Raw genomic sequence first — 113,868 nt, 5'->3', positions numbered from 1 at the left:
CCCCGCCGGGCTCCAGGTGCTGCCGTACGGCATGGCCGAGGACTCCGACGCCTTCGTCGTCACCCGGGAGACGGCACGCAAGTACGGCCTGACCTCCCTCGCCGACCTGCGCAAGCAGAACGGCAAGCTCGTCATCGGCGCGGCGCCGGAGGTGAAGAAGCGCCAGGTGGGCGTGATCGGCCTCAAGGACGTCTACGGGGTGGAGTTCAAGGAGTTCAAGTCCCTGGACTCCTCCGGCCCCCTGGTCAAGGGCGCCCTGAAGAAGGGCGACGTGGACGTGGCGAACCTCTTCACCACGGACACCGACATCGTGGCCAACGACTGGGTGGTGCTGTCGGACCCCAAGAACCTCATCCCCGGCCAGCACATCGTCCCCCTCATCGCCGACCGCAAGGCCGACTCGGCGGTCCGCAAGGCCCTCGCCCGCCTCGGCAACGTCCTCACCACGGCCCAGCTCACCGAGCTCAACCGCCAGGTCGACAAGGACAAGAAGGACCCGGAGGACGTGGCGAACACCTACGCGACCCAGCACGGACTGAGCTGACCGCGGGGCCGAACCCGACCATCAACACGGGGGATATCCCCAGTGCGGCGGGCGTCGGCGCTGCCTAACTTGGATCCCATGAGCGGAATGGACGCGCGGGACGCCGACCTGAAGAAGGAACTCGACGCCACCCTGCAGGCCCGCAGGGAACTGGGCGAGGAGTACGAGTCCGCGCTGGTCGACTCCTTCCTCGAGAAGGTCGACCAGCGCATCGACGGCGCGGTGGAGCGCCGGGTGCGCCGGCAGATGGCCGAGCAGCAGATGGTGGTGGCCCGGGGCTCCCGGTCGCCGAAGCCGACGGACTCCTGGGGGGAGCGCTTCGGCTTCGGCATCGTCTCCATGGTCCTGGCGATCCCGCTGTCCGCGATCGGCGGCGGCATCGCCCACCTCCCGGGCCTCCTGGTCGCCTGGGCCGGCATCGTGGGCGTGAACGCCTTCCAGGCGGTCCGCACGAACCCGGAGCTGTTCCGGGGCCGCCGCCGTCACCACAAGGGCGACGACGCCTGGGAGGACTGACCGGACGGGTCACGCCTGCCGGGTCGGCAGCACCATGATCTGCCGCAGGTTGACGTGCCGGGGACGGCCGGCGACGTACGCGACGACGTCGGCGACCTCCTCGGCCGACAGCGCGCCCACCGCGTCGACCATCCCGCCGATCTGCTCCCGCAGCCCGTCGCTGTCGATGTGCGAGGCGAGCTCGGTCTGCGTCAGCCCCGGCTCGACGTTGGTGACCCGCACGTCACGCGGCCCGAACTCACCCCGCAGGGACTGCGAGAGATAGGTCAGCGCGGCCTTGGTGGCCCCGTACACCGCGTAGTTCGGGAACGTGATGTGCGCGCCGATGGACGAGATGTTCACGAGGTCCGCGGTCCGCCCCTCGGCGGCGGCGCCCACCAGATCCGCGGTGAAGGCCCGGATCATCCGCAGCACCCCGGTGACATTGGTGTCGATCATCCGCTGCCACTCGTCGACGCGCCCGTCGTCGACCGGGTTCGGCAGCATGACGCCCGCCGAGTTCACCACCAGGTCGACAGCCCCGTAGGCGCCACGGATCCGCTCGACGGCCGCGTCCACCGAACCGTCGTCGGTCACATCGGCGACCACGGCGAGCGCTTCCCCGCCATCGGCCCGGATCTTCTCGACGGCGGCGTCCAGCCGCTCCTGACGCCGCGCCAGCAGCGCGACCTTCGCACCCCGCGCCGCCAGAAGGACGGCGATGGCCTCACCGATCCCGCTCGCGGCCCCGGTGACGACGGCGGTACGGCCGGACAGATTCTCGTACGACATTGCGGTGCTCCTCAGTGACCGGAAGTCCGCCGGGCACCCCCGGCGACGACCACCACCCTGCGCCGCCCGGTCCGCCCTACCCAGGGATGCGCTTTTCCTGGGTCTGCCAGTACCAGGTTCACAGCCCGCCGCTCCCCTACGATCGAACTCATGGACGGGGACCTCGGAGACTTTCTGCGCACACGCCGTGCTCGTATCCAGCCGGAGGAAGTGGGGCTGCCCTCGCACGGGCGGCGCCGCGTACCCGGTCTGCGCCGGGAGGAGGTCGCGCAGCTGGCGGGCGTGAGCGTCGACTACTACATCCGTCTGGAACAGGGCAGAGGCCCTGGGGGCCCCTCCCGGACGAAGTCCGGGGGAGTCTCCGACGCCGTCCTGGACGCCGTCGCGCGCGTCCTGCGCCTCGACGAGACGGAACGCGCCTATCTGCACGCGGTGGCCCGCCCCCGTAAACAAGGCGCACGCCCGGCCGCGCCCCAGGTCCGCGCGGGCATCCAGCTGCTGCTCGACAGCATGGACCGCACCCCGGCCTTCGTCCTGGACCGCCGTATGACCGTCCTGGCCTGGAACGCCCTGGCCGACGCCGTCTTCGGCTACAGCGGTACGACCGCCGAGACCCGCAACATCCCCCGCCAGGTCTTCCTCGACCCCGCGGCCCACGACTTCTACCCGGAGTGGCAGGCGGTGGCCGCCCAGTCCGTGGCCCATCTGCGGGTCCAGGCCGGCCACCACCAGAACGACCGGCAGCTGACCGCACTCGTCGGCGAACTCTCCCTCAAGAGCGAGGACTTCCGCCGCCTGTGGGCCGACCACCAGGTCAGGGAGTGCGCCTACGGCGTGAAGCGCGTCCAGCACCCGGTCGCGGGCCGGCTGGTCTTCCCCTACGAGACGCTGACGCTCCCGGGAGAAGGGGACCTGACGCTGCTGGTCTACACGCCGGAGCCGGGGTCGGAGACGGCCGAGAGGCTGGCGCTGCTGGGGAGTTGGGCTTCCGCCGAGGTGCGTTGAGGGTCCCGGAAAAGGCTTTCGCGGGGACCGCCGCACCCCCGTTGCCGGGGGGCGGGACGACGGCGGTCCCCGCGAGGGACGCTGACCGGGTCAGGGCCGGGCCTCGCGTCCAAGGCGTCTGTGGAGGTCCGGGAGCCGCTCCGGAGGTCCTGTGACGCCGTTTGGGTGCCGGCCGGGGCGGGGAGCCGCTCCCGCCCTGCCGACATCCACTAATGTGCCCGACCCGTGTTAAGCGTGTGCTGCGTGGACGTGACGCGCTCGTACCACTTCCGCGAAGTCCACCACTTCGGTAGGCAAACGGAAGTCCGCCTGCCACCCCGCCGGTTCACCGGACGTTCACCGTCACTTCCCGCCCTTGGCGAGGAAGGCCAGCAGATCCTGGCGGCTGACCACCCCGGTCGGCTTGCCCTCGACGAGGACGATCGCCGCGTCCGCGGTACCGAGCACCGTCATCAGGTCGCCGACGGGCTCGCCGGAGCCGACCTGCGGCAGCGGCGCCGACATGTGCTTCTCCAGCGGGTCCTCCAGCGAGGCCCGCTGGGTGAACAGCGCGTCGAGCAGCTCCCGCTCCACGACCGACCCGACGACCTCCGCCGCCATGACGTCCGGGTGACCGGCGCCCGGCTTCACGATCGGCATCTGCGAGACGCCGTACTCGCGCAGCACGTCGATGGCCTGGCCGACGGTCTCGTCCGGGTGCATGTGGACGAGGGACGGGATGGCGCCGTGCACCTTGTCGTTGAGGACGTCGGCGACGCGGGCGCTGGGGCCCTCGTCCTCGAGGAAGCCGTAGTCGGCCATCCACTCGTCGTTGAAGATCTTGGAGAGGTACCCGCGACCGCTGTCGGGCAGCAGCACGACGACGACGTCGTCGGGACCGAGCCGCTCGGCCACCCTCAGCGCCGCCACGACAGCCATACCGCAGGACCCGCCGACCAGCAGCCCCTCCTCCTTGGCCAGGCGGCGGGTCATCTGGAAGGAGTCCTTGTCGGACACGGCGACGATCTCGTCGGCGACGGTCCGGTCGTAGGCGGTCGGCCAGAAGTCCTCACCGACGCCCTCGACGAGATACGGCCGGCCGGAGCCGCCGGAGTACACGGACCCCTCGGGGTCGGCGCCGATGACCTTGACCTTGCCGTCGCTGGCGTCCTTGAGGTAGCGGCCGGTGCCGGAGATGGTGCCGCCCGTCCCCACACCCGTGACGAAGTGGGTGATCTTCCCCTCCGTCTGCTCCCACAGCTCGGGGCCGGTGGAGTGGTAGTGGGAGAGGGGGTTGTTGGGGTTGGAGTACTGGTCGGGCTTCCACGCACCCGGCGTCTCACGGACCAGCCGGTCGGAGACGTTGTAGTACGAGTCCGGGTGCTCGGGGTCGACGGCGGTGGGGCAGACGACGACCTCGGCCCCGTAGGCCCGGAGCACGTTGATCTTGTCGGTGCTCACCTTGTCGGGGCACACGAAGATGCACTTGTACCCCTTCTGCTGGGCCACGATGGCAAGGCCGACGCCGGTGTTGCCACTGGTCGGCTCGACGATCGTCCCGCCGGGCTTGAGTGCGCCGCTCTCCTCCGCCGCCTCGATCATGCGCAGGGCGATGCGGTCCTTCACGGACCCGCCCGGGTTGAAGTACTCCACCTTGGCCAGGACGGTGGCCTGGATGCCCTTGGTGACGTTGTTGAGCCTCACCAGCGGGGTGTTGCCGACGAGACTGATCATCGAGTCGTGGAATTGCACCGTTGTCTCCGGATGCTGCAAAAGATGTGGTCTAAGTGTTCCGCCAGCCTAAAGCCCGGAGCGGTCGTTCACTCGCCGTTGAGATTGGACGACGGCCTGTACGGGGCAAGGAGTGGGTGTACGGCTAGCACGGAGGTGGCGGCGACGTATGACGAGCATGTCGAGGGCCAGGGTGGCCCGGCGGATCGCGGCCGGCGCGGCGTACGGCGGCGGCGGGATCGGTCTGGTGGGCGCGGCGGCCGTGGGGCTGCTGCTGGCGGAGGTGCGGCTGGCCAAGCGGCAGGTGGGCAACGGCAACGGTCCGTCGCCGCATGTGCCGAACGCGCAGGGCCTGTACGGCATCGGGTACGCCACACCGGGTGTACCGGCGTTGCGGCTGGCGATGCTGGGTGACTCCACGGCCGCGGGCCAGGGCGTGCACCGCTCGGGCCAGACTCCCGGGGCGCTGCTGGCGTCGGGGCTGGCGGCGGTGGCGGAGCGTCCGGTGGAGCTGCGCAATGTGGCGAACCCCGGCGCCCGCTCCGACGACCTGGACCGCCAGGTGGCGCTGATCCTCGCGGACCCCGGCCGGCTGCCGGACGTATGCGTGATCATGATCGGCGCGAATGACGTGACGCACCGCATCGCGCCGACCCAGTCGGTCCGCCATCTGGCGGCGGCGGTGCGCCGGCTGCGCACGGCGGGTGCGGAGGTGGTGGTCGGCACGTGCCCCGATCTCGGTTCGATCGAACCGGTGCAGCAGCCGCTGCGCTGGCTGGCCCGTCGGGCCTCGCGGCAGCTGGCGGCCGCCCAGACGATCGGCACGGTCGAGCAGGGTGGCCGCACGGTGTCCCTGGGCGACCTGCTCGGTCCGGAGTTCGCGGCGAACCCCCGCGAGCTCTTCGGTCCGGACAACTACCACCCCTCTGCGGAGGGCTACGCGACCGCGGCCATGGCGGTCCTTCCCACGGTCTGCGCGACCCTGGGTCTGTGGCCGGCGGAGGAGGAGCGCCCGGACGTCTCCCGCCGCGAGGGCTTCCTGCCGGTGGCCCGAGCAGCCGCGGAGGCGGTCGCGGAGCCCGGCACCGAGGTGACGGCGGCGATGCCGACGGGCCCGAAGGGACCCTGGGCCCTGCTGAAGCGCAGGAAGCGCCGCCGGGTGTCGGTGACGGAACCGGAGCGGACCCCGGCACAGCCCTGACTCCGGCCCGGCGGGGCCAAGGAAAGCAAGCGCTTAGTAAACTGCGGTCAGGGTCACACCCCCATACCCGTGACCTAGTCCATACGTACGGGTAACTTCCCAACCAGCCCTTGCCCCGAAGAACCACGTACTCCCGCCCGCCGCCCGACCACCGCCCCTCGACGAGGCGCTACGCGCCGCACCCTTTTCTGGAGCCGTCATGCCCGAAGCAGTGATCGTCTCGACCGCCCGCTCGCCCATCGGCCGCGCCTTCAAGGGCTCACTGAAGGACCTCCGCCCGGACGACCTCACCGCCACGATCATCCAGGCGGCCCTGGCCAAGGTCCCGGAGCTGGACCCGAGGGACATCGACGACCTGCACCTCGGCTGCGGTCTGCCCGGCGGCGAGCAGGGCAACAACCTCGGCCGTATCGTCGCCGTGCAGATGGGGATGGACCACCTTCCCGGCTGTACGGTCACCCGGTACTGCTCCTCCTCGCTGCAGACGAGCCGTATGGCCCTGCACGCCATCAAGGCCGGCGAGGGCGACGTCTTCATCTCGGCCGGTGTCGAGATGGTCTCCCGCTTCACCAAGGGCAACTCCGACAGCCTCCCGGACACGCACAACCCGTTCTTCGCCGAGGCCGAGGCCCGCACCGTCGAGGTCGCCCAGCAGGAGGGCACGACCTGGCACGACCCGCGCGAGGACGGCCTCGTGCCGGACGCCTACATCGGGATGGGCCAGACCGCCGAGAACCTCGCCCGCCTCAAGGGCGTGACCCGCCAGGACATGGACGAGTTCGGCGTGCGGTCGCAGAACCTCGCCGAAGAGGCCATCAAGAACGGGTTCTGGGAGCGCGAGATCACCCCGGTGACGCTTCCCGACGGCACGGTGGTCAGCAAGGACGACGGTCCGCGCGCCGGCGTCACCCTGGAGGCCGTCGGCGGCCTCAAGCCCGTCTTCCGCCCCGACGGACTCGTCACGGCCGGCAACTGCTGCCCGCTCAACGACGGCGCCGCCGCGGTCGTCATCATGTCCGACACCAAGGCCCGCGAGCTCGGCCTCACCCCGCTCGCCCGCATCGTGTCGACCGGCGTCTCGGGCCTGTCCCCCGAGATCATGGGCCTCGGCCCGGTCGAGGCGAGCACCCAGGCCCTGCGCCGCGCCGGTCTGACCATCGACGACATCGACCTGGTCGAGATCAACGAGGCGTTCGCCGCCCAGGTGATCCCCTCCTACCGCGACCTCGGCATCGACCTGGACAAGCTGAACGTCAACGGCGGCGCCATCGCCGTCGGCCACCCCTTCGGCATGACCGGCGCGCGTATCACCGGCACGCTCATCAACTCCCTCCAGTTCCACGACAAGCAGTTCGGTCTGGAGACGATGTGCGTCGGCGGCGGCCAGGGCATGGCGATGGTCATCGAGCGCCTCAGCTGACCAACTGCCCGTGATCCCACGGGCACTCCGCGTGAGGCCCGGGCCCAGAACCCTTGAACCACCAGGGTTCTGGGCCGTTTTGTGATCCAATCTCCCCCAGGATGTGACCTATCTCCCTTCGCGAAGGGATTTACGCAGGTCAGAGCCGTTCTCACACTAAACTCCGGGCCCAAAGTCCTGCCCGTTTCGTGACGTTACGCACTGACAGCGGGATAGTCCGCCCTTCAAGCTGATGTAGGAAGTCGGGGGTCGACCTTGAACCGGGAGTACGTCAGTGAGCGCCATGCCGATCGCCTTGCTGGTCACCACGGCCGCCACGGGCGCCGTGGCCGTCGCCGTCCTGCGCACCCTCTTGCAGCTGCGCCGCCAGGTCGCGGCCCTGCACACCGAGCTTGCCAGGACGAACGCGGCCGCCGCGCGCGGTCTCGTGCCCGCCGCCCGCCACTCCGCCGACGCAGCTGAGATACGGGCCGCCGTGGCCGAGGCCCTCGCCGAGGAGCGGGAGCGGGAGCTCGCCGAGGCGCGGGCGTTCTGGGCCGCCCAGGAGGCCCGTGACGCCTCCGACGCGCCGACCCTGCTCGGCCTGCCCGACAGTGAGCTGTTCCTGCCCCGCCAGGCCGATTTCGTGGGCCTGGAGCCGCTGGAGCCGGTCTCCGAGCCGACGGCCGACATCGACGAGTTCGCCGGGGACTCCCCGGAGCTGGCCGCGGCCCGCCGCCGCCACCCCTCCCACCCGGACTTCGTCCCGGTGCAGTCGCCGGTGGTGAACGACCATGAGCGCACGGTGGCCACCCTGGAGGAACTGGCCGCCGGTCGCGTGGAACTGGCCGACGTCCGCCCGGGCCCGCTCGGCACCCTCGACGTCTATGTCTTCACCGACGGCACCACGCTCTGCATGACCCCGGGCCACCGGGAGACGGCGGAGCGCCTCTCGGCGGCCCTGACGGCCGGCGAGACCCCGATACTGCTGGGCGGTTCGGGAGTGTCGGGCGCGTACACCCTGACCTTCGCGTGCGGCGAGGAGAACGTCTACATCCTGGCCGACAGGGTCATAGCGAGCCTGTAGCTCAGACCCCGGCGCGCTTCTGCGCCTCCTCCACCAACTGCACGGCCTCATCGACTTGGCCCTCGTCCGTCAGGACGAGGGCCAAGTCATGCACGGCCACGGTGATTTGGTCCGCGGCCGCGAACATCCCGGCGTCCGGCATCTCCCGGGGCTCCTTCGAGGGATCCTCGAGAAGCTGTGCCCGGCGGACCAATTCCCTGGCCAGCCCCAGTGCCTCGGTGGCGGCCCCCCGCTGCAACCGGCTCTGGGGGGCTGCCCTCAACCGGTCGGCGAAGTGATCCACGGCTTGCGTCAAACGCGCTGTATCGGCCACGGCGACACCGTACGCGCCGCACCGGGACTGTTGCCAACGGGCGAACGCTCAGGCACGGTGACCTGAAGGACCGGCTTACATCCCCTTTGCGTCCGGAGGCGCCGATGTCCCACGTCCTCTCCGAGGAGACCCACCGCAATCTGCTCGCCCGCATCCCCCATTGCACCGGTCGTGAAGTATCCGACTGGCTCCGCACCGTCGAAGACGGCCCGGCTCTCTTCCGCTTCGAGGAAAAGGTCAGCTGGCTCCGCCACGAACACAACCTCGCCTACGGCCACGCGAAAGCGCTCATCCACGAGTACGACCTGAGGAGGGCCGCGCGCAACCTCCTCTAGGCGCGCGCACGCACCCAGACGACGAAGGGGCCCCGGGAGAACCCGGGGCCCCTTCACACACGCGGGGTGCGTCAGTCGCTGCTGTTGAGGATCGCGATGAGCCTCAGGAACTCGAGGTAGATCCAGACCAGCGTCATCGTCAGACCGAACGCCGCCAGCCAGGCCTCCTCGCGCGGGGCACCGTAGGCGATGCCGTCCTCGACCTGCTTGAAGTCGAGAGCGAGGAAGCACGCACCGAGCAGGACGCCGATGATGCCGAAGACGATGCCGAGGCCGCCGCTGCGGAAGCCGAGGCCGTCACCGCCGCCGAAGGCGGCGAACAGCAGGTTCACCATCATCAGCAGGACGAAGCCGAGCGCGGCCGCCATCACGAAGCCGTAGAAGCGGCGGTTGACGCGGATCCAGCCCGCCTTGTACGCCACCAGGACCGCGGTGAAGACCGCGAGCGTGCCGATCACGGCCTGCATGGCCGCGCCGCTGGCGATGCGGTTGTCCACGACGCTGGAGACGACGCCGAGGAAGACGCCCTCGAACGCGGCGTACGAGACGATCAGCGCGGGCGAGGCCTTGCGCTTGAAGGACTGGACGAGCGCCAGAACCATGCCGATCAGGGCGGCGCCGATGGCGATGCCGTACGACCGGCCGATGTTGGCGTCGTCGACCGGCAGGGCCGCCCAGGCGACCGCGGCCGTGACGACCAGGATGCCGAGGGTGGTGCCGGTGCGCAGGACGACGTCGTCCATGGTCATCCGGCCGGTGGTGGCCGGGGCCTGCGGCGGCGCGCCGTGCTGCAGGTCCTGCTGGGCGTAGGGATTCTGCGCGTACGGGTTCTGCGCGTAGGGGTCCGCCTGCGGCTGGGCATACGGGTTGCCCTGCGCGTAGGGGTTGCCCTGCGTGCCTACAGCGGCGCCCCCGGCCTGCGGCTGGGCATTGAAGCCCGCGTAGCCGTTGTCGCGGCTGAACCCCCGTCGCGAGAAGACCGGGTTGCTGCTCCTCATTTCACTCCTCCATGGCCACTGTGGTGGGCCTTGGCCTAAGAGTAATAGGTAGGCAAAGGATTGACCCTAATGCTTGGGGAGGATCTTTCCCTTGCTGTGCTCGCCAACACGCTACGCGGCCCACTGATTCCCGGCCACGGAGGGGCAGGTTCATGACCAAGCCGGTACATCGCCGCGACCGGCCGGAGATCACTCACCCGAACGGGAACCCCGTGTACCCCTCGGCCAGATCGGTCTCGGCGGCCTCGGACGAGGCGATCCGCTCCAGCCGCGCCACCTGGAGCCGGTCCTCGAAGGGGGTGGCGTCGGGGGCCCGGTGCAGCAGCGTCGTCATGTCGTAGGAGAACCGCTCGGCCTGCCAGACGCGGCCCAGACAGGTCTCGGAGTAGGCGTCGAGGAGTTCGGTGGATCCCGTCTCCTTCTGGTGCGTCAGCGCCCGCGCGAAGGTGACGACGTCCCCTACGGCGAGATTCAGCCCCTTGGCCCCGGTCGGCGGCACGATGTGGGCGGCGTCCCCGGCGAGGAAGAGCCGGCCGTGCCGCATGGGCTCGTGGACGTACGACCGCATGGGCGTGACGGACTTCTGGGTGATGGGGCCCCTTTGGAGCCGCCAGTCGTCGTCGGTCTCGAAGCGCCGCTCCAGCTCGTCCCAGATCTCCTCGTCGCCCCAGGTCTCCGCGTCGGTTCCCTCGGGCACCTGGAGGTAGAGCCGCGAGACGGACGGCGACCGCATGGACAGCAGGGCGAAGCCGCGGTCGTGGCGGGCGTAGACCAGCTCGTCGTGGGAGGGCGGGACGTCGGCGAGGATGCCGAGCCAGCCGAAGGGGTACGTCCGCTCGAAGACCCGGGTCAGTTCTTCGGGGATCGCCTTGCGCGCGACGCCCCAGAACCCGTCGCACCCGACGACGTACTCGCACTCGAGAACGTCCTCGCGCCCTTCGTGCCGGAAGCGGATGCTCGGGCTGCCCCCGTCCGCCCCCTCCACGGCCAGCGCCTCCGCCTCGAAGAGCAGCGGTCCGCCCTCCTTGAGCTGGAGGGCGATGAGGTCCTTGCACACCTCGGTCTGCGCGTACACCATCACGGACCGCCCGCCGGTGAGGGCCGGGAAGTCGACCCGGTGGCGTTTCCTGTCGTACCGCAGCTCGATCCCGTCGTGCCGCAGCCCCTCCCGCTCCATGCGGTCCCCGGCCCCGGCCGCGCGCAGCACGTCCACGGTCCCCTGCTCCAGGATCCCGGCCCGCTGGCGCTGCTCGACGTAGGAGCGGTCGCGGCTTTCGAGGACGACCGAGTCGATGCCGGCGTGGTGAAGCAGCCGGGCGAGGAGGAGGCCGGCGGGGCCGGCTCCGATGATGCCGACGGTGGTGCGCATCGGTCGTTCCCTTCGGTGGGCGTCATTGCCGCTGTTCACGTGGCTCGCGGTGCGTGGCCCGCGGTTTCGTGATTCGTGGTTCGTGTAGTGAAATTTCCTTCACTACATTGCTCTCGCGAGTCTGCGACGGGTGGCGCCGTGTGTCAACGGTCGGTGCGGGGCAGAACGCCTGGGCGGGTCGCGAGGGTCCGGCCGCGCCATCCCGCTGTCGCGATGTGCTGAAGGAAGGACCCCACGGGAAGCGGTGTCTGCCTACGGTTCCTGAAAAGGTCGGAGGTGCCCGGAACCGGACTTGAACCGGTACGCCCGCGAGGGGCAGCGAGGTTTAAGCTCGCCGTGTCTGCATTCCACCATCCGGGCAGGCCATGGGCTCCGCGTCGAGGTTCGAGCCTATCGGGATACATCCCCCGAACAGCGGACGGGCGGACCGATGTTGTCTTATTTTATTGACGTCTGAGGGTGCATCAGCCCGTGGAACGGGCCATCCGCACTTGCCAATAGCCTTACGCGTGACGGCCGGCCGCGCATGCGGAATGACGGAATTTCACCGCCCGAACGAGGGGGCTCCACCTGTTCTCGACGCGGGCCGCCCTCAGGGGCTCCCGTCATCCCCAGGTATGACACGGCCGGGCCCGGTCAGCCGCAAGTCGCCCCCCGGAACCGGAACAGCGGCTGACTACACGGCGGCGGGGTACCGAGACGATGGATCACGTCCCCCGAACATGTCGTCGTCCCGTCAGGAGCGCCCACCCGTGACCACCACTCCCATCGCCGGCCGAGCCACCACCGTGGCCGCTCGCGCCACGGATCTGTCGAAGATCTACGGACAGGGCGAGACCCAGGTGGTCGCCCTCGACCGGGTCTCCGTCGAGTTCCGGCAGGCCGAGTTCACCGCGATCATGGGCCCGTCGGGGTCCGGCAAGTCCACGCTGATGCACTGCGTGGCCGGACTGGACACGTTCTCCTCCGGGTCCGTACGCATCGGCGACACCGAGCTGGGCTCCCTCAAGGACAAGCAGCTCACCAGGCTCCGCCGGGACAAGATCGGCTTCATCTTCCAGGCGTTCAACCTGCTGCCGACGCTGACCGCGCTGGAGAACATCACGCTCCCCATGGACATCGCGGGCCGCAAGCCCGACAAGGAGTGGCTGGACTCGGTGATCCGGATGGTGGGGCTGAAGGACCGGCTCTCCCACCGGCCCTCCCAGCTCTCCGGCGGCCAGCAGCAGCGCGTCGCCGTCGCCCGTGCCCTCGCCTCCAGGCCCGACATCATCTTCGGCGACGAGCCCACCGGAAACCTCGACTCACGCTCCGGCGCCGAGGTGCTGGGCTTTCTCCGCAACTCCGTAAGGGAGTTGGGGCAGACCGTGGTGATGGTGACCCATGACCCGGTGGCCGCCGCGTACGCGGACCGGGTCGTCTTCCTCGCCGACGGGCGGATCGTGGACGAGATGTACCGGCCCACCGCCGAGTCGGTCCTGGACTTCATGAAGCAGTTCGACGCGAAGGGCCGTACCTCCTGATGTTCCGCACCGCCCTGCGCAACGTCCTCGCGCACAAGGCCCGGCTGCTCATGACGGTGCTCGCCGTGATGCTCGGCGTGGCCTTCGTGTCCGGGACGCTGGTCTTCACCAGCACCATCTCGAACGCCTACCAGAACAGCTCGGCCAAGGGCTTCGACCAGGTTGACGTGGCCGTGCAGCCCAACTACCAGGAGAGCAAGGGTGACAGGGTCGGCAAGACGCCCGAACTCACCCAGGCACTGCTCGACAGAACCGCGAAGGTCGACGGGGCCGCCTCGGCCATCGGTGTCGTCAACGGCTTCACCGCCATCGCCGACAAGGACGGCAAACTCATCGGCGGCGGCTTCCAGTCGCAGGGCGGGAACTACTGGGGGGACAAGGACCCGCGGTACCCGCTGAAGGAAGGTGCGGCACCGCACGGCAGGAACCAGGTCGCCATCGACTCCGAGACCGCCGAGCGCGCCGGGTACAAGGTCGGCGACACGGTGCGGATCTCCGTCGACGGGCCGGTCCTCGCACCGAAGATCACCGGGATCTTCACCACCGACGACGGCAATGTCGCGGCCGGCGGCAGCCTCGCCCTGTTCGACACGGCGACCGCGCAGACGCTGTTCGGCAAGACCGGCACGTACGACCAGATCGACGTGAAGGCCGCCTCCGGCACCTCCCAGACCACGCTGAAGGCCGCCCTCGACAAGGCGCTGCCGATGAACCTCGTGGAGACCACCACGGGGCGGCAACTCGCCGACGACCAGGCCGAGATGATCTCCGCGTCGATGGCCGGGCTGAAGCAGGGTCTGCTGGTCTTCGCGGGCATCGCGCTCTTCGTGGGCACGTTCATCATCGCCAACACCTTCACCATGCTGGTCGCCCAGCGCACCAAGGAACTCGCGCTGCTGCGGGCCGTGGGCGCCTCGCGCCGGCAGGTCACGCGGTCGGTGCTGATCGAGGCGTTCGTGGTCGGCACGGTCGCCGGGGTGACCGGTCTGGTCGCGGGCATCGGCATCGGCGCCGGGCTCCGCTCGCTGATGGGCGCCCTGGGCGCCACCGTCCCCGACGGCCCGCTGATCATCTCCGGCGGCACGGTCGCCACCGCCCTCGCGGTCGGTGTCCTCATCACCATGCTGGCGGCGTGGCTGCCGGGCCGCCGGGCCGCGAAGATCCCGCCGGTCGCCGCGATGAGCAGCGTGCACGCGCAGGCCACCACCAAGTCGCTGGTGCTGCGCAACACGCTCGGCGCCCTCTTCAGCGGCGCCGGCGTCGCGGTCGTCCTGGCGGCCACCACGATGGAGGGCTCGGACGGTCAGGCCCCGATGGGCCTCGGCGCGGTCCTGCTGATCATCGGTGTGTTCATCCTGACCCCGCTGCTGTCCCGCCCGCTGATCGCGGCCGCCGCGCCCGTCCTGCGGATCTTCGGCACGGCGGGCAAGCTGGCCCGTCAGAACTCGGTCCGCAACCCGCGCCGTACCGCTGCCACCGCCTCCGCGCTGATGATCGGCCTGACCCTCATCACCGGTATGACGGTGATGGCGGGCAGCCTCCAGAAGTCGATCGACAAGATGGCGTCGTCGGCGATCCGCGCGGACTACGTCGTGTCGATGGCCAACGGCAACGAGCTCTCGCCGGACGTGGCGAAGGAGCTGACCCGGGTCGACGACGTCACCGAGATCAGCCCGATGCGCAACTCCCCCTCCCGTATCGGCGGCGAGACGGAGTACCTGACCGGCGTCAACGGAGCCTCGTTCGCCAAGCTCACCGACCTCAAGGTCGACGACGGCGCGTTCAAGGTGGGCGGCACGCGGATCGTCGTGGACGCCGATCGTGCCGAGGAGCGCGGCTGGAAGGCCGGTTCGAGCTTCACGGTCGCCTACGAGGACGGCAGGAAGCAGAAGCTGACGGTCGCCGGGGTCTACGAGGGCAACGAGTTCTTCAGCGGTGTCCTCGTCGACAACGCCACGCTCACCCCGCATCTGTCGGACACCGCCGACATGATGGTCATGGTGAAGACGTCCGACGGCGCGACGAGCACGACGAAGGACAAGCTGGAGAAGGCCCTCGGCACCAACCCGGCCATCAAGGTCCAGAGCAAGCAGGACCTGTCCGACGACATCGCGCAGATGTTCACGCTGATGCTGAACATGCTCTACGGCCTGCTCGCCATGGCGGTGATCGTCGCGGTCCTCGGGGTCATCAACACCCTGGCCATGTCGGTCTTCGAGCGTTCCCAGGAGATCGGCATGCTCCGCGCGATCGGCCTGGACCGCAAGGGCATCAAGCGGATGGTCCGCCTGGAGTCCCTGGTCATCTCCCTGTTCGGCGGGGTGCTCGGTATCGGCCTGGGCGTCTTCTTCGGCTGGGCGGCCGGCGAGCTGCTGGGCACCAAGATGGCGACCTACGAGCTGGTCCTGCCGTGGACCAGGATGGGCCTGTTCCTGCTGCTGGCGGCGGCGGTGGGTGTCCTGGCGGCCCTGTGGCCGGCGCGGCGCGCGTCCCGGCTGAACATGCTGACGGCCATCAAGTCGGAATAGCCGTACGGCGTCCGGGGCCCGTCGCGCGCGAGCGGCGGGCCCCTTTCGTCCGTTCAGTTCCAGGTGCGCGCCCGCAGCGGCAGCCCGGAGGCGCCGGACTGCGGTGGCCGGACGGCCAGGATCTGGTTGACGCCGATGCGGTTGCGTTCGAAGGCCAGGGCGCAGGCCGCCATGTAGAGGAGCCAGACCCGGGCCCGGCCGGGGCCCGCGATCCGCTGGGCACGGGGCCAGTCGGCCTCCAGGTTCGCGACCCAGCGGCGCAGGGTGAGGCCGTAGTGCTCGCGGATCGACTCGACGTCACGCACCTCGAGGCGGGCGCGCTCCAGTTGGGTGACGGTGGTGCCGAGGGGGGCGAGTTCGCCGTCGGGGAAGACGTAGGCGTCGATGAACTCGTCGACGTGGTAGGTGGTTTCCTCGCGTTCGGGGCGGCGGGCGATCTGGTGGTTGAGGAGACGTCCGCCGGGCTTCAGGAGGGCGTACAGGTCTCGGGCGTACTCCAGGTACCGGTCGGCGCCGACGTGTTCGGCCATCCCGATGGAGGCGATCGCGTCGTAGGGCCCGTCGGTGACGTCCCGGTAGTCCTGGACGCGGATCTCGACCCGGTCGGTGAGTCCCTCGTCGGCGACGCGCTTACGGGCGTAGGCGGCCTGTTCCTGGGAGAGGGTGACGCCGACGACGCTCACGCCGTGCTCGCGGGCGGCGTGGACGGCCATCGATCCCCAGCCGCAGCCGACGTCGAGGAGTCGCCGGCCGGGGGTCAGGCCGAGTTTGCGGCAGACGAGTTCGAGCTTGTCGCGCTGGGCGGCTTCGAGTGTGCTGCCGGGGGACTCCCAGTAGGCGCACGAGTAGACCATCGACGGGCCGAGGACGATCTCGTAGAAGTCGTTGCCGACGTCGTAGTGGTGGCTGACGGCCCGTCTGTCGGTGCGTCTGGTGTGGAGGTGACCGCGGCGGCGGACCTCCTCGCGGGGCGGGGCGGGCGGCAGCGGAACTCCGCCGAGCTTCACGAGGTCGCGTACGGCGGACCGTACGCGGGGGTCGCGCAGCGCCTCGGAGAGGTTCCTGGAGTCCTCGTCGCGCTCCCAGACCAGGCCCGAGATGAGGCCGAGGGCGGTGTAGAGGTCGCCGTCGATGTCCAGGTCGCCGGCGACCCAGGCGCGTGCGAGGCCGAGCTCGCCGGGCTTGAACAGCAGCCGCCGGACGGCTCGGCGGTTGCGCACGACCAGCACGGGGGCGCCCGGCGGGCCTGCCTGGGATCCGTCCCACGCGCGGATACGCACCGGGAGAGGGCTTCCCAGTAGTTGTTCCAAGACGCTCTTCAGCCGCAGGGCGGCATCGGACATGGCGCACACCTCCGTGACGAGGATCCCGGTTTTGTCCACCTGCTAAACAACGACAGGCCGGGACGCAATCCCGGGAACGCCGAAGGACCTCCCGCACCACGGATGGCGGGAGGTCCTTCGGGTGGTTCGGTGACCGGAGCGGGTCAGGAGGCCTTCGCCTCGGTCTTCTGCTCCGGCTTCGCGGCCGCCGGCACGGGCTTCGCGGCCTCGTAGAACTCCTCGCGCGGGTGCTCCATCGCGCCGAGGGAGACGACCTCGCGCTTGAGGAACATACCGAGGGTCCAGTCGGCGAAGACGCGGACCTTGCGGTTCCAGGTCGGCATCGCCAGACCGTGGTAGCCACGGTGCATGTACCAGGCGAGACGGCCCTTGACCTTGATCTTCATCTTGCCCATGACGATCATCGCGACGCCCTTGTGGAGGCCGAGACCGGCCACCGCACCCTTGTTGGAGTGCGCGTACTCCTTCTGCGGGAAGCCCCGCATGCCGGAGACCACGTTGTCGCCGAGGACCTTGGCCTGACGCAGCGCGTGCTGGGCGTTCGGCGGGCACCAGGCGTTCTCGACGCCGGCCTTGCGGGCGGCGACGTCCGGGACCTGGGCGTTGTCGCCGGCGGCCCAGATGTAGTCGGTGCCCTGGACCTGGAGGGTCGGAGCGGTGTCCACGTGGCCGCGGGGGCCGAGCGGGAGGCCGTAGCGCGACAGGACCGGGTTGGGCTTGACGCCGGCGGTCCACACGATGGTGTTGGAGTCGACCTCCAGCCCGTTCTTCAGCACGACGTGGCCGTCGACGCAGGAGTCCATCGAGGTGGAGAGGTAGATCTCCACACCGCGGCTCTCCAGGTGCTCCTTGCCGTACTGGCCGAGCTTGGGGCCGACCTCGGGCAGGATCTTGTCCGCGGCGTCGACCAGGATGAAGCGCATGTCCTCGCGGGACACGGTCTTGTAGTACTTGGCCGCGTCGCGGGCCAGGTCCTCGACCTCACCGATGGTCTCCGCACCGGCGAAGCCGCCGCCGATGAAGACGAAGGTGAGCGCCTTGCGGCGGATCTCCTCGTCGGTGGTGGAGTCGGCCTTGTCGAGCTGCTCGAGGACGTGGTTGCGCAGGCCGATGGCCTCCTCGACGCCCTTCATACCGATGCCCTGCTCGGCGAGGCCGGGGATCGGGAAGGTGCGGGAGACCGCGCCGAGCGCGATGACCAGGTAGTCGAAGGGCAGCTCGTACGCCTCGCCGACCAGCGGGGCGATCGTGGCGACCTTGCGGTCCTGATCGATGGTGGTGACCCGGCCGGTGAGCACCTCCGCCTTGGGCAGCACGCGTCGCAACGGGACGACGACATGGCGAGGGGAGATGTTGCCGGCGGCGGTTTCGGGGAGGAAGGGCTGGTAGGTCATGTACGACCGGGGGTCGACGACCGTGACGGTCGCCTCGCCGTAGCGCATCTTCTTGAGAATGCGCCGAGCTGCGTACAGGCCTACGTACCCACCGCCTACTACGAGGATCCTGGGACGCTCCGTGGTGCTCATGCCATCGAGTATCCACCCGCCCCTGGAGGGTCGCTCGTGCGCCCCTTCACAAGCTCCGACGGGGTGTGTGTTATCCTCCGCGGCTCGCGTGATCCAGGTCATGGCGCGGACCGGGAACCGGCGTGTAGGGCGGGCCGTTGTCAATGCCGCGTGAGCTGCCTCTCCGGGCTTTCGGAGGCTTCGTGAGACCTTCGAAACGATCTCGCGCGACACCCTCGCGAAGGGTCCGCGTCCGGCCGTTTTGAACGTGTTCACAGGGCCGTTGGGGCCTCGGAAGGGTCAACCGGGCCACATTCGCCGCCCAACAGGACCGATTTCCTTGTGAAGAACTTCACGAACTTTTCCGACGGCACACGACAGAGGGGCCCCGAAGGGCCCCTCAGACGTGCTCATACGTTGTTCTGCCTGCTCAGCAGAGGGCTACGTGATCGACCACGCGATGCCGTCGAGGATGTCGTGCTCGCTCACGACGACCTCCTCGGCCCCGGTCCGCTCCATGATCGAGAGCAGTACGAGAGCCCCCGCGGCGATGACGTCCACGCGCCCGGGGTGCATGGAGGGAACGGCCGCGCGCTCGGCGTGCGTGGAGCGCAGCAGCCACTCGGTGATCTCGCGGACCCGCTCGCGGGAGACCCGGGAGTGGTGGATGCGGGCCGAGTCGTACGCGGGCAGCTCCTGCGCGATCGCCGACACGGTGGTGACGGACCCGGCGAGCCCCACCAGCGTGCGCGCCTCGCGCAGCGGCACGGACTCCTCGGCGAGGTCGAGGGCGGCCTCGATGTCGGCGCGCATGGCGGCGATCTGCGCCTCGGAGGGCGGGTCGGTCACGACCCCGTCCTGGACGAGATGCCGCTCGGTCATCCGCACACAGCCGATGTCGACGGAACGGGCGGCGCGCACCCGGTCGTCCCCGACCACGAACTCCGTCGAGCCGCCGCCGATGTCCACGACGAGATACGGCTCGGCGAACCCGTCGTGGCCGGTCAGCTCCTTGGTGGCGCCCGTGAAGGAGAACTCCGCCTCCCGCTCGCCGGAGATGACCTCGGGCTCGACACCGAGGATCTCGAGGACGCCCCGGACGAACTCGTCCCGGTTCGAGGCGTCCCGGGAGGCGGAGGTGGCCACGAACCGCACCTTGCCGGCGCCCAGTCCACGGATCACGTCCGCGTACTCCCGGCAGGCCGCGAACGTCCGCTCCAGCGCCTCCGGGGCCAGCCTGCCGGTCCGGTCCACGTCCTGGCCGAGCCGCACGATCGTCATCCGCCGGTCCAGCTCCACCAGCTCACCGGTGGCGGGGTTGACGTCCGCGACGAGGAGGCGGATGGAGTTCGTACCGCAGTCGACGGCGGCGACCCGGCCGAACCCCTCGGGGGCCGGCGGGGCGTCGGCGAAGGAGCCGCCGCGGGCCTCGGCGGGACCGGAGACCACGCCCTCCTCGCCCGGCAGCTCGTCCGCCGGGTCGGGAGCCACGAGCGGCTGCACGCACGGACCCTTGCGCCACCACTCCGGCAGCATCTCGATCGCCTCGTCGCCCAGCGGGTTCACACCGGGCCCCGCGGCCAGGGAGTGCCCCACCAGCACATGCAGGCACTTCACCCGGTCCGGCATGCCACCCGCGCTCGGGAAGCCCTCCAGGACCTCGATGGCGTCACGGCGCGCGATGTAGTCCTCGTGCGCGCCGCGGTAGGCGGCGGCGAGCTCCGGGTCGCTCTGGAGCCGCTCCGTCATCTCCTTCATGACGCCGTTCGCCTCCAGCGTGCCGATCGCCGAGGCGGCGCGCGGACACGTCAGGTAGTACGTCGTCGGGAAGGGCGTGCCGTCGGGGAGCCGGGGGGCCGTCTCCACCACGTCCGGCTGGCCGCACGGACAGCGGTGCGCGATCGCGCGCAGGCCGCGCGGCGGACGCCCGAGCTGCTGCTTGAAGGCCTCGACGTCGGCGTCGGTGGGCTCGGTGCGCTCGGTGGTCGGCGGGGGCGTTTCCATGCCGTACGAAAGTCTCTCTGCTGTCTGACTGCGGAAAAGGTCGGTTCACTGGTCGGAGGCGTCGGACTTGTCGACCCCGTCCCAGACGTTGGAGTACCAGGGGCGGTCGGCCGCCCCCATGTCGGCCCGCGACTGCCGCGCCGCGCCCGGATCGACGACGATGAACCCCGTCTCCCCCGGCATCACGTAGTGGAGCCGCTCGCGGATCCGCTGCTCGGCGTACGCGTCGTCCTGCCAGCGTGCCTTCTGGTCCCGCAGCTGCTCGACCCGCTGCCGGGCCTGTTCCTGCTGCCGCTGGAGGTCCGCGATCTCGGCGCGCTGGGAGACGTACTGCCTTATCGGATAGGCGAGCGCGACGATCAGCGAGCACAGGACCAGCGCGAGCAGTGCCGCCCGGCCGGTCAGCCGGGAGCGGCGGGCCTGCCGCTTGGTCTGGGAACGGTAGACCCGGGCCGCGGTCTGCTCGCCGAGCAGCCGGATCCTGGTCGCGGTGGAGAACCGGTCCCGGTCCTTGACGGCCATGTCCCAGCCCCTCCTTCACACACGCGCGTACGTCCCCGCACACGGTACGGGACCGGTGCGGGGACGTACGTACGACTGGCTAAGCCTTAGCCCTGCCGAGATCAGCCCTTGAAGCGGGGGAACGCGGAGCGGCCGGCGTACACCGCGGCGTCGTCGAGGATCTCCTCGATGCGCAGCAGCTGGTTGTACTTGGCGACGCGGTCCGAGCGGGCCGGGGCGCCGGTCTTGATCTGACCGCAGTTCACCGCGACGGCGAGGTCGGCGATGGTGACGTCCTCGGTCTCGCCGGAGCGGTGGGACATCATGCACTTGAAGCCGTTGCGCTGGGCCATCTCGACGGCGTCCAGGGTCTCGGTCAGCGAGCCGATCTGGTTCACCTTGACGAGCAGGGCGTTCGCGGAGCCCTCCTCGATGCCGCGGGCCAGGCGCTCGGGGTTGGTGACGAACAGGTCGTCGCCGACGATCTGGACCTTGTCGCCGATCTTCTCGGTGATGGTGTTCCAGCCGGCCCAGTCGTCCTCGTACAGCGGGTCCTCGATGGAGACGAGCGGGTACGCGGAGACGAGCTCCTCGTAGTACTCGGTCATCTCGGCGGCCGAGCGGGACTTGCCCTCGAACTCGTACTTGCCGTCCTTGTAGAACTCGGACGCGGCGACGTCGAGCGCGAGCGCGATCTGCTCGCCGGGGACGTAGCCGGCCTGCTTGATGGCCTCGATGATGAGGTCCAGGGCGGCGCGGTTGGACTCCAGGTTCGGGGCGAAGCCGCCCTCGTCGCCGAGGCCGGTGGACAGGCCCTTGGTCTTCAGCACCTTCTTGAGGGTGTGGTAGACCTCGGCGCCCCAGCGCAGCGCCTCGGAGAAGGACTCCGCGCCGATCGGGGCGATCATGAACTCCTGGATGTCCACGTTGGAGTCGGCGTGCGAGCCGCCGTTCAGGATGTTCATCATCGGAACGGGCAGCAGGTGCGCGTTCGGGCCGCCCAGGTAGCGGAAGAGCGGGAGGTCGCTGGCCTCGGAGGCGGCGTGGGCGACGGCGAGGGAGACGCCGAGGATGGCGTTGGCGCCGAGCGAGCCCTTGTTGTCGGTGGCGTCCAGGTCGAACATCGCCTGGTCGATCAGGCGCTGCTCGGTGGCGTCGTAGCCGACGAGCTCCGGGCCGATCTGCTCGATGACGGCGAGGACGGCCTTCTCGACACCCTTGCCGCCGTAGCGGTTGGGGTCACCGTCGCGGAGCTCGATGGCCTCGAAGGCGCCGGTGGAAGCACCGGAGGGAACGGCGGCACGACCCGTGCTGCCGTCGTCGAGGCCGACCTCGACCTCGACCGTGGGGTTGCCTCGGGAGTCCAGGATTTCCCGGGCTACGACGACGTCGATGGACGGCACGAGCATCTCCTTCTTGGGATGTGACACGGTCCGCCGGGACCGCGGTGTGTTCTGCGAGACGAGCCTAACCGGCTCCGGGCGTTCGGCCACCGTGCGGACCGCCCCGTGGACAGAACCGAGAGTAAATTGTTTCCGAACGGAACAAAGACGGTTTCGGAAACCTGGCAGAAACCGGCGCAGAAAAAACCCCGCCCCGGTGCGTACGGGGGAACACGCACCGGAGCGGGGAGCCCGTGGGGACGGGGGGACCCTCACGAGGCCTTCAGTATGAGGACCACGGATGTGAGGGCGCTGTGGTTCAGCCGGGTCCTGCTCGAATGCGGCGGACCCTTACGCGAGGCGCAGCTACTACTTGAGGTGCAGCTGCTGACCCGGGTAGATGAAGTCGGCGTCGCTGACGATGTCCTTGTTCAGCTTGAACACCTTCTGCCAGCCGCCCTTGACGTCGTGCTCCTCGGCGATGGAGCTGAGGGTGTCACCCTTGACGACCTTGTACTCGCCGTCGCCCTTCTTGACCTTCTTGCCGGTCGGGGTGGTGACGGTCTTCTTGGCGGCCGGGCGCTCGGAGGAGCGGGAGGCCTGCTGCTCGGAGGAGCGGGTGCTGGTGCCGCTGTCGCTGGAGGAGCTCGACGAGCCGCCGCCGGTGTAGCTCGCGCTGGACAGGTTGACGCCGCAGGACGGCCAGGCACCCTTGCCCTGGCTCGCGAGGACCTTCTCGGCTATCTCGATCTGCTGACCCTTGGTGGCCTGGTTGGCCTGCGAGGCGTACGCCGTGCCGCCGTACGCGGCCCAGGTGGAGGCGGAGAACTGCAGACCGCCGTAGTAGCCGTTGCCGGTGTTGATGGTCCAGTCGCCGCCCGACTCGCACTGGGCGACGGCGTCCCACTCGGAGGCGGTGGCGGCGGAGGCGTTGCCGGCCGCCATCAGCGGGGCCGCGATGGCGACACCGGTGACGCCGGCGAGCGCGGCGGCCCGGGTGGCCTTGGAAGGACGACGGTGCTTGCCCTTGCCGGAAAACAGCATGGTGGATCCCCTCACCGACGCCTGCGAGGTGAGCTGTCGGGTTCGGGCCGGTTGAGTTGCCCGGCCGCGCATCTCGCGATGCGCGACTTCACCCCAAGCCGGTCCAGCGTGAACTGCTGGGCCCGGCACTTACCTTGGGTCCCCCGCTCCTGCCTACGGCGCTTGACGCGACGACTGTTCCCGTACGGCCGCTGGCAGGATTCGGCGTTGCGGCAGCCGGGGCTCGCGGTGACGAGCGGTGTTGACCGTAGACAGGGAATCCGGCGAATTTCAAAGACGATCAGGGCTTCTGAGACTCATCCCACACTTTCATCAAACCGGACATTTGATGAGAAGTGTGGTCTGAACTCCCGGCATTCTCCTGGGGTTTTCGCCCTATTCGCTACCGAGTACGAGGGTCTGACCGGGCTCGATGTCGCTCGGGTCGGCGCCGATGACCTGCTTGTTCTCGGCGTAGAGCCGGCGCCATCCGCCGTCGACGTCAAGGGAGTCGGCGATGGAGGCGAGCGTGTCGCCGACGCGGACGGTGTAGGACCCCTCGTCGGCGCTCGCGCCACGGTGCCGGCCGGTGCTCTCCTGGGTGGCGGAGAGGGCGCCGGTGTCGACGAGAGCCGAAGAGCCGCCTTCTTGCCATGAGTTGTCCGATTCAACACCCTTTGTCGGCGCTATGGATGGACTGTCGGGCGACTGTGAGTCTTCGGCGCCAGGGTCGGATGTGTCCGACTTGGATGAGTTGTCCGCTTCGGTGGACGCCGAGGGTGAGGACGTCGGATCGGCGGAGGACCCGTTCGACGAGTCGGATGATCCGGAGGAGTTGGACAGCCCGGACGAGGCGGATGAATCAGACGATTCAGATGAACCCGACTCTTCGGACTCCGACGGGGTGCCGCTCCCGACGCCGGTGTCGACATCGTCCGAGGCCGAGTCCTTGCTCAGCCCGTTCAGCAGACCGCAGGTGCCCCAGACGCCAACACCCTGGTCCGCGAGGACCTTCTCGGCGACGGCTATCTGCTGGTTGCGGCTGGCGAGGTCGGGACTCGTGGCGTAGTCGAGGCCGCCGTACTTCTCCCAGTTCTCCTGGGACAGCTTGAGCCCGCCGTAATAACCGTCACCCTTGTTCGCGCTCCAGGAACCGTCGGTCTCGCACTTGGCGACCTGGTCCCAGGTGTTCCCGTCGGCCGCGCTCGCGCCGGTGGCGCCCAGGAGCGGGATCGCGATGGCGGAGCCGGTCACTCCGGCCGCGACGAGCAGTGCCGGAGCCTGGCGGGGGCGACGGTGACGACCGTTCCCGGTGAGCATGCGGAGGCCTTTCGCGAGACAACAGTGACCGGCGCGGCGGATGAAGACAGTCGCCGCGCTGATGCGTGAACGTATCGGCAGTCGATCACTTGTCACAAGTTAATGCCGCGTAGATCACGTGAAGATCACAGAGTTGAGGGCAAATCATCTTTGCAAGGAGCTGCGGGGACGCGCGAGTTGGCGTGAAGCCATGCAAGTAATCGACGCGAAGCCGATTACCGGGCCCGGCTCGTGGGCGTGAACTCGACGGGCAGGGTGCGCAGTCCGCGCATGATGAGACCCCCACGCCACCTCAAATCGGCCGAATCCACCGCGAGTCGGAGGTCCGGAAGCCGGGTGAGGAGCGTGGCGAGCGCGGTCTGGCCCTCCAGACGGGCGAGCGGGGCGCCGAGGCAGTAGTGAATGCCGTGGCCGTATCCGAGGTGTTGGTTGTCACGCCGGGAGAGGTCGAGGACATCGGGATCGGCGAACCGCTCCGGGTCCCGGTCCGCGGCGGCGAGTACGACGAGGACGGGGTCGCCGGGTGCGATGTCCTGTCCGCCGACGGTGAGCGGCTGGGTGGCGAAGCGCCAGGTGGCGAGTTCCACGGGACCGTCGTAACGGAGAAGCTCCTCCACGCCGGTTTCCAGGAGGTCGGTCTCCCCGGCGGCGAGCGAGCCCTGGAGGCGGGTGCGCTGCTCGGGATGGGTGAGGAGCGCGTACGTGCCGTTGCCGATCAGGTTGACCGTGGTCTCAAAACCGGCGAAGAGCAGGATGAAGGCCATCGCCGCGGCCTCGTTCTCGGTGAGGTGCTCGCCGTGGTCCGAGGCGCGGATGAGACCGGAGATGAGGTCCTCGCCGGGGACGGGTTCGGCCGGGAGCCCCTCGCGCTTGCGGTGGATGAGTTCCAGCAGATAGCCGCGCATCTTCTTGACGGACCGCGCGACACCCCCCCTCGGTCCTCCCCCGTGCCGGATCATCATGCCCGCCCAGTCCCGGAAGTCGTCCTGGTCCTCGCGCGGTACGCCGAGCAGGTCACAGATCGCGTAGATGGGGAGTGGGAAGGCGAACTCGTGGATGAGATCGGCGGACCCCTTCTCCGCGAACTGGTCGATGAGGAGGTCGGTGAGCTCCTGCACACGCGACGCGAACTCGGCGACCCTGCGCGGCGTGAACGCCTTGCTGACGAGCCGACGGAGCCTGGTGTGGTCCGGCGGGTCGATGTTCAGCAGATGCGTCATCAACTCGGCCTTGCGCTCACCGGGGATCCCTGTCTTCCCCTTGGCGTGCGCGGGCTCGGCGTGATGCGCCGGGTTCTTGCTCAGCCGCTGGTCGGCGAGGGCCTGCTTGGCATCGACGTAACGCGTGACCAGCCAGGCCTCCACCCCGCTGGGCAGCTTCGTCCGGTGCACGGGGGCGTGCTCGCGGAGCCAGGCGTACGCGGGGTAGGGGTCGGTCGCGAACTCCCAGGTGAAGAGCTCGGGGGGTTCGGGGGTGGTGCAGGTGGGCGCGGGCTGGTCGGTCACTCCTTGACCGTATCCGGGTTTCCGTCGAGGACCTTCTTCGCCGCCGGGTGGCCCATGTCGGCGGCTTTGCGGTACCAGGTTCTGGCCTCGTCGGACTTCGCCTGCGCTTCGAGGAGGACGGCGAGACGGTACGCGCCGTAGGAGTCGCCGGACGCGTGGGCCTCCTCGTACCGGGCCCGGGCCTCGTCCAGGCGTCCCTGCTTTTCCAGTACGACACCGTGGTGGGCGACGTCCAGGGGGTAGCCGTCGGTGTCCTCGAAGTAGGACTCGGCATTCGCCAAGGTGTCAGGAGTGTCCCAAGCGAGGTTCAACGCCTCGGTCGCCGACTCGTTGCCCGCGTCCGCCGCGCGTTGCAGCCAGACTCTGGCTGTTTCCCCCTCGTTGTGCAGCATGTGCCACCTGGCGAAGCTGATGGCGACCTCGGCTCGTCCCGCCATGGCCGCCGAGACGTAGTGGTCCCAGGCGCCGTCGTCGTCCCCGCTGCCGAAGGCCAGATCGCCGAGCAAGTGGTACGCCTCCTGGTCATGGCCGGCCGCACCGGTCCGCAGCCACTCACCCGCCCGCTCCAGCAACACCTTCCCCAGAAGGGTCGCCGCCCCGGCATCCCCCGCCTCGGCGGCCACCTCCAGGAAGGGCTCGGCGTCCTTCGTCTCGCCCCGCTGCACGAACAGCCGCCCCAGTCGCCCCGCCGCCTCCGTATGCCCGGCCTCGGCGGCCCGCCGGAACCACTCCTCTGCCTCGGCGTCCTTCCCCAAGTCCTCGCGCAACCGCCCCAGATCGAACATCGCCTGACTGTCCCCGGCGTCGGCCGCGCTCCGAAACGCCTCCCCGGCACGACGGGCCACCACCTCGAAGTCGTACGCCGCATCCCCCCGCGCCGCCTCCAGCGCGCACCGCCACACCGGCACGTCCACCGCCGGGTAACTCGTGTCCTGGGCCACCGTCTCCACGAGATACGGCGCCGCCTCCCACATCCGCGCGCCGCTCCGCCGCAGCATGCGCAGCGCCCCGTGCCGCTTCTCAACGGCCCACAGGAGGGCTTCGTCGACCGACTCCCGCTCCATGCCCGCCACGCCGTCGTACACCTCGTGCACCTCCACGAGCAGGTCCAGCGATACCGGCCCCTGGAGCCCGCAGCGCGCCAGATCGATCGCGGCCCGCACCAACGCGTGGCCGCGCGGATGGCGGTCGGCCCGACGCGCCCGCCGCCATTCCTCCCAGAGCAACGGCCCGACGGAGAGATAAGCCGCGATTCCCTCCGCCCCGCTGCGCCGGGCGGCCCCTGCCAGACGGACATCGCTCGCCCTCCCGGCCCGCTCCCGCTCGGCCTCGCTCCACCCCCGGGGCAACTCGACCATGTGGGCCAGGTCCAGGACCCGCCCGCGCGGAGTGTTCCGGCACTCGTCGTACGCGTCCTCGCGCAGCGTGGCGAGCACCATCACCCCCTGTCCGGTCAGCTGCGCCAGCAACCGCGGTTCCAGTCCGTCGCCGAGGTGGGTGTCGAGGTCGTCCAGCCACAGCACGAACGAGTCGGGCCGACCCCGCAGCACGGCGGGCAGGGTCCGCAGATCCTCGCCCCGCGCGGGCGCGAACACCCGCGTGTCGGGGTGGACTTCGGCCACCGCGTCCAGCGCCGTACGTGTCTTCCCGGCGAACGGCTCCCCCAGCACGACCACGAGCCCGCCGTCCGCACCGGCCTGCTCCACGGCGGCCCGCACCGCCCCGTCCGCGTCCCGCCGGACGTACGGCGGGAGCAACGGCAGCCCCTGCACCCGGCGCGTCGGCCGCACGCCGTGCGCGAGCGGCTCCACGTCCTTCGCCGACGGCCAGTCCTCGACCACGGGTTGAGGCACACCCGACCGGCTCTCGTAGGTGTTGCGGACGTGCTGGACTCCGATGACCTGATCGTGGAACGTGGCATCGCGGAAGTCGAGGTGGTCGCCGGCAACGTGGGTTACGGAGTCGCCGGTGATGGCGACGCCGATGTCACCGCCCGCGGCGATGGATCGGGATCCGGCGGCCGTGACACCGGAGGCGGTCCCGGTCTGCCGGGGCGCGGAGTCCTGCTCGGCCGCGACGGCCTGGAGTTCGGCGAGCACTCCCGGGTCGTAACGGCGCAGCTGCTTCAGGGAACTGGTCTGCAGGGCAGCCCAGTTCTCTCCCTTCTGAGGCTGCATCCAGGTCTCGAACAACCCGGGGACCACCGACGACTCCAGCACTTCCGCGATACGTCGCCGCCCGGCCGGCGAGCTCTCGATCACCCGCAGCAGCGCATCCCGCAGGTCCTCCAACTCCGTTGCCACGCCCGCCCCCACGCCTCGCGCTCACCCGTGCGGGCAACGGTACTAAGCGCCGACGCCCTCAGTAGCGCGAACCGCATCCCGATAGGCCCGCGCGGCAACACGCAGCGCCGCCTCCGGATCGACACCGTCGGCCTCCGCCCGCGCCGCCAGCGCGAGCAGTTCGTACCCGATGCCCTCCCCGGTGGGAAGCGGTACCTCCAGCCCCGCCGTGCGCACCCGGGACGCCAGTTTGGCGGCGAGCGCCAGGCCCGGCTGGCCGAGGGGGATGCCGTCCGTCACCGACTCCCGCTGCTTCTCTATGGCCTTCGTGCGCAGCCAGTGCTCCTTCACCTCCTCGGGGGTCGTCGCGGTCTCGTCGCCGAAGACGTGCGGGTGGCGGTGGATGAGCTTGGTGACGATGCCGCCCGCCACGTCGTCGATGGAGAAGGGGGCGTCCGGGTCCTCCTCCGCGATGCGGGCGTGGAAGACGACCTGGAGGAGGACGTCGCCGAGTTCTTCGCGGAGTTCGTCGCGGTCGCCCTCCTCGATGGCCTCGACGAGTTCGTAGGCCTCCTCGATGCCGTACTTGGCGAGGCCCTTGTGGGTCTGCTGGGAGGACCAGGGGCACTCGGCGCGGATGCGGTCCATGACCTGGACGAGGTCGAGGAGTCGGGCGCCCGGGAGGTCGTAGGAGGCGGGGAGGAGTTCCAGGTCGGGCATGGACACGCGGCCCGAGCCGGCGAGGCGGGCGAGGCCGTCGGTGAGCCGGGGCTCGCCCTCGCCCGTGGCGACCACGACCACGGTGTGGCCGCCCGCGCACGCCTCGACCAGTTCCTCCGCGGTCGGGGAGGCCTCGTCGACCTGTATCCCGGCCTCACGCAGATACGGCAGCTGCGGGTGCGCACCGTCCGCGCACAGCACCCGGTCGGCGTCGTGCAGCGCCTGCCAGGCGGGCCAGGACAGCAGGCCGGGGGCGACACGGTGGCTGGTGGTCAGCAGGACGATGCGGCCGGGGGCGGCCGGAGCGGATTCGGGGCTGGTGGTGTTCACAGCTCGAAGCTAACCCACACCGCCAACAGAGCCGATCACTTGTCCACAGACCCGGAGGTGCGGTGGGGTCGTATGACCGGCGATGGCGTTACGCCGTCTCCTCTGTCCCCGTTGCCGTGACCTCCCGGACCCACGGCGTCTTCGCGTCGACGCGGCTGCTCTTCGCGTCGTCCCAGGTGCCGTAGCGGGGGTTGAGGTCGATGTCGAGTTTCTTGGACGCCTTGGCCAGGGCCTGCCAGAAGTCGGCCTTGCCGGTGTCGGTGCCGAGGACGGCTGCGAGTTTCTGCGCCTCGAGCTGGAGGCGGAGGTTCTCGTCGAGGCGCTCGGGGGCGATGCCGTAGCGCTGGAGCCAGGCCGTCTCCAGGGCCTTGGCGCCGCCCGCCTGCTGTTCCAGGCCGGTGCGCATGTCCTGGATCTCCTTGCGGGTGACCGTCACCCCGGCGTCCTGCGCCGCGCGGTGCAGGACCTCGTCGAGGACCATGCTGTGCAGGGTGTCCCGGCTGAGGGTGCCGGTCTTGGCGATGGCCTGCGCGTACTGCGCCTCGTCGGGCACCGCGGCGCGCTGTGCCTCGCGCACCTCGTTCACCCTGGTCTCCAGCTGGGCGACGGTGATCCGCTGGCCGCCGACGACGGCTGCCGCACCGGGATGCGCGTCGTTTCCGCAGGCGGTGAGGAAGGGCGCGGCGACGATCGCGGCGGAAAGGAGGAGCGCGGTGCGACGGCGGCGGTGCAAGGAAGCCTCCCGAGGAGATTGTGCGACGGTGCACAAAGTCTTGCGGTGATCGATGGTAGGCAGTGGACAAGCTCTGGCCAACCCATTCGACCAACGATTCACCAGGACTTCGGGCACCGACGCACTCTGTCGAGGAACGCGGGGCGGTATCCGTGTGCGGCCAGCGCCGCGTTCAGCCGCGCACCTGCCCCAGCCACTCCAGCGTGCGCCGGACCTCGACCGCGAGCGGGTGGCCGGGGCCGTGCAGGCGTTCCACGTCGTGCACGAGGCGGGCCAGGGTGTCGTGGGCGGCGGGGCGGTCGCCGAGGGCGAGCAGGAGGTGGCCGATGCGGCGGCGGACGTCGTGGGCGAGCTCGGGGTCGCCGGCCACGTACTGGTTCTCGTAGTACGGCAGCAGCGCGCGGTACTCGGCGAGGGCCGCCGCCGGTTCGCCGAGCTGCTCCAGGCACTGGGCGGCCTCGTAGCGGAAGCGCAGCGACTGGGGGTCGGCCTGGCCGGCCTCGGCGGCGCGTTCGTCGGCGAGGCGGCGCAGTTCGGGCAGCGCGCGCCGGTACTGGCCGTCGTCCATGAGCGTGGCGGCGTACTGCTTGCGCAGGGTGCGGACGACCGGGGAGTGCTCGCCGTGCTGTTCGGCGGCGGCGGGCAGGATCGCGCCGAGGATGTCGACGGCCTGGGTGATGCGGCCTTCGCCGAGGAGGCGCTTGACCTCGTCGACGGCGCGTGCGACGTCGGGTTTCTCGGCGGGGGGCGCGTGCGGCGCGGCGGGCGCCGGCTGGGGTGCGGGGGTGCGGGCGCGGTCCGGCCAGGGGGCGTGCGGGCGAAGGAAGGGGCGCGTGGGGTCGAGGGGCGCCCCTGTGGGGGTCCCGCGCGCGGGCAGGAGCAGCGACAGGTGCTCGTACACCTCCTGCGCGCTGGCGGGCCGGTGCTGCGGGTCCTTGGCGAGCAGGCGCAGGACGAGCGCCTCGAGCGCCTCGGGGACCTCGGGGCGCAGGCGGCGGACGGGGAGCGGGGGCTCGTAGAGGTGGCGGTGCAGCACACCGAGCGCCGTGGAGCCGGAGAACGGGACGTCGCCGCTGAGGAGCTCGTGGAGCAGTACGCCGAGTGCGTACAGGTCGGTGTAGGGGCCGACCGCGCCGCCCATGGCCTGCTCGGGCGCCATGTAGGCGGGCGAGCCGATGGGGGTGCCGGTATGGGTGAGGCGGGTGGTGTCGGCGTCCATGACGGAGGCGACGCCGAGGTCGAGGACGGTGACGGTGCCGTCCTGCTTCACCATCACGTTGCGGGGCTTGAGGTCGCGGTGGACGATCGGCACGGCGTGCACGGCGCTCAGCACGGCGCAGAGTTGCGCGGCGACCGCGACGGCCCACTGCCAGGGGTACGGGTCGTGCTCGGCGAGGTGGTCGGAGAGGTCCGCGCCGTCGACGTACTGCATGACGAGGAACAGCTCCTCGCCCTCGCTGCCCGCGTCGTGCACGGTGACGAGTCCGGGGTGGTCGACCTGTGCGGTCACCCGGCATTCGCGGACGAACCGGCGGCGCAGTTCGTCGGCCTCCTGCCCGGCCACCTTGTCGGGGCGCAGCAGCTTCACCGCCACGCGCCGGTCGAGCCGTTGGTCGTAGGCCGTCCAGACCTGTCCCATGCCGCCCTGTCCGATGAGCGTGGACAGTTCATAGCGGCCTGCGACGACACGTCCTGTCGTCACGGTCACCTTCCGCCCTCATAGCCGCCGTTGGGGTTGCCGTCCTGGCGGCGCAGGTAGTCGCTCAGTTCGTCGAGTTCGGCGCGCACCTGGTCGATGCGGGCGGGCGCGGGGCGCTGGGGCGGCTGCGTCGGGGGCACGGGCGCGGGGGGCGCCGCGTCGCGGGGGGCGGGCGGGGGCGGCAGCGGGTTCCGCGGCATCGGCGCGGGTGTCTGCGGCAGGGTCGCGGCGGTGTACGGCGACTGGGGTTGCGGATACCCGTACGCCGGGGCGGGCTGCGGGCCGTAGGCCCCGTAGCGGAGCTGGTGGAAGTGGCGGATGTCCGCGGAGAGGTAGTACGCGATCGTGGCGATGAGGGTGCCCAGGAGCAGGACCAGGCCGGTCCAGCCGCCCACGGTGTGGATCTCGTCGCCGGGCTCCGTGCCGAGCAGTACCAGTCCGAGGACGACGGCGACGAACGAGGCCACGAACAGGACCCAGTCGAGCCCCCTGCGCGTCACGAGCGCCAGACGCAGCAGCATCGTCCAGGCCAGCAGGCCGATGGAGAAGATCGAGATCACCACGAACAGCACGCGCAGGAAGACCAGCAACGCCGGATGGGGCGGCTGCTTCACCGGCTGCGTGTAGCCGTGGCCATGCATGACAGCTCCTGGTGCCTGAGGTGGGCATACGTGGGCGGCCGACGCCCGGCAACCCCGTTCCTGCGATTGTCGCTTCGAGCGTATAGGCCGACAACGACATGCGGTCCAGGGTTGTACCGAACCGTTGTCGTGCTGATCACGTCGTACGGCGGCGCAGGTCATGGCGGGCGCGGCCGGAGGGCCGGATTCCGCAACTGTCGGGTGCCGCCCGGGCGTCAGTCGGGTGCGACCGTGCCGTCGGTGAGGCCGTCGTACATCCCGCGCACGAGCTGGTTCCCGAGCCTGCCCGCGTGCCGTAGCGCCCGCTCGAACTCGTCGAGTGCGCGGAAGCGCGCGCCGTAGCGCCGTTGTTCGTCGAGCGGGAGCCGGGGCAGTTGCAGACGGCGCACGTCCAGGCGGGTCGCGGTGGAGGCGTAGCTGCTGGCCTGACGGTTGTTGGCGGTGCCGCGCAGAAAGCCGGCGAGGAACCAGGGGTCGAGCGCCGTGGGATCGGGGCGCAGGAGCACGAGACTGCGCCCGAGGGCGGCGCCCCCGCTCGCGTCGTCGATCACGCGCGCCATCGAGCCGCCGCCGAGCACCGGCACGACGACGTCGCCCGGCTCGACGAGCACGGCCTCCTCGTCGCTCTCGGGGAGGGTGCCGGAGGGGGCGGTGCCGGCGATGACGTCGTGGTCGGTGAGGACGGGCACGCGCGCGTGGCCGCCGTTTCCGCCGGTGCGCATCACCAGGGCGCCTCCGCGCGCGAGTTCGCCGACGGTGGTGAGCGGCCAGCGTGCGGGCTGTGCGGTGTCGGCGGGTGGCGGGGTGAGGTCGGTGGTCAGGCGCAGGGTCTCCCCGAGGCGCTCGCGTACGGCTGTGAGCGCCTCCGCGCCGTCGGCCGCCGTGGCGGGCGGGAGGTGGCGGGCGGGGGCGAGGTCCACGTCGTCGTCGAGGAGGTCGATGACGGGCAGGGAGCGCGCGAGGCCGGGCCGCTCCTTGAGGGTGCCCGCGCGGTCGAAGGCCCGCCAGGCGTCGAGCACCGCTTCCCGCACGGCCCGCCAGTCGGGGCCGCCGCGCCCTTCGGTGGCGAACCGGCCGGTGTCGGCGAGCAGCACCTCGGGCTGGGCCGGCGCCTTCTCGGGGCGGCGCAGCACCCACAGGTGGAGCGGGATGTTGTACGGGGGCGCCGCGCCGACCGGCAGGGCGACGACCGCGCGCAGCGCACCCCGGCGCAGCAGGTCGGCGCGGATACGGCGACCCGAGCGGCGGGAGGCGGCGGCGGGCGGCATGAGGAGTACGGCGGTGCCGCCGTCCTTGAGGCGGGCGAGCGCGTGCTGCACCCAGGCCAGCTCGGACTCGGTGCGGGCCGGGAAGCCGTACTCCCAGCGGGGGTCGTAGGCGAGTTCGTCGTGCCCCCAGTTGCGCTCGTTGAACGGCGGGTGGCACAGGACGGCGTCGGCGCGCAGCTCGGGGTGGGCGTCGGCGCGCAGGGTGTCGCCGGTGGCGGCGTGCACGCCGGCGCGGGTGTGCAGGGCGAGCCGGAGTGCGGTGAGGGCGGCGAGGTCGGGGGCGCTGTCCTGGGCGTACAGCTCCTGGTCGGCGCGGGCGGTGACGGCGCGCAGCAGGGCGCCGGTACCGCAGGCCGGGTCGAGGACGGTGCGGGCGGGGCCCGCGAGGTCGGCCATGAGGCCGGCGAGGTCGGCGGGGGTGAGCGTGTACTGGCGCGGGTTGGCGTCGAGGTGGCGGCCGAGCAGGAACTCGAAGGTCTGCCGGGCGCCCAGCTCCGCCGCGAGCTCGGCGGCCCCGCGCAGGAGGGGGACGGAGGGGAGGAGTTCGGGGCCGAGGGGGGTGTGAAGGGCGGCTCGGGGGCTCACCGAGGGTGGGGTGTTCACAGCGCCGGGGCTGTTCACGGCGTCCGAGGTGTTCACAGCCGCCGCGGCACCGAACCGTGGTGCCAGTACCTCCTCCAGCACGCCCGGCAGCATCGCCGCCAGCCGCGCGTCGGAGCCGGCGCTCGCGTCCAGCCAGACGGTGGGGCGGTCGTGGATGAGCAGCAGGACGCAGCCGGCGTGGGTGAGGGCGGTGACCGGGCCCTCGGGGTGGCCCGAGAGCTGCTGCCAGACGCGTTCACGCAGCGGGACCTCGGCGAGTTTCCCCTGGTCACGCAGCCAGGTTTCGACCTCGGCGAGGGCGAAGGACGGGCTGGTCTCGGTGCCGCCGACCGGCTTGGGGAAGTCGGCGTGGCGGCGGCGCCAGTTACTGACGGCGGCGCGGCCGACGCCGGCCAGCCGGGCGATCCCGGCGGCGGTCACCTCTGTGGCGTTGTCCTGCACCGGTCCGGCTCCCCTCGTCGTACTGCGTGGCCCCGCGCGTCCCCGCAGTTGGCTGCGCTCCGCGTGTGACGCCGAGCATAGCGGCGTACGCAAGATCTACCGCTTCACGGCCGTGTACTCGCACCATCTTGTGAACCGTGTTGACTCGGTTCACACGCTCTGGTCTTATTGACCCAGCGAACGAAGGGCAGCCGAAAGGCGGCTGTCACCGTGTTGGAGGGGACACAGTCATGGGCATGAAGGGCAAGGTCGCGCTGGGGGCCGTCGTGGGGATCGTCGTCATCGGTGCCGTCTCGGCGAACGCCGGCGACGACAGCAGCGACTCCACGAGCAGCGACAAGGGCTCTTCGGCGTCCGCACAGGCGAAGCCCGGCGGCGAGAAGGAGGCGGCGGGGGCCGCCGAGGAGAAGAAGGCCGCCTTCGAGGGGGACGGCGACTTCCAGGTCGGTGCGGACATCAAGCCCGGCACCTACCGCACCAGCGGCAACGACGACGGCATGTGCTACTGGGAGCGCGCCAAGGACTCCTCCGGCGAGATGGACTCCCTGCTCGCCAACGACAATGTCACCGGCACCAGTTACGTGACCGTCAAGGCCTCCGACAAGCTCTTCAAGTCGAGCGACTGCAACGACTGGGAGGCCGTCGACACCAAGGCGAAGGGCTCCCCCGCGGCCTCGATGGCCGGCGACGGCGGCATGTTCAGAGTGGGCGCCGACATCGCCCCCGGCACCTACAAGTCCACCGGCAACAAGGACGACATGTGCTACTGGGAGCGCGCCAAGGACGCCGAGCACGGGCTCGACTCGATCATCGCGAACGACAACGTGACCGGCTCGGCCGTCGTCACGATCAGCGCCTCGGACACCTACTTCAAGACGTCCGGCTGCACGGACTGGAAGAAGACCGGCTGACGCCGGCCACCGAACGGCGCGGTCCGGCGGGGCCGACCCACGGCAGTACCCGCCGGACCGCGCTCCCTTTCCGCACGCCGCGCGTCCCACCGCGCCCGCTCACCACACCGCACACCACCGAGGAGTTCCCATGCGTCGTACCGCCCTTGCCGCTCTCTGCCTCACCGCCGCGACCGCTCTCGCGCTCACCGGCTGCCAGTCGGACCAGTCCGGCCGCTCCGGGAAGGACAAGGCGGACGGCAAAGCCCGCGGCTCCAGCCCGTCGAGCAGCCCGAGCAAGGCGAAGGAGCCGTTCGCCGGACTGACCGGCGGCGAGATCGCCGACCGGGCCGTCGAGGCCACGACCGGCGCCTCGTCGCTGCGGATGAAGGGGAACGTCCCCGACGACGAGTCCGGGGGCACCATCGCGATCGACATGGCCCTGGACAAGCAGGGCGAATGCGCCGGCACGATGAGCGTGGGCGGCCAGGGCAAGGCCGATCTGATCAAGGTCGGCGACATCGTCTACATGAAGTACGACGAGGCCTTCCTTCGCGCCCAGAGCAAGGGCGAGAAGAAGTCGGACGTGGACGCGGCCGTGGCGCTGCTGGCCGGGAAGTGGACCAAGATGTCCGCGAAGGGCGAGGACGCCAAGGCGATCACGGGCTTCTGCGACCTGGACACGGTGCTCGGCGACGCCGACGACGTGGACTCGGACTCGTCCCGCGGCAAGACGACCACCGTGGACGGCACGCCCGCGATCGTGCTGCACGAGCGGGAGGGCAAGGAGCGCTACACGCTCTACGTCGCCACCGAGGGCAAGCCGTATCTGCTGCGGGTGGACAGCGTCTCCGCGAGCGACCCGGGCAGCCTGACCTTCAGCGAGTACGACGAGCCCGTCCCCGCGCAGAAGCCCGGCGGCGAGATCCTCGACCTCGACGCCCTGGGCGCCTGAACCGCCCTACGGCTGCAGCGGATGCCGCATCCATACATTGGGCTCGACGTACACCGCGTACCCCCGCTCCGGCTCGCACCGCACCGGCACCAGCGCTCCGGGCACCTCGATGTCGCCCCGGGTGTCGAAGGGCAGCCCCGTCCAGCGGCGCCACTGCTCCAGCGAACCGGCCACCGTCATGGAGGCCGGCGACACGGAGTGGACGGTGGCGCCGGCCCGGGCGTGGACGCGCAGCCAGGGGTCGTGCGGGAGTCCGTCGGGGCGTACGCGGTGGGCGTACTCCTCGATGGGGGTGTGCGGTTCGAGGTGCTTGGCGCTGGGGCGGACGGGGGCGACGACCTCGCTGAAGCCGTGCGCCCGGGCGTTGTCGCGCATCGCCGACAGCATGCGGCCGGACAGGCCCTGGCCCTGGGCGTCAGGCCGGACGTTGATGGCGATCGCGCTGACGGTGTCGGGCCGGACCCCTCGGCGCAGGTCGGCGAAGGCCCACAGAAGCACTTCGTCCCAGCCTCGGGAGGGCAGTTCGCCCCGGCCCTCGGCGCCGAGGGCGAAGGGCACGCTGAACCCGGTGGCGACGACCTCGCCCCGCTCGTCCTCGGCGAACAGCACATACGCCGGGAACTCCCTGGCGATCCGGCCGTAGTGGTGGTCGCCCACCAGGTCCCTGGTGACGAACTCCGGCCAGCTGTCGGCCATCGCGACCACGCGCCCGTGGTCGTCGGGGCGTTCGGCGAGACTCGACACCGTCGCTTCCATGCGGTCACCGTAGGCGGGCGGCACCACGGCCGGGAACCGCTTTTCCGGCCCGGCCGGGCGGGTCAGCCCCCGCACTGCCGCAGCATCATCTCCTTGTCGGCCTTCGTCACAGGGAGCTCGTACTTCAGCGAGACCTGTGCGAAGCGCACCACGTACGAGCAGCGGATCTGCTTGTTCGGGGGCAGCCAGGACGCGGGGCCCGAGTCGCTCTTGGAGCCGTTGGTCGGGCCGTCCACCGGTATGAGGTTGAGCGGGTCGTTGGCGATGTCCTCGCGTTTGCCCTTGTCCCAGCGTGAGGCGCCCATCTGCCAGTCGTACGACAGCGGCATCACATGGTCGATCTGCACCGCCGTGGCACGGGACTTGACCCAGTCGATCTCCCTGCCGGTGTAGGGGTCGGCCAGGCTCATGGAGACGACGACGCAGTCCGAACCGGAGCGGAAGCGGACGTCCTCGCCGTCCCTCTGGAGGAGGTCGTTGCGGGTGTCGCAGCCGTTGCGGGAGAAGGGGATGCCGCCGGGCGCGGAGTCCATCCAGGCGTAGCCGAACTCGTCCCGGTCGTAGCCCGTCTTGGGGCCGCGGCCCTTGGTCTCCACCTTCTCGATCAGGGCGCGCGCCTCGGCTCTGTCGGCGTCCGTGGTGATGGCCGCGAGGCCGGCCTTGGTGCCGTCCGGGTTGTCCAGCGGGCTCACCGCCCGGCCGGAGCTCACGGCCGGGCCGGAGCCGGACGGTTCGCTGTCCGCGGGCAGTTCCACGCCCTCACAGCCGGCGAGCAGTACGACCATGCCGAGCATCGCCGCGGCGCCCGCGGCCCCGCCCCTCAGACGCGTCACGGTGCGTCCCTCCCCTTGTTCTCCTGGTCCACCCCGCACGAGCCGGTCGTGCCCGCTCTCACGGTACTGGCCGAGAGGTCCAGACCATATAGGGCTTCAAGGGGCATACATCTCATCTCGGGCGTATGGTCATTGCTGAGTCACCTCCGGAAGGAGCTCTGGATGGGCATCCTCGACAGGTTCAAGAGCAACCGCACGGCGCAGGACAAGGCCAAGAACATGTCCGACGCGGCGGAACGCAAGGCCAACGAGAAGACGGGCAACAAGTACGAGAGCCAGGTCGACGACGGGCAGCAGAGGATCGAAGGCGCGATGGGCATGGATCGCGACAGGCCCGAGCAGCCGTAAGACCGGCAGACCCCACGGAGGAGCACGAGACCCCTGCCGGGCGCACCGCCCAGGCGACCGGGGTCCCCTGAACCACCTTGCAACCGAGGCCGTCCACGGAGACACGACTCCCGCGGACGGCCTCGCGCTTCCGGTGGGCCCTCATCTCTCCCCCAGGAACACGACGCGGTCCGCTTCCGCGTCGAACGCCAGGAACGGATGACCACAGGCGCCCTCGGGGTCCATGAAAACCGACTTGCCGAGCCGCCCGCGAGCATGTTCTCCGCCGGCCGGACCCGGAGTTGGGGGCACTCCGCATCCGGCGGCGGGGCGAGTACCTTCGCGGCTCGCGGCAGCGGGAGCTCGGTGGCGCCTTCCCTGTACTCTTGGCTCCAGCCGCGTTCCACGACGAGGTCGAGCAGCGTCTGCCAGTCGGCGGCCGAGGTGCCCGGGACGCGGAGGTCCGGCAGTGACCCCGTCACGTCCGGGTCGATGTACTCCTTGACGTCGCGCCACAGCAGGTCGGACATGCCGCCATGCTGCCGCGAGAGCACTGCGGACGCAGTCGGTTTTCCGGCGGCCGCCTCCCCGGACTCCGTTCAGACCTTGCCTATCCCCAGCGTCGTCTCCGAAGGGAGCAGCCCCGAGGACAGCACCATCACCCAGAAGTCGCCGAGCAGTTCGACGAGGCGGTCGGTGTCGGTCCGGCCGAGGGAGTGCCAGGGGGCGGCGGCTAGTTGGTCGGTGTGCTGCTCGACCTGGTGGCGCAGGGCGCGGCCGGCTTCCGTTGCCGTGCCGTCCTCGTCGACCAGGCCTCGGGCGGTCAGGCGTTCGCGGGCGGCCGACCATTCCGCGTCGCTCCAGCCGCGGCTCCCGAAGCGCTCGACGGACGCGGCGCCTATCCCCGCGAAGGAGACGAGCGACTCGGCCGGGTCGAGGTCGGCGATGAGCAGGGCGGCGAGATGGCCGTCGCCGCGATGCTCGCGCAGGATCGTCGCCGCGTGCCACAGCTGGAGGTGCGGGATCGTGGGCCACTCCAGCTCGGCGTTGGCCGCGGCGAGGGGCCGGCCCGCGATGTTCACCGCTTCGGCGGCCCGGCGTGCGAGGGCGGCGGCCTCCGCCAGTTCGGGGCTGTCGACGCGCTCGCCGAATATCTCCCGGTACGCCCTGTCGATGCCTCGCAGCCGCGCCGCCAGCACCGCCTCGGGGCTCGCGACGCTCCACGCGGAGCCGATGTGCTCGGCGACCATGCGGGGGCTGAAGCTGTAGAACGCGGAGGTCACCCGCTCGGCGCCCACCGCGCCCAACGGGGCCGCGCGGAGCGGGAAGTAGCTCGGCCAGCGCTCCTCGGTGTCGTAGCCGAGCGTCGCCGCCTCCTCGAAGACCTCCGGCGCGTAGTACACCACCGCGTGCAGAGGTTCCAGCAGGTGCCAGAGCTGGCGCACGCGGGCCGGGGCGACGCCGGCGGTGACCGTACCGGTACCGGTCTCGCTCTCGTGCTGCGACATGACATGACTCCTCGTCGTATCCACGTGCTTCGGACCAGCTCCACAACTTGACACTGACAAGATTGCCCGAGCCGCACCAACTTGTCAATGCCTAGATTGGGCGTACGCTGCTGTCCATGGCATCCGCGGACACCACGAAACCGGCCTCGCGCCGCCCCTATCACCACGGCGATCTGCGCCGCGCCATCCTCACCGCCGCGCTGGACGTCATCGCCGCCGACGGCCCGTCCGCGCTGAGCCTGCGCGACCTCGCCCGCCGGGCCGGGGTGTCCCACGCGGCCCCCGCCCATCACTTCGGGGACCGCACCGGCCTGCTCACGGCGATCGCGGCGGAGGGGTTCGGCCTGCTGGCGACCGCGCTGCGGGAGGCACCCGACCTCAAGGAGGCGGGCGTGCGCTATGTGCGCTTCGCGCGCGAGCACCCGGCGCACTTCCAGGTGATGTTCTCGCCGGGACTGCTACGCGCGGACGACCTCGAACTGACCACCGCCCGCACCCTCGCCGGCGACGCCCTGCGCGAGGCCGTGTCCGGGGTGGACCCCGAGGGCATCGAGCCCCGCCTCGCGGGCGTCGCGGCCTGGTCCCTCGCGCACGGCTTCGCCACGCTGCTGCTCGGACACAACCTGGACGGGCCGGTGGACGGCAGGGATCCGGAGGAGGTCTTCCGCACGTTGGCGGGAATGCTGTTCCGGGCCACGTGAGCCGGTGGTGCTCCGGGCCACGTGAGCGCGTGCTGCTCCGGGCCACGTGGCGGGGTCGTCAGGAAGGCGGCAGTGATTGCGGCTGATACAGCAGCCGCTTCCCACTCCCGCCTCCAACGGACATTCCGACAGGCATTCCGACAGCCGTGTCCGGCACGGCCCCGGAAACCGGGCGGGCTACGACCCCAGGATCGACGCCAGGAACTCCCCCACCCAGCCCAGCAGTTCCCGCCCGACAAGCGGCTTGCCGCCCACCTTCGCCGTCTTCGGCCGCGGCACCAGCAGCTGATGCGCCGCCGGCTTGATGACGGTCCCGGGGTACAGCCGCTTGACCCGCAGTTCCTGCGACTCGCGCAACTCCACCGGTGCGAAGCGGATGTTGGTGCCCTGGAGGACGATCTCGCCGACGCCGCACGCGCGTGCCAGCATCCGCAGACCTGCCACCAGGAGGAGGTTCTCCACGGGTTCCGGCAACTTGCCGTAGCGGTCGACGAGTTCTTCCCGTACGGCCTTGACGTCGTCCTCGGTGTTGGCCGAGGCGATCGAGCGGTAGGCCTGGAGGCGGAGCCGCTCGCCCGGGGCGTAGTCGTGCGGGACGTGGGCGTCGACCGGGAGCTCGATCTTGACCTCGAGAGGCGGCTCCTCCTCGACGCCGCCCTCCAGGGAGGCCCGGTAGTCGGCCACGGCCTCGCCGACCATGCGGACGTACAGGTCGAAGCCGACGCCCGCGATGTGGCCGGACTGTTCGCCACCAAGCAGGTTTCCGGCGCCTCGGATCTCCAGGTCCTTCATCGCCACGTACATGCCCGCGCCCATCTCCGTGTGCTGGGCGATGGTCGCCAGACGCTCGTGGGCCGTCTCGGTGAGGGGCTTCTCCGGGGGGTAGAGGAAGTAGGCGTAGCCGCGCTCCCTGCCTCGGCCCACCCGGCCCCGCAGCTGGTGCAGCTGCGACAGACCGAAGTTGTCTCCCCGCTCCACGATCAGTGTGTTCGCGTTCGAGATGTCGATGCCCGACTCCACGATCGTCGTCGACACGAGCACGTCGAACTTCTTCTCCCAGAAGTCGACCACCACCTGCTCCAGCGCCGTCTCCGACATCTGGCCGTGCGCCGTCGCGATCCGGGCCTCCGGCACGATCTCGCGCAGGCGGGCGGCCGCGCGGTCGATGGACTCGACCCTGTTGTGGATGTAGAAGACCTGGCCCTCGCGCAGCAGTTCACGGCGGATCGCCGCGCCGATCTGCTTCTCCTCGTACGGGCCGACGAAGGTCAGTACCGGGTGGCGCTCCTCCGGCGGGGTCGTGATCGTCGACATCTCGCGGATGCCCGTGACCGCCATCTCCAGGGTCCTGGGGATCGGTGTCGCGGACATCGTCAGTACGTCGACGTTGGCGCGCAGCTTCTTCAGCTGCTCCTTGTGCTCGACGCCGAAGCGCTGCTCCTCGTCGACGATGACCAGGCCCAGGTCCTTGAACTTGGTCTCGGACGAGAACAGCCGGTGGGTGCCGATGACGACGTCCACCGAGCCCTCGCGCAGGCCCTCCAGGACCGCCTTCGCCTCGGTGTCCGTCTGGAAGCGGCTGAGCGCCCGCACGTTCACCGGGAACTGCGAGTAGCGCTCGGAGAAGGTGCCGAAGTGCTGCTGCACCAGCAGGGTCGTCGGTACGAGGACCGCGACCTGCTTGCCGTCCTGCACCGCCTTGAACGCGGCCCGGACCGCGATCTCCGTCTTGCCGTAGCCGACGTCGCCGCAGATCAGGCGGTCCATGGGGACCGACTTCTCCATGTCCTCCTTGACCTCGGCGATGGTCGTCAGCTGGTCCGGGGTCTCGACGTACGGGAACGCGTCCTCCAGCTCGCGCTGCCACGGGGTGTCCGGACCGAAGGTGTGCCCGGGTGCCGCCATGCGCGCGCTGTAGAGCTTGATGAGGTCGGCCGCGATCTCCTTGACGGCCTTCTTCGCGCGGGCCTTCGTCTTCGTCCAGTCGGCGCCGCCCAGCCGGTGCAGGGTCGGGGCCTCGCCGCCCACGTACTTGGTGATCTGTTCCAGCTGGTCCGTCGGGATGTAGAGACGGTCGCCGGGCTGGCCGCGCTTGGCGGGGGCGTACTCGACGACGAGGTACTCGCGCGTGGCGCTCTGCACGGTGCGCTGCACCATCTCGATGTAGCGGCCCACGCCGTGCTGCTCGTGGACGATGTAGTCGCCCGCCTCCAGGCTCAGCGGGTCGATCGTCTTGCGGCGCCGGGCGGGCATCCGGGCGCCGTCCTTGCCGGCCGCCTTCTGGCCGGTCAGGTCGGTCTCGGTGAGCACGGCGAGCTTCAACGAGGGGTCGATGAAGCCGTAGTCGATCGAGCCGCACGCCACGTGTACGACGGACGGGGCGATCGTCCCCAGCTCCGCCTCCAGGCGGGCCGCGATGCCCTCGCCGCCCAGCACCTCGACCGTACGGGCCGCCGGGCCGTGCGCCTCGGTCACGAAGACCGTGCGCCAGCCGTCGGCGAGCCAGCCCTTGGTGTCGGCGAGGGCCTTCGCGGTGTCGCCGCGGTAGGTCTCGGGGGCGTGCATCCCGAGCTTGAGGGTGTCCGCCTCCAGCTCCAGATCCGCCGCGAACGGCGACACCGACCACCACATCATGTCCAGTTCGCGCGCCCGGTCCCGGACGTCCGCGATCGACCACAGGGAGGCCGCGCCGACGTCGATCGGCGCCTCGCCGCCTCCCGCCGTGGCCGCCCAGGAGGCCTGCAGGAACTCCTGCGACGTCGCCACGAGATCCGCGGCACGCGTGCGTACCCGCTCCGGATCGCATACGACGGCCATGGCGCCCTTCGGCAGTACGTCGACCAGGAGCTCCATCTCGTCGACGAGGACCGGCGCGAGGGACTCCATGCCCTCCACGGCGATCCCCTCGCCGATCTTGCCGAGCAGTTCGCCCAGCTCCGGGTGGAGCTCGGCGAGGGCGCGTGCACGCGCGCGTACGTCGTCGGTGAGGAGCAGCTCGCGGCAGGGCGGGGCCCACAGGCCCGGCTCGGCGACCTCCAGGGAGCGCTGGTCGGCGACCTTGAAGTAGCGGATCTCCTCCACGTCGTCGCCCCAGAACTCGATGCGGAGCGGGTGTTCCTCCGTGGGCGGGAAGACGTCCAGGATGCCGCCGCGTACGGCGAACTCTCCGCGCTTCTCCACGAGCTCCACGCGCGCGTAGGCGGCGGCGCCGAGGGCGTCGACAATGGCGTTCAGATCGGCGGTCTGTCCCGTGCGCAGGGCGACCGGTTCGAGGTCGCCGAGGCCCTTGACCTGTGGCTGGAGCACGGAGCGCACCGGGGCCACGACCACCGACACCGGGCCCGTCTCGGGGTCGTCCGGGCGGGGGTGGGCCAGGCGGCGCAGGACGGCGAGGCGGCGGCCGACGGTGTCGCTGCGGGGGCTGAGGCGTTCGTGCGGGAGGGTCTCCCACGAGGGGTACTCGACGACGCCCTCCTGCGGGAGCAGGGAGCGCAGGGCCGCGGCCAGGTCCTCGGCCTCGCGGCCGGTCGCCGTCACGGCGAGTACGGGGCGGCCGGCTTCCCGGGCGAGTGCGGCGATCGCGAAGGGGCGGGCTGCCGGGGGGCCGACCAGGTCGACGTGCATGCGGTTGCCGTCTGCGGCCGCGGTGATCGCTTCCGTGAGGGCGGTGTCCTTGACGACGGCGTCGAGCAGACCGTGCAGGCTCATTCGGGGCGGCTTTCGTCCGAGGGTGGGCAACGCGAATCGCCCGACGCGGTGACCGGCCGGGGGGTATCCAGCGTACGTCGCCGCGGTCGCGGGTGCCGGGGCTGTGGATGACGCCGGTTCTCCTCACCCCCCGCGCCCGTGCCGACGCCCGGCTGTTTTCGCCCCCGCCGCCCCTACCCGTCCCATCCTCCAGGGGCGCCGCCCCTTCGACCCCGTTCCTGAGGGCTCCGCCCCCAGACCCCCGACGGCCCCGAAAGGGCCTCGTCCTCAAACGCCGGACGGGCTGAAATACCCGGACCGGCTCGAGAGGCGCAGCCACCCGCAGGCGGGTGAGGCATCGAGGCGCCAGACCCCACCCTCCGGCGCCGTACTGGCTGACACACCCGGACCGGCGTCGAGAGGAGCAGCCACCCGCAGGTGGGTGAGGCATCGAGGCGCCAGGCCCCACCCTCCGGCGTCGGACGGGCTGACACACCACGGGCAACCTCCCCGTCCCCGCCGTCCCCGCACAAAAACGCCCGGCGCCGAGAAGTCCCCCGTGACTTCTCGGCGCCGGGTCCTGCTCCCCCGTTCGATATGGCTATTCGGTCGCGATGGCGTTGAGGACGTTCATGCGGCCCGCGCGGAACGCCGGGACGAGTGCTGCGAACAGGCCCACGAAGGCGGAGCCGATGAAGACGCCGATGATGGTGGGCCAGGGGATGTCGAGGACGTTGAGGCCCTCCATGGCGAGGAGCTTCTGGGCGGTGGCGCCCCAGCCCATGCCCAGGCCCAGGCCCAGCAGGGCGCCGAAGAGGGCGATGACCACCGACTCCATGCGGATCATGCGGCGCAGCTGGCGGCGGGAGAGGCCGATCGCGCGCATCAGGCCGATCTCGCGGGTCCGTTCCACCACCGAGAGGGCCAGGGTGTTCACGACGCCCAGGATGGCCACGATGATCGCGAGACCCAGCAGGCCGTAGACCATGTTCAGGAGCTGGCCGACCTGGTCCTTCAGCTCTTCCTTGTAGTCGGTCTGGTCGCGGACCTGGTACTGCGGGTAGTCGTGGAGCGCGTCCTTGAGGGCCGCGTAGGCCTGCTTCTCCTGGCCCTCCTTGGCCTTGGCGAACATGATCGAGTTCGGCGGGATCTGGTCGGCGGGGACGTACTGCTTCATCGTCGCCATGCTGAGGTAACGCGCCCCCTGATCCAGCGCCCCGCTGTCGTCGGTGATCGCCGCGACCTTGAGCTTCGCCGTGTCGCCGCCCTTGAAGGCGACGGTGATGGTGTCGCCGACGCGGATGCCGTGGTCCTTGGCGTAGTCGGAGCCGACGGACATGGCGTTCTTGCCGTACGCGGCTGACAGGGTGCCCGCCGTCGTCGGGCGGCGCAGGTCCTGGGCGTACGTCGGGTCGGCCGCGGTGACGCCCTTGGTGTCCTTCTTGCCGTCGGGCGAGGTCAGGGTCGCCTCGAGTTCCTTGTACGAGGTGACGTGCGCGAGGTCCGGGCTCTGCTCCATCGCCTTCTGGGCCTGCGGGACGATCCGCTGGCCGCCCTGGACGATGAAGTCCGCGCCGACCGACTTGTCGAGCTCACTGGTGGCCGAGGCGACCATCGAGGAGCCGACCACCGAGAGGCAGGCCACCAGGGCGAGGCCGATCATCAGGGCGGCGCCCGTGGCACCCGTACGACGGGGGTTGCGCAGCGCGTTGCGCTCCGCCATGCGGCCGACCGGGCCGAAGGCCCGCAGGATCACCGCGCTGATGACCCGTACGACCCCGCCCGCCAGCAGCGGGCCGATGACGACGAAGCCGATCAGGGTCAGCACCACGCCGCCGGCCAGCAGCAGCGAGCCGTCCTTCGCCGTGTCGGCGGTGGCGGCCGCGTAGAGCGCGAAGCCGCCCGCGCCGGTCAGGACCAGCCCGACGATGCCCCGCACCAGGCCCGCCTTGCCGTCGGCCGGTGTACCGGCGTCGCGCAGCGCGGCCATCGGGGAGACCTTGCCGGCCCGGCGGGCGGGCAGGTAGGCGGCGAGGACGGTGACCACGACGCCGAGGATCATGCCGATGACCGGGGTGGTCGCCTTGACGGTGAGGTCGTCGGTGGAGAGGTTCATGCCGGCCATGCCCATGAGCTTCATCAGCCCGACGGCGATACCGACACCGGCGCCGACGCCGAGGATCGAGCCCACGATGCCGAGGAGCAGCGACTCCACCAGCACGGAGCGGTTGACCTGCTTGCGGGAGGAGCCGATGGCCCGCATGAGGCCGATCTCGCGGGTTCGCTGGGCGACCAGCATGGAGAAGGTGTTGATGATCAGGAAGATGCCGACCAGGAACGCGATCCCGGCGAAGCCGAGCATGGCGTACTTGATGACGTTCATGAACTCGCCGACGCCCTCGCGGTTCTCGTCGGCGTTCTCCTTGGCCGTCTGGATCTTGTACGTGCCGTCCAGGGCCTGTGTGACGTTCTGCTTGAGCTGGGTGTCGCTGACGCCGGCCGCGGCGGTGGCGTAGACCTGGGTGAACCGGCCCTCGGCGCCCAGGAGTTCGCGCTGCGCGGTGGCGGTGTCGAAGTAGACGATCGCGGCACCGGGGTTGGTGATCTTGAAGGTGGCGATACCGACGATCTTCGCCTTGAAGTCACCGATGACGGAGATGGTGCGCAGTTCGTCGCCGATCTTCAGATCGTGCTTGTCGGCGGTGTCGGCGTCGACCATCGTCTCGGTGGGCCCGCGTGGCGCGTGTCCGGAGGTGATCTCCATCGAACGCAGGTCGCTCTTCGTCCAGTTGCCCGCGATGGTGGGCGCTCCGGTCGACGATCCCATGTTCTTGTTGTCGCTGTTGACGACGGTCACGTTCATCGAACTGACCGCGCCCTCGGCCGACTTGACGCCGTCCGCCTTCGTCACCTGCTGGACCGTGGAGGCCGGCAGCGACTCGGGCCTGCCGTTCTGCGGGGTGTCGTCGCTCTTGGCCGCCTTCGGGGAGACCGTGACATCGGACGCGGTGGTCGAGAACAGTTTGTCGAACGTCGTGTTCATCGTGTCGGTGAAGACGAGCGTGCCGCACACGAACGCCACCGACAGCAGCACGGCCACGGCCGACAGGGCCATACGCCCCTTGTGCGCGAAGAAGTTGCGCATCGAGGTCTTCAGGACGGTCATGACGTCCGTCCCCGGGCGTCGAAGTCCTTCATGCGGTCCAGGACGGCGTCCGCGGTCGGCTTGTACATCTCGTCGACGATCCGGCCGTCGGCGAGGTACAGCACACGGTCGGCGTAAGAGGCCGCGACCGGGTCGTGCGTGACCATCACGATGGTCTGCCCGAGCTCGGTCACGGACTTGCGCAGGAAGCCCAGCACCTCGGCGCCCGCACGGGAGTCGAGGTTTCCGGTCGGCTCGTCACCGAAGATGATCTCGGGCCGCGCGGCCAGCGCCCGGGCCACCGCGACGCGCTGCTGCTGACCGCCGGAGAGCTGGGTGGGCCGGTGCTTGAGCCGGTCGCTCAGCCCGACGGTGTCGACGACCTGCCCCAGCCACGCCTTGTCCGGCTTGCGGCCGGCGATGTCCATGGGCAGCGTGATGTTCTCTATGGCGTTCAGCGTCGGGAGCAGGTTGAACGCCTGGAAGATGAACCCGATCCGGTCCCGGCGCAGCTGCGTGAGCTTCTTGTCCTTCAGCCCGGTGATCTCGGTGTCGTCCAGATAGATCTGCCCGGAGGTGACGGTGTCGAGTCCGGCGAGGCAGTGCATGAGCGTGGACTTGCCGGAGCCCGAGGGGCCCATGATCGCGGTGAACTGCCCGCGTGCGATGTCCACGTCCACGTGGTCGAGGGCGACGACACGGGTCTCGCCGGACCCGTACGCCTTGACGACCTGCCGCGCCCGCGCGGCAACGGCCGTAGTCCCTCCAGTGCCCCCGTGCCTGGTGATGGTCACAGCCGATGTCACGGTATATCTCCTATGTCGGTCAGGAATTGGCGCGCACTGATCTCTTTCGATCCGTGCCGAGTCGTACGTGCTGCTGTGGTGATGAGTCTGTCCGCGGCGGGTGGTCCGGCGCGCTGGTGCTGAGCGCCGTCTTCTGGTGGGGAAAACCCCACCCCCGCTGCTGCGGTGCACCGCCCCCCAGCGGCGTAAAGCCAGGTTAAGGACGGGCCGGGTGCCCTCACGTCCTCCGGCGGTACGAACCCTCCCCCAGCCGTAGTACGGAGGTACCCCTAGGGGCGATCCACCCGAGGGTGGAGCCGATCTAGGGGTCGGCTCCACCCTCGGCCCCGCTCAGGCTGCACCCTGCCGCGACGTGAGGGTCAAGTGAGAGGGTGTTGCGCGGCGGATAGATGCAGGGGGAAGGGATCTCATGGGCCAGGGGGACACGGAGATACAGCCCGCGGCGACGGCCGGCGATCCGAAGGACTCGCGCCGCCGCGGCGCCGTCGTCGCCGCGCTGATGCTCGCGATGGCCCTGGCCGCCCTCGACTCGACGATCGTCTCCACGGCCGTCCCCCAGATCGTCGGCGACCTGGGCGGCTTCTCCGTCTTCTCGTGGCTCTTCTCGGGCTATCTGCTGGCCGTGACGGTGTCGCTCCCGGTGTACGGCAAGCTCTCCGACACCTTCGGCCGCAAGCCGGTCCTGATCGCGGGCGCGGCGCTCTTCCTGCTGGGCTCCCTGCTCTGCGCGGTCGCCTGGAACATGGGCTCGCTGATCGCGTTCCGTATCGTGCAGGGCCTGGGCGGCGGCGCGCTCCAGGGCACGGTCCAGACCCTGGCCGCCGACCTCTACCCCCTGAAGGAACGCCCGAAGATCCAGTCCAAGCTGTCCACGGTGTGGGCGGTGTCGGCGGTGGCCGGCCCGGGTGTGGGCGGCCTGCTCGTGGCGTACGCGGACTGGCGCTGGATCTTCCTGGTCAACCTGCCGGTAGGGGCACTCGCCCTCTGGCTGATAGCCCGTCACCTGCACGAACCGAAACGGGACTCCCCCGCCCGCCGCCCCCGTGTCGACTGGGCGGGCGCCCTGACGGTGTTCGCCTGCGGAGGTGTCCTGCTGACGGCGCTGGTGCAGGGCGGGGTGGCCTGGCCGTGGCTCTCGGCCCCGTCATTGGCGTTGTTCGGTACGGGACTTGCCCTGGTCGCGGTGGTGGTCCTGGTCGAACGCCGGGCGGCCGAGCCGATCATCCCCGGCTGGGTGTGGCGCCGCCGCACGATCGCGGCGGTCAACCTGGCCCTGGGCGCGCTGGGCCTGCTGATGGTGGCACCGACGGTCTTCCTCCCGACGTACGCCCAGTCCGTTCTCGGTCTGGCACCGGTGGCGGCCGGCTTCGTCCTGACGATCTGGACCCTGAGCTGGCCGGTGTCGGCGGCCCTCAGCCAGCACGTGTACCGGCGGATCGGCTTCCGCAACACGGCCATGCTGGGCATGGGAGCGGCGGCGCTGATCCTCTTCGCCTTCCCCTTTCTGCCGTATCCCGGCCGGGCCTGGCAGCCGACCCTCCTGATGCTGCTCCTGGGCGCCGCGCTGGGCCTCTTCCAACTGCCGCTGATCATCGGCGTGCAGTCGACAGTGGTCTGGTCGGAGCGCGGCACGACCACGGCGTCGGTCCTCTTCTGCCGCCAGACCGGCCAGACGATCGGCGCGGCCCTCTTCGGCGCGGTGGCCAACGGGGTGCTGTCGGCGCGGCTGGGCGGCGCGAGCGACCTGGACTCCGTGACCCGGGCGCTGGATTCGGGCGCCGGTTCGGAGCCGCTGCGGCGGGCGATCGCGGACGCGGTGCACGCGGTGTATCTGGGGGCGGCGGGGGCGGCGGCGCTGGCGTTCGTGGTGCTGCTGGTGCTGGCGCCACGGAAATTTCCGGTGATCACGGAGTGAGATGCGTACGGTGCCGGACATGGCGGAACTGAGACTTGAGCGACTGCGGCCGGACCACGCGGAGGCCCTGCTGGCCTTCGAGCGGGAGAACCGGGAGTACTTCGCGTGCTCGGTGCCGGATCGTGGCGACGCCTATTTCACACCGGCGGGATTCGCCGCCCGCCACCGTGCCCTGCTGGACGAGCAGGAGTCCGGCGACTGCCACTTCCATGTCCTGCTGGACGCGGAGGGTTCGCTGCTCGGCCGCTTCAACCTCATGGACGCGGCGGGCGGTTCGGCGGAGCTGGGATACCGCGTCGGCGAACGGGCCGCGGGACGCGGGGTCGCCACGGCGGCGGTGGGCGAGGTGTGCCGGGTGGCGGGACCGTCGTACGGCCTGGGCTCCCTGACGGCGAAGACGACGGAGGACAACACCGCGTCCCGAACCGTCCTCGAACGCAACGGCTTCGTGCTCACCGAGCGGATCACCCTGATGGAACGCCCGGGAGTGCGCTACGCGCGCGTGCTCCTCGGACACTGAGGGGCCGGGCGCGACCGGTCCGGGCCCTCACCGCCCCCGATCGAACCAGGCCGTCGACTCCGGCAGAAAGAGCAGCACGACGACCGGCACCCCGAGCAGGATCCGCAGCGCGGCGTCCAGGAACTGCCCCGGCCCCACCGCCTCGCCCAGCTTCGTGACGGTCGGCAGCACCATGAACACCATCAACACGATGGTCGTCATCCGCACCCCGCCCCGGGCGCCCCCGTCGTAGGTGAGGGCGAGCAGCGCACAGACCCACACCAGCGCCCAGGGCGCGAGCATCTCGCCCTGCCCGTAAGCGGTGAGCCCGTCCGAGAGCGCGAGCATCGACACGAGGCCGCCGACGGCGAGCACGAACAGCAGAACCTGAGCGCCCCGCACCTGTCTGGGCATGACGGCTTCACGTACGTCGGACATCAGCACTCCCCCGGTAGAGCCCGCATCGTATCCGTCCGTAGCGTTCGTTCACTTTCGGTAGCCGTTCACACCACTCAAAAATCTGAGTTAATCCGGGTAACACCCGAGGTCAGAGAAGTAAGCGCGTACCGACCAATCAGTTTGGTGAAGCATCTCCCGCATCCGACTACCAACGAGTAGCGTGCGTGGCTCCGCTCACCCACCCCCCAACTCCCTGCGGTCCGCACCGGGCCCCGAGCCACGCAAGGAGCCACCGGGATGTCTTACGACCCGGCCCCACCGCCCACCTACCCCTGGCAGCCGCCCTTCGCCCCCGAACACGCTCCCGGCCGAGCCCCCGGACACCGTCCCCGCCACGAGGCGCTCGGGCACCACAGCGATCTGCGGATCCTGCGCAGCGCCTACCGCTGGCAACGCCGCGTCGCGACCCTCACCGCGCTCGGCTACTTCACCCTCTTTCTCATCCTGTCCGCGTTCGCCCCGTCCTTCATGACCGGCCGCATCGGCGACGCACCCCCGACCGGTCTGCTGCTGGCCCTGTTCCAGCTCCCGGTCACCTGGCTGGCGATCGTCCTGTACGAGCGCACGGCCCGGGTCCGCGTCGACCCGCTCGCCGACCGCATCCGCAAGCAGTCCGAACTGGACGTCAAGCGGGGAGCGACGCGATGACGGGACAGACAGGCTTCAGCGACTCGGCGCAGGCGATGTCCCTGGTGGCGTTCTCGGCCGTCGCCACGATCACGCTGCTGCTGTGCGTGATGACCGGGCCCGACCGGGACGACCTGGACGAGTTCTACACCGGCTACGGCTCCCTGGGCTCCCTGCGCAACGGCCTCGCCATCGCGGGCGACTACATCTCCGCCGCGACCGTGCTCGGCACGGGCGGAGTGATCGCCTTGTGCGGCTACGACGGGATCGTCCTCGCCCTCAGCACCGCGCTGTCGCTCATGCTGCTGATGTTCCTGCTGGCCGAACCCCTGCGCAACGCGGGCCGGTTCACCATGGGCGACGCGCTGGCACGGCGCATGCCGGGGCGTTCCGTGCGGATCGCGGCCTGCGCGGTGACGCTCGCGGCGCTGCTGCCGCTGATGCTGGTGCAGCTCGCGGGGACGGGGCAGTTGCTGTCCTTCATCCTCGGCTTCTCCGGCGAGGGGCTCCAGACGGGCTGCATCATCGGGCTCGGCGTCCTGATGATCAGTTACGCGGCGATCGGCGGGATGAAGGGCACCGCTCTCATCCAGATCCTGAAGATCGTGATGCTGCTCGGTTCGGGCGCCGTGGTCGCCGTCCTGATGCTGCGGCGCTTCGACTGGAACCCCGGCACGCTGTTCGACGCCGCCGCCGCGCAGAGCGCGGTGGGACCGGCCTTCCTGGAGTCGGGGCTGCAGTTCGCGGGCGGGTCCAACCCCCGGCTGGACATGATCACTTCGCAGCTGACGGTGGTCGTCGGCGGTGCCTGCCTCCCGCACGTCACCATGCGCATGTACACGGCCTCCAGCGCCCGCCAGGTACGCCGTTCGATGTCCTGGGCGGTGTCGGCGGTGGTGCTGTTCGTGCTCATCATCACGATCGTGGGGTTCGGTGCCACCGCCCTGATCGGGCGCGCGGCGATCGCGGAGGCGGACCCGCAGGGCAACACGGCGTATCTGCTGGGCTCCCGGGCGGTGTTCGGCGCGGACGTCTCGACGGCGGAGACCCTGCTGTTCACGACGGTCACCACGGCGCTCTTCCTCACCCTGCTCGCCTCCGTCGCCGGCATGATCCTCGCCTGCGCCAACTCCCTCGCCCACGACGTGTTCGCGGTCCGGGCGCGGGAACTCTCGACGCGCCGCGAGATGACCCTGGCCCGGGTCTCGGCGCTAGCCGTCGGCGTCCCGGCGATCCTGCTGGCCACGATGGTCCAGCACCGCAGCCTGCAGCCTCTGGTGACCCTGTCCTTCTGCCTGGGCGCCTCGGCGATAGCCCCCGCCCTGGTCTACGGCCTGTTCTGGCGCCGCTACACCCGAACGGGCCTGCTCTGCACCCTGATCGGCGGTTCCCTGACGGTGCTGCTGCTGATGCCGGGCACCAACCTCGTCTCCGGCTCCCCCGTCTCCGCCTTCCCCGACGCCGACTTCAACTGGTTCCCGTTCACCACCACCGGCCTCGTCTCCATCCCGGCCGGCTTCGCCTTCGGCTGGCTCGGGACGGTGGCGTCGGGGCGGCGCAAGGCGGAGGAGCAGCGACGGCAGTACGAAGCGGTGGAGGGGTGGATCCTGGCGGGGGCGGTACGACGTGAGGAGTGAGCGCCGGGAGGAGTGAGCGCCGGGAGGAGTGAGCGCCGGGCCGGGCGCCCCAGGGGGCGTGCGCGCCCTACTCCGCCGGTGCGCGTCCCGTCAGTGCGGTCAGGCTGTTGCGTACGAGGTCGATGTGGGCGTGCACGTCGTCCCAGCGCTCTCCGTGCTCACGCAGCACCCGCTCCGTCTCACGGGCGATCCGCTCCTCCCGGACGCGCGCCTCGGCGAGGATCTCGGCGGCACGTACGTGTGCCTCCTCCTGGCGCTGCCGGGCGGAGGCCTCCGCGTCGGCGAACGCCTGCTTCGCCTCGGACAGCGCGGACTCGGCGCGCGCCACCTGTTCGGCGTGCCGGGCGTCGAGCGCCGCCGCGCGTTCGGCCTCCTCGCGCTCCGCATCGGCCCAGCGCTCGGCGTGCTCCTTTTCCTGTTCGGCGAGCATTCCGATGGTGCGCTGTCGTACCTCGCGCAACGCGGCGAGCGCCTCCGTGCGGCCCTCCTTCACTTCGCGCCGGGCGGCGACGCGGATCTCGTCGGCCTCGGCGCGCGCGGCGAGCAGGCGCTGACGGACGCGCTCCTCCGCATCGGCGCGTACGGCGTCGGCCTGCGCCTGTGCCGCGTCGCGCACACCGTTCGCACGTTCCCGCGCCGCCTCCGCGAGGCGCCGCGCCTCCTGCCGCGCGCCGTCACCCACGGCCGCGGCCTCCTCCTGCCCGAGCTGGAAGATCCGGCGCGCACGCTCCCCGAGCGTCTCGTACGTCTGCGGAGCGAGCCGCGCGACCCTCTCGCGCAACCCTTCGAGCTCCGCCTCCATCTCCTTGGCGAGCACGGTGAGACGGGCGGCGCGCTCCCAGGAGATGTCACGGTCCTGGGAGAGCGCCGCGGCGTACGCGTCGACCTGTTCGGGGCGGTAGCCACGCCGTACGGCCATGAAGCCGTGGGACGGGACAGATGTGCCGCTCATCCTGGGACCCCTCTCCATCAAGATGTGTGCGAAATGACGATTTCGCGCATATCTTGATGGATCAGGCATAAATGTGCATAACGCGACACTCCGCACAGAGGTCACGGCCGTCCCTCTGCGGTCGGGCGGCCGAGGCTCAGCCCCAGGTGGTGCCCGCGGGCTCCTTGATCGTCGTGTTGACGCGGTTGAACAGGTTCATGAGCGAGACGAAGAGGATCAGCCCGGACAGTTCCTTCTCGTCGAAGTGGTCGGCCACCTCGTCCCACAGCTCGTCCGGCACGGACTCGTGCGACCGGTCCGAGAGCCGCGTCATCGCCTCGCTCAGCCGCAGCGCCGACCGCTCGGCGTCACTGAAGAACGGCGCCTCGAACCACGCCGCGACCGCCGCGATCCGCTCCTCGCCCGCCCCGGCCTTCCGCAGATTCAGCACATGCGCGTGCACACAGGCACTGCACCCGTTGATCTGACTGACCCGCAGTCCCACGAGCTCCGACAGTTCCTGGTCCAGGCCGCTCTCGCCGATCGACTGGAAGATCGTGCCGATGCCGTTCATCGCACCGGGGAGGACGTACGCCGGGTTCGTCATGCGTGCCTTCATGGTCTGCCTCCTGAAGCAAGTGGTGAGCTGCTGTCACTCCACTGACGGAGCGCGAAGGACGGATGTGACCGTGCGGCGCAAGCACTTCGGCGCCCTGCCGGGACAGCGGAAAGCCGGGCCCGGTCGCGATGACCGGGCCCGGCTTCGGAGCGGTGTCAGACCGTGTCAGAACGGTCTCGGTGAAGGCGCCGCCTCACAGCAGGCCGTCCCACATCTGCTCCAGCAGCACCGACCACCAGCTCTCCGGCGAACCGAGCGCCGCCGGGTCGAGCGAGGCCAGCTGGGCCTGGAAGTCGACGGTCCAACGGCCCGCCTGCTCCTGGTTCAGCCCGAACCTGAGCCGCCACATCCGCCCGAGCAGCGCCAGGCACCGCTGGAACTCGGGCAGCCCCGTGTTCACGAACTGCGGCGGCACCGGCGCACCGCCGGGCCCGGCCTCCACCGGCACGGCGACGATGTTCGCCGTCCCGTACTGCACACAGATCGCCTTGCCGAAGTCACTGCCCATGACGAGGTACGACCCCGCGTCCGCCGCCGGCTGCACCCCCCGCTCCTGCGCCAGTTCGGCGAGCGTGGGCACCGGCCGCCCCGGCTGGGCCTGCGCCCAGAAGAACGGGCCCATGTCCATCGGCAGCCCCGCGGCCACCAGCGAGTGCGCCACCACCGGCGGCACGCCCTGCCGGGAGACCGCGGCCTGCTCGAACCGGAACACTCCCGGCCCGAACGCCCCCGCCATCTCCTGCGCGATGCTCTCCGGCGGAATCGGCGGCGCCGGCTGCACCGGGGGAAGCGGGGCGCGGACGGGCGCCGGACGCGCCGGCCCGTCCGCCACCTGGTGCAACTCGCCCTGGTGCGCCAGCAGTTGCTGCATCCCCTGCTGCCGGCTCGCGTGATCGGTGCCGTACGGCGCGATGCTCGCGATCCTCGCCTGCGGCCACTGCTCCCGGATCATCCGCGCGCAGTAGGCGCCCGGCAGCGCGCACGACTCCAGCTCCGTGTGCAGCTCCAGCACCTGGTCCGGCGGGATGTTCATCCCCCGCAGCTCATGGAAGATCTGCCACTCCGGGTGCGGCGTACCCGGCGCCGAACGCCGGATCAGCTGCTGCTCCGACCCGTCCTGGGCGCGGTAGCGCAGAACGGCCTGGTACCCGGGACCGACGGTCGGCTGCCCCTGCTGCGGGTAGCCGTACGCCGGCGGCTGACCCGGCCCGGGCTGCCCGGGCGGCGGCACGGCACCGGGAGGCATCCCTCCGGGCGGCATCGGCTGGGGAGCGCCCGGAGCCATGCCCGGAACACCGGGTGCGCCGGGGGCCTGCGGCGGCGGAGGCGCGCCGGGGGCGCCCATGGGGGGCGCGGCCAGCATCGTCTCGGCGTGGTGGACAGCACCACGCGGGCCCCCTGAGGAGCCCTGCGCAGCGGGCATACCCGGGGCTCCGGGAGGCTGAGGTGCGCCGGGGGCGTGCGGTGCTCCAGGCACACCCGGGGCGCCGGGCGGCATCGGCGCGCCGGGGGCACCCGGTACGCCAGGGGCGCCCGGAGGTTGCGGCGCGCCCCCACCCGGGCCCATGCGCCCCGGGTCGGCGAACATCGTGGCGGCGTGGTGCATACCGCCCGGAGGCGTACCGCCGGGCGGATTCGGCGCACCCGGCGGAACGGGCGCGCCCGGAACACCCGGTGCGCCCGGAGGCTGCGGTGCCCCCGGTCCGGCAGGTCCGCCCTCAAGCCCGTTGGGCCCCAGCGCGGAGACGAGCTGCGTCGGTACATACCCACCCGCCGGCGCACCCGGCGCACCCGGCGCGGGCGGAGGCGTGGCTCCCGGTCGCGCGCCCGGCGCCCCGGGGCTGCCCGGCGGAGGCGGCGTGGTCGAGCCACCGCCCCGGCGCGGCGGAGGCGACGCCTTGCTCGTGGCGGCATCGGCGATGTCCCCGGCGTTCGCCGCGAGCGACCGCTCCGGCCCGCTCGGCGCACCACCGGGTCCCTGCGGATACCCATAAGAAGGGGGACCCGGTACAGGCGGCGGCGTACTGCCCTGCGGCACACCCGGAGGCGGCGTACCCGGCGCACCCGGATAGCCGTAAGCCGAGCCACCCGGACCAGGCGCAGGCGCACCACCCGGAGGCGGCGTACTGCCCTGAGGCGCGCCCGGCATTCCGCTCGCCGGCGTACCCCCGCCGGCACGCGGCGCATGCGGATCGTCGAGCGCCGGTGCGAGCGCCGTCGACGGAAGCCGGCTGCCGCCCGACATGAGAGCCGTCTTGGCGTCCGGCGGCGTCGCGGGCGGCGGGGTGTCGTCGTCGGTACCGCTCAACGGCGGCGCGAACACGGTCGCGGGCAGCGGCACGGAACGGTCGTCCCCCGCATCCGCGTTGGTGTCCGTACCGGCCCACGGCGTGGCCCCGGCAGGCACACCCGCCGGGGAAGGCGCCCCCGCCGGCACCCCGCCCTGCGTCTCGGGAAGAGCCCCGGACCGGGCTCCGGCACCGGACGCACTGCGCCGATCCGGAATCCCCAGCTGATCCGCCGCCTCCTGCAACCACTCCGGCGGCGTCAACAGGAAGGACGTCTGATTGAGATCGACCCGGGCCGCGGGCGCCGGCGCGGCAGCGGCGTCGTCGTCGTCGGCACGTCCGTACTCCTCCTCGTACCGGCGGATCACCTCACCCACCGGCAGCGAGGGCCACAGCGTGGCCTCCCCGCTGTCCCGGGCGATCACCAGCCGCTGCGCACCGCCGTCCGAGCGCGGCCCGTCCGCACGGTCCTCCGCCCATACGACGAAGCCGAGCTCGAACTCCCGCACCCGCACCTCGCGATGCTGGTACGCGGGCACATCCCCGTTGATCCACTCTTCGGCGCGCTCCTGCGCCTGTGCGAAGGTCACCATCGGTCAGTTCACTCCCCAGCCCCGGAAACCGGCACGGACCGCGCGAACCCGCCGTCCACCATCAGGTTCGCCACCGTCTCCAACTCGGGCGGATTGCCCGCCAGTCGGGACAGGAAGGCGTCGAAGTCCTCGCCGCACGGCAGCAGCAGCCGTTCCACGCGGTCGGCGGGCGGCACGGAGGGATCCACGTCCCGCGCGTCGTCGTAGGCGCAGAACCACACCGATCCGATCCGCTCGCCCTTGACCTTCACGGCCAGCAGCCCGCCCTGGACGAAGCCGACGCCGAGGTAGTCCTTGGTCAGATGGTCCCGGAGGCACTTGTTGACGTAGACGAGGTCGTTGACGGCGGCCTCGTCCCGCACCGTGAAGAACGGCTGGTCGACCAGGAGGCCCAGCTCCGGGTCCAGGGCCGCGCCCACGGGGGCACAGCCGCCCGCCGCCTTCAGGAACGACCGGTAGGCGCCCGGCAGCCGGTACCCGAGCTCCTCCTCGACCCCCAGCACCTGCGACTCCGACACCGCCGCACCCGACTTCGGCAGACCGAAGTGCGCGGGCCGCGTCTCCTGCAACGGCCGCGTCCCCCGCTTGCCGTGGTCGACCGCCGCCGTCGCGATACCGCCGTGATGCCGCAGCAGCGCCTTCACCTCTACGGGCACCAGTTCGAGCCGCCGTGAACCCACCACGTGGTGCCACGTCCAGCCGTGCGGGGTCGCCACCGCGGGCACCGTGTCCCACAGCTCATGACCGGTCGCCGCGAGGGCCGCGTTGGCCGACACATAGTCCGTCAGCCGGAGCTCGTCGACACCGAACCCCTCCGGCGGATCGGCGATCTCCGTGGCGGCACGCGCATACGCGGAGAAGTCGGGGTAGCCGTGCTCGTCCACCCGCACCCCTCTGGGGTGACGGGAGGCCCGGACCGGATCCGGGAAATGCACGACCTGCCCGGCGTAGGCCGCGTTCGGCGGCGCGGCTTGCTGCCCGAGCCGACCTGTCGTCATGGCGGTTGCCCCCTGCGGCACTCTGTACGGCCTACGGCACGACCGGCTCCGGCCCGCCCCAGCCCGTATTCGACTTCTCCAACGCGTTGACCGCATACATGCGGGTGCCGACAGCCTATGCGGTACGACGACACCGGTCACCGGGCGCCGGTCAGCGGCCCTCCGGTTCCGTGACCTGCCGTCACCCCGCCGTGACAGCCCGCCCAAACCCGGGCGTGTCGCGCCGCCCCAGCTTCCGCACCAGCCACGGCATTTGGCACTCTGTGTCGTCCGGGGGGATGCTCGGGAGGGGATGACGATCATGAACACGACGCAGACGGGACCGCACACAGGGCCGCGACCAGCCACGTCCCACGACCCGCGGGACGGTATGTCCGGCGATCCCCGGATCGGCTGGAGCAGCACCGACACACCCCAGGCGCCCACTCTCCGGCACCGCCGCGACGGCATACTCCCGACCGTCGCCGCCGCCCTGTCCGTCCGCGGCGCCACGCTCACCGGCACCGCCGCCCGCGGTGACCAGGGCCCGCCCCTGCACCCGCTCGTACAGGACTTCCTCGACACCCTCACCTCCGCCCAGCGCGACCGCTTCACCGGCCGCTGCGCGGAGACGATCCTCATCTCGCGCCATCTCGCCGCCGCCGACGAGGCCCGCAGCAGACGCGCCGCCCGCAGACCCATGACCAACGGCGAGGCCCGCAAGGCCCTCAAGCAGGCCAAACTCACCGCCCGCCGGATCCGCGAGGACGGCGACCCCCTCCACGGCAGCTTCGCCGCCCCCTGCCGCGCCTGCACGGCCCTCAGCGCCCACTTCGGCGTACGCGTCGTCGACCCGGCGGCAGCCGACGACTGATCCCCCACGCACCACAGGCAGGACGGCCGGCAAGCCGGGCACCACGTCAGCGAACTCGACGATCGAAGGGCAGATGCACCCCGACCGCACCTCCACCACGCGCTTCCCGGTCCCCGTCGACGCCGCCCTGCGCGACGCCGGCTGGCAGCCCGGGCGCTGGGACATCAAGCAGGCCGAGATCTGGGCCGACGCCCTGCGTGAACACGTCTCCCCCGCGGGCCACCGCCACGCCGTCTTCCCCGCCGCCGTCGAGGCCTGGGCCGAATTCGGCGGCCTGCACATCACCCCCACCGGGTCCGGCCGCCAGATCGCCCCGGTGAGCCTCCATCTCGACCCCCTGCACGGCCTCCACATGGCCCGCACCCTCGCCGACCTCGGCCGCGCCCTCGACACCGAGGTCTGCCCCCTCGGCGCCGAGACCGAGTCGTCCGCGCTCCTGGCCCTGGACACCGAGGGCCGCGCCTACGCCCTCGACCACACCGGAGACTGGTACCTCGGCCCCGACATCGACCAGGCCCTGGCCACCCTCGTCGCGGGCATGGAGCCGGTACGGCTCACGGCGGGCTGAGGCGGGAAGGCGCACGAAGCGGTACGAGGAAGGACCGCCGGGTCACGCCGCCGGAATGACCGCCGACACCCGGAAGCCGCCCGCGTCCGTCGGCCCGGACACGAACACCCCGCCCAGCGCGACGACCCGTTCCTTCATCCCGACCAGACCGTTTCCCCCGGACGGCAACCGCGCCGACGACGCCGACGACACCTCCGGCGGCGGCTCGTTCTCCACCTGCATCGCGATCTCGGACACCCGGTGCGCGAGCCGCACATGCGTCTTGGCGCCCGCCGCGTGCTTGTGGACATTGGTCAACGCCTCCTGGACGACGCGATACGCGGTCTGCTCGATGTCGGCGCCGTAGTCCCGGGCGTCACCGTCGACGGTCAGGTCGACGACCATCCCCGTGGCGGCCGACTGCCCGATCAGCTCCTCCAGTTCGGACAGACAGGGCCCGTCCGACTCGTCGACGGCCCGCGAGGCGGCAGCGGCGGCGGCGAAACCGACGGCGGCGAGCGGCACGGAGTCGGGCGAGCGGACGCTCCTGACGCCCTCGCCGCTGCGCAGCACCCCGAGCATCTCCCGCAGTTCGGTGAGCGCCTGGCGCCCCATGTCCCCCACGAGGGCGGCGTTCTTGACGGCCTTCTCGGGATCCTTCCGGGCGACGGCCTGAAGCGCGGCCGCATGGACGACCATCAGGCTCACCCGGTGCGCGACGACGTCGTGCATCTCGCGGGCGATCCGGGTCCGCTCCTCGCCGCGCGCCCACTCGGCCCGCTCCTCCGCCCGCTCGGCGAGCAGTTGCAGCTCCCGCTCCAGGCTGTCGGCCCGTTCCCGCAGGCTCTCCATCAGCCGGCGCCGGGCGCCGACGTACAGCCCGAGGAGCAGCGGAGGCGCGGTCAGTCCGATGGCGATGGTGATCGCGGCGAACGGGACGAACCAGTCCCCGAGCTCCCAGCCGCCCCGCGTGGTGCCCTGCCGTATCCGCACGAACATCACGATCAGCTGACCGACCAGCGACATCCCCGCGAGGGAGCCGATGATCCGGCGGGGCAGTTCGGAGGCGGCGAGGGTGTAGAGGCCGACGATCGCCATGAGGTAGCCCATCTGGGCGGGTGTGATGGCGATGGAGACGAGCACGACGGCGATGGGCCACTTGCGCCGCACGAGCAGTGCGGACCCGGCGAGAACGCCGAACACGATCCCCGCGGCGCTGGGGATCCCCGCATCCCCCGCGAACCGGTACCCCTCCGCCCCGCACTCGACGACGGACGCGAGAGCCAGGCTCGCGTCCAGTACGGCACTGCGCCACCGATCCCACCACCAGGGCCCTGGCCGGGCCGCGGCGTGGTCTTCCCCCGTCGTGGTCATGTCTCCAGCCTACGGTCGGGCAGCACGCGTTTTCCGGTGAGTTTCCGGGATTGGCCTACACCACACTGCGTGACCGGCCGGATGCGAAACAACCCGATATCCCTCGAACTGCCGAATCGCACACCGTTCCGCCCCGGAAGATCGAATTCCGCCCCGGCGACGAGGACTTGTACCGTCGCATGAAAGGGGCCCGGTACGGCATAGTGTTGGGTGCCCGCTCGGCGACCTGACCAGGTGTCCGGTCCAGTCGAGTCCATCCCCCGTGGTGTAATTGGCAGCACCGTGGCTTTTGGTGCCATTTGTCCGGGTTCGAGTCCTGGCGGGGGAGCACAAGCACAGATCGGGCCCTGACCGGTGACAGCACAGTCAGGGCCCGCTCCCATGTCCCCCATGAAACGCCCCGGTATCCTGCGGATGTCACCCACCCCCTCCACAGCCGAAGGGCATCCCGTGAGCGCCATTCGCCCGGCAGCCGTCGTCGTTCTCGCAGCGGGTGAGGGCACCCGTATGAAGTCGGCCACACCCAAGGTCCTGCACGAGATCTGTGGCCGCAGCCTCGTGGGCCATGTGCTCGCCGCAGCGCGGGAGTTGGACCCCGAGAATCTCGTCGTCGTCGTCGGCCACGCGCGCGAGAAGGTCACCGAGCACCTCGGCGTCATCGACCCCGGCGTACGCACCGCCGTCCAGGCGCAGCAGAACGGCACCGGGCACGCCGTACGCATGGCACTCGAAGAGCTGGGCGGCGTCGTCGACGGGACCGTCGTCGTCGTGTGCGGGGACACTCCCCTTCTCACCGGCGAGACCCTGCGCGCCCTCGCCGCCACCCACACCGCCGACGGCAACGCCGTCACCGTGCTCACCGCCGAGGTCCCCGACGCCACCGGCTACGGCCGTATCGTCCGCGACGGTGCCTCCGGTGCCGTCACCGGGATCGTCGAGCACAAGGACGCCTCCGAGTCGCAGCGCGCCATCCGTGAGATCAACTCCGGGGTGTTCGCGTTCGACGGGCAGCTCCTCGCCGACGCCCTCGGCAAGGTCCGCACCGACAACTCGCAGGGCGAGGAGTACCTCACGGACGTCCTCGGGATCCTGCGCGAGGCCGGTCACCGCGTCGGCGCCTCCGTCGCCGGCGACCACCGCGAGATCGCCGGGATCAACAACCGGGTCCAGCTCAGCGAGGCCCGTCGCATCCTCAACGACCGCCTCCTGACCCGCGCCATGCTCGCCGGCGTCACCGTCATCGACCCGGCCACGACCTGGATCGACGTCACCGTCACCTTCGAGCAGGACGCCCTCGTCCACCCCGGCACCCAGCTGCACGGCGCCACCCACATCGGCGAGGGCGCGGAGGTCGGGCCGCACAGCCGGCTCCGGGACACCGTGGTCGAAGCCGGAGCCCGCGTGGACAACACCGTCTCCGACGGCGCCCATGTCGGCCCGAACGCGACCGTGGGCCCGTACGCCTATCTGCGGCCCGGTACCCGCCTGGGCGCCAAGGGCAAGATCGGGACGTACGTCGAGACCAAGAACGCCTCGATCGGCGAGGGCACCAAGGTGCCGCACCTGTCCTATGTCGGCGACGCCACGATCGGCGAGTACACCAACATCGGTGCCGCGAGCGTCTTCGTGAACTACGACGGACAGGACAAACACCACACCACCGTCGGCTCGCACTGCCGCACCGGTTCGGACAATATGTTTGTGGCTCCTGTCACGGTCGGGGACGGTGCGTACACCGCCGCCGGGTCCGTGATCACGAAGGACGTGCCGCCCGGTTCGCTCGCTGTGGCCCGTGGTCAGCAGCGGAATATCGAGGGTTGGGTGGCTCGCAAGCGTCCGGGAAGCGCGGCCGCGAAGGCTGCCGAGGCGGCGTCTCGGCAGGTCGAGAGCGAAGACTGACCGGAAACGGGTGCGTCCGGGACGGCGTACCGTGATAAATGCACACCCAGTTGAGACACCTCTGAGGAGACAGCTGTGACCGGGATCAAGACGACCGGCGAGAAGAAGATGATGTTCTTCTCCGGCCGCGCCCACCCCGAGCTTGCCAAGGAGGTTGCCGAGCAGCTGGGCGTCGGGGTTGTCCCGACCAAGGCCTTCGACTTCGCCAACGGCGAGATCTACGTCCGCTACGAGGAGTCGGCGCGCGGCGCGGACTGCTTCGTGATCCAGAGCCACACGGCTCCGATCAACCAGTGGATCATGGAGCAGCTGATCATGATCGACGCGCTGAAGCGTGCGTCGGCCCGCTCCATCACCGTCATCGTGCCGTTCTACGGTTACGCGCGGCAGGACAAGAAGCACCGTGGGCGTGAACCGATCTCGGCGCGTCTGATCGCGGACCTGATGAAGACGGCCGGTGCCGACCGCATCCTCACCGTCGATCTGCACACCGACCAGATCCAGGGCTTCTTCGACGGCCCGGTCGACCACCTCTTCGCCCTTCCGCTGCTCGCGGACTACGTGGGCCGGAAGGTCGACAGGTCCAAGCTGACGGTCGTGTCCCCGGACGCGGGCCGGGTGCGGGTCGCCGACCGCTGGTGCGACCGCCTCGGCGCGCCCCTGGCCATCGTGCACAAGCGGCGCGACAAGGACGTGGCGAACCAGGTGACCGTCCACGAGGTCGTGGGTGAGGTCAAGGGCCGTGTGTGCGTCCTCGTCGACGACATGATCGACACCGGTGGCACCATCTGCGCGGCCGCCGACGCCCTCTTCGCGCACGGCGCCGAGGACGTCATCGTCACCGCCACGCACGGTGTGCTCTCCGGTCCGGCCGCCGACCGGCTCAAGAACTCCCGGGTGAGCGAGTTCGTGTTCACCGACACGCTGCCGACGCCGGGCGAGCTGGGCGCGGACCTGGACAAGATCACGGTCCTCTCCATCGCGCCGACGATCGCGAGCGCGGTGCGTGAGGTGTTCGAGGACGGTTCGGTGACGAGCCTCTTCGACGAGCAGTAAGACCTGCCCCCGCGGAAGAACGCTTCTGCATGATCGATTTTTCTACGGCCTCCCCTGCCGAGTAGACTGCGCAAGTTGCTCGGCGAGGGAGGCCGTACCTGTTCACGCGGGTGCCGGCGCTCCGTTATCGACGCGCTCTTCGTAGCAGGCCGATGGTTTGGCCGGGTGACCACCTTCCCCAACTGTTCTACGAGGAGTGACCATGGCTGACGTCAAGCTCGCCGCCGAGACCCGCACCGAGTTCGGCAAGGGTGCGGCCCGCCGTATCCGCCGTGACAGCAAGGTTCCCGCCGTTGTCTACGGTCACGGCGCCGACCCGGTCCACATCACCCTGCCGGGCCACGAGCTGAACCTCGCCCTGCGCACCCCGAACGTCCTGCTCACCCTGGACATCGAGGGCAAGAGCCAGCTGGCGATCCCGAAGGCCGTGCAGCGCGACGCCATCAAGGGCTTCCTCGAGCACGTCGACCTGCTTCTGGTGAACCGCGGCGAGAAGGTCAACGTCGAGGTCTACGTGCACACCGAGGGCGAGCTGGCGCCGGGTGCCTTCCTGCTCGAGCACGTGCTGAGCACGCTGAACGTCGAGGCCGAGGCCACGCACATCCCGGAGTCGGTCACCGTCTCCATCGCGGGCCTGGCGGCCGGCGACTCCATCCTCGCCAAGGACATCCCGCTGCCCGAGGGCACCACGCTGGCGACCGACGAGGACGCGGTCGTTCTCCAGATCCTGGCCGCCCAGGCCGAGGAGGCCCCGGCGGACGCCGAGGCCGAGGCCACCGAGGCCTGATCCTCCCCGCAACAGCGACTGCCGGCCGCCGCTCCCCTCGGGGGCGGCGGTCGGCGCGTATCAAGGGACCCTGAAGGAGACATGGACGTGACGACCGATGCCAGCGGGCCCTGGCTGATCGTCGGCCTCGGCAACCCCGGGCCGGAGTACGCGGCCAACCGGCACAACGTCGGTTTCATGGTGGCCGATCTGCTGGCCGAGCGGATCGGGGGGAGGTTCAAGCGGGCCGGCAAGGCGCAGGCGCAGGTCGTGGAGGGGCGGATCGGGCCGCCCGGGCCGCTGAACCGCCGGGTGATCCTGGCCAAGCCGATGTCGTACATGAACCTGTCCGGTGGGCCGGTGAACGCGCTCAAGGACTTCTACAAGGTGCCCGTCGCCAACATCGTGGCGATCCATGACGAGCTGGACATCGACTACGGAACGCTGCGGATCAAGCTCGGCGGCGGCGACAACGGGCACAACGGTCTGAAGTCGATGACGAAGGCGTTCACCGCGGAGTACCACCGGGTGCGGTTCGGGATCGGGCGGCCGCCGGGGCGCATGCAGGTCGCCGACTTCGTGCTGAAGGACTTCTCGTCGAGCGAGCGCAAGGAGCTCGGCTACTTCGTGGACCGGGCCGCGGACGCCGTGGAGTGCCTGGTCATCGAGGGGCTGGAGCGGGCGCAAAGCACGTACAACTCCTGACTTGTCACCCACCCGAGTTGACGGGCTGATCAGGCATGGCCAATGATCCCCGCCATGCCTGCCACAGCCACCAAGTCCCGTCAGGCCTCCCGCCCGTCCTCGGTCGCCGCCCTCCGCCTCGGACGGCTCGCGGCGATGGGCACGGTCGCGGCGCTGATCCTGATCGCGGGAGTGTGGGCGTCGTGGGGCACCGCGCAGCACGTGCTGCTGACCAAGGGCCGGGAGAGCGGCACCATCGAGGTGACGCGGTGCGAGGACGACACCTGCACCGGGCCGTACACGCCGATCTCTGAGGGGTCCACGCCGCGCGCGAAGGTCGTCATCGAGAAGACGGTCGCGGTCCGGAAGGGACAGACGTACACCGTCGTCGTGAAGCCCAGCAGCGACGACGTCGTCCGCTCCGGGCCGGCCGGGATCCTCTACGCCTGGGTTCCGCTGGGCGGTGCGCTGCTGCTGGCGTCGGTGGTCGTCGCGGGCGGGCTGGGGCGCACGCGGGGCGCGTGGGTCATGGCGGGGGCGGGAATCGCCCTGCTCACCGCCGCTTTCGTGACCATCTGACGGCTTTCGGGGTTCTCCACATCTGTGGAGGAGCAGAGCGTTGCCTGTTCGTGATTGACCTTGGGTCAGGCGAGGTGGAAGCTGAGCCGCCCCCTCCACATCTTCCCTGTCACATCTCGAAGATGGACTGCCCATGCGTACCCTCCCCCGGGCCGGCGCCTTGTCCGCCGTCGCCGTGGCCGCCCTGCTCGCGGCCCCCTCCGCCCACGCCACCGCTCCCGGTGACAACGGCACAGTGAAAATCCACGACGCCTCCACCGGCGAGGAACTGCGCCGCAACGAGCCGCACGTCTGCACCTTCTATCTGGACGCCTTCGGCTTCGACAGCGTCCAGGAGGTCGACTGGCACATCGAGGCCTGGGCCCCGACGGCCGACGTCAAGGGCGAGACCGTGAAGTCCGGCGAGATCACCCTCGACGGCGAGGGTCACGGCCGTACGGAGGACCTGTCGCTGCCGGACGGCCACTACAAGCTGTTCTGGAACTTCGACGGCGAGCACGGTTCGGCCAAGCACAAGGTGTTCTGGACGGACTGCGAGGACTCCGACGACGGCAACCCGGGTGACGGTACGGCGACGCCGTCCGCCTCCGCTTCCGCCTCCCCGTCGGCCTCCGCCTCGCCGTCGGCGTCCGCCTCGCAGCCCGCCGGGGCCGCGGGAACCCCGTCCGCCTCCTCCTCCCCGTCCGCCCAGGGCACCGGCGGCGACCTCGCCGAGACCGGCAACGGCGCCCCCGTCGGCCTGCTGGGCGGCATCGCGGCCGCACTGGTCGCCGCGGGCGGCTACCTGGTGTTCCGGCGCCGGAAGGCGTCGTAGGGCCGGAAGGCTCCACATGACGGTGCCCCCGAGCCGGTACGAGGCTCGGGGGCACCGTCATGTCACCAGAGACCGTCAGCCGGTGTTGCGCAGACCCGCCGCCACACCGTTGACCGTCAGCAGCAGGGCGCGGGCCAGCGTCGGGTCCGCCTCCTCGCCCGCGGCGGCCGCCTCGCGCTGCCGCTTGAGCAGGGCGACCTGGAGGTAGGAGATCGGGTCGAGGTAGGCGTCGCGGATGGCGAAGGTCTGCCTCAGGACGGGCTGGGCGTCCAGGAGTTCGGTCTCGCCGGTGATCTTCAGGACCTCGCGCACGGTCAGCGCGTGCTCGGCCTCGATGTCGGCGAAGACATGCCGGAGCTCGGCCGGGACCAGGGTCTCGACGTAGTGGCGGGCGATGCGCAGGTCGGTCTTCGCGAGCGTCATCTCGACGTTGGAGATGAAGTTCTGGAAGAAGTGCCACTGGCCGTGCATCTCGTCGAGCACCGTGTCCAGGCCCGCCTCGCGCAGCGCCTTCAGGCCGGAGCCGACGCCGAACCAGCCGGGGACGATCTGGCGGGACTGGGTCCAGCCGAACACCCACGGGATGGCGCGCAGTCCGTCGAGGGAGACGCCGGAGCCGGGGCGGCGCGAGGGCCGCGAGCCGAGGTGCAGGTCGGCGAGCTGGTCCACCGGTGTCGACGCGAGGAAGTACGTCGGCAGGTCCGGGTCCTCGACCAGGCGGCGGTAGGCGGCGTGGGCCGCGTCGCTCACCACGTCCATCGCGGCGTCCCAGCGGGCCAGCGCCTCGTCGGACTGACGCGGGGACGTGTGCAGGGCGGAGGCCTGGAGGGTGGCCGCGACCGTGAGCTCCAGGTTCTCGCGGGCCAGCGAGGGGACCAGGTACTTGTCGGAGATGACCTCGCCCTGCTCGGTCACCTTGATCTCGCCCTCCAGGGTTCCCCAGGGCTGGGCGAGGATCGCGTCGTGCGAGGGGCCGCCACCGCGGCCGACGGTGCCGCCGCGGCCGTGGAACAGGCGCAGGCGCACGCCGTAGCGGTGCGCGACGTCACGCAGACGGCGCTGGGCGCGGTGGATCTCCCACTGGGAGGTGGTGATGCCGCCGAACTTCGAGGAGTCGGAGTAGCCGAGCATGACCTCCTGCACGTCCCCGTTCAGCGCGACCAGGCGCCGGTAGGACGGGTCGGAGAACATGTCCTCCAGGATCGTGTCGGCGGCCTTGAGCTCGACCGTGGTCTCCAGCAGCGGCACGATGCCGATCTTGGCCCAGCCGGCGTGCAGGTCGATCAGGCCCGCCTCGCGCGCCAGGACGGTGGCGGCGAAGACGTCGTCGGCGCCCTGGCACATCGAGATGATGTACGACTCGATGACCTCGGGTCCGAAGACCTCGAGAGCGCGCTTGACGGTGTGGAAGACGCCGAGGGTCTTCTCGCCGGCCGCGTCCAGCGGGGCCGGGGTGGGCGCCAGCGGCCTGCGCGACCTGAGCTCCTTGGCGAGCAGCTTGCCGCGGTAGTCGCGGGGCATGTCCGCGTAGCGCCAGGACTCCTCGCCGAGCCGGTCGAAGAGCTGGCCGAGGGCGTGGTGGTGGGCGTCGGCGTGCTCGCGGACGTCCATGGTGGCGAGCTGGAGGCCGAAGGCGGCGAGCGTACGGATGGTCCGGTTCATCCGGCCCTCGGCGATCAGGCCGCCGCGGTGTTCGCGCAGGGAGGTCTGGATCAGCGTCAGGTCCCGGAGCAACTCGGCGGTGCCGAGGTAGTCGCGGCCGTCCTCGTGCGGGGTGTTCTTGGCGAGCCGCAGCTTGGTGTTCTCCAGCTTCTGGCGGATCGCGGTGGCCTTGAGCCGGTAGGGCTCCTCGGCGTTGAGGCGCTTGTAGCGGGGGCTGATCTCCGGGAGGCGCTCCAGGTCGGCCTGGAGCGAGGCGAGCAGTTCCTCGGTGGCGCCGGTGTAGCGGATGGAGTTGGAGAGGAAGCCGCGCAGCTCGTCGATCAGGTCGAGCGCGTCGTTGATGCCGTGCTCGTGCTGGAGGATCAGGACGTCCCAGGTCACCTGGGGGGTGACGTTGGGGTTGCCGTCGCGGTCGCCGCCGATCCAGGTGCCGAAGGTGAGGGGGCGGGTGTCCTCGGGGAGGGTGACGCCGACGCGGCCCAGCTCGGCGGTCAGGTCCTCCAGGACGTCGCCGACGGCGTTCGCGTGCAGTTCGTCGAGGTAGTAGATGGCGTTGCGGGACTCGTCGGTCACCTCGGGGCGTACGACCCGCAGCTCGTCGGTCTGCCACACCAGGTCGATGTTCTCGGCCAGACGGGTGTCGTAGCGGCGGCGGTCGGTCTCCAGGACCGGGGTCTCCAGCAGCGCGGCGATACGACGGAGCTTGTTGAGGACCGAGCGGCGGGCGGCCTCGGTGGGGTGCGCCGTGAACACCGGACGCACGTTGAGGTTCTGCACCGTCTGGCGCAGGTGCTCGGGGTCGGCGTCCTTGAGGCGGTCGGCGGTGCGGGCGAGCAGGCTGCCCTCGGCGGCACGCCTGGCTCTGAGCTCGCGGCCGCGGTGGACCTGCTCGGTGACGTTGGCCAGGTGGAAGTAGGTCGAGAAGGCGCGCACCAGCTTGGCGGCGGTCTCCAGCTCGGTGCCCCGCAGCAGTTCGGCGGCGGCGTCACCGTCCTCACGGGTGAGGCGGCGGACCTTCTCGACGAGTTCCAGCAGCTCCGGGCCTTCCTGCCGGACGAGGGTCTCGCCGAGGAGGTCGCCGAGTCGCCTGATGTCGGCGCGCAGCTCGGTGGAGGTGGTCTCCTGAGAAACGGTCTTGTCGTCGGCACTGCTCACAGGTGCGGCTCCTTGCAGTGTTGAAGCTCGTCCGGGAGGGAACCCGGGACCGGTCGAGCGGCGGCTGCCGCATATGGACCGGACATCCGGGAAGAATTGAGAGCGGACCGCGCTGTCCGAACGACTCCAGGATAGGTGTCCGTGCGGACGCGCAGACTCTCGGGCTCTTGCCGTCGGGCGACGCGCTGCCATACTTACGACGCCGTAGGTTACGGACCCGTAGGGAAGTCCCGCTCTCCTTCCCGGGGCTCCGCTGACCAGGCCCTTGTCTCAAAACCCTCGAACCCCACAGGGGACGCCCCATGACCACAAGCTCCGATGTGATCGAAGACGCCCCGGAAGCGTCCGACGATCCCTCGATGCCGTCCGCCACCCTGGGCGGCGAGCAGAAGCGTTCGCTCGAGCAGATCACCCTGCTGCTCTTCATCATCGTCCCGTTCCTCGCCGTGCTCACGGCGGTACCGCTGGCGTGGGGCTGGGGGGTGAGCTGGCTGGACCTCGGTCTGCTCGTCTTCATGTACTTCCTCGGCTGCCACGGCATCACGATCGGCTTCCACCGCTACTTCACGCACGGCTCCTTCAAGGCCAAGCGCCCGCTGCGGATCGCGCTGGCGATCGCGGGGTCGATGGCGGTCGAGGGGCCCCTGGTCCGGTGGGTCGCCGACCATCGCAAGCACCACAAGTTCTCGGACGCGGACGGCGACCCGCACTCCCCGTGGCGGTTCGGCGAGACGATTCCGGCGCTGATGAAGGGCCTGTGGTGGGCGCACATCGGCTGGATGTTCGACGAGGAGCAGACCCCGCAGGAGAAGTACGCGCCGGATCTGATCAAGGACCCGGCGATCCGTCGGATCTCCCGGGGCTTCATCTTCTGGGCGATGCTCTCCCTGGCCATCCCTCCGCTGGTCGGCGGTCTGGTGACGATGTCGTGGTGGGGCGCGTTCACGGCGTTCCTGTGGGGTTCGCTGGTCCGGGTCTGTCTGCTGCACCACGTGACCTGGTCGATCAACTCGATCTGCCACGCGGTGGGCAAGCGGCCGTTCAAGTCCCGGGACCGCTCGGGCAACGTGTGGTGGCTGGCGGTGCTGTCCTGCGGTGAGTCGTGGCACAACCTGCACCACGCCGACCCCACCTCCGCGCGGCACGGGGTGGAGCGCGGTCAGATCGACTCCTCGGCGCGTCTGATCCGCTGGTTCGAGATGTTCGGCTGGGCGTACGACGTCCGCTGGCCGTCACGCTCACGTATCGATTCGCGCCGTAACACCGACGAAGGCGACTCCCGACGCGGGAAGGAGCCCGCGAAGGCGGCATGATTGACGCCGTGGCGACCGACTCCAGCAGCACCGAGAGCAATGAGAAGCCGAGGCGCACGCGCCGCACCCGGATGACGGGAGCCGAGCGCCGTCAGCAGCTGCTCGAGATCGGTCGCACCCTCTTCGCCGCCAAGGGGTTCGAGGGCACGTCGGTGGAGGAGATCGCGGCGAAGGCCGGGGTGTCCAAGCCGGTGGTGTACGAGCACTTCGGCGGCAAGGAAGGCCTGTACGCGGTGGTGGTGGACCGTGAGATGCGGCGCCTGCTCGACATGGTGACGAGCTCCCTGACCGCCGGCCACCCCCGCGAGCTCCTGGAACAGGCGGCCTTCGCGCTCCTGGACTACATCGAGGAGTACACGGACGGCTTCCGCATCCTGGTCCGCGACTCCCCCATCCCGCAGTCGACGGGGACCTTCGCCTCGCTGATCTCGGACATCGCCACCCAGGTGGAGGACATCCTGGGCCGCGAGTTCAAGAGCCGCGGCTTCGACCCCAAGCTGGCCCCGCTGTACGCCCAGGCCCTGGTCGGCATGGTCGCGCTGACCGGCCAGTGGTGGCTGGACGTGCGCCGCCCGAAGAAGGCGGAGGTCGCCGCGCACCTGGTGAACCTGTCGTGGCACGGGCTGGACGGGCTGGAGCAGAAGCCGCACCTGATAGGGCGCCGCAAGAGCTGAGTCCTGCGGCGCCCCGCGGGTCAGTGCTTGAAGGCGTCCTTGGTCTTCTCCTTGGCCTGGCGCATGTCGCCCTTGCCCTGTTCGGCGCGGCCCTCGGCGGTCATCCGCTCGTTGCCGACCGCGCGGCCCATGGTCTCCTTGGCCTTGCCCTTGGCCTGTTCCTTCTTCGCGCGGGCCTTCTGTTCCTTTGCCACGTCACTCACTCCCGGGCTGGATCTTCTTCCCACTGTCACTCCGGCGAGTGGCCCGCGGCGGAGGGCTCAAACAACCGGCTCCAGAAACTCCAGCCGGTTGCCGACGGGGTCGTGGGAGTAGAAGCGCCGGTGTCCCGGCAGGTCCGCGTCCCAGGTCACCTCGGCGCCACGGGCCCGAAGCCGGGCGGCGTAGGTCTCGATGTCCGTGACCCGCAGCCCGGGGTGGGCCTTCCCGGCGGGTCGGAAATCGTCCTCGATCCCCAGATGCAGCTGCACGGCCCCCGCCCGGAACCAGCACCCGCCGCGCGCGGCGAGCACCGGCGGCTTGGGGATCTCCGTCATGCCGAGCACGCCGGCGTAGTACGCCCGCAGCCGGTCCTCGGAGCCCGGCGGCGCGGCGAGCTGGACGTGGTCGACCCCGGTGAGCATCACTGCCCCTTGCGGGCGACGGCGAAGATGCGGCGGAACGGGAAGGGGGTGCCGTGCGGTCCCGCCGGATAGGCCTTGCGCAGGGCGTCCCGGTAGCGGCCCACGAAGTCGTCGCGGGTCCGCGGATCGTCGGCGAGCGCGGTGAGGACGGGCCGCAGTCCCGTTCCCTTCACCCAGTCGAGGACCGGGTCCTCGCCGGTGAGGAGATGGATGTACGTCGTCTCCCACACGTCGGCCGTGCAGCCGAGGCCGGTCAGCTGCTCCAGATAGGTCTCGGGGGTGAGGACGGCGTCGTCGTGGCGCAGGAGGTCGCCGAGGCCGGTGGTGTGGGCGAGTTCGCGCATCAGCTGGTGGCTGGGGGCACCGAAGTTCCCGGGCACCTGGAAGGCGAAGGTGCCGCCCGGGGCGAGCCCCGCGATCCAGTCGGCGAAACGCTCGGCATGGCCGGGGACCCACTGCAGTGTGGCGTTGCTGACGATGAGGTCGTACGGCTGTGCGGGCGCCCAGGTGCGGACGTCGGCGTGGGCGAAGTCGAGGCGGCCACCGCCCGGCGTGGGGCCCTCGTGCTCGGTGCGGGCCCGGTCGAGCATCTCGGGCGAGTTGTCGTAGCCGGTGACGCGGGCGGTGGGCCAGCGGTCGGCGAGGACGGCGGTGACGTTGCCGGGGCCGCAGCCGAGGTCGGCGATGCGGGGCGCCTCCTCGGTGGGCAGGCCGGGGACGCGGGCGAGGAGGTCCGCGAAGGGGCGGGCGCGGTGGTCGGCGTGGCGCAGGTACTGGGCGGGGTCCCAAGTCGTCATGGATCCACTGTGACCCTCGATTTATCTCGACGTCAAGAGACTTCACGTCAAGAGACTCCACATCGACACAACCACTAGACTGATCGCCATGGAGGACGAGGTCGATCGGCTGGTCGCAGCATGGCGCCGGGAGCGCCCTGACCTCGACGTGGAACCGCTCGAGGTGCTCAGCCGGGTGAGCAGACTGGCCCGGCACCTGGACCGGGCACGTCGACTGGCCTTCGCCGAGCACAGCCTGGAGCCCTGGGAGTTCGACGTCCTCACCGCGCTGCGACGCGCGGGAACGCCGTATCAGCTCTCCCCCGGGCAGCTGCTGACACAGACCCTGGTCACCTCGGGCACGATGACGAACCGCATCGACCGGCTGACCAAGAAGGGCCTGGTGGAGCGTCTGCCGGACCCCTCGGACCGGCGAGGTGTGCTGGTCCGGCTGACGGACGAGGGCCAGGACCGCGCGGATCAGGCCCTCGCCGGACTGCTCGACCAGGAGCGCGCGATCCTCGCGGAGCTCTCCCGGGCCCAGCGGGGCGAACTGGCCGGGTTGCTACGCCAGTTGACCGCCCCGTTCGACAACATCCCCGGCTAGGTCGACGGGCCCGACCCCGGCACGGCGGGCGAGCGCGACGGCGGCCAGCGTGGAGTGCACGCCGAGCTTGCCGAGGACGTTCTGCATATGGGTGCGGACGGTGTGCGGCGAGAGGAACAGCCGCTCGGCGACGGCCTTTCTGCCCAGACCGGCGACCATGCACCGCAGCACCTCCCGCTCGCGCGGGGTCAGGGACTCGACGAGCCGCTCGCTCTCGGTGCGGTGCTTGCGAGCGGCGGTGAGCTCCCTGAGGACCCCCGTGAGCAGGGCGGGCGGCAGATGCGTCTCGTCCCGCAGCACCCCTCGTATGACGGTCAGCAGTCTGGACAGCGAACAGTCCTTGGCCACCCACCCCGACGCCCCGGCCTGCAGGGCGAGCGCGGCACGCCGCTGGTCGTCCTTCTCGGCGAGGACGACGATGCGTACGCCGGGCTGCGCGGAACGCACCCCGACCACCAGCGAGATGCCGTCGACGAGCCCGTCCTCATTGCCCTCCTGTACGGGCACGGCGGGCCGGATGCCCTGGACGTTGCCGCCCAGGTCGGCGTCGACGAGCAGCACGTCGTAGCGGCGCCCCTCGGCGGCCGCACGCTCCAGACTGCGCAGCGCGGCGGGACCGCTGCCGGCGGCGGATACGTCGACATCGGGCTCGGCCGCCAGAGCTGCGGCGAGCGACTCGGCGAAAATGCGATGGTCGTCGACTACCAGGACTCGGATGCGAACCACGAAACCCCCTTCCCCAAGCTCTGCAAGAGCAGGGGATACCCCATCGTCGGGAGACGGAAAGACCGGCGCGGGTACGACGTCCGAGCGCGATGGCCGCACGGCCGCCGCCGTGCACGAACTGTTACCCCCACTTCGGGCGTCGTACCCGACTGTCTCGCCCCCTGATCAGCACCGGCCCCCACCGGTGCTGTTCATCAGGGTACGGCCGGGGGCCGGGAGCGGAAGGTAATTTGCAGAACTGGCTGTCCAGCACGTTTATGGTGAGCCGCATGTTTCGCATTGAGACAGAAGTCGACAGAGGCCGACGTGATCTGCTCCACAGACGGCTCCGCGACACGAACACGGCCGTCTCCCCGGTCCTGCGCGCCCTGCGCGGAACCCCAGGTGAACGGGAACTTCCGCTCCACGTCTGGGCATTGGACGGGGCGGGCGAACTGGCGGGCGGTCTGGTCGGCCACACCTGGACGACGTGGCTGCACGTGACGTACCTGTGGGTGGACGACCGGTGGCGCGGGGCGGGCCTCGGTTCGCAGTTGCTCGCGACGGCGGAGTCCCTCTCCCGGGACGAGCGGGGGTGTGTGAACTCCCGCCTGGAGACCTGGGACTTCCAGGCACCGGAGTTCTACCGGAAGCGGGGGTACGACGTGGTGTGCGTGATCCCCGACTATCCGCCGGGGATCACCGAGTACACGCTGACGAAGCGAATCGGCTAGAACGCGCGGCCGCAGACGGTGTCGTACGGCCGTCCCACCACGATCGTCAGCCGGATGGGGTCGGTGGTGCCGGAGGGACAGCGGGCGGATCCGGCGTCCACGAGCCCGAGCACCTGGAAGTCACCGGAACCCGCCTGGTCGCACGCGATCTCCTCGACGTCCGCTGCGACACAGTCCCCCTTCACCAACTGTCCGCCGCCCGCGCCCGCGTCGCCGGGGTGGTCGTCGGAGAGGTTGCGTCCGCAGACGGTGTCGGTGGGGATGCCGCCGCTCGGCTTCTCGTCGGACCCGAAGCTCATCGACACCTCGATGATCACGTCCGTCCCCGCCGGGCACCGGACCGCGGCGGGCAGGATGCCGGCGTCCATGATCTTCAGTGCCGTGAAGATGGCGTCGGGGTCGTCGCAGTCGTACACCTCGTACCCTTCGGGAGCCCGGTCCGGATCGGGGCCGCCGCAGTCCCCGGCCTTCCACTCCCCCGAACCGCCGCCGCCGGTGGCCGAGGCGGACACGGACGGCGTGGAGGAGGCCTCGTCGTCGCTGTCCTTGCCGCCCGTGAACCACCAGATCGCATAAATGATCCCGATGAACACGACCAGCGCCACCAGACCCCTGAGGCATCCCGGCTCCTTGCGCGGTGAAGCCTGAGGACCGCCCTGCACAGCCATGAAATCCCCCTCGCTCACGGCGATATGCCCCACCGTCACACGGAACGGGCGGCTGTGCGGGGGAGTCGCGGGGCCGGTTACCGACCGGGGACGACCGGGACGACCCGGCGACAATCCCCACAACGTGTTCGCACGCGGGCAGCACATGGGTCAGCCCCGCGCTCGGCGAGGAGCACGGGGCTGACCGGAGCAGGGAACCTCAGGAGAGCCTGCGCGCCCCCGGCGAAGGCACCGCCTCGAACACGCGGGGCGCCGTGAACCCGGCCGCGGCGAACGCCTCCTCCACCGCCTTGGTGATGCTGTCCACGTCGGCGACGTCCGCCAGCACGATCGCCGAGCCGCCGAAACCGCCACCGGTCATCCGGGCACCCAGGGCCCCCGAGGCGAGGGCCGTGTCGACGACCAGGTCCAGCTCCGGGCAGGAGATACGGAAGTCGTCGCGCAGGGAGGCGTGGCCCTCGACCAGGACCGGGCCGATGGCGCGGGTGTCACCCGACTCCAGCAGCTTGACGACGCGCTCGACGCGCTCGTCCTCCGTGACGACGTGACGCACCAGTCGTACGACCTCTTCCTCGTCGCCCAACCTGGCCAGCGCCGCGTCCAGTTCGCCGTACGGCACGTCCCGCAGCGCGTCCACGCCCAGCAGGGCCGCACCCTTCTCGCAGCCCGCGCGGCGCTTGCCGTACTCGCCCTCGCTGTGGGAGTGCTTGACCTGGGTGTCGACGACCAGCAGACGCATGCCCTCGGCCGCCAGGTCGAGGGGGATCTGCTTCTGGGACAGGTCGCGGGTGTCGAGGAACAGCGCGTGGCCGTCCTCGCAGCAGGCCGAGGCCGTCTGGTCCATGATGCCGGTCGGGGCGCCGACGTAGACGTTCTCCCCGCGCTGGCACAGGCGGGCCAGCTGCCAGCGCGGCAGACCGAGTTCGAACAGGTCGTTGACGGCCAGGGCCACCACGACCTCCAGCGCCGCCGACGAGGACAGACCCGCGCCCGACGGGACCGTCGACGACAGATGGATGTCGGCGCCGGTCACCGGGTGGCCGGCCTCGCGCAGGGCCCACAGGACACCCGCCGGGTACGCCGTCCAGTTCTTGTCGGACTCCGGGGTCAGGGCGTCGAGCGTCAGCTCCACGATCCCGCCCTCGACGTCCGCGGAGTGCAGCCGCAGGACGCCGTCCGTGCGCCGCGAGACCGCCGCCACGGCGGTGTGCGGCAGCGCGAAGGGCATCACGAAGCCGTCGTTGTAGTCGGTGTGCTCACCGATGAGGTTGACGCGGCCCGGCGCCGACCAGACACCTTCGGGTTCGGTTCCGTAGAGCTCGACGAATCCGTCCCGCACCTGCTGCCCCACTACTGCTCCCTTGCTGTGCCGATGTTCTGCGCGAACTCCCACGCGTCCGCGACGATCCCCGCGAGGTCCGCGCGGGACGGGTTCCAGCCCAGCTTCTCGCGCGCGGCCCGCGCCGACGCCACCAGGATCGCCGGGTCGCCGCCGCGGCGGGGGGCCACGACCTCGGGGATCGGGTGGCCGGTGACCTGGCGGACGGTCTCGATGACCTGGCGGACGGAGAAGCCCTCGCCGTTGCCGAGGTTGCAGATCAGGTGCTCGCCCGGCTGCGCGGCCTTGAGCGCCAGCAGGTGGGCCTCGGCCAGGTCGGCGACGTGGATGTAGTCGCGGACGCAGGTGCCGTCCGGCGTCGGGTAGTCCTCGCCGAAGACGGAGATCGCCTCCCGCCGGCCCTGCGCGACCTGGAGGACCAGCGGGATGAGGTGCGACTCGGGGTCGTGGCGCTCGCCCTGCCGGCCGTACGCGCCCGCCACGTTGAAGTAGCGCAGCGACACCGCGCCCAGACCGTGGGCGGCCGCCTCACCGGAGATCATGTGGTCGACGGCGAGCTTCGAGGCGCCGTACGGATTGGTCGGCGAGGTCGGCGCCGACTCGACGATCGGCACCTCCTTCGGCTCGCCGTAGGTGGCCGCGGTGGAGGAGAAGACGAGCTTGCGCACGCCCGCCTCGCGCATGGCGCCCAGCAGCGCCATGGTGCCGCCGACGTTGTTGTCCCAGTACTTCTCGGGCTTCACGACCGACTCGCCGACCTGCGAGAAGGCGGCGAAGTGCAGGACTCCGTCGTAGGAGCCGTCCAGCCACTTGCCCGCGTCGCGGATGTCGCCCTCGATGAAGGTCGCGCCCGCCGGGACGCCCTCGCGGAAGCCCGTCGTCAGGTTGTCGAGGACGACGACCTCGTGACCCGCCTCCAGCAGATGCTGGGCGACCACGCTGCCGACATAGCCCGCGCCACCGGTGACCAGGTACCTACCGCTCATGAACTCGCTACCTCTCGCAGTCGCTCGGCCGCGGCCTCCGGCCGGATGTCGTTGATGAACACGTTCATGCCGGACTCGGAACCCGCGAGAAACTTCAGCTTGCCGGGCGTGCGGCGGATGGTGAAAAGCTCGAGGTGGAGCGCGAAGTCGTCACGGTTGACGCCCTCGAACTCCTCCAGCGCACCGAACGGGGCCTGGTGCCAGGCCGCGATGTAGGGCGTGAGGGGCTCACCTTCGCCGAAGATCCGGTCGAAGCGCCTCAAGAGTTCCAGATAAACCTTGGGGAATTCTGAGCGCGCGTCCTCGTCGAGCCCCAGCAGGTCCGGCACCCGGCGCTTCGGGTACAGGTGGACCTCGTACGGCCAGTGCGCCGCGTACGGCACGAAGGCCACCCAGTGTTCACCCTCCAGAACGACCCGCTCGTCGGCGAGTTCGCGCTCCAGGACGGCGTCGAAGAGGTTCTCCCCGCCCGTCGCCTCCTTGTGGGCGGCGACCGAGCGCAGCGTCAGTGCGGTGCGGGGCGTGGTGAAGGGGTACGCGTAGATCTGCCCGTGCGGGTGACCCAGGGTCACACCGATCTCGGCACCGCGGTTCTCGAAGCAGAAGACCTGTTCCACGGAGGGCAGATGAGACAACTCCGACGTCCGGTCCGTCCACGCGTCGAGAACCAGCCGCGCCTGCTCCTCGGTGAGGTCGGCGAAGGACGCGTTGTGGTCGGAGGTGAAGCAGACGACCTCGCAGCGACCGGAGTCACCGGCGAGGGACGGGAAGCGGTTCTCGAAGACCACGGCGTCGTACGACGAGTCCGGGATCTCGCTGAGCCGCTCTCCCTGCGACGGGCACAGCGGGCACTCGTCGGCCGGCGGGTGGTAGGTGCGGCCCTGGCGGTGCGAGGCGATCGCGACCGAGTCGCCGAGCAGCACGTCACGGCGGACCTCGGACGTGGTGACCGTCCGGTCCAGCGGACGGCGGTCCACCGCGTCCCGCACGGTGTCGTCGCGCAGGTCGTAGTAGATGAGCTCGCGACCGTCGGCCAGTCGGGTCGAGGTCTTCTTCACCGCCGGACTCCTTCACTCAAACAGAACTAAACACAAGTAACCATAACTCGACAGTCGCGTCAACGTCGGAATCAAACAAAGCGCACCAGCGGAAGGGTTGAATGGCTGCCCATGCAAACCGTTACAAAAGGCACATATCTAGCAGCCGAGCTGCGGCTCCCCACTAACTGGCTCGACTACACGATCCTCGGCATCTACTTCGTGGTGGTCCTGGGCATCGGCTTCGCGGCCCGCCGCTCGGTGAAGACCAGCCTCGACTTCTTCCTCTCCGGGCGCTCCCTGCCCGCCTGGATCACCGGCCTGGCCTTCATCTCCGCCAACCTGGCCGCCACCGAGATCCTCGGCATGGCCGCCAACAGCGCGCAGTACGGCGTCTACACCGTGCACTGGTACTGGATCGGCGCCATCCCGGCCATGGTCTTCCTCGGCCTGGTGATGATGCCCTTCTACTACTCCTCGAAGGTCCGCTCGGTCCCCGAGATGCTGCTGCTGCGCTTCGACAAATGGGCGCACCTACTGAGCTCGGCGCTCTTCGCCTTCGCCGCCATCCTGATCTCCGGAGTCAACCTGTACGCCCTCGCGATCGTCGTCGAGGCGCTGCTGGGCTGGCCGCAGTGGGTGGCGATCGTGGTCGCGGGCGCGTTCGTGCTGGCGTACATCACGCTCGGCGGTCTGTCGTCGGCGATCTACAACGAGGTCCTGCAGTTCTTCGTGATCCTCGCGGCCCTCATCCCGATCGTGGTGCTGGGCCTGAAGAAGGTGGGCGGCTGGGGCGGCCTGACGGACAAGCTGACGGCCGAGCACGGCGCCGACTTCACGACGGCGTGGGGCGGTACGGGCATCGGCTCGGACAATCCCCTCGGCGCGAACTGGCTGACGATCGTGCTGGGCCTGGGCTTCGTGCTGTCCTTCGGCTACTGGACGACGAACTTCGCGGAGGTCCAGCGAGCGCTGTCGGCGAAGAACCTGAGCGCGGCCCAGCGGACCCCCCTGATCGCCGCCTACCCCAAGATCTTCATCGTCTTCCTGGTGATGATCCCGGGCCTGACGGCCGCGGCCCTGATCCCCGGCTTCGGCACCCCGGAGTCCGGCTACCAGTACAACGACGCGATCCCGTACCTGATGGAACAGCTGCTGCCCAACGGGGTCCTGGGCATCGCGGTGACCGGTCTGCTGGCCGCCTTCATGGCGGGCATGGCGGCGAACGTGTCGTCCTTCAACACGGTGTTCACGAACGACATCTGGGCGCGGTACGTGGAAAGGGGCCGCGAGGACGGGTACTACGTGCGCTTCGGCCGCCTGATCACGGTGATCGGCGTGGTGGCGTCGGTGGGCACGGCGTTCCTGGCGTCGTCCTTCTCGAACATCATGAGCTACCTCCAGACCCTGTTCTCCTTCTTCAACGTGCCGATGTTCGTCGTCTTCATCGTCGGCATGTTCTGGAAGCGCGCGTCCGCGAAGTCGGGCTTCTGGGGCCTGCTGGCAGGCACGGTGGCGGCGATGGTGAACTACTTCTGGATCTACAAGCAGGGCATCGTCGACATCCCGACCGACCAGGGCGCCAACTTCGTCTCGGCGATCGTGGGCTTCGTGGCGGGCGCGGTGGTCATGGTCGCGGTGTCGCTGTTCACCGCACCCAAGCCGGCGGCGGAGCTCCAGGGCCTGGTCTACGGCACTCGCTCGCCGGGCATGTCCGAGGCGCCGGCCGAGGGAGACGACGCCTGGTACCGCAGGCCGGCCCTGCTGGGCTGGGGCGCGGTGATCCTGGCGGCCGCCTGCTACATCCCGTTCTCGTTCTGATCGCGCTCCGGAAGGGAGTTTGAGAGACCATGTCCGACCACTCCGGATACTCCGACAAGGACGTCCAGCGGGAAGTCGCCGAACTACAGGCCAAGTCCACCACCGCGGCCCGCATCTTCGACCTGCGCCGCATCATCGGCGGCCTGTTCGTCCTCTACGGCGTCATCGTCACGATCGCCGGCATCAACCCCTCCGACGCCACTCTCGACAAGGCCGAGGGTGTCAACATCAACCTCTGGACCGGCCTCGGAATGCTGCTCCTCGGCATCTTCTTCCTGGTGTGGCTGAAGCTCCGCCCCACACCGCCGCCGGTCGCGTCGGAGCCGGCGGAGACCGAGAGCCCGACCGAGTAAGGACCTCACCGGGGCCGGAGCCCACGGGGACTCCGGCCCCGTGCTCGTCATCCCCCCGGCTGCTCCGGTGGTGGTCCGGGCGATGCCGTCGCCGCACCGCTCAGGCTTCCGGTCCCCCGCCCAGGTCCGGAGTGGAGTGCGGGATCGGGCCCGCTCGGTCCAGCAGGCCTGTTCGGGCCGCCAGGGCCGCCGCCTCCAGGCGTGATCCCACTCCCAGCTTCATCAGGACGCGTTGGACGTGGGTGCGGGCCGTGGAGGGAGCGATGCCCATGCCGGCCGCGATGAGCCTGGTGTCCTCGCCGTCGGCGACGCGTACCAGGACCTCCACCTCCCTCGGGGTGAGCATCTGGAGCAGACGCTGACCCTCGTCGTCGGGCTGGGCGGCCGGGTTGAGGAGTTCGCTGAAGGCGCCTTGCAGAAGCTGGGGCGCTACCGCCGCCTCGCCCGCCCTCGCCTTCATGATCGCCCGCTCGACACCCTCGATGCGCTCGTCATGGCGTACATAGCCCGAGGCACCGGCGGCGAAAGCGGCCGCGATGCCGCGCGGACTCGGTACCGGGCCCAACACCAGCACCGCCACCTGCGGACGGTCGCGCTTGATCTTCACCACCGGGTCGAAGATGCCCGGTTCGGCCGGTGTCGCCGTGCCCAGCAGGCACACCTCGGGCGCCCGGGTGATCACCAGCTCCGCCGCCCCCGCGGCGGGTGCCGCCGCGGCGAGCACCCGGTGCCCGCGCAGCTTCAACGCCGAGGCCAGCGCCTCCGCGAGCAGTCGGTGGTCGTCGACCACCATGAGCCGCACTCCCATCGAGCAACCCCCCAGTCCCCCCGGATCCCCATGCAACGATCCCCATGCCCCGCCGTGGAAGCTCCACTATGGATGCCCACTGATCGCACGGACAGGAGCCCCCTCCCGGCTCCCCCGCCCTTCATGCCCCCGGAAGCTACACGCTTGTTCGACGTTGCGCTCCCCCTACTGGTGAGAAGTGCCCCGGATCGACGGAATTTCCGGCATTCGGGGTTGATGGGTGGTACGCGCACGGCCCCGTCCCTGAGCAGGGACGGGGCCGTGGTTTCCAGCGGATTTCACACGCGCTGAGCGATCACTTCGTTCCGAAGGCGACCGCGAGATACTCCTTCTCGGTCGAACTGGCACCGAAGTCGCTCGCGTAGACCTGCGCCATGAACAGCCGTCCGTCGTGGTAGAGGATCTCGGAGTACTCGGGGAGCATGCTCGTCTCCACGTCGCGCACCGCGTCCGTCGCCGGGTTCTCCAGGAGTTTCGTCTCCTTGAAGGTGCCACCGTCGATGGTCACGATCTGACCGCCCTTGTCGTACGGCGGCCGCTTGTACGCCAGCACGTTGCCGCCGTCCATGCGCAGCGGGGTGAGCGTGTAGCCGTCGCCCGCGTCGGCGCGCTGGCCGGTCTCCTTGCCGCTGTTCAGGTCGATGGAGACGATCGAGTTGGTCCGGGAGTAGTCGCTGCCGGTGACCTCGCGCTCCTCGGTCGGCAGGTAGAGCCGGTCGTTGCCGACCACGATCTGGAAGCAGTACTCGACCCTGCTGATCCCGTCGCAACGGGCCACGTACTTCTCGGGATCCACCGAGATGCGCGAGCGCAGCTTGCCGGTCTTGTTGTCGATGGCGAAGACGTCCGAGATGCCCTGCGCGCCCTCGACGTCGCCGACCTCGGCGGCCACGACGAGAGGCTCGGTGGAGACGATGCTCGCGTACTCGATGCCCGTCGCCATCTTGTACTCCGAGATCACCTTCCCGGAGGCCGGGTCGATGGTCTGGATCTGCAGCCGGCGCTGGCCGTAGGAACCGCACTTGCGGACCGCGACCAGCTTCTCGCCGCCGCCGTAACCCGCGTCGTAGCAGGTGTCGGTCGGCTTCGGGGCCCACAGCGACTTGCCGCTCTCGATGTCCCAGGCGCCGCCGCCGCTGGTGCTGCCCGCGGCGACCGTGTTCGCGCTGACGGTGACGTTGTCCCAGCGGATCGGCCGGTCACCGGACTTGGCGGTCTTGGTCCACAGCTTCTTGCCCGCGGTCAGGTCGATCGCCGCGATCTCGCTGCAGCCGCCCGTGCGTTCCTTCGTCGGCATCGAGGGCTCGTAGGCGATCGCCGTCACACCGTTCTCGGTGGCGTGGCGACTGGCCTGGCACACCGGGCCGGGCAGCTTGATCGTCCACAGCTTGGTGCCCTTGTCCGGGTCGTAGCCGACGACCTCGGCGATGCCGCTCTTGGCGTAGACCGTGTCGGTCAGCCAGGAGCCGTTCACCGTGTACGTGGTGTCGACCGGCGGCTTGGGCTGCGGAACCTGGAAGAGGACGGACGCGGCCGTGCTGGACGGGACCTTCTCGTCGCCCTTGCTGGAGGTGCCGCCGGTGCCACCCTTCTCGTCGCCGCCGCCACCCCCGGTGCCGCCGCTGGAGCTCGCGGTGTCCTTCTTGTCGTCGCCGGACGAGGACGCGTACCAGACACCGCCGCCCACGATCAGCGCGATCGCCACCACCGCCGCGACGATGATCGCCAGCTGCGGACTGATCTTCCGCCCGCCGGCCGGCTGACCGGGCTGGGGGTGCATCGGCATGGTCGGCTGCTGGTAGCCGTAACCGGGCTGCTGGCCATAGGGGTTGGGCTGGCCGTAACCGCCGGGCTGCTGCTGTCCGTACGGGTTCGGCTGCTGCTGGCCGGGATAGCCGTAGCCCGGGCCCGCCGGCGGTGTCTGCGGGGGCGGGGGCGTCTGCGGGGCACCCTGGGGCGGCGGGGGCGCCTGGGGGTAGCCGTAGCCGGGCTGCTGGGCCGGCGGCTGCGGGGCGCCGAATCCGGGCTGCTGCGGCGGCTGGTCCTGCGGCGGGCCGAAACCTCCCCCGGGCGGGGGCTGGTTGGGCGGCGGGGGCGGCGGCTGGGTCATGACGCGGGTACCTCGGGAAGTAGGGACGACGGCGGGAACGTGACGGTGCGAGGGGCTACTTGCCGTAGGCGAGCATCAGCTTCTCCTGCGTGTCGTCGTTGCCGCTCAGCCGAGTGGTCGAGAGGTAGAAGCGTCCGTCGACCCAGTCGACGGCCTTGGAGTAGAAGCCGTCCTCGATGTCGGCGATGCCCGCCGGGTTCTGGAGCAGCTTGGCCGGCTTGTGGTTCGAGCCGGCGGTGGCGAGGGAGACGACCTGGCCGCCCGCGTCGTACGACGGCTGGACGTAGGCGATGAGCTTGCCGTTCTCGATCTTCAGCGGCAGCATCGCCTCGTCCGCCGGGGACTTGACGCGCCACTTCTCCTTGCCGTTGGAGAGGTTGATCGCCACGATCTCGTTGGCGCTGGAGGTGGCCTCGGTGGGCAGGTAGAGCGTGTCCGCGTCGGCGACCGCGCCCGTGCAGCCCGTCAGGTCACGCGCGAAGATCGCCCAGTCGCAGGCGGGGGCGAAGTCCTCGTCGAAGGCGACCTGGGAGCGGAACTTGCCGCCGTCGGTGAACGTGGAGATGTTCCAGCTGTTCTTGTCCTCGTTGGTGCTGTAGATGACCAGCGGGTCGAGGGAGTAGGCGCGCGCGACCCGCCAGCCCTTGTCGAACTTCTGGGTCCACTTGGCCTTGCCGGTCGTCGGGTCCAGCTCCTGCACCTCGTCGTGCTCGTTGTCACCGGAGGCGTCGCAGGAGGAGACGGCGATCAGCCTGGCGCCGCCCGCGAAGGCGCTGGGGAAGCAGGCGTTGCCGTACTTCGCCTTGTCGAAGAGCTTCTTGCCGGTCTCGACGTCGTAGCCCGTGCCCGACATCGAGCGGCCCACCATCAGCGTCTTGCCGGTGATGGACAGTTCGATCTGGAGGGTGCTGTCGAACAGCTCGCCGTCGGCGACCTCGCCGCTCCAGCCCTTCTCGCCGGTGTTGAGGTCGATCTCCTGGAGCTTGTTGCACTCCGCGCGGTCGCTGCTGCCGCTCATGTAGGCCACGACGATCTTGCCGGAGGCCGTCTGCTGCGGGGTGGTGGCGCAGATCTTCTGGTCGAAGGTGATCGGGTCCCAGGTGGGCTTGCCGTCGCCGACGTTGTAGGCGAAGAGCTGCTTGTACGCCGCCTTCACCGCGGTCTTGTCGGTGATCCACATGCCGGGGGCGTCGGCGCCGTTGCCGGGGGCGTCGGGCGCGTCCTTGTACCAGAGCACCTTCGACTCGCCGGACTGGCGGCCCTCGTTGAGGTCCGTCTGCTCCTCGCCGCCGCCACCGTCGCCGTAACCGGGGTTGACCGGGTCGTCGGAGGCGGACGGCTTGGTGCTGCCGCTCTCCTTGGCGACCGGCTTCTTCGGGTCGTCGTCGCCGCCGCTCGCGACCGCCCACACGGTGCCGCCGACCACCAGCAGACCGGCCACGGCCGCGGCGATGACGAGGGCCGGCTTGCCCTTGAAGGGGTTGCGCGAGCCGGACGGCGGGGTGCCGGGGCCGCCGGGGTACTGCGGCTGGGGCGGGTAGCCGTAGCCGGGCTGGCCGTAGGGGCCGGGCGGCTGGGGCTGACCGTAGGGGCCGGGCTGGCCGTAGGGGCCCGGTTGCTGGGGCTGGGCGTACGGCCCCGGCTGCTGCGGCTGGCCGTACGGACCGGCGGGCTGCTGCTGGGGATAGCCGTAACCGGGCTGGGGCGCACCCGCCGGCGGTCCCTGCGGAGGCGGCGGCGTCTGCGGCGGGCCCGCAGGGGGCGGCGGCGCGCCGAAGCCACCCTGCGGCGGCGGGTCCTGCGGTGCTCCGAAGCCGGGCGGCTGGTTGGGCGGCTGGGACATCAGCGCGTTCCCCCTCGTTCACTGATTTTTAGCCACGCCCTGAGGTACGTAACGGACTCAGAGTCGTACTCAGAAAGATCTCAGACGGCTCTTTCTATCACCCGGGACCGACAGGAACCCGGGCCGATCATCCCCTGTGCCCAAGGGAGGACCGGCCCGTGACGCCTCCGTTATGCGCCTTCACGCACCCTTCACGCGTCCTCGGCGAGTTCCAGCCAGCGCATCTCCAGCTCCTCGCGCTCCGCGGCCAAATCCCGGAGCGTGCCGTCGAGTTCGGCCACCTTCGCGAAGTCCGTTGCGTTGTCGGCGATTTGGGCGTGCAGCTTGGTCTCCTTCTCGGAGATCTTGTCGAGCTGCCGCTCGATCTTCTGGAGCTCCTTCTTGGCGGCCCGCTGGTCGGCGGCGCTCCTGTCGGGCGCGGCCTTCTGGACGACCGGTGCGGCGGCGGCCGCGGCCTCCTCCATCTTGTGGCGGCGCTCGATGTACTCGTCGATACCGCGCGGCAGCATCCGCAGGGTGGCGTCACCGAGGAGGGCGAAGACCCGGTCGGTGGTCCGCTCGACGAAGAAGCGGTCGTGGGAGATGACGATCATCGAGCCGGGCCAGCCGTCGAGGAGGTCCTCCAGCTGGGTCAGCGTCTCGATGTCGAGGTCGTTGGTGGGCTCGTCGAGGAAGAGGACGTTGGGCTCGTCCATGAGGAGACGCAGGAGCTGGAGCCTGCGCCGCTCACCACCCGACAGGTCGCCGACCGGCGTCCACTGCTTCTCCTTGTTGAAGCCGAACGTCTCGCACAGCTGCCCGGCGGTCATCTCGCGCCCCTTGCCGAGGTCGACGCGCTCACGTACCCGCTGCACCGCCTCGAGCACCCGCAGGGCGGGGTCGAGTTCGGCGACCTCCTGGGAGAGATAGGCGAGCTTGACCGTCTTCCCGACGGAGACCCGCCCGCCGACGGGCTGGGTCTCGCCCCCGGTCCGCCAGGCCTCGCGCATGGCGCGCAGCAGGGAGGTCTTGCCGGCGCCGTTGACACCGACCAGGCCGATGCGGTCGCCGGGGCCGAGCTGCCAGGTGATGTGCTTGAGCAGCACCTTGGGGCCGGCCTGGACGGTCACGTCCTCCAGGTCGAAGACCGTCTTGCCGAGCCGCGTGGACGCGAACTTCATCAGCTCGCTGCTGTCGCGCGGCGGCGGCACGTCCTTGATGAGCTCGTTGGCGGCCTCGACGCGGAAGCGCGGCTTGGACGTACGGGCCGGGGCGCCGCGGCGCAGCCAGGCGAGCTCCTTGCGGACCAGGTTCTGCCGCTTGGTCTCCTCGGTGGCGGCGATGCGCTCACGCTCGGCGCGGGCGAAGACGTAGTCGGAGTAGCCGCCCTCGTACTCGTAGACATCGCCCTTCTGCACGTCCCACATCCGCGTGCAGACCTGGTCGAGGAACCAGCGGTCGTGGGTGACGCAGACGAGCGCGGACCGGCGCTCGCGCAGATGGGTCGCCAGCCAGGCGATGCCCTCGACGTCGAGGTGGTTGGTGGGCTCGTCGAGGACGAGCAGGTCCTGCTCCTCGATGAGGAGCTTGGCGAGCGCGATCCGGCGGCGCTCACCGCCGGAGAGCGGGCCGATGACGGTGTCCAGGCCCTGCGGGAAGCCGGGCAGGTCGAGGCCACCGAAGAGACCGGTCAGGACGTCGCGGATCTTGGCGTTGCCGGCCCACTCGTGGTCGGCCATGTCCCGGATGACCTCGTGCCGGACGGTCGCGGCCGAGTCCAGGGAGTCGTGCTGGGTGAGGACGCCGATCCGGATCCCGCCGGAGTGCGTGACCCGGCCGGTGTCGGCGTCCTCCAGCTTGGCGAGCATCCGGATCAGGGTGGTCTTGCCGTCGCCGTTGCGGCCGACGACACCGATGCGATCACCCTCGGAGACGCCGAGCGAGACGCCGTCGAGCAGGGCACGGGTGCCGTACACCTTGCTGACGTTCTCGACATTGACCAGATTGACGGCCATTTCTCTCCTGACAAGGGGGATGCTCGACCCTCCAGGGTAGTCCGGCCGCCGGTCGCCCTCGCCCCGCACCCGTACGCCGCCCTCCTCGGCGGGTCAGCGGGCGGCTGCCGCCCGCACCTCGGCCAGCAGGTCGTACATCGTCTGTCCGGGGCAGTCCGTCTCCAGCCAGTCGCGGTGGCCGCTGACCGTCTCGACGTCCTTGGTCACACCGTTGACCGGGTTGGTGAAGGTGACCTTCGCCTGCGGGTCGAGGCCCTTGAAGCGGGAGATCACCTTGATCAGACGGACCAGCGAGGCCTTGGCCGCGTCCGTCGGGCCCTGGTCGGTGAGGGTGCCGAGGAGTGCGATGCCGAGGTTGCCGGAGTTGTAGCCGGAGGTGTGGAAGGCGGTGACGAGGTCGCCGTCGGAGTTGAAGGCGGGGATGTTGTCGTCGCCGGAGTAGCGGCCCTCGTAGACGGTGCCCGCCTCGTCGATGAGGAAGTGGTAGCCGATGTCACCCCAGTCGAGGGTGACCGCGTGGTACTCGTAGATCGCCCGGACGGTCGCGGCGGGATCGGCGTCGCCGTTCGGGGTGTCCGAGTGGTGGACGGTGATCGTCTGCAACGCGTAGTACTTCTCCGGCGAGTTGACCACGCCGTTCTTGTACCGCTTCGACTCGTCCGCACCCCACGCGGGCCGCGACTGGTAGCGCACACCGCGCACCCGCGTGGGCTCCGAGGGCACCGTGAAGGTGCGCCGCGGCCCGTCGGTGGTGTCGATCGCGAGCGAGCGCACGTCCGTGGTGCCGTCCGCCGCCTTCACCTCGTACGACGTGGTGGAGCCGGCCGCGACCAGGGCCGTGCCTCCGTCGTCGACGGTCGCGCAGCCGCCGCTCAGCGTCCGCCAGTCGCCGTCCGGCAGACGCAGGGCGGCGCCGTCCCGCGCGCCGGCCCAGCGGACGCCGACGTAGGAGGCGGCGAAGGCGGTGGTGGCCGTGCCGGCGCCGGTGGCCGCGTCGGAGCGGGTCGTGGGGAACTCCTCCGGCGTCGTACCGGAGGCCTCGGGCTGCGAACCGGAGTCGGAGTCGGTCGCCGCGAAGACCACCGGGGTCAGGGCGGCCCCGGCGGCCACGGCTCCGGCGGCCCCGATCACGCCACGACGTGACAGGGGGCGCTTCCTGCGGTGGGAGGTGGGGGTGGGGGATTCGGACACGGATGTGCCTTCCGATGCGTTCACTTGAGGGGCGCCGACGGCACCTGGCGGGGCGCTGGTGGCGCTTGAAGTATCAAGTGACCCTAGGGGCCCGGCGGGTTGCCCACGTACTGCGTCCGCAGTAGATCGTGTGGAGATCGGGCGAAGACGTCAGGATCCAGCCACCACGGTCGCACCCGGCACGGGCCCGGCCGCGGTCCGCACGGTCCGGCAGGTACCGGACGCCGTCAGCGCCCCGGCCACCTTCGCCGCGGCCTCCGGATCGCGCGTCAGGAACGCCGTCGTCGGACCCGATCCCGACACGAGCGCGGCGAGCGCACCGGCGGTCCGGCCGGCCGCGAGGGTGTCGGCGAGCTCCGGGAAGAGCGAAAGAGCGGCGGGCTGAAGGTCGTTGGAGACGGCCGCGGCGAGCGCGTCGGGGTCACCCTTCGCGAGCGCGTCGATCAACTCCTGCGAGGCGACGGGCTCGGGGACGTCGAGCCCCTCGGCCAGCCGGTCGAACTCCCGGAAGACGGCCGGGGTGGACAGCCCGCGCCCCGCCATCGCGAAGACCCAGTGGAAGGTCCCGCCGACATCGAGGACGCGCAGCTTCTCCCCCCGCCCGGTCCCGAGCGCGGCCCCGCCCACCAGGCTGAACGGCACGTCGCTGCCCAACTCGGCGCAGATCTCGAGCAGTTCCTCGCGGGAGGCGTTCGTGCCCCACAGGGTGTCGCAGGCCAGCAGCGCCGCGGCACCGTCCGCACTGCCGCCGGCCATGCCGCCGGCGACGGGGATGTCCTTGGCGATGTGGAGGTGCACGGCGGGTTCGATGCCGCGTCGCCCGGCGAGGGCCAGCGCCGCGCGCGCCGCCAGGTTCGTACGGTCGAGCGGCACCTGCCCCGCGTCCGGCCCCGCGCAGGTGACGCGCAGTTCGTCGGCCGGGGTGACCGTCACCTCGTCGTGGAGGCCGACCGCCAGGAAGACGTTGGCCAGGTCGTGGAAGCCGTCGGGGCGGGCGGCGCCGACCGCGAGCTGGACGTTGACCTTGGCGGGGACGCGGACGGTGACGCTCACGGGCGGTTCGGCTCCTCGTTGTCGTGCTCGACGCGGTTCTCGGCGATGCGGGCGAACTCCTCGACGGTGAGGGCCTCCCCACGCGCCTGCGGCGAGACCCCGGCGGCGACGAGCGCGGCCTCGGCGGCGGCCGCGGACCCGGCCCACCCGGCGAGGGCGGCCCGCAGTGTCTTGCGCCGCTGTGCGAAGGCCGCGTCGACGACGGCGAAGACCTCGCGCCTGGAGGCGGTCGTCGTGACCGGCTCGGCGCGCTTGACGAGCGACACGAGCCCGCTGTCGACGTTGGGCGCTGGCCAGAAGACCTTGCGGCCGATGGACCCGGCCCGCTTGACGTCGGCGTACCAGTTGGCCTTCACCGACGGCACGCCGTACACCCGGGAGCCGGGCCCCGCGGCGAGCCGGTCCGCGACCTCCGCCTGGACCATGACGAGGGTCCGCTCGATGGTCGGGAAGGTCTCGAGCATGTGCAGCAGGACGGGTACGGCGACGTTGTAGGGCAGGTTCGCCACGAGCGCGGTGGGCGCCGGGCCCGGCAACTCGCCGACCTGCATCGCGTCGGAGTTGACCAGCGCGAACCGGTCGGCCCGGCCGGGCATGCGGGCCGCGATGGTGGCGGGCAGCGCGGCGGCGAGTACGTCGTCGATCTCGACCGCGGTGACCCGGTCGGCGACTTCGAGCAACGCGAGGGTGAGGGACCCGAGCCCCGGACCGACCTCGACGACGACGTCGTCCGGGCGGACGTCTGCGGTGCGGACGATACGGCGCACCGTATTCGCGTCGATCACGAAGTTCTGCCCGCGCTGCTTGGTCGGTCGCACACCGAGGACTTCCGCGAGCTCACGGACGTCGGCGGGGCCGAGAAGGGCATCGGGGGCGGGGCTGCTGCTCACGGCCACAAGGGTACGGGGCGGCAGGGGCACCCCTCACCCGTGCAGCCGCCTCCCGCAGTGCGGCCACGGGCTGGCGCCCCGCTGCACGTACAGCTTCTTCGCCCGGAACGTCTGCTCCGCCGCCGGTGCGTCCTGCGGCCGTCCGCTCCCGCCCAGCCCCTGCCAGGTACGGGTGTCGAACTGGTACAGCCCGCCGTACGTCCCCGACGGGTCCACCGCGTCGGGCCGGCCCCCGGACTCGCAGGTGGCCAGCTGCTGCCAGTCCAGTCCGTCCGCGCCCTGCACGGACATCGGCATCGGCTTGGTCCCCACCTTCACCACCTGCGTCCGCGGCTCCCGGACCACCTCGGTCCTGATCCGCCGGGGCTTCTGCCGGACGCCGTTGACGGTCCGCAGGGAGTACGTGATCCGCCGCAGCCCCGTCTGTCCCGCCTGCTCGACGACCTCCGTGCCCTTGAACAGCGAGGGGTCCTCGGTCCGCTCCACCCGGAACGGGATCGCCTCCTCGCGGACCTCCTTGGTCCCGGTGATCCGCAGCACGGTGACGGTCTGCCCGTCACGCGGAAAACTCCCCGGCGCGACCGACGTCGTGTCCTGCCCGCGCAGCGTGATGCCGGCCTCCTCGACGACCTCCCCCACGGTCGCCGCGTTCGTGCGCACGGTGCGCGACCGGCCGTCCGCCATGACCGTGACCGCGCGCTCGGTGCGCACGTCCAGCGTGAGCCCCTCGCGTCCGATCGGCCGGGAGCGCGAGGTCGACACGTACGCGCCCTCCGCGCGCACCCCCAGCTGCTTGAGTGCCCCGTCCACCGTGCGCGCCGTCGTCCACACCTCGCGCCGTTCCCCGTCGAGCGTGAGCCGCACGGGGCGCCCGTAGTGCACCGCGATCTCGTCGCCGCTGGAGAGCTCCGTCCCGGGGGCGGGCGCGACCACGTCGTGCGCTCCGACGTCGACGCCCTCGTCGGCGAGGAGTTCGGTCACGTCGTCGGCGAAGGTGTGCAGCGTGCGCGGCTTGCCGTCGACGGTCAGCTCGATCGCCTTGTCCTTGGCGACGAACGCGGTGGTGCCGCCGGCGAGGAACGCCACGACCAGCGCCTGGGGCAGCAGCCGGCGCATCGCGCTGTCCGGGCGCTCGGCGCCCCGCCCCTTGCGCCGGCGCGCGGCCCGACCGCCCGCTCCGGTGTGCGGGGCGGGCACGGGCGCCTCGGGCAGCTCGTAGGCGGGCCGGTAGGTGTCCTCGTACGACACGGGCATCGGCGGAGTCGGCAGCGTCGGCGCGACCTGGACGCCGTACGGCACCGTCTCCGCGCTGTGCGGGTCGTACACCGCGGCGTACGGATCGTTCGGGCCGTACGTCTCGTACGTCTGGTACTGGGAGTTGCTCACGCCGACACGCTCCAGGGTCCAGAGAGACCCAGAACCTAGCGGAGTGTCCGTCACTCTCCAAAGCGACGCGGCTACGGGTGGTGACGACCGATCGGGTCAGTAACCGAACGCCCGAGCGGTGTTCGCGGCGAGTGCCGTGGCCAACGCGTCCTCGTCGACGCCCCGCACCGCGGCCATCGCGCGCACCGTGACCGGGATGAGATAGGGCGCGTTGGGCCGTCCGCGGTACGGCACCGGCGTCAGGAAGGGCGCGTCGGTCTCCACGAGGAGCAGCTCCGGCGGGGCCACCGCGACCGCGTCCCGCAGGTTCTGGGCGTTCTTGAAGGTGACGTTGCCGGCGAAGGACATGAAGTATCCGGCGCGGGCGCAGAGCTCGGCCATCTCGGCGTCGCCGGAGTAGCAGTGGAAGACGGTGCGCTCGGGGGCGCCCTCCTCCTTGAGCACGCGCAGGACGTCGGCGTGGGCGTCGCGGTCGTGGATGACGAGGGCCTTGCCGTGGCGCTTGGCGATCTCGATGTGGGCACGGAAGGAGCGCTCCTGCGCCTCCTTGCCCTCGGGGCCGGTGCGGAAGTAGTCGAGGCCGGTCTCGCCGACACCCTTGACCTGCGGAAGCGCGGCCAGGCGCTCGATCTCCGCGAGCGCCTCGTCGAGCGCCTGCGCGCCCCCCGGCTGCCGGGCGCCCTGCCGGGACCAGCCGTCGGGGTCGCCGTGGACGATGCGCGGCGCCTCGTTGGGGTGCAGGGCGACGGTCGCGTGGACGGCGTCGTACCGCGCCGCCGTGTCCGCGGCCCACTGCGAGCCCCGGATGTCGCAGCCGACCTGCACGACCGTCGTCACACCCACCGACGCGGCCTTCGCGAGGGCCTCCTCGACCGTCCCGGACTGCATGTCGAGGTGGGTGTGGGAGTCGGCGACGGGCACCCGGAGGGGTTCGGGGAGCGGCGGCGCCGCGTGCTTCTCGCGAGCGCTGGAGCTTGAGGAGGGCATGCCCCGATCCTACGAAAGGGGCATGCCCTCTCCCCGAGGGGAGGCGGGGCTTCAGCTCGCCTTGCGGTGGTGGAACGGGTGGAGGAGATCGGACAGCTGCCAGTGGTGGCGCTCCTTGGCCTGCGCGGGCACCTCGGGCGCCTCGACCGGCCCGGCCTGCGGGGCGCGGCGCTGCCGGCGGTGCACGGCGTCGAGCACCGAGGACACCTGCCCCGCCCGCATGATCCGTACGACGTGCCCGTCGCAGTTCTGGCACGTGGGCCGGCTCAGCGGCGACGGCACGACCTGGTCGTTCGCGACATAGATGACGAACTCGTGGCCGTCGGCACCGGTGTGGTGCTCGATCTCGTACGACTGCTCCCAGCCGTGCCCGCACCGCATGCAGGCGAAGGAATACGACTCGTGGACGACGGCGGTGGCGCCGCTGCGCAGTGCGGCGGTCTGCCCTGCGATCTCGCTCATGCCAGCTCCTCTGGTCCGCTGGACCCAGGGACGGGTGCGTCCCTTCATCCAGTGGACGCTTCCGCCGGAGCGAATGCATCAGCCCTGTCGAGTGTTGGAACCGTCTTGGACTTTCCTTGCCGAAACGGCCCGTACGACAGGGGCTGCGCTTTGCCTTCTGCCCTCCCCCTTTGCCTGTCCGTGGGGCGCACGCTCAAAAGACATGCGCCCTGCTCAGAGGGCCTGTGCGCTGGGTCACGCGCCCTCTTCTAGGAGGTCGCGTTCTTGGCCGCGACGACCGCGTCGAAGACCTGCCGTTTCGGCAGTCCCGCCTCCGCCGCCACCGCCGCGATCGCCTCCTTGCGCCGCTCGCCCGCCTCCTCGCGCACCCGCACCCGGCGCACCAGCTCCGGGCCGTCGAGCTCCTCGGGCCCCTTCTCCGGCGCCCCCTCGACGACGACGGTGATCTCCCCGCGCACCCCCTCCGCGGCCCACGCGGCCAGCTCCCCCAGCGGGCCCCGCTTGACCTCCTCGTACGTCTTGGTCAGCTCCCGGCAGACGGCGGCCCGCCGCTCCGCGCCGAACACCTCGGCCATCGCGGCGAGGGTGTCGTCGAGCCGGTGCGGGGCCTCGAAGTACACGAGGGTGCGCCGCTCCCCGGCGACCTCCCGCAGCCGGGTCAGCCGTTCGCCGGCCTTGCGCGGCAGGAACCCCTCGAAGCAGAACCGGTCGACGGGCAGCCCCGACAGCGCGAGCGCGGTGAGGACGGCGGAGGGTCCGGGCACGGCGGTGACCCGGATGTCCTTCTCGACGGCGGCCGCCACGAGCCGGTAGCCGGGGTCGGAGACCGACGGCATCCCGGCGTCGGTCACGAGCAGCACGCGGGCGCCGCCGACGAGCTCCTCGACCAGCTCCGGCGTACGGGCGGCCTCGTTGCCCTCGAAGTACGACACGACGCGCCCCTTGGGCGTCACCCCGAGCGCCTGGGTCAGGCGCCGCAGCCGCCGGGTGTCCTCGGCGGCGACCACGTCCGCACCGGCCAGTTCCGCGGCGAGCCGGGGCGGGGCGTCCGCGGTGTCGCCGATGGGGGTGCCTGCCAAAACAAGGGTTCCTGTCACGTTTCCATCCTCGCAGCACCCATCCACGGGACTCCCACAGCCGTGTTCCCTACGATGGCGCGGTGACCAGTACAGCGTCGTCCATGGACTCCACGGACACCCGACAGGCCCAGGCACCGCAAGACCAGCGGCCGTCGTGGCAGCAGCGGCTGCGCCGTTTCGGCTACACGGCCGGGCCCAGAAGCGACGTGCGCGACCGGCTCGTGCCGCCGTACACGCAGCCCAACCCCCGGATGTGGGCGGCGCTCGGGCTGCCGAAGGCGCTGGTCGACCGGATCGTGCGCTGGTCCGGCTGGGGCGGTCCGCTGCTCGTCACCCTGTTCGCGGGCGTCATCCGGTTCTGGAACCTGGGCGGCCCGAAGGCGGTGATATTCGATGAGACGTACTACGCCAAGGACGCCTGGGCGCTCGTCCACCGCGGCTTCGAGGTCAACTGGGACAAGAACGCCAACGACCTGATCCTGGACGTCGGCAGCAAGGTGCCGGTCCCGACGGACCCGTCGTACGTCGTGCATCCGCCGGTCGGCAAGTACGTCATCGGACTCGGCGAGCTGATGTTCGGGTTCGACCCGTTCGGCTGGCGGTTCATGACGGCCCTCCTCGGCACCCTCTCGGTGCTGATGCTGTGCCGCATCGGCCGCAGCATCTTCCGCTCGACGTTCCTGGGCTGTCTGGCCGGCGCGCTGATGGCGGTGGACGGGCTGGCCTTCGTGATGGCCCGCACCTCGCTGCTCGACGGCGTGCTGATGTTCTTCGTGCTGGCCGCGTTCGGCTGTCTGGTCGTCGACCGCGACCGGGTCCGGGAGAAACTCGCGGCCGCGCTCCCGCTCGACGCGGACGGCCGGACCCGTCCCGACGCGCACACCGCCGAGACGACCCGCTTCGGATGGCGCCCCTGGCGCTGGCTGGCCGGTCTGATGCTGGGCCTGGCCATCGGCACCAAGTGGAACGGCCTGTACATCCTGGCCGCGTTCTGCGTCATGGCGGTCCTGTGGGACGTCGGCTCCCGCAAGGTCGCGGGCGCCCGCCACCCGTACGGGGCGGTCCTCAGGCGCGACCTGGGCCTGACCTTCCTGGCGACGGTGCCGGTGGCGATCGCCACGTACCTGCTCTCCTGGCTCGGCTGGATCCTCTCCCCCACGGACGGCACCGGCGGCTACTACCGCAACTGGGCCGCGACGGACGGCAGGAACAGCGACTGGTCCTGGCTGTTCCCGGACTGGTGGCGCAGCCTGTGGCACTACGAGCACCAGGTCTACGACTTCCACGTCGGCCTGCACTCCCCGCACACGTACCAGTCCAACCCGTGGAGCTGGATCGTCGACGGCCGCCCGGTCTCGTTCTTCTACGAGTCCCCCGCGCCCGGCAACGACGGCTGCCCCGCCGACGCCGGCGAGAAGTGCGCCCGCGAGGTCCTCGCCATCGGCACCCCGCTGCTGTGGTGGGTGGCCGCCTTCGCGATCGCCTACGTCCTGTGGCGCTGGCTCTTCCGCCGCGACTGGCGCGCGGGCGCGATCGCCTGCGGCATCGCCGCCGGCTACCTCCCCTGGTTCATGTACCAGGAACGCACGATCTTCTTCTTCTACGCCGTCGTCTTCCTGCCCTTCCTGTGCCTGGCCGTCGCGATGATGCTCGGCGCGATCATCGGCCGGCCCGGCTCCAGCGACACCCGGCGCGTGGCGGGGGCCACGGGGGCGGGCGTGCTGGTGCTGCTGATCGCCTGGAACTTCATCTACTTCTGGCCCCTGTACACCGGAACCGCCATCCCGATCGACGACTGGCGTTCACGGATGTGGCTGGACACCTGGGTCTAGCGGTCGGACCCCGGTCTCTCTTCGGCCAACAAAAGGAAACACTTCTCACAGTTGTCACTCACGCCACTTACAGTGCGAGGACTGATAACGGGGAGGGGTTCAGTTCCATGGGCAAGGGGGTCAAGGCCGCCGTCATCGGCAGCGTGTTCGCCGTGATGGTGGGTGGGGCCGGGTACGGCGCGTTCAACATCGTGTCCGCGCTGAACGACGACGGGGGATCCGGCGGGTCCGAGGTGAAGTCGGGGCCGCCGAGCGGGGACGAGGTCGAGGAGACGTCGGGGACGTTCTTCGCGGCCTGGGAGAAGGGCTCCGCGGCGTCGGCGTCGCAGTACACGAACAACAACGCCGCCGCCCGGGCACTGCTGACGGAGTACCGCGAGAACGCGCACATCACCGGCGTGAGGATCACGCCCGGTACCGCTCAGGGAGCCACCGTTCCCTTCACCGTGAAGGCGAAGGTGACCTACCGGGGGACGTCCGAACCCCTGTCGTACAAGAGCAGTCTGACCGTCGTACGTGGCCGCACCACCGGCAAGGCGCTCGTGGACTGGAAGCCGTCCGTGATCCACCCGGAGCTGCGGTCGGCCCAGGACGCACTCGTCACCGGCCCGTCGGCGACCCCGCCCATCGAGGCGGTGGACCGGGGCGGCAAGGTGCTGACGAAGGACAAGTACCCCTCGCTGGGCCCGATCCTGGACGCGCTGCGCGCCAAGTACGGCGCGAAGGCGGGCGGCACCCCGGGCGTCGAGCTGTTCGTCCGGCACGACGGCGACGGCGCCCCCGACACCCCGCTGCTGACGCTCTCCAAGGGCAAGGCGGGCAGGCTTCAGACGACGATCAGCGCGAGCGCGCAGGCGGCGGCCGAGACCGCGGTGACGAAGTACGCCAACTCCTCGGTGGTGGCCGTCAAGCCGACCACGGGCGAGGTGCTGGCGGTCGCCAACCACCGCGAGGACGGCTTCAACGCGGCCTTCGAGGGGGCGCAGCCCCCCGGCTCCACGATGAAGATCCTCACCTCGGCGATGCTCATCGACAACGGCGTGACCTCGATGAACGGCCCGGCGCCCTGCCCTGACGACGCGATGTGGCAGGGGCAGACCTTCAAGAACCTGAAGGACATGAAGCCCGATCCGAACGCCACCCTCGCCGACAGCTTCATGCGGTCCTGCAACACGGCCTTCATCAAGCTGATCGACGAGGACCCGCTCACCGACGAGTCGCTGACCGCGGAGGCGCAGACCAAGTTCGGACTCGGCCGGGACAACTGGAAGACCGGCATCACCTCGGTCGACGGCAGCGTCCCCGCCGAGAGCGGCCCGGACCGGGCCGCCAACGCGATCGGCCAGGGCAAGGTCACCATGAACCCGCTGAACATGGCGTCCGTGACGGCCACCGCGATCACCGGCACCTTCCGCCAGCCCTACCTGGTCTCGCCGAAGCTGGACGACCGCAAGCTGGCCACCGCCGAGGGACTGCGGGCGGGCACGGCCGACCAGCTGAGGCAGATGATGCGGCTGACGGCCACCCAGGGCACCGCAGCACCGGTCATGCGGGGGCTCGGCGGGGACGTCGGGGCGAAGACCGGTTCGGCCGAGGTGGACAATGTGGCCACCTCGAACAGCTGGTTCACCGGGTTCCGCGATGATGTCGCCGCGGCGGCCATGACCGAACAGGGCGGCCACGGCGTCGACGCGGCCGGCCCGATCGTGAAGGCCGTACTGGCGGCGGGTGGCTGAACTCACCCGCGCAGGACGGGACTCTAGGGTGGTCGCCGTCGTTGAGTGAGGGACGAGGGCGACGGGGACCCTGGGGAAACGCGGAGGACAGAGAGCTGTGGGCAAGAGAAGGCGCGTCGCCGAGCGACGGAAGACGCATCGCCCCGCCGTGATCGGCGGGATGATCGCCGTGGTCGTCGGCGGCGCCGGCTTCGCCGTGTACGCGCTGTACGGCGGCGGGGCGGCGGCCGAGGACCGGACGTCCGCCGTCGCCGACCAGAAGCCGAAGGTCAAGACCGGCCCGCTGTCCGCTAAAGAGGTCGACACCGCGGCGCGGACCTTCCTCACGTCCTGGCAGTCGGGCCAGGTCACCCGGGCCGCGGCCGTCACGGACGACACCGCGGCGGCCACGAAGCTGCTCACCGCCTACCCCAAGGACGCCCACCTCAAGGACGTCACCCTCACCCCCGGCACCCGCACCGGCGACAAGGTCCCCTTCTCCGTGAAGGCGACGGTGTCGTACAAGGACACCAGCAAGCCGCTGACGTACGACAGTTCGCTGACCGTCGTGCGCGACACCGCCACCGGCAAGCCGCAGGTCGACTGGCACTCCTCGGTCGTCCACCCCGACCTGGAGGACGGCGACACCCTGGTCACCGGCGAGTCCGGGACCCCGCCGATCAAGGCGCTCGACCGGGACGGCGGGGAGATCACCGAGAAGAAGTACCCGTCGCTGGGCTCGGTCCTGGACGGGCTGCGGGAGAAGTACGGCAAGAAGGCCGGCGGCAAGGCGGGCGTCGAGCTCCAGGTGGTGCGCGGCAAGGAGTCCAAGGCGGACGAGCTGTCCGACAAGACGCTGCTGACGCTGAGCAAGGGCACGCCGGGCACGGTGAAGACCACGCTCAGCCCGGGCATGCAGGCGGCCGCCGAGGCACAGGTCGCGAAGAAGGCGAAGTCGTCCGTGGTGGTGCTGCGTCCGTCGACCGGGGAGATCCTGGCCGCCGCGAACGCCTCCCACGGCTTCAACGTCGCGTTCCAGGGCTCGCTCGCCCCGGGTTCGACGATGAAGGTCGTCACCTCGTCGCTGCTGATCGAGAAGGACCTCGCGTCGGCGGACGAGAAGCACCCGTGCCCGAAGTACTTCACGTACGGCGGCTGGAAGTTCCAGAACGACGACAAGTTCCAGATCAAGGGCGGCACCTTCAAGGCGAGCTTCGCCCGCTCCTGCAACACCGCCTTCATCAGCCAGGCGCCCGAGCTGGACAACGACTCGCTGACCAAGCAGGCCCAGCAGGTCTTCGGTCTGTCCATGAACAACTGGGCGGTCGGCGTGCCCACCTTCGACGGCTCGGTGCCGGTGCAGTCGCAGGCGCAGATGGCGGCCTCGCTGATCGGCCAGGGCGGGGTGCGGATGAACCCGCTGAACATGGCGTCGGTGTCGGCGACCGTCGAGTCGGGCGTCTTCAAGCAGCCCTACCTGGTCTCACCGGACGTGGACGGGCGGACGCTGGCGAAGGCCTCGCGCACGATGTCGCCGGGCACGCTCTCGCAGCTGCGCGAGCTCATGTCGTACACGGCGGCCTACGGCACGGCGGCCGAGGCGATGCAGGGTGTCTACGGCACCGTGGGCGCGAAGACCGGCTCGGCGGAGGTCGACGGTCAGAAGAAGCCCAACGGCTGGTTCACGGCGTACCGCGGCGACCTGGCGGCGGCCGGTGTGGTCCAGGCGGGCGGGCACGGCGGTGACACGGCGGGCCCGATCGTGGCGGCACTGCTGAAGCGGGGCGGCTAACTCCGTACGGGAGTGGCCGTGTAGGTCCGGCGCAGGAACCTGAGCAGGGCCTTCGACTCGAACTGCACCACGGAGACACCCTTGGCGGAGTGGAACTCCACCACGGCCTGCACCCGGCCGCACGGCCACACCCGGACGTCCCCGGCCTCGACCGGCGCCCGCAGGCCCCGTTCCAGCAGCTCGCGCTGGAAGGTCCACTCGTGCGGGCCGGGAAGGCCGACCCGTACCGCGCGCGGGTCGGCGTCGGGGTCGTAGCGCAGCACGACCGGGACGGCCTCGGGTTCCGCCATCGTGAGGTCGGCGTCCGTGACGATGTGGGCTCGCGCGTACTGCTCGACTACGGACATCGGATCGGCCCCTTACGCTGAGTGACCTGTGCGGAAGCTGTGCGACCGCTTCCTCTCCAATGTCGCATATTTTTCCGATCGTGCCCCCGGGCGTAGGACATCTCACATGCACGATGCACGAGGGGCTCGCTCTTGCAAAACGTTCGCATTAAGCCACATCATCGATGCGTGCATGTGCCTGACGGATTTATCGACGCCCCCACGTCCGCCGCCGCCGGAGCGGTCGCCGCCGCGGCTGTCGCGGTGTCCCTGCGCGGTGCCCGCCGCGAGCTCGACGAGCGCACCGCGCCGCTGGCCGGCCTGGTGGCGGCGTTCATCTTCGCCGTACAGATGCTGAACTTCCCCGTCGCCGCGGGGACGAGCGGCCACCTCCTGGGCGGCGCGCTGGCGGCGATACTCGTCGGCCCCTACACCGGGGTCCTCTGTGTCTCCGTCGTCCTGCTCATGCAGGGCATCCTCTTCGCGGACGGCGGTCTGACCGCGCTCGGCGTGAACATCACCGTCATGGGCTGTGTGACGACGGTCGTGGCGTACGCCGTCTTCCGCGGCCTGGTGAAGGTGCTGCCGCGCACCCGCCGGTCCGTCACCGCCGCCTCCTTCGTGGCCGCCGTGCTGTCCGTGCCGGCCGCGGCCCTCGCCTTCACCCTCATCTACTGGATCGGCGGCACCACCGACGTCGCCATCGGCAAGGTCGCCACCGCCATGGTCGGCGTGCATGTGCTGATCGGCATCGGCGAGGCCGCGATCACCGCGCTGACCGTCGGCGCCGTCATCGCCGTACGCCCCGACCTCGTGTACGGGGCGCGCGGGCTCCAGCAGAAGCTCAAGCTGCGGGTCAACGGCGAGCTCGTCGATGTACCAGCCGTGCCGGCCGCCGGGCCGGCCCCGGTCGCCGCCCGCTCCTCGCACCGCAAGGTGTGGCTCGCCGGCCTCGCCACCTCCCTCGCCCTCGCCGGCGTGGTCAGCTTCTACGCCTCCGCCGACCCCGACGGGCTGGAGAAGGTCGCCGCCGACAAGGGCATCGACGCGAAGGTCGAGGACCACGCCGCCGCCGACTCCCCGCTCGCCGACTACGGCGTCAAGGACGTCGACAACGCCCGGCTCTCCGGCGGTCTCGCGGGCGTGATCGGCGTGGGTGTCACGGTCGTCGCGGGCAGCGGGATCTTCTGGGCGGTGCGCAGGCGCCGTACGCAGGACGTCTCCCCGGTGAGCACGACGGTCGCCTGACATGGGGGCCGGGCACGCGCACAAGCTGTACCGGCACGGGCACTCGCCCGTGCACGGTCTGCCGCCGCACACCAAGCTCGCCGCGGTGTTCGCCTTCGTGGTGGTCGTCGTCTCGACACCGCGGGAGGCGATGTGGGCCTTCGGTCTGTACGCCGTGCTGCTGGGCGTCGTCGCGTACGTCGCGCGCGTGCCGGCCGGGTTCATCCTCAAGCGGCTGCTGATCGAGGTGCCGTTCGTCGCGTTCGCGGTGCTGCTGCCGTTCGTGGCGGAGGGCGAGCGGGTCGAGGTGCTCGGGATGTCCCTCAGCGTGAGCGGACTGTGGGGCGCCTGGAACGTGCTCGCCAAGGGCACCCTGGGCGTCGCCGCCTCCGTGCTGCTCGCCTCCACCACCGAGCTGCGTGAACTCCTGCTGGGCCTGCAGCGGTTGAAGCTGCCGCCGCTGCTCGTGCAGATCGCGTCCTTCATGATCCGCTACGGCGATGTCATCACGGACGAGATGCGGCGGATGCGGATCGCGCGGGAGTCACGGGGGTTCGAGGCGTCCGGAGTGCGCCACTGGGGCGTCCTCGCGAAGTCGGCGGGCGCCCTCTTCATCCGCTCCTACGAACGCGGCGAGCGCGTCCACCTCGCCATGGTCAGCCGTGGGTACGCCGGTTCCATGCCGGTCATCGACGAGGTGACCGCCTCCCGGGCGCAGTGGACGTACGCGTTCGCGCTCCCCTTCGCCGCCCTTGTCGTATGTCTGCTGGGATGGACGCTGTGACCGCTTCCCTCGAGGTCTCCGGCCTCGCCTACGCCTACCCCGACGGCCACCAGGCCCTGTTCGGCGTGGACTTCTCCGTCGCGCGCGGCGAACGCGTCGCGCTGCTCGGCCCGAACGGCGCCGGCAAGACGACCCTCGTGCTGCACCTCAACGGCATCCTGTCCGGCGGCACGGGCACGGTGCAGGTCGCCGGGCTGCCCGTCGGCAAGCAGCACATGGCTCAGATCCGGCGCAAGGTCGGCATCGTCTTCCAGGACCCGGACGACCAGTTGTTCATGCCGACGGTCCGGGAGGACGTGGCGTTCGGTCCGGCCGCGGCGGGCATGCGGGGCGCGGAACTCCAGGCGCGGGTCGACCGTGCGCTGGCGCAGGTCGGCATGGCCGAGTTCAAGGACCGGCCGCCGCACCACCTCTCCTTCGGGCAGCGGCGCCGGGTGGCGGTCGCGACCGTGCTCGCCATGGAGCCGGAGATCCTCGTCCTCGACGAGCCGTCCTCCAACCTCGACCCCGCCTCGCGCCGCGAACTCGCCGACATCCTGCGCTCCCTGGACGTCACGGTCCTGATGGTGACGCACGACCTGCCGTACGCCCTGGAGCTCTGCCCGCGCTCCCTCGTCCTCACCGAGGGCGTCATCGCCGCCGACGGCAGAACGGCCGATCTGCTCTGCGACGACGACCTGATGCGCGCCCACCGCCTGGAGCTGCCCTACGGCTTCGATCCGCGTTCGGTCTCCGGTGCGGCCGGGCGTCCGTGACAATGGGCGCGTGACGAACGAGGACCACGCCGCCGAGGGCTCGCTGCTCCTGGACGAGCAGCTGTGCTTCGCGCTGTACGCCGCTCAGCGCGCGGTGACGGCCGCGTACCGTCCGCTGCTGGAGGAGCTCGGTCTCACCTATCCGCAGTACCTCGTCCTGCTGGTGCTCTGGGAGCGCGGCGAGACGACGGTGAAGGATCTCGCGGAGGCGCTGCGGCTCGACTACGGCACGGTGTCGCCGCTGCTCAAGCGGCTGGAGAGCGCGGGGGTGGTGCGCCGGGAGCGCGCCGCCCACGACGAGCGCTCGGTGCTCGTCGCGTGCACGGGGCGCGGAGAGGAACTGCGCGAGCGCGCGGCGCGCGTGCCGGGCGCGCTGCAATCGGCGACCGGGCTGGGCGGTGCGGAGGTCGTGCGGTTGCGCGAGGAGCTGTGGGAGCTCACGCGCCGGGCGCGGGCCGCGGCCGAGCGCCCCCTCTGAACTCCTGTTACCCACGGTTGCCACCCCCTGGTAAACCCACCCCCGCCTACTGGTCGGTACCTTGTGCACGATGTATTTGTGCGCACCTGTTCTGGGGGGAGCCAGTCATGAGTGAGGACACCGCCGTCGACACCTCCGTCGACACCCGTCCGACGAAGATCATGTACGTCGCCGAGGCCACCGCACACGGCGGCCGGGACGGCTATGTCACCAGCCAGGACGGCCAGATCGAGCTGAAGGTCGCGATGCCGCCGCAGATGGGCGGCGACGGCAACGGCACCAATCCGGAGCAGCTGTTCGCGGCGGGGTACAGCTCCTGCTTCCACAACGCGCTGGTGCTGGTGGGCCGCCGTTCCGGCTTCGACCTGACCGGCTCCACGGTCGCCGCGAAGGTCGGCATCGGCCCCAACGCACAGCGCGGCTACGGCCTGGCGGTCGCCCTCAGCGTCTCGCTCCCCGTCCTCGACCAGGACGTCGCCACCAAGCTGGTGGACGCCGCCCACGAGGTCTGCCCGTACTCCAACGCGACCCGCGGGAACATCGACGTGACCGTCCTGCTTGGGTAGAGGAGAGCACGGAGCAGCGGGAACAGCGAGAGCGGGGCGCACGGACGTGGATGTGAACGGCACGGTCGCCGAGGGGTTCGAGCCGGTCAGGGACGCGTTCGTCAGGAACTTCGAGGCGCTCGGCGACCGGGGCGCGGCCATCGCCGTGTACCGGGAAGGGCGCAAGGTCGTCGACCTGTGGGCCGGTACCAAGAACGTCGACGGCGCCGCCGACAGCGAGCCCTGGCGGCGCGGCACCGCGCAGATCGTGCGCTCGGCGACCAAGGGCGTCGCCGCCGCCGTACCCCTGCTGCTCGCCCAGCGCGGGCAGCTGGACCTGGACGCGCCGGTGGCCGCGTACTGGCCGGAGTTCAAGGCGTACGGCAAGGAGCGGGTGCTGGTCCGGCATGTGCTGAACCATCGGGCCGGGCTGCCGGTGCTGGACCGTCCGCTCACCCCGCAGGAGGCCCTGGACCCGCGCAGGGGGCCGGAGGCGGTCGCGGCCCAGGCGCCCGTCTGGGAGCCCGGCACGGACCACGGGTATCACGCGCTGACGTACGGCTGGCTGCTGGACGAGCTCGTGCGGCGCGTGACGGGGCGCGGCACCGGTGAGTGGATCGCCGCGGAGATCGCCGGGCCGTTGGGGGCTGAGCTGTGGCTGGGGCTGCCCGAGGCGGAGGCGTACCGGACGGGCCGGGTCGACCGCGTCGAGACACCCGAGCCCACCCATGCCCTGCGTGCCCGCCCCAAGCGTTCGGTCACCGAGGCCTACGCCGACCCGGACTCCCTCACCAACCGCGCGTTCGGCGCGATCACCCCCTTCCCGGACCAGAACGACCCGGCGTACCGCGCGAGCGCCCTGCCCGCGACGAACGGCATCGCGACGGCGGACGGGCTGGCCCGTTTCTACGCCGCGCTGATCGGCGAGGTCGACGGCGTACGGCTGTTCACGCCGGAGACCGTCGAACTGGCCCGCGCGGAGGAATCCGCCGGACCCGACCGGGTGCTGGTGATCAGCACCCGCTTCGGCCTCGGCTACATGCTGCACGGCAGCGCCTCGCCGTTGCTCGGCCCCGGCTCCTTCGGGCACCCGGGCCGCGGCGGCGCCCTCGGCTTCGCCGACCCGGAGACGGGCATCGCGTTCGGCTATGTGACCAACGGCCTGCGCAAGACGGTGACGGCGGACCCGCGGGCGCAGGCGCTGGTGCGTGCGGTGCGTGCCGCTCTGCAGGAGCGAGCAGCTCTCGGACCGGGGGCGACGTGAGACCCCGCCGCCCCGAGCCGTCCGCTACACGTGGATCGGATGCGACGTCCGCCCGGACGCCGAGTCGATCTCCCCGTGCGCCTTGGCCAGCATCTGCATCGCGAGGTCGTTGAGCGCGCGGGCGCCCGCGATCTCCTCCCCCACCCTCGGCTGGTTGGAGTCGGTGCGGTGGCGGCTGGCCTGTCCGTGGGCCCGTACCTCGGAGCCGTCGGGCAGGCGCACCATCGCGACCGCCCTCGTGTGGTCGTCGTCCTCCTGGAACTCCATCTCGACGTGCCAACCCACAGTGGTGTGCATCATGACGATCACCTCCGGAAGAACTCCTTCCAGAGTGCTCCTTAGGGGGCGGCCGCGCCTAGTCGGGTTCGGCGTACTCCTCGGGCCGCGGGGCGGGGGCGGTCGGCTTGGTGCGCGGGGGCAGGCTCAGCTCCGCGACCCGTCGCAGCAGCCCCTCCCGGAAGCCGGTGACCTGTCGGGCCAGTTCACGGCGTTGGCGCCGCTGGTGGCGGTGCGAGGTCTCCAGCGTGCCCAGCGCCAGAGCGGTGCCGGTCAGGACGGCGACGCCCATCACCACGTACCGGCGGACCGTTCCCTCGCCCGCGGCGGCGTAGGCGAGCCCCGACGCCACGAACAGCGCGGCCGTCAGCGCCAGCCAGAGGACGTAGCCGGCGAACAACCAGGGATGGTCCTGGCCCAGCCACGCGCGCCGCGTCCGCCCCGCCTCACGCTCCGTACGCCGCACCGCGTCGGCGATGTCGTCGAGCTCCCAGGCCGCCTTCTCCCGCTGCTCGCGCGAGAGCGGGGCCGCCATCCGGTCCAGGCGGACGTGGAGCCGGGCCACCGCCCGGCGCAGTCCGGCCCGGTGCACACGGTCGGGCAGCCGGTGCGGCCAGCGCGCCCACAGGTCGTCGTCCCGCTTCTTGAGGCGCAGGTGGGTGACGGCCGCGCGGGCGACGGCGACCCCGAGGACCAGCAGCAGCGGAAGGGCCACCGCCATGCCCTGGTCGCCGCGCAGCGCCCCTAACCCGCCGAGCAGGACGATCCCCAGGCCGATCGGCCAGGTGTGCCGGATGTACGTCCGGTGCCGTACCGCGTGCAGTTCGCGCTCCAGGTCGTCGACGGAGCGCCGGACGAGCCGGACGGCGGCGACCGCGACGAACGGCGCGCACAGCAGCACCGTGGACATCAGGGCGGCGCTCAGGGTGTACGGCAGGATGTCCGTGCCGGCCCAGCTGTCGTCCTGCGGCAGGGCGGGCACCCCCGCCAGCACCGCGCAGGCGAGCACGGCGGTGAGAACGCCGAGCCACCGCCCGGGGCGCCTCCCGTGCTCCTCGGGCGCCGGGACGGGCCGCCAGTCCGGGCGCACCAGCCCTTCCAGCACGGCGATCAGTTCCGCGAGATCCGAGGCCCAGTGCGTGCGGCGCAGCGGCTGGCCGTTGCGGCCGACGAGGTCACGGACCGAGGGCGGCAGCTCCGGGGGCCGCGGCGCGGTGACCCCGTCCAGGAACACCGGGATCAGCACCTTGCCGCTCGCCAGGGCCTGCTCGATCTCCCGGCGGACCCAGTCCTCCTCGTCGTCCAGCCGCCGCGCCCCGGACACGTCCCGGACGTCGGCCCACCCCGGGTGGATCACGGCGAGCAGCACCTCGCAGTCGTCGACCCGGGCCCGCAGCGTGTCCGAGAAGCGCTGCCCCGGCACGATGGACGGCCGGTCCAGGAAGACCTGGCCCCTGCCGAAGTGCCGGTCGAGTTCCGCGTAGAGGTGTTCCACCGTCTGCGAGTGGTCGCCTCTGCGGTAGTTGATGAATACGCCGCCCATGGGGCCGTTGCTACCAGAGAAACCGCCGCGTACGTGCCCGGTTCACCCGTACGGGCCCTAGCCGGAGTGCAGCATCAGCCCGATCCCCACCACCAGCAGCCCCGCCGCGGCGATCCGCGGCATCCCGAACCGCTCCTTGAAGAACACCGCCCCGATCGCCGCGCCCACGATGATGGACGACTCGCGCAGGGCCGCGATGGGTGCCAGTTCCGCCTTGGTCTGGGCCCACAGGACCAGCCCGTACGCGGCGACGGAGAGGGCGGCGCCCACGAGCCCCAGCACCGCGAACGGCCGGAGCGTGGGCACCAGTTGTCCCCGCCAGCGGTGGGCCGCGTACGCCGGGAGCACCACGCCCTGCACCGCCATCAGCCAGGCGATGTACCCGAGCGAGGACCCGGAGGCGCGTACGCCGAGCCCGTCGACGACGGTGTACGCCGCGATGGTCAGCCCGGTCGCCAGCGCCGCCCCGATCGCGGCCCAGTTCGGCCGGTTCCCGCGAAGTCCCCACAGGGCCACGCCCGTCAGTCCGGCGCAGGACACCGCGATACCGGCGGCCGCCCAGCCGTCCGGCACCTCGTGCGCGAACACCGCGGCGAGCACGGTGACCACGAGCGGCGCGGTGCCGCGCGCGATCGGGTACGCCTGGCCGAAGTCGCCCAGCCGGAAGGACTTCATCAGCAGCGCGTAGTACGCGATGTGGATGCACGCCGAGGAGAGCAGATACGGCCACGCCCCGGCCGCCGGGAACGCCGCGAACGGCGCCATCGCCAGCCCGATCAGCATCCCGCCGCCCGCGATGAGCGTGAACCCGACGAGCTTGTCGGTGATCTTGTGCGCGATGGCGTTCCAGCTGGCGTGGGTGACCGCGGCGAGCAGGACGGCCGTGGTGACCAGGGGGGTCACGCGGTCTGCTCGCGGACGTCCACCAGTGTGGCGCCCGCGTGGGCGATCAGTGTCTTGGGCTCCATGGGAAAGACGGTGTACGGCGTGCCGGCCGCCGCCCACACGACGGCGTGGTCGAGCAGCGAACGGTCCGCGAGGACCCGGGTCCTGGTCCGGTGCCCGAAGGGCGGTACCCCGCCGATGGCGTACCCGGTCGTCTCCCGTACGACGTCCGCCTTGGCCCGCGTCACCTTGCCGGCGCCGAGCTCCTGCCGCACCCGTTCCACGTCCACCCGGGACGCGCCGTCCATGAGCACCAGGACCGGTACCCCGTCCGCCGCGAAGATCAGCGACTTGCAGATCTGGCTCAGCTCGCAGCCGATCGCCGCGGCCGCCTCGGCGGCGGTACGCGTGGCGTCCGGGAAGCGGCGGATCTCGGCGCGCAGCTCACCGAGGCCGAGGGTGTCGAGGGCAGCGGCGAACAGGGGGTGGGCTCCGGAGTCCGGGGTGTCGGTCGTCGTCATGCACGGCACGCTAGCGGTCGGTGTAGAGGGCATGCGACCGAGTTCCCGGCACGGGTACGGCTCAGGCCTTGTCCGCCGGTGCGGGCCCCTCGAACGTCACCGCCTTCGTCTCCGCCACCCCGGCCGTGCGTCCCGGTGCCGCCTGCCAGCGCCAGTAGAGGTTCGTGTGGGCGATGACCTGCTCCGGCGGCGGAGCGCCCCACGCGCTCTTGTCACCGGCGGTGTGGGCGTCGGCGACCAGCGTCACGTCGTAGCCGCGGACGAACGCCCCGTGGATCGTGGAGCGGATGCAGGCGTCGCTCTCCGCGCCGCTGACGACGAGGCGTCCGACGCCGGCGCCGGCGAGGACCTCCTCCAGGTCGGTGCCCTCGAAGGAGTCGCCGTAGCTCTTGTGGACCAGCGGCTCGGAGTCGCGGCGGGACAGCTCCGCGACGTACTTCCAGTCCTCGCTGCCCCGGGGCAGGCCCTCGTCGGAGTGCTGGACCCAGACGACCGGTACCCCCTCGGCGCGGGCCCGGTCCACCAGGTCGGCGATGTTGGCGACGACCTCGTCACGCCGGGGGGCCTCGGCCACGACGCCGTTCTGGACGTCGATGACGAGCAGTGCCGTACGGGAGCGATCAGGCAGTGTGGTCATGGTCGTCAGGCTAGCCGCGGGCACTGACAACGCCGAAGCCGTGGTGCGGGGGACCGCACCACGGCTTCGGGACAGGGCTCAGGTCAGACCTGCACGAGCTCCCGGTCCTCGTCCCTCTTGTCGTCCTTGTCGTCGTCCAGGGCGCGCAGCCCCTCGCCCTCGACGTCGACGTTGGGCAGGGCGCGGTCCAGCCACTTCGGCAGCCACCAGGCCTTCTTGCCGAGCAGCGCGAGCACCGCCGGGACGATCGCCATGCGGACCACGAACGCGTCGAAGAAGACGGCGATCGCGAGGCCGAAGCCGATCATCTTGATCATCGACTCGCTGGAGCTGATGAAGCCGCCGAAGACGGCCATCATGATGATCGCGGCCGCGACCACGACCCGGGAGCTGTGCCGGAAGCCGGTCACGATGGCCTGGCTCGGGCTCTCGCCGTGGACGTAGGCCTCCCGCATCCGGGTCACGAGGAACACCTCGTAGTCCATCGCGAGACCGAAGACCACGCCGACCATGAAGATCGGCATCATCGACATGATCGGCCCGGTCTCCTCGACACCGATCAGACCGCTCAGCCAGCCCCACTGGAAGACCGCGACGACGGCGCCGAGCGCGGCGAGCACGCTGAGCAGGAAGCCGAGGGCCGCCTTCAGCGGGACCAGGATCGAGCGGAAGACCACGATCAGGAGGAGGAAGGCGAGGCCGACCACCAGGCCCAGATACGGGATCAGGGCGTCGTTGAGCTTCTGCGAGAAGTCGATGTTCATCGCGGTGGTGCCGGTGACCAGGACGCTCGCGTCCGTGTCGGCCTTGATCTCGGCGCCCTGGTCACGGATGGCGTGGACCAGGTCCTCGGTCTGGGTCGAGGAGGGCTTGGAGTCCGGGATCACGGTGATCATCGCGGTGTCGCCGGCCTTGTTGAACGTCGCCGGGGTGACCGTCACGACGTCCTTGAGGTCCTTGATGCCGTCGGCGACGGTGGTGGCCGCGGCCTTCGGGTCGGCGCTGTCCTTGGCGTCGACCACGATCATCAGGGGGCCGTTGAAGCCGGGGCCGAAGCCCTCCGACAGCAGGTCGTAGGCGCGGCGCTGGGTCGTGGACGTCGGCTGGGAGCCGTCGTCGGGCAGGCCCAGTTCCAGCTGGGTGGCCGGGACGGCGATCGCGCCGAGGCCGACCACGCCGAGCAGCAGTACGGCGGCCGGGCGGCGGATGACGAAGCTCGCCCAGCGGACGCCGAGTGCGGGCTTGGCCCGTCCCTCAGCGGCCTTGGCCTTGTTCGCCTTGCGCTTCTCGCCGGCCGGACGGACCTTCCGGCCCGCGTATCCGAGCAGCGCCGGGACCATGGTGAGCGCGATGAGGACGGCGACCACGACCGTGCCGGCGGCCGCGAGGCCCATCTTGGTGAGCATCGGGACGTTGACGACCGCGAGGCCCGCCAGGGCGATCACGACGGTGAGTCCCGCGAAGACCACGGCCGAGCCGGCGGTGCCGGTGGCCCGTCCGGCGGCTTCCTCGCGGTCGCGGCCCTCGGCCAGTTCGCCGCGGTAGCGGGAGACGATGAACAGCGCGTAGTCGATGCCGACCGCGAGGCCGATCATCAGCGCGAGCGTGGAGGTGGTGTCGCCGAGGTCGAGCGCGTTGGCGAGGGCGGTGATGGTGGAGACACCGATGCCGACGCCGATGATCGCCGTAAGGAGCGGCAGTCCGGCCGCGACCAGCGAGCCCAGCGTGATGACGAGGACGACCGCGGCGATGGCGATGCCGATGATCTCACCGGCCGCTCCCGGCTCGGCCGCGGCCTGCAGCGCGTCACCGCCGATGTCGACGGTCAGTCCCGTGGCGCGGGCCTCGTCCCCGGCCTTCTCCAGGGCCTCCCTGGTCGATTCCGCCAGCTCCATGCCGGGGGCGTCGTACGTGACCGACGTGTAGGCGACCGTGCCGTCCTTGCTCACGGCGTTCGTCGTGAACGGGTCGGAGACGGAGACGACCTGGGAGCCGTCGCCCAGTTCCTTGACGGTCTTGGCGACGGTCGCCTTGTTGGCGGCGTCCGTCATCTTCTCGCCCTCGGGCGCCTTGAAGACGATGCGTCCGGTCCCGCCGTCGGCGCTGCTGCCGGGGAAGCGCTGTTCCAGCAGGTCGAAGGCCTTCTGGGCTTCGGTCCCCGGTATGGAGAAGGAGGTGGATCCGGCGCTGGGGGCGCTGGCCGCGCCGACGCCCGCGAGCGTCAGCAGGGCGACCCATATCAGGGCGACGAAATGCCGTCGCCGGAAGGCGAGCCGGCCGAGTTTGTAGAGGAACGTGGCCACGTGGGCGTACTCCCGGTCAGGTCGTTGGGGCAGTGCAGGGAAGGGGTGATCGACCCGATGGGGACATGGGTGATCGTCCCGACGACTTGAGCGGTGACGTCAGGTGCTAACTACGGGGAGAGGGATCAGGGGGCCGATACGCCGAGGGCAGGGAGGACCACGGCGTCGATGTACGAGGTGAGGAAGGCCTGGGTGGGCGGCAACTGGTCGATCATCGTGCGGGTCGCGAAGGCTCCGACCAGCATGTGGACGATGTAGTCCAGCGCCGGGCAGTCGGCGCGGACCTCGCCGCGGTCGACCGAGCGCTGCATGACCTTCTTGAACTCGCCCATCTCGGGTTCGACGAGCAGTTCCCTGAAGGCCTGCATCAGGTCCGGATTTCCGTGCACGGCCATGGCCAGGGCCCGCATCAGGTCGGAGTTCCGCTCCATGGTGCAGTCGTCCTCGCGGGAGACGAGCGCGAGGAGGTCACCCCGCAGGCTCCCGGTGTCGATGTCGGCGATGCCGCCCGGCTTCTGGCTCCGCATGGCCTTCACCACCAGCTCGGGCTTGCCGCCCCACTGCCGGTAGAGCGTCGCCTTGCTGGACTTGGTGCGGGCCGCCACGGCGTCCATGGTGAGGGCGTCGTAGCCGACTTCGCGGAGCAGGTCGAGCACGGCCGCGTACAGCTCGGCCTCACGCTCCGGGGTGATCCGACTGCGACGCGCCGTCGCGATCTCAGTCATGATTCCCACCTTCCACTCCGAACGACACGGTTTCGTACATGCCGAATGTAGCGCATCCTCATTCGAAACGAAACCGTTTCGTACGTGTCTTGGCTCACGCTGGACCGGGTCTCGACCATTTTTCATAAGTTGCTCCGGTCCATCCCCCGGAAAAGCATGGGGAGGTGAGCTATCTGCGCCTGCCGCATCTGAGCGGCGACCTCCTGTGCTTCGTGGCCGAGGACGACCTGTGGCTGGCCCCCCTCGACGGGAAGGGACGCGCCTGGCGTCTCACCGTCGACCGCACCAAGGTGGGCCACCCCCGTTTCTCACCCGACGGCCGCCACCTCGCCTACACGAGCTGGCGAAGCCTGGTCCCGGAGATCCATCTGGTGGACGTGGAGGGCGGCCCGGGCAGACGGCTGACGTACTGGGGCTCGGCGGACACCCAGGTGTGCGGGTGGACGCCGGACGGCCAGATCCTGGCCGTCGCCTCCCACGGCGAGCCCTTCTCCTACTTCACCTGGGCCTACAAGGTCCCCACCGACGGCGACCCCGGCCGCAAGCTCCCCTGGGGCCCGGTCTCCGACCTCCAGGTCGCCGACCTCGAAGGGGAGCGCAGAACCCTCCTGCTCACCGGTACCCCGCCCCACGAACCGGCCGCCTGGAAGCGCTACCGG

General features: G+C 70.7%; 100 protein-coding genes, 2 tRNA genes, 1 pseudogene and 1 riboswitch (2 of these 104 running past the window's edge). Of the genes and pseudogenes, 42 read left to right on the top strand and 61 right to left on the bottom strand.

Annotated elements, in window-relative coordinates; all coding sequences use genetic code 11:
* On the top strand, positions 1-544 hold the 3' portion of the coding sequence (locus ACIOHP_RS12420; RefSeq protein ID WP_361538046.1) for an ABC transporter substrate-binding protein. Its footprint begins 389 nt before the window's first position; 544 of the gene's 933 nt are visible here — the last part of the coding sequence; its start codon lies off the left edge, out of view; the stop codon is at positions 542-544.
* 87 nt (positions 545-631) lie between these two features.
* Positions 632-1,060, top strand: a complete 429-nt coding sequence (locus ACIOHP_RS12415) for a hypothetical protein (protein ID WP_351693288.1) — start codon at positions 632-634, stop codon at positions 1,058-1,060.
* 9 nt (positions 1,061-1,069) lie between these two features.
* Here ACIOHP_RS12415 and ACIOHP_RS12410 read toward each other — a convergent pair whose 3' ends face one another.
* Entirely contained in the window at positions 1,070-1,831 is a 762-nt protein-coding gene (locus tag ACIOHP_RS12410; protein WP_401886240.1) for an SDR family oxidoreductase, read from the bottom strand.
* Between the two features lie 150 nt (positions 1,832-1,981).
* Between ACIOHP_RS12410 and ACIOHP_RS12405 the strand changes: the two genes are divergently transcribed.
* Positions 1,982-2,836, top strand: coding sequence for a helix-turn-helix transcriptional regulator (locus ACIOHP_RS12405; RefSeq protein WP_401886237.1), 855 nt, complete (start codon positions 1,982-1,984; stop codon positions 2,834-2,836).
* Positions 2,837-3,178: 342 nt separating this feature from the next.
* Here ACIOHP_RS12405 and ACIOHP_RS12400 read toward each other — a convergent pair whose 3' ends face one another.
* The gene (locus ACIOHP_RS12400) at positions 3,179-4,567 is read right to left on the bottom strand and encodes a cystathionine beta-synthase (protein ID WP_361485400.1); all 1,389 of its coding nucleotides are present in this window, start codon (positions 4,565-4,567) and stop codon (positions 3,179-3,181) included.
* Positions 4,568-4,715: 148 nt separating this feature from the next.
* Between ACIOHP_RS12400 and ACIOHP_RS12395 the strand changes: the two genes are divergently transcribed.
* The 3 genes from ACIOHP_RS12395 (at position 4,716) to ACIOHP_RS12385 (ending at position 8,233) form a co-directional block, all read left to right on the top strand.
* The gene (locus tag ACIOHP_RS12395) at positions 4,716-5,747 is read left to right on the top strand and encodes an SGNH/GDSL hydrolase family protein (RefSeq protein WP_361485398.1); all 1,032 of its coding nucleotides are present in this window, start codon (positions 4,716-4,718) and stop codon (positions 5,745-5,747) included.
* A gap of 199 nt (positions 5,748-5,946) precedes the next feature.
* Positions 5,947-7,167, top strand: a complete 1,221-nt coding sequence (locus ACIOHP_RS12390) for an acetyl-CoA C-acetyltransferase (protein ID WP_307029729.1) — start codon at positions 5,947-5,949, stop codon at positions 7,165-7,167.
* 283 nt (positions 7,168-7,450) lie between these two features.
* A complete protein-coding gene (locus tag ACIOHP_RS12385; protein WP_361538818.1) occupies positions 7,451-8,233 on the top strand; it encodes a hypothetical protein in 783 nt (260 codons plus the stop codon).
* 1 nt (position 8,234) lies between these two features.
* On the opposite strand, the gene ACIOHP_RS12380 is transcribed toward ACIOHP_RS12385, so the two are convergent.
* On the bottom strand, positions 8,235-8,516 hold the full coding sequence (locus ACIOHP_RS12380; protein ID WP_266829996.1) for a hypothetical protein: 282 nt from the start codon (positions 8,514-8,516) through the stop codon (positions 8,235-8,237).
* A gap of 134 nt (positions 8,517-8,650) precedes the next feature.
* On the opposite strand from ACIOHP_RS12380, the gene ACIOHP_RS12375 reads away from it, so the two are divergent.
* Positions 8,651-8,881 (top strand): DUF4287 domain-containing protein, encoded by a 231-nt coding sequence (locus ACIOHP_RS12375; protein WP_307029722.1) that lies wholly within the window; start codon positions 8,651-8,653, stop codon positions 8,879-8,881.
* Between the two features lie 71 nt (positions 8,882-8,952).
* On the opposite strand, the gene ACIOHP_RS12370 is transcribed toward ACIOHP_RS12375, so the two are convergent.
* The 3 genes from ACIOHP_RS12370 to ACIOHP_RS12360 all read right to left on the bottom strand — a co-directional run bounded on the left by ACIOHP_RS12370 (position 8,953) and on the right by ACIOHP_RS12360 (position 11,608).
* On the bottom strand, positions 8,953-9,879 hold the full coding sequence (locus tag ACIOHP_RS12370; protein ID WP_401886233.1) for a Bax inhibitor-1/YccA family protein: 927 nt from the start codon (positions 9,877-9,879) through the stop codon (positions 8,953-8,955).
* 193 nt (positions 9,880-10,072) lie between these two features.
* On the bottom strand, positions 10,073-11,248 hold the full coding sequence (locus ACIOHP_RS12365) for a 4-hydroxybenzoate 3-monooxygenase (protein ID WP_401886231.1): 1,176 nt from the start codon (positions 11,246-11,248) through the stop codon (positions 10,073-10,075).
* Positions 11,249-11,525: 277 nt separating this feature from the next.
* A tRNA-Leu gene (locus ACIOHP_RS12360) sits at positions 11,526-11,608 on the bottom strand.
* Positions 11,609-12,000: 392 nt separating this feature from the next.
* Here ACIOHP_RS12360 and ACIOHP_RS12355 point away from each other — a divergent pair.
* Together ACIOHP_RS12355 and ACIOHP_RS12350 are read left to right on the top strand one after the other, a co-directional pair.
* Positions 12,001-12,771 carry an ABC transporter ATP-binding protein gene (locus ACIOHP_RS12355; RefSeq protein WP_351693260.1) on the top strand — a complete coding sequence of 257 codons (771 nt, stop codon included), beginning with the start codon at positions 12,001-12,003 and terminating at the stop codon, positions 12,769-12,771.
* Positions 12,771-15,299 carry an ABC transporter permease gene (locus ACIOHP_RS12350; protein ID WP_401886227.1) on the top strand — a complete coding sequence of 843 codons (2,529 nt, stop codon included), beginning with the start codon at positions 12,771-12,773 and terminating at the stop codon, positions 15,297-15,299. The genes ACIOHP_RS12355 and ACIOHP_RS12350 overlap by 1 nt, the downstream gene beginning before the upstream one ends.
* A 53-nt stretch (positions 15,300-15,352) precedes the next feature.
* Here the strand turns inward: ACIOHP_RS12350 and ACIOHP_RS12345 are convergent, their stop codons facing one another.
* The 15 genes and pseudogenes from ACIOHP_RS12345 to ACIOHP_RS12275 all read right to left on the bottom strand — a co-directional run bounded on the left by ACIOHP_RS12345 (position 15,353) and on the right by ACIOHP_RS12275 (position 34,599).
* Complete coding sequence (locus ACIOHP_RS12345) at positions 15,353-16,642, bottom strand: cyclopropane-fatty-acyl-phospholipid synthase family protein (protein WP_361538063.1); 1,290 nt, start codon at positions 16,640-16,642, stop codon at positions 15,353-15,355.
* A gap of 143 nt (positions 16,643-16,785) precedes the next feature.
* Complete coding sequence (locus ACIOHP_RS12340) at positions 16,786-18,168, bottom strand: NAD(P)/FAD-dependent oxidoreductase (RefSeq protein WP_327717533.1); 1,383 nt, start codon at positions 18,166-18,168, stop codon at positions 16,786-16,788.
* Positions 18,169-18,588: 420 nt separating this feature from the next.
* Positions 18,589-19,491 (bottom strand): Ppx/GppA phosphatase family protein, encoded by a 903-nt coding sequence (locus ACIOHP_RS12335; protein WP_361538821.1) that lies wholly within the window; start codon positions 19,489-19,491, stop codon positions 18,589-18,591.
* A 255-nt stretch (positions 19,492-19,746) separates the two neighbouring features.
* Positions 19,747-20,151 (bottom strand): annotated as a pseudogene (locus ACIOHP_RS12330) (DUF501 domain-containing protein); the annotation flags it as partial.
* A 45-nt stretch (positions 20,152-20,196) separates the two neighbouring features.
* Positions 20,197-20,673, bottom strand: a complete 477-nt coding sequence (locus ACIOHP_RS12325; protein ID WP_046257553.1) for a septum formation initiator family protein — start codon at positions 20,671-20,673, stop codon at positions 20,197-20,199.
* A gap of 101 nt (positions 20,674-20,774) precedes the next feature.
* The gene (gene eno / locus ACIOHP_RS12320; RefSeq protein WP_361538066.1) at positions 20,775-22,055 is read right to left on the bottom strand and encodes a phosphopyruvate hydratase; all 1,281 of its coding nucleotides are present in this window, start codon (positions 22,053-22,055) and stop codon (positions 20,775-20,777) included.
* Between the two features lie 348 nt (positions 22,056-22,403).
* Entirely contained in the window at positions 22,404-23,078 is a 675-nt protein-coding gene (locus ACIOHP_RS12315) for a transglycosylase family protein (RefSeq protein ID WP_361538068.1), read from the bottom strand.
* A 3-nt stretch (positions 23,079-23,081) separates the two neighbouring features.
* Positions 23,082-23,249, bottom strand: a riboswitch (cyclic di-AMP (ydaO/yuaA leader).
* Between the two features lie 204 nt (positions 23,250-23,453).
* Positions 23,454-24,377 carry a transglycosylase family protein gene (locus ACIOHP_RS12310; protein ID WP_401886222.1) on the bottom strand — a complete coding sequence of 308 codons (924 nt, stop codon included), beginning with the start codon at positions 24,375-24,377 and terminating at the stop codon, positions 23,454-23,456.
* A gap of 215 nt (positions 24,378-24,592) precedes the next feature.
* Positions 24,593-25,882 carry a cytochrome P450 gene (locus tag ACIOHP_RS12305; protein WP_401886218.1) on the bottom strand — a complete coding sequence of 430 codons (1,290 nt, stop codon included), beginning with the start codon at positions 25,880-25,882 and terminating at the stop codon, positions 24,593-24,595.
* Positions 25,879-28,185, bottom strand: coding sequence for a hypothetical protein (locus ACIOHP_RS12300; protein WP_401886215.1), 2,307 nt, complete (start codon positions 28,183-28,185; stop codon positions 25,879-25,881). The genes ACIOHP_RS12305 and ACIOHP_RS12300 overlap by 4 nt, the downstream gene beginning before the upstream one ends.
* Before the next feature lie 42 nt (positions 28,186-28,227).
* The gene (locus ACIOHP_RS12295) at positions 28,228-29,214 is read right to left on the bottom strand and encodes a nucleoside triphosphate pyrophosphohydrolase (RefSeq protein ID WP_401886212.1); all 987 of its coding nucleotides are present in this window, start codon (positions 29,212-29,214) and stop codon (positions 28,228-28,230) included.
* 88 nt (positions 29,215-29,302) lie between these two features.
* A complete protein-coding gene (locus tag ACIOHP_RS12290) occupies positions 29,303-29,947 on the bottom strand; it encodes a SurA N-terminal domain-containing protein (RefSeq protein WP_361538078.1) in 645 nt (214 codons plus the stop codon).
* Positions 29,948-30,119: 172 nt separating this feature from the next.
* A complete protein-coding gene (locus ACIOHP_RS12285) occupies positions 30,120-31,613 on the bottom strand; it encodes a serine/threonine-protein kinase (protein ID WP_361538824.1) in 1,494 nt (497 codons plus the stop codon).
* A gap of 38 nt (positions 31,614-31,651) precedes the next feature.
* Complete coding sequence (locus ACIOHP_RS12280; RefSeq protein WP_361538080.1) at positions 31,652-32,287, bottom strand: hypothetical protein; 636 nt, start codon at positions 32,285-32,287, stop codon at positions 31,652-31,654.
* Positions 32,288-32,502: 215 nt separating this feature from the next.
* Complete coding sequence (locus ACIOHP_RS12275) at positions 32,503-34,599, bottom strand: N-6 DNA methylase (protein ID WP_361538082.1); 2,097 nt, start codon at positions 34,597-34,599, stop codon at positions 32,503-32,505.
* 230 nt (positions 34,600-34,829) lie between these two features.
* Here ACIOHP_RS12275 and ACIOHP_RS12270 point away from each other — a divergent pair, with 230 nt between their 5' ends.
* Positions 34,830-35,510 carry a hypothetical protein gene (locus ACIOHP_RS12270; protein ID WP_401886207.1) on the top strand — a complete coding sequence of 227 codons (681 nt, stop codon included), beginning with the start codon at positions 34,830-34,832 and terminating at the stop codon, positions 35,508-35,510.
* 130 nt (positions 35,511-35,640) lie between these two features.
* Positions 35,641-36,444: a hypothetical protein gene (locus ACIOHP_RS12265; RefSeq protein ID WP_401886204.1), complete on the top strand. Its 804-nt coding sequence runs from the start codon at positions 35,641-35,643 to the stop codon at positions 36,442-36,444.
* A 6-nt stretch (positions 36,445-36,450) separates the two neighbouring features.
* Here the strand turns inward: ACIOHP_RS12265 and ACIOHP_RS12260 are convergent, their stop codons facing one another.
* Entirely contained in the window at positions 36,451-37,200 is a 750-nt protein-coding gene (locus ACIOHP_RS12260) for an N-acetyltransferase (protein ID WP_401886200.1), read from the bottom strand.
* Positions 37,201-37,262: 62 nt separating this feature from the next.
* Positions 37,263-38,033: an HNH endonuclease family protein gene (locus tag ACIOHP_RS12255; protein WP_361538090.1), complete on the bottom strand. Its 771-nt coding sequence runs from the start codon at positions 38,031-38,033 to the stop codon at positions 37,263-37,265.
* Positions 38,034-38,195: 162 nt separating this feature from the next.
* Between ACIOHP_RS12255 and ACIOHP_RS12250 the strand changes: the two genes are divergently transcribed.
* Positions 38,196-38,381 carry an Rv0909 family putative TA system antitoxin gene (locus ACIOHP_RS12250; RefSeq protein ID WP_266891405.1) on the top strand — a complete coding sequence of 62 codons (186 nt, stop codon included), beginning with the start codon at positions 38,196-38,198 and terminating at the stop codon, positions 38,379-38,381.
* A gap of 578 nt (positions 38,382-38,959) precedes the next feature.
* Here ACIOHP_RS12250 and ACIOHP_RS12245 read toward each other — a convergent pair.
* Positions 38,960-39,868: a hypothetical protein gene (locus ACIOHP_RS12245; RefSeq protein ID WP_401886195.1), complete on the bottom strand. Its 909-nt coding sequence runs from the start codon at positions 39,866-39,868 to the stop codon at positions 38,960-38,962.
* Between the two features lie 116 nt (positions 39,869-39,984).
* On the opposite strand from ACIOHP_RS12245, the gene ACIOHP_RS12240 reads away from it, so the two are divergent.
* A complete protein-coding gene (locus tag ACIOHP_RS12240) occupies positions 39,985-40,569 on the top strand; it encodes a TetR/AcrR family transcriptional regulator (RefSeq protein WP_401886193.1) in 585 nt (194 codons plus the stop codon).
* A gap of 177 nt (positions 40,570-40,746) precedes the next feature.
* Here ACIOHP_RS12240 and mfd read toward each other — a convergent pair whose 3' ends face one another.
* The 3 genes from mfd to ACIOHP_RS12225 form a co-directional block, all read right to left on the bottom strand.
* On the bottom strand, positions 40,747-44,277 hold the full coding sequence (gene mfd, locus ACIOHP_RS12235) for a transcription-repair coupling factor (RefSeq protein ID WP_401886191.1): 3,531 nt from the start codon (positions 44,275-44,277) through the stop codon (positions 40,747-40,749).
* A 580-nt stretch (positions 44,278-44,857) separates the two neighbouring features.
* Entirely contained in the window at positions 44,858-47,422 is a 2,565-nt protein-coding gene (locus ACIOHP_RS12230; protein ID WP_361538100.1) for an FtsX-like permease family protein, read from the bottom strand.
* Positions 47,419-48,207, bottom strand: coding sequence for an ABC transporter ATP-binding protein (locus tag ACIOHP_RS12225; protein WP_361538102.1), 789 nt, complete (start codon positions 48,205-48,207; stop codon positions 47,419-47,421). The genes ACIOHP_RS12230 and ACIOHP_RS12225 overlap by 4 nt, the downstream gene beginning before the upstream one ends.
* A gap of 409 nt (positions 48,208-48,616) precedes the next feature.
* On the opposite strand from ACIOHP_RS12225, the gene ACIOHP_RS12220 reads away from it, so the two are divergent.
* A complete protein-coding gene (locus ACIOHP_RS12220; protein ID WP_401886187.1) occupies positions 48,617-50,122 on the top strand; it encodes an MFS transporter in 1,506 nt (501 codons plus the stop codon).
* A gap of 19 nt (positions 50,123-50,141) precedes the next feature.
* Positions 50,142-50,642: a GNAT family N-acetyltransferase gene (locus ACIOHP_RS12215; RefSeq protein ID WP_401886185.1), complete on the top strand. Its 501-nt coding sequence runs from the start codon at positions 50,142-50,144 to the stop codon at positions 50,640-50,642.
* A gap of 27 nt (positions 50,643-50,669) precedes the next feature.
* Here the strand turns inward: ACIOHP_RS12215 and ACIOHP_RS12210 are convergent, their stop codons facing one another.
* A complete protein-coding gene (locus ACIOHP_RS12210) occupies positions 50,670-51,059 on the bottom strand; it encodes a hypothetical protein (protein ID WP_401886182.1) in 390 nt (129 codons plus the stop codon).
* 258 nt (positions 51,060-51,317) lie between these two features.
* Here ACIOHP_RS12210 and ACIOHP_RS12205 point away from each other — a divergent pair, with 258 nt between their 5' ends.
* The gene (locus tag ACIOHP_RS12205; RefSeq protein ID WP_361538110.1) at positions 51,318-51,728 is read left to right on the top strand and encodes a DUF485 domain-containing protein; all 411 of its coding nucleotides are present in this window, start codon (positions 51,318-51,320) and stop codon (positions 51,726-51,728) included.
* Positions 51,725-53,344 carry a cation acetate symporter gene (locus tag ACIOHP_RS12200; protein WP_401886179.1) on the top strand — a complete coding sequence of 540 codons (1,620 nt, stop codon included), beginning with the start codon at positions 51,725-51,727 and terminating at the stop codon, positions 53,342-53,344. Before ACIOHP_RS12205 ends, ACIOHP_RS12200 begins: the two co-directional genes overlap by 4 nt.
* Positions 53,345-53,411: 67 nt before the next feature.
* Here ACIOHP_RS12200 and ACIOHP_RS12195 read toward each other — a convergent pair whose 3' ends face one another.
* The 4 genes from ACIOHP_RS12195 to ACIOHP_RS12180 form a co-directional block, all read right to left on the bottom strand.
* Positions 53,412-54,296: a cellulose-binding protein gene (locus ACIOHP_RS12195; RefSeq protein WP_401886176.1), complete on the bottom strand. Its 885-nt coding sequence runs from the start codon at positions 54,294-54,296 to the stop codon at positions 53,412-53,414.
* Positions 54,297-54,432: 136 nt separating this feature from the next.
* Entirely contained in the window at positions 54,433-54,894 is a 462-nt protein-coding gene (locus ACIOHP_RS12190; protein ID WP_401886173.1) for a carboxymuconolactone decarboxylase family protein, read from the bottom strand.
* 193 nt (positions 54,895-55,087) lie between these two features.
* Positions 55,088-57,775, bottom strand: coding sequence for an SUKH-4 family immunity protein (locus ACIOHP_RS12185; protein ID WP_401886170.1), 2,688 nt, complete (start codon positions 57,773-57,775; stop codon positions 55,088-55,090).
* Between the two features lie 8 nt (positions 57,776-57,783).
* Positions 57,784-58,773 (bottom strand): SMI1/KNR4 family protein, encoded by a 990-nt coding sequence (locus ACIOHP_RS12180; protein ID WP_307029647.1) that lies wholly within the window; start codon positions 58,771-58,773, stop codon positions 57,784-57,786.
* Positions 58,774-59,065: 292 nt separating this feature from the next.
* Between ACIOHP_RS12180 and ACIOHP_RS12175 the strand changes: the two genes are divergently transcribed.
* Together ACIOHP_RS12175 and ACIOHP_RS12170 are read left to right on the top strand one after the other, a co-directional pair.
* A complete protein-coding gene (locus tag ACIOHP_RS12175; protein ID WP_307029645.1) occupies positions 59,066-59,626 on the top strand; it encodes a YwqJ-related putative deaminase in 561 nt (186 codons plus the stop codon).
* A 73-nt stretch (positions 59,627-59,699) separates the two neighbouring features.
* A complete protein-coding gene (locus ACIOHP_RS12170) occupies positions 59,700-60,194 on the top strand; it encodes an SUKH-3 domain-containing protein (RefSeq protein WP_401886166.1) in 495 nt (164 codons plus the stop codon).
* 42 nt (positions 60,195-60,236) lie between these two features.
* Here the strand turns inward: ACIOHP_RS12170 and ACIOHP_RS12165 are convergent, their stop codons facing one another.
* On the bottom strand, positions 60,237-61,547 hold the full coding sequence (locus ACIOHP_RS12165; RefSeq protein ID WP_401886164.1) for a sensor histidine kinase: 1,311 nt from the start codon (positions 61,545-61,547) through the stop codon (positions 60,237-60,239).
* 256 nt (positions 61,548-61,803) lie between these two features.
* Here ACIOHP_RS12165 and ACIOHP_RS12160 point away from each other — a divergent pair.
* The 7 genes from ACIOHP_RS12160 (at position 61,804) to ACIOHP_RS12130 (ending at position 67,345) form a co-directional block, all read left to right on the top strand.
* A tRNA-Gln gene (locus ACIOHP_RS12160) sits at positions 61,804-61,875 on the top strand.
* 122 nt (positions 61,876-61,997) lie between these two features.
* Positions 61,998-63,446, top strand: coding sequence for a bifunctional UDP-N-acetylglucosamine diphosphorylase/glucosamine-1-phosphate N-acetyltransferase GlmU (gene glmU, locus ACIOHP_RS12155; RefSeq protein ID WP_401886162.1), 1,449 nt, complete (start codon positions 61,998-62,000; stop codon positions 63,444-63,446).
* 75 nt (positions 63,447-63,521) lie between these two features.
* Complete coding sequence (locus tag ACIOHP_RS12150) at positions 63,522-64,502, top strand: ribose-phosphate diphosphokinase (RefSeq protein ID WP_361538124.1); 981 nt, start codon at positions 63,522-63,524, stop codon at positions 64,500-64,502.
* A gap of 202 nt (positions 64,503-64,704) precedes the next feature.
* Entirely contained in the window at positions 64,705-65,289 is a 585-nt protein-coding gene (locus tag ACIOHP_RS12145; RefSeq protein ID WP_361485319.1) for a 50S ribosomal protein L25/general stress protein Ctc, read from the top strand.
* 81 nt (positions 65,290-65,370) lie between these two features.
* Positions 65,371-65,973: an aminoacyl-tRNA hydrolase gene (gene pth / locus ACIOHP_RS12140; protein WP_351682614.1), complete on the top strand. Its 603-nt coding sequence runs from the start codon at positions 65,371-65,373 to the stop codon at positions 65,971-65,973.
* Between the two features lie 42 nt (positions 65,974-66,015).
* Positions 66,016-66,531: a hypothetical protein gene (locus ACIOHP_RS12135; protein ID WP_401886157.1), complete on the top strand. Its 516-nt coding sequence runs from the start codon at positions 66,016-66,018 to the stop codon at positions 66,529-66,531.
* 133 nt (positions 66,532-66,664) lie between these two features.
* A complete protein-coding gene (locus tag ACIOHP_RS12130; RefSeq protein WP_361538129.1) occupies positions 66,665-67,345 on the top strand; it encodes an LPXTG cell wall anchor domain-containing protein in 681 nt (226 codons plus the stop codon).
* Between the two features lie 75 nt (positions 67,346-67,420).
* On the opposite strand, the gene ppc is transcribed toward ACIOHP_RS12130, so the two are convergent.
* Positions 67,421-70,162, bottom strand: a complete 2,742-nt coding sequence (gene ppc, locus ACIOHP_RS12125) for a phosphoenolpyruvate carboxylase (protein ID WP_401886155.1) — start codon at positions 70,160-70,162, stop codon at positions 67,421-67,423.
* Between the two features lie 302 nt (positions 70,163-70,464).
* Between ppc and ACIOHP_RS12120 the strand changes: the two genes are divergently transcribed.
* Positions 70,465-71,475, top strand: a complete 1,011-nt coding sequence (locus ACIOHP_RS12120) for a fatty acid desaturase (RefSeq protein WP_361538133.1) — start codon at positions 70,465-70,467, stop codon at positions 71,473-71,475.
* Complete coding sequence (locus ACIOHP_RS12115) at positions 71,472-72,149, top strand: TetR/AcrR family transcriptional regulator (RefSeq protein ID WP_046257589.1); 678 nt, start codon at positions 71,472-71,474, stop codon at positions 72,147-72,149. The genes ACIOHP_RS12120 and ACIOHP_RS12115 overlap by 4 nt, the downstream gene beginning before the upstream one ends.
* A 20-nt stretch (positions 72,150-72,169) precedes the next feature.
* On the opposite strand, the gene ACIOHP_RS12110 is transcribed toward ACIOHP_RS12115, so the two are convergent.
* From ACIOHP_RS12110 to ACIOHP_RS12100, 3 genes are all read right to left on the bottom strand, one after another.
* A complete protein-coding gene (locus ACIOHP_RS12110; protein WP_361538135.1) occupies positions 72,170-72,343 on the bottom strand; it encodes a CsbD family protein in 174 nt (57 codons plus the stop codon).
* A gap of 66 nt (positions 72,344-72,409) precedes the next feature.
* Positions 72,410-72,772, bottom strand: coding sequence for a VOC family protein (locus ACIOHP_RS12105; protein ID WP_361485306.1), 363 nt, complete (start codon positions 72,770-72,772; stop codon positions 72,410-72,412).
* Positions 72,772-73,569: a trans-aconitate 2-methyltransferase gene (locus tag ACIOHP_RS12100; RefSeq protein WP_401886150.1), complete on the bottom strand. Its 798-nt coding sequence runs from the start codon at positions 73,567-73,569 to the stop codon at positions 72,772-72,774. Before ACIOHP_RS12100 ends, ACIOHP_RS12105 begins: the two co-directional genes overlap by 1 nt.
* A gap of 88 nt (positions 73,570-73,657) precedes the next feature.
* On the opposite strand from ACIOHP_RS12100, the gene tamR reads away from it, so the two are divergent.
* Complete coding sequence (gene tamR / locus ACIOHP_RS12095; protein ID WP_327717576.1) at positions 73,658-74,155, top strand: MarR family transcriptional regulator TamR; 498 nt, start codon at positions 73,658-73,660, stop codon at positions 74,153-74,155.
* Here the strand turns inward: tamR and ACIOHP_RS12090 are convergent.
* Positions 74,114-74,881 carry a response regulator transcription factor gene (locus ACIOHP_RS12090; protein WP_046257593.1) on the bottom strand — a complete coding sequence of 256 codons (768 nt, stop codon included), beginning with the start codon at positions 74,879-74,881 and terminating at the stop codon, positions 74,114-74,116. The genes tamR and ACIOHP_RS12090 overlap by 42 nt on opposite strands.
* Positions 74,882-75,138: 257 nt before the next feature.
* Here ACIOHP_RS12090 and ACIOHP_RS12085 point away from each other — a divergent pair, with 257 nt between their 5' ends.
* Positions 75,139-75,594 (top strand): GNAT family N-acetyltransferase, encoded by a 456-nt coding sequence (locus ACIOHP_RS12085; protein ID WP_361538140.1) that lies wholly within the window; start codon positions 75,139-75,141, stop codon positions 75,592-75,594.
* On the opposite strand, the gene ACIOHP_RS12080 is transcribed toward ACIOHP_RS12085, so the two are convergent.
* The 4 genes from ACIOHP_RS12080 to galT all read right to left on the bottom strand — a co-directional run bounded on the left by ACIOHP_RS12080 (position 75,591) and on the right by galT (position 79,645).
* Positions 75,591-76,262: a hypothetical protein gene (locus ACIOHP_RS12080; protein WP_401886147.1), complete on the bottom strand. Its 672-nt coding sequence runs from the start codon at positions 76,260-76,262 to the stop codon at positions 75,591-75,593. The genes ACIOHP_RS12085 and ACIOHP_RS12080 overlap by 4 nt on opposite strands.
* Positions 76,263-76,461: 199 nt before the next feature.
* Complete coding sequence (gene galK, locus ACIOHP_RS12075; protein WP_401886145.1) at positions 76,462-77,613, bottom strand: galactokinase; 1,152 nt, start codon at positions 77,611-77,613, stop codon at positions 76,462-76,464.
* On the bottom strand, positions 77,613-78,587 hold the full coding sequence (gene galE / locus ACIOHP_RS12070) for a UDP-glucose 4-epimerase GalE (protein WP_401886141.1): 975 nt from the start codon (positions 78,585-78,587) through the stop codon (positions 77,613-77,615). The genes galK and galE overlap by 1 nt, the downstream gene beginning before the upstream one ends.
* Positions 78,584-79,645 carry a galactose-1-phosphate uridylyltransferase gene (galT, locus tag ACIOHP_RS12065; RefSeq protein ID WP_361538148.1) on the bottom strand — a complete coding sequence of 354 codons (1,062 nt, stop codon included), beginning with the start codon at positions 79,643-79,645 and terminating at the stop codon, positions 78,584-78,586. Before galT ends, galE begins: the two co-directional genes overlap by 4 nt.
* Before the next feature lie 111 nt (positions 79,646-79,756).
* On the opposite strand from galT, the gene ACIOHP_RS12060 reads away from it, so the two are divergent.
* Positions 79,757-81,445 carry a sodium:solute symporter family protein gene (locus ACIOHP_RS12060; RefSeq protein ID WP_361538150.1) on the top strand — a complete coding sequence of 563 codons (1,689 nt, stop codon included), beginning with the start codon at positions 79,757-79,759 and terminating at the stop codon, positions 81,443-81,445.
* A gap of 29 nt (positions 81,446-81,474) precedes the next feature.
* Complete coding sequence (locus tag ACIOHP_RS12055) at positions 81,475-81,798, top strand: hypothetical protein (protein ID WP_401886136.1); 324 nt, start codon at positions 81,475-81,477, stop codon at positions 81,796-81,798.
* A gap of 100 nt (positions 81,799-81,898) precedes the next feature.
* Here ACIOHP_RS12055 and ACIOHP_RS12050 read toward each other — a convergent pair whose 3' ends face one another.
* From ACIOHP_RS12050 to rsmI, 11 genes are all read right to left on the bottom strand, one after another.
* The gene (locus tag ACIOHP_RS12050; RefSeq protein WP_401886134.1) at positions 81,899-82,591 is read right to left on the bottom strand and encodes a LuxR C-terminal-related transcriptional regulator; all 693 of its coding nucleotides are present in this window, start codon (positions 82,589-82,591) and stop codon (positions 81,899-81,901) included.
* Positions 82,592-82,901: 310 nt separating this feature from the next.
* Positions 82,902-84,716, bottom strand: coding sequence for a PQQ-binding-like beta-propeller repeat protein (locus ACIOHP_RS12045; RefSeq protein WP_401886131.1), 1,815 nt, complete (start codon positions 84,714-84,716; stop codon positions 82,902-82,904).
* Between the two features lie 55 nt (positions 84,717-84,771).
* Entirely contained in the window at positions 84,772-86,559 is a 1,788-nt protein-coding gene (locus ACIOHP_RS12040; protein ID WP_401886129.1) for a PQQ-binding-like beta-propeller repeat protein, read from the bottom strand.
* A 191-nt stretch (positions 86,560-86,750) separates the two neighbouring features.
* Positions 86,751-88,553, bottom strand: a complete 1,803-nt coding sequence (locus ACIOHP_RS12035; protein ID WP_361538160.1) for an ABC-F family ATP-binding cassette domain-containing protein — start codon at positions 88,551-88,553, stop codon at positions 86,751-86,753.
* A 93-nt stretch (positions 88,554-88,646) separates the two neighbouring features.
* Positions 88,647-89,744, bottom strand: a complete 1,098-nt coding sequence (locus ACIOHP_RS12030; RefSeq protein WP_401886126.1) for a peptidoglycan recognition family protein — start codon at positions 89,742-89,744, stop codon at positions 88,647-88,649.
* Between the two features lie 150 nt (positions 89,745-89,894).
* Positions 89,895-90,797: a 4-(cytidine 5'-diphospho)-2-C-methyl-D-erythritol kinase gene (locus tag ACIOHP_RS12025; protein WP_401886123.1), complete on the bottom strand. Its 903-nt coding sequence runs from the start codon at positions 90,795-90,797 to the stop codon at positions 89,895-89,897.
* Positions 90,794-91,687: a 16S rRNA (adenine(1518)-N(6)/adenine(1519)-N(6))-dimethyltransferase RsmA gene (rsmA, locus tag ACIOHP_RS12020; RefSeq protein ID WP_361538166.1), complete on the bottom strand. Its 894-nt coding sequence runs from the start codon at positions 91,685-91,687 to the stop codon at positions 90,794-90,796. The genes ACIOHP_RS12025 and rsmA overlap by 4 nt, the downstream gene beginning before the upstream one ends.
* Positions 91,688-91,720: 33 nt before the next feature.
* On the bottom strand, positions 91,721-93,073 hold the full coding sequence (locus ACIOHP_RS12015) for a ubiquitin-like domain-containing protein (RefSeq protein WP_361538168.1): 1,353 nt from the start codon (positions 93,071-93,073) through the stop codon (positions 91,721-91,723).
* Between the two features lie 96 nt (positions 93,074-93,169).
* On the bottom strand, positions 93,170-94,060 hold the full coding sequence (locus ACIOHP_RS12010) for a TatD family hydrolase (RefSeq protein ID WP_401886119.1): 891 nt from the start codon (positions 94,058-94,060) through the stop codon (positions 93,170-93,172).
* Between the two features lie 51 nt (positions 94,061-94,111).
* A complete protein-coding gene (locus ACIOHP_RS12005; RefSeq protein ID WP_361538172.1) occupies positions 94,112-94,522 on the bottom strand; it encodes a hypothetical protein in 411 nt (136 codons plus the stop codon).
* 248 nt (positions 94,523-94,770) lie between these two features.
* The gene (gene rsmI / locus ACIOHP_RS12000; protein WP_361538174.1) at positions 94,771-95,619 is read right to left on the bottom strand and encodes a 16S rRNA (cytidine(1402)-2'-O)-methyltransferase; all 849 of its coding nucleotides are present in this window, start codon (positions 95,617-95,619) and stop codon (positions 94,771-94,773) included.
* A 62-nt stretch (positions 95,620-95,681) separates the two neighbouring features.
* On the opposite strand from rsmI, the gene ACIOHP_RS11995 reads away from it, so the two are divergent.
* The 3 genes from ACIOHP_RS11995 to ACIOHP_RS11985 all read left to right on the top strand — a co-directional run bounded on the left by ACIOHP_RS11995 (position 95,682) and on the right by ACIOHP_RS11985 (position 100,940).
* Positions 95,682-97,433, top strand: coding sequence for a dolichyl-phosphate-mannose--protein mannosyltransferase (locus ACIOHP_RS11995; protein ID WP_401886116.1), 1,752 nt, complete (start codon positions 95,682-95,684; stop codon positions 97,431-97,433).
* A gap of 107 nt (positions 97,434-97,540) precedes the next feature.
* The gene (locus ACIOHP_RS11990) at positions 97,541-99,169 is read left to right on the top strand and encodes a penicillin-binding transpeptidase domain-containing protein (protein WP_401886114.1); all 1,629 of its coding nucleotides are present in this window, start codon (positions 97,541-97,543) and stop codon (positions 99,167-99,169) included.
* Between the two features lie 97 nt (positions 99,170-99,266).
* On the top strand, positions 99,267-100,940 hold the full coding sequence (locus tag ACIOHP_RS11985) for a penicillin-binding transpeptidase domain-containing protein (RefSeq protein ID WP_401886112.1): 1,674 nt from the start codon (positions 99,267-99,269) through the stop codon (positions 100,938-100,940).
* Here the strand turns inward: ACIOHP_RS11985 and ACIOHP_RS11980 are convergent.
* A complete protein-coding gene (locus ACIOHP_RS11980; protein ID WP_401886109.1) occupies positions 100,937-101,287 on the bottom strand; it encodes an SsgA family sporulation/cell division regulator in 351 nt (116 codons plus the stop codon). The genes ACIOHP_RS11985 and ACIOHP_RS11980 overlap by 4 nt on opposite strands.
* A 168-nt stretch (positions 101,288-101,455) precedes the next feature.
* Between ACIOHP_RS11980 and ACIOHP_RS11975 the strand changes: the two genes are divergently transcribed.
* From ACIOHP_RS11975 to ACIOHP_RS11950, 6 genes are all read left to right on the top strand, one after another.
* Positions 101,456-102,514, top strand: a complete 1,059-nt coding sequence (locus ACIOHP_RS11975) for an energy-coupling factor ABC transporter permease (RefSeq protein ID WP_401886107.1) — start codon at positions 101,456-101,458, stop codon at positions 102,512-102,514.
* Between the two features lies 1 nt (position 102,515).
* Entirely contained in the window at positions 102,516-103,277 is a 762-nt protein-coding gene (cbiQ, locus tag ACIOHP_RS11970) for a cobalt ECF transporter T component CbiQ (RefSeq protein WP_401886104.1), read from the top strand.
* Positions 103,265-104,032, top strand: a complete 768-nt coding sequence (locus tag ACIOHP_RS11965; RefSeq protein ID WP_401886102.1) for an energy-coupling factor ABC transporter ATP-binding protein — start codon at positions 103,265-103,267, stop codon at positions 104,030-104,032. The genes cbiQ and ACIOHP_RS11965 overlap by 13 nt, the downstream gene beginning before the upstream one ends.
* Before the next feature lie 10 nt (positions 104,033-104,042).
* Positions 104,043-104,510, top strand: a complete 468-nt coding sequence (locus tag ACIOHP_RS11960; RefSeq protein ID WP_361485249.1) for a MarR family transcriptional regulator — start codon at positions 104,043-104,045, stop codon at positions 104,508-104,510.
* 107 nt (positions 104,511-104,617) lie between these two features.
* Positions 104,618-105,076 carry an organic hydroperoxide resistance protein gene (locus ACIOHP_RS11955; RefSeq protein WP_351682724.1) on the top strand — a complete coding sequence of 153 codons (459 nt, stop codon included), beginning with the start codon at positions 104,618-104,620 and terminating at the stop codon, positions 105,074-105,076.
* Between the two features lie 46 nt (positions 105,077-105,122).
* Positions 105,123-106,319 carry a serine hydrolase domain-containing protein gene (locus ACIOHP_RS11950; protein WP_401886098.1) on the top strand — a complete coding sequence of 399 codons (1,197 nt, stop codon included), beginning with the start codon at positions 105,123-105,125 and terminating at the stop codon, positions 106,317-106,319.
* Positions 106,320-106,343: 24 nt separating this feature from the next.
* On the opposite strand, the gene ACIOHP_RS11945 is transcribed toward ACIOHP_RS11950, so the two are convergent.
* The 7 genes from ACIOHP_RS11945 to ACIOHP_RS11915 all read right to left on the bottom strand — a co-directional run bounded on the left by ACIOHP_RS11945 (position 106,344) and on the right by ACIOHP_RS11915 (position 113,209).
* Positions 106,344-106,619 (bottom strand): DUF1876 domain-containing protein, encoded by a 276-nt coding sequence (locus tag ACIOHP_RS11945; protein WP_401886096.1) that lies wholly within the window; start codon positions 106,617-106,619, stop codon positions 106,344-106,346.
* Between the two features lie 55 nt (positions 106,620-106,674).
* Positions 106,675-108,138, bottom strand: coding sequence for a toll/interleukin-1 receptor domain-containing protein (locus ACIOHP_RS11940; RefSeq protein WP_401886093.1), 1,464 nt, complete (start codon positions 108,136-108,138; stop codon positions 106,675-106,677).
* A gap of 57 nt (positions 108,139-108,195) precedes the next feature.
* Positions 108,196-109,041: an EamA family transporter gene (locus ACIOHP_RS11935; protein ID WP_401886090.1), complete on the bottom strand. Its 846-nt coding sequence runs from the start codon at positions 109,039-109,041 to the stop codon at positions 108,196-108,198.
* Entirely contained in the window at positions 109,038-109,577 is a 540-nt protein-coding gene (locus tag ACIOHP_RS11930) for a YbaK/EbsC family protein (protein WP_401886088.1), read from the bottom strand. Before ACIOHP_RS11930 ends, ACIOHP_RS11935 begins: the two co-directional genes overlap by 4 nt.
* A gap of 28 nt (positions 109,578-109,605) precedes the next feature.
* A complete protein-coding gene (locus ACIOHP_RS11925) occupies positions 109,606-110,181 on the bottom strand; it encodes a cysteine hydrolase family protein (protein ID WP_401886086.1) in 576 nt (191 codons plus the stop codon).
* Positions 110,182-110,264: 83 nt separating this feature from the next.
* The gene (locus ACIOHP_RS11920) at positions 110,265-112,484 is read right to left on the bottom strand and encodes an MMPL family transporter (RefSeq protein ID WP_401886084.1); all 2,220 of its coding nucleotides are present in this window, start codon (positions 112,482-112,484) and stop codon (positions 110,265-110,267) included.
* Positions 112,485-112,609: 125 nt separating this feature from the next.
* Positions 112,610-113,209, bottom strand: coding sequence for a TetR/AcrR family transcriptional regulator (locus ACIOHP_RS11915; protein ID WP_401886082.1), 600 nt, complete (start codon positions 113,207-113,209; stop codon positions 112,610-112,612).
* Between the two features lie 164 nt (positions 113,210-113,373).
* Between ACIOHP_RS11915 and ACIOHP_RS11910 the strand changes: the two genes are divergently transcribed.
* Positions 113,374-113,868: the beginning of a S41 family peptidase gene (locus ACIOHP_RS11910; protein ID WP_401886079.1), read on the top strand. The gene runs 2,769 nt beyond the window's last position; 495 of the gene's 3,264 nt are visible here — the first part of the coding sequence; its start codon is at positions 113,374-113,376; its stop codon lies beyond the right edge, outside the window.

The organism is Streptomyces sp. NPDC087859, assembly GCF_044742595.1.
GTDB classification, from domain to species: Bacteria; Actinomycetota; Actinomycetes; order Streptomycetales; family Streptomycetaceae; genus Streptomyces; species Streptomyces canus_F.
This window is presented reverse-complemented; position numbering and strand designations above follow the sequence as displayed.

Bases quoted from the DNA above. Each gene is read 5' to 3' on its own strand.
- ACIOHP_RS12415 (WP_351693288.1), top strand. From the start codon at position 632: ATGGACGCGCGGGACGCCGACCTGAAGAAGGAACTCGACGCCACCCTG.
- ACIOHP_RS12410 (WP_401886240.1), bottom strand. From the start codon at position 1,831: ATGTCGTACGAGAATCTGTCCGGCCGTACCGCCGTCGTCACCGGGGCC.
- ACIOHP_RS12405 (WP_401886237.1), top strand. From the start codon at position 1,982: ATGGACGGGGACCTCGGAGACTTTCTGCGCACACGCCGTGCTCGTATC.
- ACIOHP_RS12395 (WP_361485398.1), top strand. From the start codon at position 4,716: ATGACGAGCATGTCGAGGGCCAGGGTGGCCCGGCGGATCGCGGCCGGC.
- ACIOHP_RS12390 (WP_307029729.1), top strand. From the start codon at position 5,947: ATGCCCGAAGCAGTGATCGTCTCGACCGCCCGCTCGCCCATCGGCCGC.
- ACIOHP_RS12385 (WP_361538818.1), top strand. From the start codon at position 7,451: ATGCCGATCGCCTTGCTGGTCACCACGGCCGCCACGGGCGCCGTGGCC.
- ACIOHP_RS12375 (WP_307029722.1), top strand. From the start codon at position 8,651: ATGTCCCACGTCCTCTCCGAGGAGACCCACCGCAATCTGCTCGCCCGC.
- ACIOHP_RS12370 (WP_401886233.1), bottom strand. From the start codon at position 9,879: ATGAGGAGCAGCAACCCGGTCTTCTCGCGACGGGGGTTCAGCCGCGAC.
- ACIOHP_RS12365 (WP_401886231.1), bottom strand. From the start codon at position 11,248: ATGCGCACCACCGTCGGCATCATCGGAGCCGGCCCCGCCGGCCTCCTC.
- ACIOHP_RS12350 (WP_401886227.1), top strand. From the start codon at position 12,771: ATGTTCCGCACCGCCCTGCGCAACGTCCTCGCGCACAAGGCCCGGCTG.
- ACIOHP_RS12345 (WP_361538063.1), bottom strand. From the start codon at position 16,642: ATGTCCGATGCCGCCCTGCGGCTGAAGAGCGTCTTGGAACAACTACTG.
- ACIOHP_RS12340 (WP_327717533.1), bottom strand. From the start codon at position 18,168: ATGAGCACCACGGAGCGTCCCAGGATCCTCGTAGTAGGCGGTGGGTAC.
- ACIOHP_RS12325 (WP_046257553.1), bottom strand. From the start codon at position 20,673: ATGGCCGTCAAGGACCGGGACCGGTTCTCCACCGCGACCAGGATCCGG.
- ACIOHP_RS12315 (WP_361538068.1), bottom strand. From the start codon at position 23,078: ATGCTGTTTTCCGGCAAGGGCAAGCACCGTCGTCCTTCCAAGGCCACC.
- ACIOHP_RS12310 (WP_401886222.1), bottom strand. From the start codon at position 24,377: ATGCTCACCGGGAACGGTCGTCACCGTCGCCCCCGCCAGGCTCCGGCA.
- ACIOHP_RS12280 (WP_361538080.1), bottom strand. From the start codon at position 32,287: ATGCATGGCCACGGCTACACGCAGCCGGTGAAGCAGCCGCCCCATCCG.
- ACIOHP_RS12270 (WP_401886207.1), top strand. From the start codon at position 34,830: ATGGGCATGAAGGGCAAGGTCGCGCTGGGGGCCGTCGTGGGGATCGTC.
- ACIOHP_RS12265 (WP_401886204.1), top strand. From the start codon at position 35,641: ATGCGTCGTACCGCCCTTGCCGCTCTCTGCCTCACCGCCGCGACCGCT.
- ACIOHP_RS12260 (WP_401886200.1), bottom strand. From the start codon at position 37,200: ATGGAAGCGACGGTGTCGAGTCTCGCCGAACGCCCCGACGACCACGGG.
- ACIOHP_RS12250 (WP_266891405.1), top strand. From the start codon at position 38,196: ATGGGCATCCTCGACAGGTTCAAGAGCAACCGCACGGCGCAGGACAAG.
- ACIOHP_RS12245 (WP_401886195.1), bottom strand. From the start codon at position 39,868: ATGTCGCAGCACGAGAGCGAGACCGGTACCGGTACGGTCACCGCCGGC.
- ACIOHP_RS12240 (WP_401886193.1), top strand. From the start codon at position 39,985: ATGGCATCCGCGGACACCACGAAACCGGCCTCGCGCCGCCCCTATCAC.
- mfd (WP_401886191.1), bottom strand. From the start codon at position 44,277: ATGAGCCTGCACGGTCTGCTCGACGCCGTCGTCAAGGACACCGCCCTC.
- ACIOHP_RS12230 (WP_361538100.1), bottom strand. From the start codon at position 47,422: ATGACCGTCCTGAAGACCTCGATGCGCAACTTCTTCGCGCACAAGGGG.
- ACIOHP_RS12220 (WP_401886187.1), top strand. From the start codon at position 48,617: ATGGGCCAGGGGGACACGGAGATACAGCCCGCGGCGACGGCCGGCGAT.
- ACIOHP_RS12215 (WP_401886185.1), top strand. From the start codon at position 50,142: ATGGCGGAACTGAGACTTGAGCGACTGCGGCCGGACCACGCGGAGGCC.
- ACIOHP_RS12210 (WP_401886182.1), bottom strand. From the start codon at position 51,059: ATGTCCGACGTACGTGAAGCCGTCATGCCCAGACAGGTGCGGGGCGCT.
- ACIOHP_RS12205 (WP_361538110.1), top strand. From the start codon at position 51,318: ATGTCTTACGACCCGGCCCCACCGCCCACCTACCCCTGGCAGCCGCCC.
- ACIOHP_RS12200 (WP_401886179.1), top strand. From the start codon at position 51,725: ATGACGGGACAGACAGGCTTCAGCGACTCGGCGCAGGCGATGTCCCTG.
- ACIOHP_RS12195 (WP_401886176.1), bottom strand. From the start codon at position 54,296: ATGAGCGGCACATCTGTCCCGTCCCACGGCTTCATGGCCGTACGGCGT.
- ACIOHP_RS12190 (WP_401886173.1), bottom strand. From the start codon at position 54,894: ATGAAGGCACGCATGACGAACCCGGCGTACGTCCTCCCCGGTGCGATG.
- ACIOHP_RS12185 (WP_401886170.1), bottom strand. From the start codon at position 57,775: ATGGTGACCTTCGCACAGGCGCAGGAGCGCGCCGAAGAGTGGATCAAC.
- ACIOHP_RS12180 (WP_307029647.1), bottom strand. From the start codon at position 58,773: ATGACGACAGGTCGGCTCGGGCAGCAAGCCGCGCCGCCGAACGCGGCC.
- ACIOHP_RS12175 (WP_307029645.1), top strand. From the start codon at position 59,066: ATGACGATCATGAACACGACGCAGACGGGACCGCACACAGGGCCGCGA.
- ACIOHP_RS12170 (WP_401886166.1), top strand. From the start codon at position 59,700: ATGCACCCCGACCGCACCTCCACCACGCGCTTCCCGGTCCCCGTCGAC.
- ACIOHP_RS12165 (WP_401886164.1), bottom strand. From the start codon at position 61,547: ATGACCACGACGGGGGAAGACCACGCCGCGGCCCGGCCAGGGCCCTGG.
- ACIOHP_RS12145 (WP_361485319.1), top strand. From the start codon at position 64,705: ATGGCTGACGTCAAGCTCGCCGCCGAGACCCGCACCGAGTTCGGCAAG.
- pth (WP_351682614.1), top strand. From the start codon at position 65,371: ATGGACGTGACGACCGATGCCAGCGGGCCCTGGCTGATCGTCGGCCTC.
- ACIOHP_RS12135 (WP_401886157.1), top strand. From the start codon at position 66,016: ATGATCCCCGCCATGCCTGCCACAGCCACCAAGTCCCGTCAGGCCTCC.
- ACIOHP_RS12130 (WP_361538129.1), top strand. From the start codon at position 66,665: ATGCGTACCCTCCCCCGGGCCGGCGCCTTGTCCGCCGTCGCCGTGGCC.
- ACIOHP_RS12120 (WP_361538133.1), top strand. From the start codon at position 70,465: ATGACCACAAGCTCCGATGTGATCGAAGACGCCCCGGAAGCGTCCGAC.
- ACIOHP_RS12115 (WP_046257589.1), top strand. From the start codon at position 71,472: ATGATTGACGCCGTGGCGACCGACTCCAGCAGCACCGAGAGCAATGAG.
- ACIOHP_RS12105 (WP_361485306.1), bottom strand. From the start codon at position 72,772: ATGCTCACCGGGGTCGACCACGTCCAGCTCGCCGCGCCGCCGGGCTCC.
- ACIOHP_RS12100 (WP_401886150.1), bottom strand. From the start codon at position 73,569: ATGACGACTTGGGACCCCGCCCAGTACCTGCGCCACGCCGACCACCGC.
- tamR (WP_327717576.1), top strand. From the start codon at position 73,658: ATGGAGGACGAGGTCGATCGGCTGGTCGCAGCATGGCGCCGGGAGCGC.
- ACIOHP_RS12085 (WP_361538140.1), top strand. From the start codon at position 75,139: ATGGTGAGCCGCATGTTTCGCATTGAGACAGAAGTCGACAGAGGCCGA.
- ACIOHP_RS12080 (WP_401886147.1), bottom strand. From the start codon at position 76,262: ATGGCTGTGCAGGGCGGTCCTCAGGCTTCACCGCGCAAGGAGCCGGGA.
- galE (WP_401886141.1), bottom strand. From the start codon at position 78,587: ATGAGCGGTAGGTACCTGGTCACCGGTGGCGCGGGCTATGTCGGCAGC.
- ACIOHP_RS12060 (WP_361538150.1), top strand. From the start codon at position 79,757: ATGCAAACCGTTACAAAAGGCACATATCTAGCAGCCGAGCTGCGGCTC.
- ACIOHP_RS12055 (WP_401886136.1), top strand. From the start codon at position 81,475: ATGTCCGACCACTCCGGATACTCCGACAAGGACGTCCAGCGGGAAGTC.
- ACIOHP_RS12050 (WP_401886134.1), bottom strand. From the start codon at position 82,591: ATGGTGGTCGACGACCACCGACTGCTCGCGGAGGCGCTGGCCTCGGCG.
- ACIOHP_RS12045 (WP_401886131.1), bottom strand. From the start codon at position 84,716: ATGACCCAGCCGCCGCCCCCGCCGCCCAACCAGCCCCCGCCCGGGGGA.
- ACIOHP_RS12040 (WP_401886129.1), bottom strand. From the start codon at position 86,559: ATGTCCCAGCCGCCCAACCAGCCGCCCGGCTTCGGAGCACCGCAGGAC.
- ACIOHP_RS12035 (WP_361538160.1), bottom strand. From the start codon at position 88,553: ATGGCCGTCAATCTGGTCAATGTCGAGAACGTCAGCAAGGTGTACGGC.
- ACIOHP_RS12010 (WP_401886119.1), bottom strand. From the start codon at position 94,060: ATGCCCTCCTCAAGCTCCAGCGCTCGCGAGAAGCACGCGGCGCCGCCG.
- ACIOHP_RS12005 (WP_361538172.1), bottom strand. From the start codon at position 94,522: ATGAGCGAGATCGCAGGGCAGACCGCCGCACTGCGCAGCGGCGCCACC.
- ACIOHP_RS11990 (WP_401886114.1), top strand. From the start codon at position 97,541: ATGGGCAAGGGGGTCAAGGCCGCCGTCATCGGCAGCGTGTTCGCCGTG.
- ACIOHP_RS11980 (WP_401886109.1), bottom strand. From the start codon at position 101,287: ATGTCCGTAGTCGAGCAGTACGCGCGAGCCCACATCGTCACGGACGCC.
- cbiQ (WP_401886104.1), top strand. From the start codon at position 102,516: ATGGGGGCCGGGCACGCGCACAAGCTGTACCGGCACGGGCACTCGCCC.
- ACIOHP_RS11965 (WP_401886102.1), top strand. From the start codon at position 103,265: ATGGACGCTGTGACCGCTTCCCTCGAGGTCTCCGGCCTCGCCTACGCC.
- ACIOHP_RS11955 (WP_351682724.1), top strand. From the start codon at position 104,618: ATGAGTGAGGACACCGCCGTCGACACCTCCGTCGACACCCGTCCGACG.
- ACIOHP_RS11945 (WP_401886096.1), bottom strand. From the start codon at position 106,619: ATGATGCACACCACTGTGGGTTGGCACGTCGAGATGGAGTTCCAGGAG.
- ACIOHP_RS11940 (WP_401886093.1), bottom strand. From the start codon at position 108,138: ATGGGCGGCGTATTCATCAACTACCGCAGAGGCGACCACTCGCAGACG.
- ACIOHP_RS11930 (WP_401886088.1), bottom strand. From the start codon at position 109,577: ATGCCCTCTACACCGACCGCTAGCGTGCCGTGCATGACGACGACCGAC.
- ACIOHP_RS11925 (WP_401886086.1), bottom strand. From the start codon at position 110,181: ATGACCACACTGCCTGATCGCTCCCGTACGGCACTGCTCGTCATCGAC.
- ACIOHP_RS11915 (WP_401886082.1), bottom strand. From the start codon at position 113,209: ATGACTGAGATCGCGACGGCGCGTCGCAGTCGGATCACCCCGGAGCGT.